The sequence below is a fragment of the Micromonospora sp. MGP-C2 genome, from assembly GCF_057766525.1.
On the sequence record NZ_JBYMEN010000002.1, the window covers coordinates 6,363,133 to 6,477,641 of the forward strand.

101 protein-coding genes, 3 pseudogenes and 2 riboswitches (2 of these 106 only partly in view) are annotated in these 114,509 nt (G+C 71.7%); of the genes and pseudogenes, 52 read left to right on the plus strand and 52 right to left on the minus strand.

All coding sequences use genetic code 11. The annotated features are described in order from the left end of the window. Together AC3CF1_RS29240 and AC3CF1_RS29245 are read right to left on the minus strand one after the other, a co-directional pair. Positions 1-608, minus strand: partial view of an ABC transporter ATP-binding protein gene (locus AC3CF1_RS29240; protein ID WP_088947159.1) — the 5' portion only. The gene continues 283 nt to the left of window position 1, outside the view; 608 of the gene's 891 nt are visible here — the first part of the coding sequence; its start codon is at positions 606-608; its stop codon lies beyond the left edge, outside the window. A 20-nt stretch (positions 609-628) separates the two neighbouring features. Next, positions 629-1,036 carry a GntR family transcriptional regulator gene (locus AC3CF1_RS29245; protein WP_088947160.1) on the minus strand — a complete coding sequence of 136 codons (408 nt, stop codon included), beginning with the start codon at positions 1,034-1,036 and terminating at the stop codon, positions 629-631. A gap of 228 nt (positions 1,037-1,264) precedes the next feature. Between AC3CF1_RS29245 and AC3CF1_RS29250 the strand changes: the two genes are divergently transcribed. After that, complete coding sequence (locus tag AC3CF1_RS29250; protein ID WP_488451724.1) at positions 1,265-2,533, plus strand: Nramp family divalent metal transporter; 1,269 nt, start codon at positions 1,265-1,267, stop codon at positions 2,531-2,533. 173 nt (positions 2,534-2,706) lie between these two features. On the opposite strand, the gene AC3CF1_RS29255 is transcribed toward AC3CF1_RS29250, so the two are convergent. After that, positions 2,707-2,979, minus strand: a complete 273-nt coding sequence (locus AC3CF1_RS29255; RefSeq protein ID WP_099851866.1) for a hypothetical protein — start codon at positions 2,977-2,979, stop codon at positions 2,707-2,709. Positions 2,980-3,259: 280 nt separating this feature from the next. Here AC3CF1_RS29255 and AC3CF1_RS29260 point away from each other — a divergent pair, with 280 nt between their 5' ends. The 5 genes from AC3CF1_RS29260 to AC3CF1_RS29280 all read left to right on the plus strand — a co-directional run bounded on the left by AC3CF1_RS29260 (position 3,260) and on the right by AC3CF1_RS29280 (position 8,658). After that, a complete protein-coding gene (locus tag AC3CF1_RS29260) occupies positions 3,260-4,369 on the plus strand; it encodes a ricin-type beta-trefoil lectin domain protein (RefSeq protein WP_088947163.1) in 1,110 nt (369 codons plus the stop codon). Between the two features lie 259 nt (positions 4,370-4,628). Beyond that, the gene (locus AC3CF1_RS29265; RefSeq protein WP_355162942.1) at positions 4,629-5,738 is read left to right on the plus strand and encodes an NHL repeat-containing protein; all 1,110 of its coding nucleotides are present in this window, start codon (positions 4,629-4,631) and stop codon (positions 5,736-5,738) included. Positions 5,739-5,768: 30 nt separating this feature from the next. After that, positions 5,769-6,818: a nitronate monooxygenase gene (locus AC3CF1_RS29270; RefSeq protein ID WP_354980431.1), complete on the plus strand. Its 1,050-nt coding sequence runs from the start codon at positions 5,769-5,771 to the stop codon at positions 6,816-6,818. A gap of 68 nt (positions 6,819-6,886) precedes the next feature. Then, positions 6,887-7,972: a cellulose binding domain-containing protein gene (locus AC3CF1_RS29275; protein ID WP_488451725.1), complete on the plus strand. Its 1,086-nt coding sequence runs from the start codon at positions 6,887-6,889 to the stop codon at positions 7,970-7,972. A 14-nt stretch (positions 7,973-7,986) separates the two neighbouring features. Continuing rightward, positions 7,987-8,658, plus strand: coding sequence for a CG0192-related protein (locus AC3CF1_RS29280; protein ID WP_488451726.1), 672 nt, complete (start codon positions 7,987-7,989; stop codon positions 8,656-8,658). A gap of 42 nt (positions 8,659-8,700) precedes the next feature. On the opposite strand, the gene AC3CF1_RS29285 is transcribed toward AC3CF1_RS29280, so the two are convergent. Continuing rightward, positions 8,701-10,737, minus strand: a complete 2,037-nt coding sequence (locus AC3CF1_RS29285; protein WP_355162357.1) for a glycosyl hydrolase family 28-related protein — start codon at positions 10,735-10,737, stop codon at positions 8,701-8,703. A 219-nt stretch (positions 10,738-10,956) separates the two neighbouring features. On the opposite strand from AC3CF1_RS29285, the gene AC3CF1_RS29290 reads away from it, so the two are divergent. The 3 genes from AC3CF1_RS29290 to AC3CF1_RS29300 all read left to right on the plus strand — a co-directional run bounded on the left by AC3CF1_RS29290 (position 10,957) and on the right by AC3CF1_RS29300 (position 13,171). Continuing rightward, a complete protein-coding gene (locus tag AC3CF1_RS29290; RefSeq protein ID WP_088947169.1) occupies positions 10,957-12,060 on the plus strand; it encodes a PIN domain-containing protein in 1,104 nt (367 codons plus the stop codon). Between the two features lie 279 nt (positions 12,061-12,339). Continuing rightward, the gene (locus AC3CF1_RS29295) at positions 12,340-12,561 is read left to right on the plus strand and encodes a hypothetical protein (RefSeq protein WP_030335934.1); all 222 of its coding nucleotides are present in this window, start codon (positions 12,340-12,342) and stop codon (positions 12,559-12,561) included. A gap of 448 nt (positions 12,562-13,009) precedes the next feature. After that, entirely contained in the window at positions 13,010-13,171 is a 162-nt protein-coding gene (locus tag AC3CF1_RS29300) for a hypothetical protein (protein WP_185755252.1), read from the plus strand. A gap of 171 nt (positions 13,172-13,342) precedes the next feature. On the opposite strand, the gene AC3CF1_RS29305 is transcribed toward AC3CF1_RS29300, so the two are convergent. The 4 genes from AC3CF1_RS29305 to AC3CF1_RS29320 form a co-directional block, all read right to left on the minus strand. Beyond that, positions 13,343-13,891 carry a DUF1062 domain-containing protein gene (locus AC3CF1_RS29305; protein ID WP_488451727.1) on the minus strand — a complete coding sequence of 183 codons (549 nt, stop codon included), beginning with the start codon at positions 13,889-13,891 and terminating at the stop codon, positions 13,343-13,345. A gap of 226 nt (positions 13,892-14,117) precedes the next feature. Further along, positions 14,118-15,179 carry a Gfo/Idh/MocA family oxidoreductase gene (locus AC3CF1_RS29310; RefSeq protein WP_488451728.1) on the minus strand — a complete coding sequence of 354 codons (1,062 nt, stop codon included), beginning with the start codon at positions 15,177-15,179 and terminating at the stop codon, positions 14,118-14,120. A 102-nt stretch (positions 15,180-15,281) separates the two neighbouring features. Then, positions 15,282-15,947, minus strand: coding sequence for a response regulator transcription factor (locus AC3CF1_RS29315; RefSeq protein WP_088947172.1), 666 nt, complete (start codon positions 15,945-15,947; stop codon positions 15,282-15,284). Then, positions 15,935-17,227 carry a sensor histidine kinase gene (locus AC3CF1_RS29320; RefSeq protein ID WP_354980437.1) on the minus strand — a complete coding sequence of 431 codons (1,293 nt, stop codon included), beginning with the start codon at positions 17,225-17,227 and terminating at the stop codon, positions 15,935-15,937. The genes AC3CF1_RS29315 and AC3CF1_RS29320 overlap by 13 nt, the downstream gene beginning before the upstream one ends. A gap of 205 nt (positions 17,228-17,432) precedes the next feature. Between AC3CF1_RS29320 and AC3CF1_RS29325 the strand changes: the two genes are divergently transcribed. The 3 genes from AC3CF1_RS29325 (at position 17,433) to AC3CF1_RS29335 (ending at position 21,488) form a co-directional block, all read left to right on the plus strand. After that, a complete protein-coding gene (locus AC3CF1_RS29325; RefSeq protein ID WP_488451729.1) occupies positions 17,433-18,194 on the plus strand; it encodes a TetR/AcrR family transcriptional regulator in 762 nt (253 codons plus the stop codon). Positions 18,195-18,376: 182 nt separating this feature from the next. Then, positions 18,377-19,318: an SDR family NAD(P)-dependent oxidoreductase gene (locus AC3CF1_RS29330; protein WP_488451730.1), complete on the plus strand. Its 942-nt coding sequence runs from the start codon at positions 18,377-18,379 to the stop codon at positions 19,316-19,318. A 13-nt stretch (positions 19,319-19,331) separates the two neighbouring features. Further along, on the plus strand, positions 19,332-21,488 hold the full coding sequence (locus AC3CF1_RS29335) for a hypothetical protein (protein WP_488451731.1): 2,157 nt from the start codon (positions 19,332-19,334) through the stop codon (positions 21,486-21,488). A gap of 21 nt (positions 21,489-21,509) precedes the next feature. On the opposite strand, the gene AC3CF1_RS29340 is transcribed toward AC3CF1_RS29335, so the two are convergent. From AC3CF1_RS29340 to AC3CF1_RS29350, 3 genes are all read right to left on the minus strand, one after another. After that, positions 21,510-21,902: a hypothetical protein gene (locus tag AC3CF1_RS29340; protein ID WP_327650356.1), complete on the minus strand. Its 393-nt coding sequence runs from the start codon at positions 21,900-21,902 to the stop codon at positions 21,510-21,512. Continuing rightward, positions 21,902-22,351 carry a hypothetical protein gene (locus AC3CF1_RS29345; RefSeq protein ID WP_141908629.1) on the minus strand — a complete coding sequence of 150 codons (450 nt, stop codon included), beginning with the start codon at positions 22,349-22,351 and terminating at the stop codon, positions 21,902-21,904. The genes AC3CF1_RS29340 and AC3CF1_RS29345 overlap by 1 nt, the downstream gene beginning before the upstream one ends. Before the next feature lie 370 nt (positions 22,352-22,721). Then, complete coding sequence (locus tag AC3CF1_RS29350; protein WP_354980442.1) at positions 22,722-23,600, minus strand: alpha/beta fold hydrolase; 879 nt, start codon at positions 23,598-23,600, stop codon at positions 22,722-22,724. A 137-nt stretch (positions 23,601-23,737) separates the two neighbouring features. On the opposite strand from AC3CF1_RS29350, the gene AC3CF1_RS29355 reads away from it, so the two are divergent. Both AC3CF1_RS29355 and AC3CF1_RS29360 read left to right on the plus strand, forming a co-directional pair. After that, positions 23,738-27,109 carry an ATP-binding protein gene (locus tag AC3CF1_RS29355; protein ID WP_488451732.1) on the plus strand — a complete coding sequence of 1,124 codons (3,372 nt, stop codon included), beginning with the start codon at positions 23,738-23,740 and terminating at the stop codon, positions 27,107-27,109. A 149-nt stretch (positions 27,110-27,258) separates the two neighbouring features. Continuing rightward, positions 27,259-28,833: a Na+/H+ antiporter gene (locus AC3CF1_RS29360; protein ID WP_488451733.1), complete on the plus strand. Its 1,575-nt coding sequence runs from the start codon at positions 27,259-27,261 to the stop codon at positions 28,831-28,833. A 27-nt stretch (positions 28,834-28,860) separates the two neighbouring features. Here the strand turns inward: AC3CF1_RS29360 and AC3CF1_RS29365 are convergent, their stop codons facing one another. The 5 genes from AC3CF1_RS29365 to AC3CF1_RS29385 all read right to left on the minus strand — a co-directional run bounded on the left by AC3CF1_RS29365 (position 28,861) and on the right by AC3CF1_RS29385 (position 33,786). Next, positions 28,861-29,604 (minus strand): amino acid ABC transporter ATP-binding protein, encoded by a 744-nt coding sequence (locus tag AC3CF1_RS29365; RefSeq protein ID WP_179783018.1) that lies wholly within the window; start codon positions 29,602-29,604, stop codon positions 28,861-28,863. Then, entirely contained in the window at positions 29,601-30,380 is a 780-nt protein-coding gene (locus AC3CF1_RS29370) for an amino acid ABC transporter permease (RefSeq protein ID WP_488451734.1), read from the minus strand. The genes AC3CF1_RS29365 and AC3CF1_RS29370 overlap by 4 nt, the downstream gene beginning before the upstream one ends. 39 nt (positions 30,381-30,419) lie before the next feature. Then, positions 30,420-31,325 (minus strand): ABC transporter substrate-binding protein, encoded by a 906-nt coding sequence (locus tag AC3CF1_RS29375; protein WP_488451735.1) that lies wholly within the window; start codon positions 31,323-31,325, stop codon positions 30,420-30,422. Between the two features lie 132 nt (positions 31,326-31,457). Further along, positions 31,458-31,595 (minus strand): hypothetical protein, encoded by a 138-nt coding sequence (locus tag AC3CF1_RS29380; RefSeq protein WP_185755253.1) that lies wholly within the window; start codon positions 31,593-31,595, stop codon positions 31,458-31,460. 32 nt (positions 31,596-31,627) lie between these two features. Next, positions 31,628-31,739, minus strand: a riboswitch (SAM riboswitch). A gap of 88 nt (positions 31,740-31,827) precedes the next feature. Continuing rightward, the gene (locus AC3CF1_RS29385) at positions 31,828-33,786 is read right to left on the minus strand and encodes an APC family permease (RefSeq protein ID WP_488451736.1); all 1,959 of its coding nucleotides are present in this window, start codon (positions 33,784-33,786) and stop codon (positions 31,828-31,830) included. A gap of 169 nt (positions 33,787-33,955) precedes the next feature. On the opposite strand from AC3CF1_RS29385, the gene corA reads away from it, so the two are divergent. Beyond that, positions 33,956-35,086 carry a magnesium/cobalt transporter CorA gene (gene corA, locus AC3CF1_RS29390; protein ID WP_488451737.1) on the plus strand — a complete coding sequence of 377 codons (1,131 nt, stop codon included), beginning with the start codon at positions 33,956-33,958 and terminating at the stop codon, positions 35,084-35,086. A gap of 15 nt (positions 35,087-35,101) precedes the next feature. On the opposite strand, the gene AC3CF1_RS29395 is transcribed toward corA, so the two are convergent. Together AC3CF1_RS29395 and AC3CF1_RS29400 are read right to left on the minus strand one after the other, a co-directional pair. Next, positions 35,102-35,293 carry a hypothetical protein gene (locus AC3CF1_RS29395; protein ID WP_141908638.1) on the minus strand — a complete coding sequence of 64 codons (192 nt, stop codon included), beginning with the start codon at positions 35,291-35,293 and terminating at the stop codon, positions 35,102-35,104. 225 nt (positions 35,294-35,518) lie between these two features. After that, complete coding sequence (locus AC3CF1_RS29400; protein WP_088947185.1) at positions 35,519-36,034, minus strand: 2'-5' RNA ligase family protein; 516 nt, start codon at positions 36,032-36,034, stop codon at positions 35,519-35,521. 78 nt (positions 36,035-36,112) lie between these two features. Here AC3CF1_RS29400 and AC3CF1_RS29405 point away from each other — a divergent pair, with 78 nt between their 5' ends. Then, complete coding sequence (locus AC3CF1_RS29405) at positions 36,113-36,622, plus strand: mycothiol transferase (RefSeq protein ID WP_488451738.1); 510 nt, start codon at positions 36,113-36,115, stop codon at positions 36,620-36,622. A gap of 16 nt (positions 36,623-36,638) precedes the next feature. Here the strand turns inward: AC3CF1_RS29405 and AC3CF1_RS29410 are convergent, their stop codons facing one another. Then, the gene (locus AC3CF1_RS29410) at positions 36,639-37,685 is read right to left on the minus strand and encodes an NAD(P)-dependent alcohol dehydrogenase (protein WP_210793639.1); all 1,047 of its coding nucleotides are present in this window, start codon (positions 37,683-37,685) and stop codon (positions 36,639-36,641) included. A 169-nt stretch (positions 37,686-37,854) separates the two neighbouring features. On the opposite strand from AC3CF1_RS29410, the gene AC3CF1_RS29415 reads away from it, so the two are divergent. Next, positions 37,855-38,274 (plus strand): SCP2 sterol-binding domain-containing protein, encoded by a 420-nt coding sequence (locus tag AC3CF1_RS29415; protein WP_354980449.1) that lies wholly within the window; start codon positions 37,855-37,857, stop codon positions 38,272-38,274. Then, complete coding sequence (locus AC3CF1_RS29420) at positions 38,271-40,331, plus strand: amylo-alpha-1,6-glucosidase (protein WP_488451739.1); 2,061 nt, start codon at positions 38,271-38,273, stop codon at positions 40,329-40,331. Before AC3CF1_RS29415 ends, AC3CF1_RS29420 begins: the two co-directional genes overlap by 4 nt. 34 nt (positions 40,332-40,365) lie before the next feature. Here AC3CF1_RS29420 and AC3CF1_RS29425 read toward each other — a convergent pair whose 3' ends face one another. After that, positions 40,366-40,869, minus strand: a complete 504-nt coding sequence (locus AC3CF1_RS29425; protein WP_088947188.1) for a DinB family protein — start codon at positions 40,867-40,869, stop codon at positions 40,366-40,368. A 153-nt stretch (positions 40,870-41,022) separates the two neighbouring features. On the opposite strand from AC3CF1_RS29425, the gene AC3CF1_RS29430 reads away from it, so the two are divergent. After that, complete coding sequence (locus AC3CF1_RS29430) at positions 41,023-41,943, plus strand: DUF72 domain-containing protein (protein ID WP_488451740.1); 921 nt, start codon at positions 41,023-41,025, stop codon at positions 41,941-41,943. 25 nt (positions 41,944-41,968) lie between these two features. Here the strand turns inward: AC3CF1_RS29430 and AC3CF1_RS29435 are convergent, their stop codons facing one another. Both AC3CF1_RS29435 and AC3CF1_RS29440 read right to left on the minus strand, forming a co-directional pair. Beyond that, positions 41,969-42,409, minus strand: a complete 441-nt coding sequence (locus AC3CF1_RS29435) for a hypothetical protein (RefSeq protein WP_308159630.1) — start codon at positions 42,407-42,409, stop codon at positions 41,969-41,971. Between the two features lie 89 nt (positions 42,410-42,498). Beyond that, entirely contained in the window at positions 42,499-43,128 is a 630-nt protein-coding gene (locus tag AC3CF1_RS29440) for a hypothetical protein (RefSeq protein ID WP_088947191.1), read from the minus strand. A 196-nt stretch (positions 43,129-43,324) separates the two neighbouring features. Here AC3CF1_RS29440 and AC3CF1_RS29445 point away from each other — a divergent pair, with 196 nt between their 5' ends. Then, on the plus strand, positions 43,325-43,495 hold the full coding sequence (locus AC3CF1_RS29445) for a hypothetical protein (RefSeq protein WP_157743920.1): 171 nt from the start codon (positions 43,325-43,327) through the stop codon (positions 43,493-43,495). 42 nt (positions 43,496-43,537) lie between these two features. On the opposite strand, the gene AC3CF1_RS29450 is transcribed toward AC3CF1_RS29445, so the two are convergent. The 3 genes from AC3CF1_RS29450 to AC3CF1_RS29460 form a co-directional block, all read right to left on the minus strand. Then, complete coding sequence (locus AC3CF1_RS29450; RefSeq protein ID WP_210793643.1) at positions 43,538-44,401, minus strand: alpha/beta hydrolase family protein; 864 nt, start codon at positions 44,399-44,401, stop codon at positions 43,538-43,540. A gap of 100 nt (positions 44,402-44,501) precedes the next feature. Then, entirely contained in the window at positions 44,502-45,758 is a 1,257-nt protein-coding gene (locus AC3CF1_RS29455; protein ID WP_088947193.1) for an SGNH/GDSL hydrolase family protein, read from the minus strand. Between the two features lie 208 nt (positions 45,759-45,966). Next, positions 45,967-46,665 carry a hypothetical protein gene (locus AC3CF1_RS29460; protein ID WP_088947194.1) on the minus strand — a complete coding sequence of 233 codons (699 nt, stop codon included), beginning with the start codon at positions 46,663-46,665 and terminating at the stop codon, positions 45,967-45,969. Between the two features lie 251 nt (positions 46,666-46,916). Between AC3CF1_RS29460 and AC3CF1_RS29465 the strand changes: the two genes are divergently transcribed. The 5 genes and pseudogenes from AC3CF1_RS29465 to AC3CF1_RS29485 all read left to right on the plus strand — a co-directional run bounded on the left by AC3CF1_RS29465 (position 46,917) and on the right by AC3CF1_RS29485 (position 53,631). Beyond that, positions 46,917-48,974 carry a DNA gyrase/topoisomerase IV subunit B gene (locus AC3CF1_RS29465; protein WP_354980456.1) on the plus strand — a complete coding sequence of 686 codons (2,058 nt, stop codon included), beginning with the start codon at positions 46,917-46,919 and terminating at the stop codon, positions 48,972-48,974. A 101-nt stretch (positions 48,975-49,075) separates the two neighbouring features. Beyond that, positions 49,076-49,330, plus strand: a pseudogene (locus AC3CF1_RS29470) (DNA gyrase subunit A); the annotation flags it as partial. Between the two features lie 171 nt (positions 49,331-49,501). After that, a pseudogene (locus tag AC3CF1_RS29475) lies at positions 49,502-50,134 on the plus strand (LAGLIDADG family homing endonuclease); the annotation flags it as partial. A gap of 147 nt (positions 50,135-50,281) precedes the next feature. Continuing rightward, positions 50,282-52,864: a DNA topoisomerase (ATP-hydrolyzing) gene (locus AC3CF1_RS29480; protein ID WP_488452144.1), complete on the plus strand. Its 2,583-nt coding sequence runs from the start codon at positions 50,282-50,284 to the stop codon at positions 52,862-52,864. 248 nt (positions 52,865-53,112) lie between these two features. Next, on the plus strand, positions 53,113-53,631 hold the full coding sequence (locus AC3CF1_RS29485) for a TrmH family RNA methyltransferase (RefSeq protein WP_354980457.1): 519 nt from the start codon (positions 53,113-53,115) through the stop codon (positions 53,629-53,631). A 26-nt stretch (positions 53,632-53,657) separates the two neighbouring features. On the opposite strand, the gene AC3CF1_RS29490 is transcribed toward AC3CF1_RS29485, so the two are convergent. The 9 genes from AC3CF1_RS29490 to AC3CF1_RS29530 all read right to left on the minus strand — a co-directional run bounded on the left by AC3CF1_RS29490 (position 53,658) and on the right by AC3CF1_RS29530 (position 61,805). Next, positions 53,658-54,293: an alpha-ketoglutarate-dependent dioxygenase AlkB gene (locus AC3CF1_RS29490; RefSeq protein ID WP_354980458.1), complete on the minus strand. Its 636-nt coding sequence runs from the start codon at positions 54,291-54,293 to the stop codon at positions 53,658-53,660. Positions 54,294-54,348: 55 nt separating this feature from the next. Further along, positions 54,349-55,407 carry a PseG/SpsG family protein gene (locus AC3CF1_RS29495; protein ID WP_488452145.1) on the minus strand — a complete coding sequence of 353 codons (1,059 nt, stop codon included), beginning with the start codon at positions 55,405-55,407 and terminating at the stop codon, positions 54,349-54,351. Then, a complete protein-coding gene (locus AC3CF1_RS29500) occupies positions 55,404-56,156 on the minus strand; it encodes a cytidylyltransferase domain-containing protein (RefSeq protein WP_488452146.1) in 753 nt (250 codons plus the stop codon). The genes AC3CF1_RS29495 and AC3CF1_RS29500 overlap by 4 nt, the downstream gene beginning before the upstream one ends. 20 nt (positions 56,157-56,176) lie before the next feature. Further along, on the minus strand, positions 56,177-58,000 hold the full coding sequence (locus AC3CF1_RS29505) for a class I SAM-dependent methyltransferase (protein ID WP_488451741.1): 1,824 nt from the start codon (positions 57,998-58,000) through the stop codon (positions 56,177-56,179). Then, complete coding sequence (locus AC3CF1_RS29510) at positions 57,990-58,838, minus strand: hypothetical protein (RefSeq protein ID WP_488451742.1); 849 nt, start codon at positions 58,836-58,838, stop codon at positions 57,990-57,992. Before AC3CF1_RS29510 ends, AC3CF1_RS29505 begins: the two co-directional genes overlap by 11 nt. A gap of 10 nt (positions 58,839-58,848) precedes the next feature. Continuing rightward, entirely contained in the window at positions 58,849-60,006 is a 1,158-nt protein-coding gene (locus AC3CF1_RS29515; RefSeq protein ID WP_488451743.1) for a DegT/DnrJ/EryC1/StrS family aminotransferase, read from the minus strand. After that, on the minus strand, positions 60,003-60,986 hold the full coding sequence (gene pseB / locus AC3CF1_RS29520) for a UDP-N-acetylglucosamine 4,6-dehydratase (inverting) (protein WP_179783040.1): 984 nt from the start codon (positions 60,984-60,986) through the stop codon (positions 60,003-60,005). The genes AC3CF1_RS29515 and pseB overlap by 4 nt, the downstream gene beginning before the upstream one ends. A 294-nt stretch (positions 60,987-61,280) precedes the next feature. Then, positions 61,281-61,499 carry a hypothetical protein gene (locus AC3CF1_RS29525; protein WP_488451744.1) on the minus strand — a complete coding sequence of 73 codons (219 nt, stop codon included), beginning with the start codon at positions 61,497-61,499 and terminating at the stop codon, positions 61,281-61,283. Between the two features lie 165 nt (positions 61,500-61,664). After that, on the minus strand, positions 61,665-61,805 hold the full coding sequence (locus AC3CF1_RS29530; RefSeq protein WP_488451745.1) for a hypothetical protein: 141 nt from the start codon (positions 61,803-61,805) through the stop codon (positions 61,665-61,667). Between the two features lie 47 nt (positions 61,806-61,852). Between AC3CF1_RS29530 and AC3CF1_RS29535 the strand changes: the two genes are divergently transcribed. Next, positions 61,853-63,085, plus strand: a complete 1,233-nt coding sequence (locus AC3CF1_RS29535; protein WP_488451746.1) for a hypothetical protein — start codon at positions 61,853-61,855, stop codon at positions 63,083-63,085. A gap of 104 nt (positions 63,086-63,189) precedes the next feature. Here the strand turns inward: AC3CF1_RS29535 and AC3CF1_RS29540 are convergent, their stop codons facing one another. After that, positions 63,190-63,726, minus strand: a complete 537-nt coding sequence (locus AC3CF1_RS29540) for a GNAT family N-acetyltransferase (RefSeq protein WP_354980463.1) — start codon at positions 63,724-63,726, stop codon at positions 63,190-63,192. A 73-nt stretch (positions 63,727-63,799) separates the two neighbouring features. Here AC3CF1_RS29540 and AC3CF1_RS29545 point away from each other — a divergent pair, with 73 nt between their 5' ends. The 4 genes from AC3CF1_RS29545 to AC3CF1_RS29560 are packed head-to-tail and all read left to right on the plus strand — an operon-like array spanning position 63,800 to position 66,488. Further along, positions 63,800-64,051, plus strand: coding sequence for an acyl carrier protein (locus AC3CF1_RS29545; RefSeq protein WP_354942165.1), 252 nt, complete (start codon positions 63,800-63,802; stop codon positions 64,049-64,051). Then, complete coding sequence (locus AC3CF1_RS29550) at positions 64,048-65,307, plus strand: AMP-binding protein (protein ID WP_354980464.1); 1,260 nt, start codon at positions 64,048-64,050, stop codon at positions 65,305-65,307. Before AC3CF1_RS29545 ends, AC3CF1_RS29550 begins: the two co-directional genes overlap by 4 nt. Continuing rightward, complete coding sequence (locus AC3CF1_RS29555) at positions 65,300-66,055, plus strand: SDR family NAD(P)-dependent oxidoreductase (RefSeq protein WP_354980465.1); 756 nt, start codon at positions 65,300-65,302, stop codon at positions 66,053-66,055. The genes AC3CF1_RS29550 and AC3CF1_RS29555 overlap by 8 nt, the downstream gene beginning before the upstream one ends. Continuing rightward, complete coding sequence (locus AC3CF1_RS29560) at positions 66,039-66,488, plus strand: hypothetical protein (protein ID WP_355161983.1); 450 nt, start codon at positions 66,039-66,041, stop codon at positions 66,486-66,488. Before AC3CF1_RS29555 ends, AC3CF1_RS29560 begins: the two co-directional genes overlap by 17 nt. 92 nt (positions 66,489-66,580) lie before the next feature. Here AC3CF1_RS29560 and pseI read toward each other — a convergent pair whose 3' ends face one another. Next, positions 66,581-67,633, minus strand: a complete 1,053-nt coding sequence (gene pseI, locus AC3CF1_RS29565; RefSeq protein ID WP_488451747.1) for a pseudaminic acid synthase — start codon at positions 67,631-67,633, stop codon at positions 66,581-66,583. A gap of 133 nt (positions 67,634-67,766) precedes the next feature. Continuing rightward, positions 67,767-68,936 carry a glycosyltransferase family 2 protein gene (locus AC3CF1_RS29570; protein WP_488451748.1) on the minus strand — a complete coding sequence of 390 codons (1,170 nt, stop codon included), beginning with the start codon at positions 68,934-68,936 and terminating at the stop codon, positions 67,767-67,769. A gap of 288 nt (positions 68,937-69,224) precedes the next feature. Here AC3CF1_RS29570 and AC3CF1_RS29575 point away from each other — a divergent pair, with 288 nt between their 5' ends. From AC3CF1_RS29575 to AC3CF1_RS29590, 4 genes are all read left to right on the plus strand, one after another. Then, on the plus strand, positions 69,225-70,436 hold the full coding sequence (locus tag AC3CF1_RS29575) for an acyltransferase family protein (RefSeq protein WP_354980469.1): 1,212 nt from the start codon (positions 69,225-69,227) through the stop codon (positions 70,434-70,436). A 93-nt stretch (positions 70,437-70,529) separates the two neighbouring features. Continuing rightward, positions 70,530-70,916: a hypothetical protein gene (locus tag AC3CF1_RS29580; protein ID WP_488451749.1), complete on the plus strand. Its 387-nt coding sequence runs from the start codon at positions 70,530-70,532 to the stop codon at positions 70,914-70,916. A 130-nt stretch (positions 70,917-71,046) separates the two neighbouring features. Further along, entirely contained in the window at positions 71,047-71,817 is a 771-nt protein-coding gene (locus AC3CF1_RS29585) for a hypothetical protein (protein ID WP_488451750.1), read from the plus strand. A 284-nt stretch (positions 71,818-72,101) separates the two neighbouring features. Continuing rightward, positions 72,102-72,243, plus strand: a riboswitch (cyclic di-AMP (ydaO/yuaA leader). A gap of 232 nt (positions 72,244-72,475) precedes the next feature. Continuing rightward, on the plus strand, positions 72,476-73,324 hold the full coding sequence (locus AC3CF1_RS29590; RefSeq protein ID WP_354980472.1) for a C39 family peptidase: 849 nt from the start codon (positions 72,476-72,478) through the stop codon (positions 73,322-73,324). Positions 73,325-73,430: 106 nt separating this feature from the next. Here AC3CF1_RS29590 and AC3CF1_RS29595 read toward each other — a convergent pair whose 3' ends face one another. Next, positions 73,431-74,474 (minus strand): hypothetical protein, encoded by a 1,044-nt coding sequence (locus AC3CF1_RS29595; protein WP_488451751.1) that lies wholly within the window; start codon positions 74,472-74,474, stop codon positions 73,431-73,433. Positions 74,475-74,614: 140 nt separating this feature from the next. Between AC3CF1_RS29595 and AC3CF1_RS29600 the strand changes: the two genes are divergently transcribed. After that, positions 74,615-75,361 (plus strand): alpha/beta fold hydrolase, encoded by a 747-nt coding sequence (locus AC3CF1_RS29600; protein WP_354980474.1) that lies wholly within the window; start codon positions 74,615-74,617, stop codon positions 75,359-75,361. 61 nt (positions 75,362-75,422) lie between these two features. Then, positions 75,423-76,730, plus strand: a complete 1,308-nt coding sequence (locus AC3CF1_RS29605; RefSeq protein ID WP_354980475.1) for a hypothetical protein — start codon at positions 75,423-75,425, stop codon at positions 76,728-76,730. A 16-nt stretch (positions 76,731-76,746) separates the two neighbouring features. Here the strand turns inward: AC3CF1_RS29605 and AC3CF1_RS29610 are convergent, their stop codons facing one another. The 4 genes from AC3CF1_RS29610 to AC3CF1_RS29625 form a co-directional block, all read right to left on the minus strand. Beyond that, positions 76,747-78,435, minus strand: coding sequence for a CDP-glycerol glycerophosphotransferase family protein (locus tag AC3CF1_RS29610; RefSeq protein ID WP_488451752.1), 1,689 nt, complete (start codon positions 78,433-78,435; stop codon positions 76,747-76,749). A 33-nt stretch (positions 78,436-78,468) separates the two neighbouring features. Continuing rightward, positions 78,469-79,986 (minus strand): D-ribitol-5-phosphate cytidylyltransferase, encoded by a 1,518-nt coding sequence (locus AC3CF1_RS29615; RefSeq protein ID WP_354980477.1) that lies wholly within the window; start codon positions 79,984-79,986, stop codon positions 78,469-78,471. A 143-nt stretch (positions 79,987-80,129) separates the two neighbouring features. Next, positions 80,130-80,906: an ABC transporter ATP-binding protein gene (locus tag AC3CF1_RS29620; RefSeq protein ID WP_179783768.1), complete on the minus strand. Its 777-nt coding sequence runs from the start codon at positions 80,904-80,906 to the stop codon at positions 80,130-80,132. Between the two features lie 34 nt (positions 80,907-80,940). Next, the gene (locus AC3CF1_RS29625; protein WP_355162886.1) at positions 80,941-81,834 is read right to left on the minus strand and encodes an ABC transporter permease; all 894 of its coding nucleotides are present in this window, start codon (positions 81,832-81,834) and stop codon (positions 80,941-80,943) included. Between the two features lie 179 nt (positions 81,835-82,013). Here AC3CF1_RS29625 and AC3CF1_RS29630 point away from each other — a divergent pair, with 179 nt between their 5' ends. From AC3CF1_RS29630 to AC3CF1_RS29640, 3 genes are all read left to right on the plus strand, one after another. After that, positions 82,014-82,652, plus strand: coding sequence for a TetR/AcrR family transcriptional regulator (locus AC3CF1_RS29630; RefSeq protein ID WP_355162888.1), 639 nt, complete (start codon positions 82,014-82,016; stop codon positions 82,650-82,652). Between the two features lie 205 nt (positions 82,653-82,857). Then, positions 82,858-84,906: a DUF6077 domain-containing protein gene (locus tag AC3CF1_RS29635; protein WP_488451753.1), complete on the plus strand. Its 2,049-nt coding sequence runs from the start codon at positions 82,858-82,860 to the stop codon at positions 84,904-84,906. A gap of 222 nt (positions 84,907-85,128) precedes the next feature. Further along, positions 85,129-86,886, plus strand: coding sequence for a CDP-glycerol glycerophosphotransferase family protein (locus AC3CF1_RS29640; protein WP_435794519.1), 1,758 nt, complete (start codon positions 85,129-85,131; stop codon positions 86,884-86,886). 59 nt (positions 86,887-86,945) lie between these two features. Here the strand turns inward: AC3CF1_RS29640 and AC3CF1_RS29645 are convergent, their stop codons facing one another. Continuing rightward, on the minus strand, positions 86,946-87,284 hold the full coding sequence (locus AC3CF1_RS29645; protein WP_354980481.1) for a DUF952 domain-containing protein: 339 nt from the start codon (positions 87,282-87,284) through the stop codon (positions 86,946-86,948). Between the two features lie 114 nt (positions 87,285-87,398). Between AC3CF1_RS29645 and AC3CF1_RS29650 the strand changes: the two genes are divergently transcribed. From AC3CF1_RS29650 to AC3CF1_RS29660, 3 genes and pseudogenes are all read left to right on the plus strand, one after another. Continuing rightward, positions 87,399-87,710 carry a hypothetical protein gene (locus tag AC3CF1_RS29650; RefSeq protein WP_088947217.1) on the plus strand — a complete coding sequence of 104 codons (312 nt, stop codon included), beginning with the start codon at positions 87,399-87,401 and terminating at the stop codon, positions 87,708-87,710. Positions 87,711-87,853: 143 nt separating this feature from the next. After that, positions 87,854-88,510: a response regulator transcription factor gene (locus tag AC3CF1_RS29655; protein ID WP_099851951.1), complete on the plus strand. Its 657-nt coding sequence runs from the start codon at positions 87,854-87,856 to the stop codon at positions 88,508-88,510. Positions 88,511-88,519: 9 nt separating this feature from the next. Then, positions 88,520-89,955: pseudogene (locus AC3CF1_RS29660) on the plus strand (sensor histidine kinase). A gap of 9 nt (positions 89,956-89,964) precedes the next feature. Here AC3CF1_RS29660 and AC3CF1_RS29665 read toward each other — a convergent pair. The 4 genes from AC3CF1_RS29665 to AC3CF1_RS29680 all read right to left on the minus strand — a co-directional run bounded on the left by AC3CF1_RS29665 (position 89,965) and on the right by AC3CF1_RS29680 (position 94,307). Continuing rightward, positions 89,965-90,927, minus strand: coding sequence for a TAXI family TRAP transporter solute-binding subunit (locus AC3CF1_RS29665; RefSeq protein WP_355160795.1), 963 nt, complete (start codon positions 90,925-90,927; stop codon positions 89,965-89,967). Between the two features lie 80 nt (positions 90,928-91,007). Then, positions 91,008-91,718: a hypothetical protein gene (locus AC3CF1_RS29670; RefSeq protein ID WP_355160796.1), complete on the minus strand. Its 711-nt coding sequence runs from the start codon at positions 91,716-91,718 to the stop codon at positions 91,008-91,010. 107 nt (positions 91,719-91,825) lie between these two features. Continuing rightward, positions 91,826-92,623, minus strand: a complete 798-nt coding sequence (gene yaaA, locus AC3CF1_RS29675) for a peroxide stress protein YaaA (RefSeq protein ID WP_488451754.1) — start codon at positions 92,621-92,623, stop codon at positions 91,826-91,828. A 64-nt stretch (positions 92,624-92,687) separates the two neighbouring features. Continuing rightward, positions 92,688-94,307 (minus strand): hypothetical protein, encoded by a 1,620-nt coding sequence (locus AC3CF1_RS29680; RefSeq protein ID WP_488451755.1) that lies wholly within the window; start codon positions 94,305-94,307, stop codon positions 92,688-92,690. A 121-nt stretch (positions 94,308-94,428) separates the two neighbouring features. Here AC3CF1_RS29680 and AC3CF1_RS29685 point away from each other — a divergent pair, with 121 nt between their 5' ends. Beyond that, positions 94,429-95,469 (plus strand): App1 family protein phosphatidate phosphatase, encoded by a 1,041-nt coding sequence (locus AC3CF1_RS29685; protein ID WP_141912519.1) that lies wholly within the window; start codon positions 94,429-94,431, stop codon positions 95,467-95,469. A 64-nt stretch (positions 95,470-95,533) separates the two neighbouring features. Beyond that, positions 95,534-97,540, plus strand: coding sequence for a family 10 glycosylhydrolase (locus tag AC3CF1_RS29690; protein ID WP_488451756.1), 2,007 nt, complete (start codon positions 95,534-95,536; stop codon positions 97,538-97,540). A 125-nt stretch (positions 97,541-97,665) separates the two neighbouring features. On the opposite strand, the gene glgB is transcribed toward AC3CF1_RS29690, so the two are convergent. Together glgB and AC3CF1_RS29700 are read right to left on the minus strand one after the other, a co-directional pair. Then, complete coding sequence (gene glgB / locus AC3CF1_RS29695) at positions 97,666-99,768, minus strand: 1,4-alpha-glucan branching protein GlgB (protein WP_354980487.1); 2,103 nt, start codon at positions 99,766-99,768, stop codon at positions 97,666-97,668. Then, the gene (locus AC3CF1_RS29700; protein WP_488451757.1) at positions 99,756-101,981 is read right to left on the minus strand and encodes an alpha-1,4-glucan--maltose-1-phosphate maltosyltransferase; all 2,226 of its coding nucleotides are present in this window, start codon (positions 101,979-101,981) and stop codon (positions 99,756-99,758) included. The genes glgB and AC3CF1_RS29700 overlap by 13 nt, the downstream gene beginning before the upstream one ends. 208 nt (positions 101,982-102,189) lie before the next feature. Here AC3CF1_RS29700 and AC3CF1_RS29705 point away from each other — a divergent pair, with 208 nt between their 5' ends. The 3 genes from AC3CF1_RS29705 (at position 102,190) to AC3CF1_RS29715 (ending at position 104,033) form a co-directional block, all read left to right on the plus strand. After that, positions 102,190-103,134, plus strand: coding sequence for an inositol-3-phosphate synthase (locus AC3CF1_RS29705; RefSeq protein WP_488451758.1), 945 nt, complete (start codon positions 102,190-102,192; stop codon positions 103,132-103,134). A gap of 105 nt (positions 103,135-103,239) precedes the next feature. After that, a complete protein-coding gene (crcB, locus tag AC3CF1_RS29710; RefSeq protein WP_141908682.1) occupies positions 103,240-103,638 on the plus strand; it encodes a fluoride efflux transporter CrcB in 399 nt (132 codons plus the stop codon). Further along, the gene (locus AC3CF1_RS29715) at positions 103,638-104,033 is read left to right on the plus strand and encodes a fluoride efflux transporter FluC (RefSeq protein ID WP_488451759.1); all 396 of its coding nucleotides are present in this window, start codon (positions 103,638-103,640) and stop codon (positions 104,031-104,033) included. The genes crcB and AC3CF1_RS29715 overlap by 1 nt, the downstream gene beginning before the upstream one ends. Positions 104,034-104,056: 23 nt before the next feature. On the opposite strand, the gene glgA is transcribed toward AC3CF1_RS29715, so the two are convergent. Continuing rightward, entirely contained in the window at positions 104,057-105,268 is a 1,212-nt protein-coding gene (gene glgA / locus AC3CF1_RS29720; RefSeq protein ID WP_488451761.1) for a glycogen synthase, read from the minus strand. 72 nt (positions 105,269-105,340) lie between these two features. On the opposite strand from glgA, the gene glgC reads away from it, so the two are divergent. Together glgC and pgm are read left to right on the plus strand one after the other, a co-directional pair. Then, positions 105,341-106,573 (plus strand): glucose-1-phosphate adenylyltransferase, encoded by a 1,233-nt coding sequence (gene glgC / locus AC3CF1_RS29725; RefSeq protein ID WP_124823459.1) that lies wholly within the window; start codon positions 105,341-105,343, stop codon positions 106,571-106,573. Between the two features lie 31 nt (positions 106,574-106,604). After that, positions 106,605-108,245, plus strand: coding sequence for a phosphoglucomutase (alpha-D-glucose-1,6-bisphosphate-dependent) (gene pgm, locus AC3CF1_RS29730; protein WP_488451762.1), 1,641 nt, complete (start codon positions 106,605-106,607; stop codon positions 108,243-108,245). Positions 108,246-108,350: 105 nt separating this feature from the next. On the opposite strand, the gene AC3CF1_RS29735 is transcribed toward pgm, so the two are convergent. Beyond that, the gene (locus AC3CF1_RS29735) at positions 108,351-109,262 is read right to left on the minus strand and encodes an NAD(+)/NADH kinase (RefSeq protein ID WP_247672151.1); all 912 of its coding nucleotides are present in this window, start codon (positions 109,260-109,262) and stop codon (positions 108,351-108,353) included. 258 nt (positions 109,263-109,520) lie between these two features. Between AC3CF1_RS29735 and AC3CF1_RS29740 the strand changes: the two genes are divergently transcribed. Then, positions 109,521-110,039 carry a DapH/DapD/GlmU-related protein gene (locus tag AC3CF1_RS29740; RefSeq protein WP_099851971.1) on the plus strand — a complete coding sequence of 173 codons (519 nt, stop codon included), beginning with the start codon at positions 109,521-109,523 and terminating at the stop codon, positions 110,037-110,039. 40 nt (positions 110,040-110,079) lie between these two features. Here AC3CF1_RS29740 and AC3CF1_RS29745 read toward each other — a convergent pair whose 3' ends face one another. Then, entirely contained in the window at positions 110,080-112,116 is a 2,037-nt protein-coding gene (locus tag AC3CF1_RS29745) for a hypothetical protein (protein WP_354980493.1), read from the minus strand. A 204-nt stretch (positions 112,117-112,320) separates the two neighbouring features. Between AC3CF1_RS29745 and AC3CF1_RS29750 the strand changes: the two genes are divergently transcribed. Then, positions 112,321-113,277, plus strand: coding sequence for an NAD-dependent epimerase/dehydratase family protein (locus AC3CF1_RS29750; protein WP_354980494.1), 957 nt, complete (start codon positions 112,321-112,323; stop codon positions 113,275-113,277). A gap of 152 nt (positions 113,278-113,429) precedes the next feature. Beyond that, on the plus strand, positions 113,430-114,509 hold the 5' portion of the coding sequence (locus AC3CF1_RS29755) for a lipopolysaccharide biosynthesis protein (protein WP_354980495.1). Its footprint extends 234 nt past the window's final position; the window shows 1,080 of its 1,314 coding nt (coding positions 1-1,080); it begins with the start codon at positions 113,430-113,432; its stop codon lies beyond the right edge, outside the window.

Below are 114,509 nucleotides of genomic sequence, written 5' to 3' on the forward strand. Positions count from 1 at the left end.
AGCACGATCAGGTAGTCGCAGACCCGTTCCAGGTCGGCCAGCAGGTGCGACGAGAGCAGGACGGTGGTGCCGGAGTCCGCCACGCTGCCCATCAACGACTGGAGGAACTCTCGCCGGGCCAGGGGGTCGAGGCTGGCCACCGGCTCGTCGAGCAGCAGCAGCCGGGGCTGCTTGGCCAGCGCGAGGGCGAGCGCCACCTGGGCCCGTTGGCCGCCGGAGAGCTTGCCGACCGGTCGGTCCGGTGGGATGCCGAGCTGCGCCAGCCGCTGGCGGGCCAACGCGGCGTCCCACCGCTTGTTCAGCTTGCCCCCGGCGATGACCAGTTCGGCGGCGGTGAAGTCCCGGTACAGCGGGGTGTCCTGGGCGACGAACCCGATGTCGGCCAGGCCCTCCGTGTCGCCGTACGGGGATCTGCCGAAGACCCGGACCGCGCCCGCATCGGGCCTGAGCAGGCCGACGGCCAGGTGCAGCAGGGTGCTCTTGCCCGCGCCGTTCGGGCCGACCAGCGCGGCGATCCGACCGGCCGGCAGGTGCAGCGAGCAGTCCCGCAGCGCCCAGGTGCTGCCGTACCGCTTGCCCAGCCGGTCGGCCTCCAAGACCATGTCCATTCTCTGTCCTCTCGTTCCGCTCATGCGTGCTCCTTGCGCGGGACGTCGTCGGCGAGGGTGGCGCGCAGGGTGGTCTCCACCAGGGCGATGACGTCCTCGGCCGTGAGGCCGGCGGCCTGCGCCCGGTCCAGCCAGGCGACCAGGTCGTCGCGTAGCTCGGCCTGGTTGGGCAGGGAGGCGCCGGCCAGGGTGCGCTGGACGAACGTGCCCACCCCGGGTCGGCCGCCGACCAGACCCTCGATCTCCAATTCCCGGTACGCCTTCAGCACCGTGTTCGGGTTGATCGCCAGGGATTGCGCGACGTCCCGAACCTTCGGCAACTGGTCGCCCGGCGTCAGCAGGCCGACCCGCAGAGCCTGTTTCACCTGCTGCACGAGCTGCATGTAGGTGTTCACCTTCGACCGGCTGTCCAGTACGAACTCGATCACTCGCGATGATCCTTCCTGTTGTCCTACGACACTAGGACTAATAGACAGCTTCATCGGCGGTCGGTGCGCTGTCAAGGCCGGCGCGGCGTGTCCGCTCCGGCACGGCGCGTCACAGGCGATGTCCCGGCGTGTCGATGGCGGTGGCACCGGCAGGCCAGAGGTTGGCACCGACGGGTCAGCCCGAGGGGAAAGGACCGGCAGCAATCCGTGTGGACGGGGAGGTGTGCGATGGTCACCAACGAGCTGACGACGTCGAGGGCGACTCCACTACAGGTGGCCCGCGCACGTGGGCGGGTACGCGGCCGGTTGATCCTGCTCGGCCCCGCGTTCGTCGCCGCCGTGGCGTACGTCGACCCGGGCAACTTCGCCACCAACTCCGCCGCCGGCGCCCGCTACGGCTACCTGCTGGTCTGGGTCGTGGTCGTGGCCAACCTGATGGCGATGCTGGTGCAGACACTCACCGCGAAGCTGGGTCTGGCCACCGGGCGCAGCCTGCCCGAGCTGTGCCGGGAGCGGCTGCCCCGGCCGGTGAACCGGGTGATGTGGGTGCAGGCCGAGTTGGTCGCCATGGCCACCGACCTGGCCGAGGTGATCGGCGGCGCGGTCGCCCTGTACCTGCTCTTCGGCATCCCACTGCTGCCCGGCGGGCTCATCATCGGCACCCTCGCGTTCGCCGTGCTCGCGCTGCGGTCGCGCGGATTCCGCGCCTTCGAGATCGCCATCGCGGTGGGACTCGGTGTGATCGTCCTGGCGTTCGCGGCGAACCTGCTCGCGGCCAACTCCGATCCGGGATCGGCAGTGGCCGGCCTGGTGCCTCGGCTCCAGGGCACCGACAGCGTGCTGCTGGCCGCCGGCATCCTCGGTGCCACCGTCATGCCGCACGTCATCTACGTGCACTCCGCGCTGACCCGCGACCGCATCCCCGCCACCGACGACACCGAGCGCCGGATCCTGTTCCGTGGCCAGCGCACCGACGTGCTGCTCGCCCTGACGGCGGCCGGCGCGGTCAACCTCGCCATGCTGCTGATCGCCGCCGCGAGCTTCCGCGGCGGTGGTCCGGTCGGCGCGGACAGCCTGGAGGGCGTGCACGCCGGGCTCGGCCAGACCATCGGCACCGCCGCGGCGTTCGGCTTCGCCATCGCACTGCTGGTGTCCGGGCTCGCCTCCACCAGCGTCGGCACCTACGCCGGGGAGGTGATCATGCAGGGCTTCCTGCGGCGGCGGGTCCCACTGCTGCTCCGCCGCCTGGTCACCCTGCTGCCCGCTCTGGCCGTGCTCGCCATCGGCCTCGACCCCACCAGGGCGCTCGTGCTGTCCCAGGTCATCCTCAGCTTCGGCATCCCGTTCGCGCTGATCCCGGTGGTCGCCTTCACCCGCCGACGCGACCTGATGGGCAACCTGGTCAATCACCCGCTCACCACCGCCGCCGCGTCCCTGGTGGCCGTCCTGGTGGTCGCGCTCAACGCCTTCCTGCTCTGGCAGGTCGTCGCCGGTTGAGCCTGGCTGGCCGGCTTCGCCGGTTGGTCGGGCGTGGCCGGTTGAGCCGAGCCTCCGGGCGGCGACGTCCGCACGAGCGTGATGCCTGTGAGTCATCTTGATGACTCACAGGCATCACACGCGTTGGCGGCCCTGCCCCCGGCGTGGACGGCCGGGCCGGCGGCGTGCGTGGTTCAGGTGCGACGGCCCTCGTCGCGGGTGGGGATTTCCTGGCGCTGTTCGAGGGCGTCGGCCGGGTTGGCGTCGGCCGGCAGCGACGTCGCCTCCTCGAGCGTGCCCGCCGGGAGCGCGCCCTGCTCGGCCAGATCCGCCTCGGACGCTTCCGGGTCGACGTCACCCGACACCCGGTCCGGCGGCCCGTAGTCGACGGCGTTCTGCCGCTGCTCTTGGGCATCCGCCTCCGGGGGCGGAAACGTGTCGCCCTGATCATCCCGGTACGTGCTCATCGGAGCCTCCTGACCGGCGGGTGTCGACATGCCGCCGGGCTGCTGCCTACCCGCCGCTGCCGCTGGCACGCCTGGGTGGAGGCGCCGCGTCAGTCAGCCGGGACTGGTCTGCGGGACCGTTCAGCGCAGCCAGCGCGACGTTCGGCTCGCGCCCGTGCCGTTCCCGGTCCCGGGCACCCCGACGATCGTCAAGCATCAATGGATGTGTCGGGGCGTTGCTGTTCTCGGCGGACCGCACCCCACCGAGGTCCCGGACCACCTGCGAGGAGAGGGAACACCCATGCGATGGAACGCACGACGGGCCGCTGCCGGCGGCTTCGGGCTCGTCCTCGGTGCCGTGCTGGCACTGGTCCAGGTCGCACCCGCCCAGGCTGAGTCGAACGGCGGCGTACGCGTGATGCCACTCGGTGACTCGATCACCGACGGGTACAACGTGCCCGGCGGGTACCGGATCAACCTGTGGCAGCGCCTGGCCGGTGGCGGTTACACGGTCGACTTCGTCGGCTCGGGGTTCAACGGGCCAGCCAGCCTCGGTGACCACGACCACGAGGGTCACTCGGGCTGGCGCATCGACCAGCTCGACGCCAACATCGTCACCTGGTTACGGGCCACCGACCCGCGCACCGTGCTGCTGCACATCGGCACGAACGACGTGAACCAGAACTACGACGTGGCCAACGCACCGGCCCGCCTCTCCGGTCTCATCGACAAGATCAGGTCGACGGCCCCGGGTGCGGACATCTTCGTCGCCACCATCACGCCGGAGTCCGACCCGAACCGGGAGGCCCGGGTGCAGGCGTACAACGCGGCGATCCCCGGCATCGTGGCCCAGAAGGGCAGCAAGGTGCACCTGGTCGACATGCACGCCGCGCTCACCACCGCGGACCTCGCGGACGGCGTCCACCCCAACGCCGGCGGGTACGACAAGATGGCCGCCCGCTGGTACGACGCGCTGCGTTCGGTGCCCGACAGCCTGGTCCCGGCGGGCGGGCCGCCGGTGGGCACCCCGGTCGGCCTGGTCAATCCCACCTCCGGGCGTTGCCTGGACGTCTCCGGCGCCAGCACCACCGCTGGTGCCCCCACCATCATCTGGGACTGCCACGGCAACACCAACCAGCGCTGGACCCGTACCGCCGCCGGGGAACTGCGCGTCTACGGCGACCGGTGCCTGGACGTGAACGGCGGAGCCAGCGCCGACGGCACCCGGGTGCAGATCTGGACGTGCAACGGCACCGCCGCGCAGCGCTTCACCTTCCGCACGGACGGGACGATCGTGCTCACCTCCGCCGGCAAGTGCGTGAGCGTGACCTCCGCCGGCACGGCCAACGGCACGACCACGCAGCTCCTGACCTGCAACGGCACCGGAGCGCAGCGCTGGTCCACCCGGTAACGGACGCCCGTCCGTCCACCCGGTAACGGACGCCCGGCCGGTCCCACCCCGTACCCCGGTGGGACCGGCCCTGGGCGGCCCGTGACCGGCGCGCGGTCGCGGCCACCGGCGGTCAGCCGACCGGGTCTCCAGAATGAGGCGGAGCGACACTACGTCCACCAGGGGTGCGGGCGCGTACCCCCGATGACCGCCGCCGGTGGCCGGGATCGGCCAGGATGGGCGGGTGGCCGGGTCACGGCCGCGACGAGGAGGGTGGGCGATGCGGGTACGCGGGCGGTTGAGGTGGGGGCGAGGTGCCCGTGTCGGGGCGGTGCTGGCGGCCCTGCTCACCGGCGTGGTGACACCTGCCGTGCTGCTCACGCCAGGGGCGGCGGGCGCGGCGGCGGCCGGTGCGCCGGTGTGCCAGATACGCGACGACCGGCTCAAGGAGATCTCCGGGATGGTCGCCACCGACGACGGGTACGTGGTGGTCAACGACGGCGCCGACGACGAGGCCCGCCGCCGGATCTTCTTCCTCGACCAGCGCTGCGCGGTGGTCCGCACGGTGTCCTACCCGTCCCAGCCCCGCGACACCGAGGACCTGGCCATCGGCCGGGACGGCACCGTCTGGGTCGCCGACATCGGCGACAACGACCGCTCCCGCACCAGCGTCGCGGTGTGGCGGCTCGCGCCTGGGAAGGACAAGCCGGTGCTGCACCGGATGGCGTACCCGGACCGCCCGCACGACGCCGAGGCGTTGCTGCTCGACTCGGACGGCCAGCCCCTGATCGTCACCAAGGGCGGCAGCGGCACGGTCTTCCTGTACGCGCCGAGCACCGCGCTGCGGCCGGGCGCGACGACACCGCTGGCCCCGGCCGGCCAGGTGTCCCTGCCGATGACCGACACCAGCAACCCGTTCTCGTTCATCGGGCGGGGCGTGGTCACCGGCGCGGCGAACGCGCCGGACGGGCGCCGGGTGGTGCTGCGCAGCTACGCCGACGCCTTCGAGTACGACGTGCCCGACAGCGACGTGGTCAAGGCGTTGACCTCCGGCACCCCGCGGATCACCCCGTTGCCGGACGAACCCCAGGGCGAGTCGATCACCTACAGTCGCGACGGCAGGTCGTTGCTCACCGTCTCCGAATCCGCCGACCAGCCGCCGGGGACCCGCCCGACGATCCTGCGTTACCCGGCCACCGACGGGCCTGTCACCGCCGCAAACCCGACGGGGTCCGCCGCCCCGGTGTTGCCCACCGCCGTCCGTCCGATCGCCGAGGACACCATCGGCCTGGGTGGCCGGACCTGGCTGCTGATGGCCGGAGGCGGGACCCTGCTGGGCCTGCTGGCACTGGCCGGTGTGCTGCGGTGGAGGTACACCGCGCGTCCGTGAGCGGGCGGGTCGGTGCGGCAGGATGGGTCCATGTCCGTGCTGTCCACGTTGCGTCACCCGATCGTCGCCGCCCCGATGGCCGGCGGCCCGTCCACGCCGGCGCTCGCGGCAGCCGTCTCCGCGGCCGGTGGGCTGGGCTTCCTGGCCGCCGGAATGATCGACACCGGCCGGCTGGTCGCCGACGTCGCCGAGGTCCGTGCGCGCACCGACCGGCCGTTCGGCGTCAACCTCTTCCTGCCCGACCCCGGCGGCGTCGACAAGGCCGCCATCCAGGCGTACGCGCAACGGCTCGCCCCGCTGGCCGCCGAGCGCGGGGTGAGCCTGGGCGCACCGGTGGGCGGCGACGACGCGTACCCGGAAAAGCTGGCCGCGCTGCTCGCGGACCCGGTCCCGGTCGTGTCCTTCGTGTTCGGGCTGCCCGATCGGGCGGTGGTGGCCGCCCTGCGCGAGCGGGGCACCGAGGTGTGGGCCACGGTCACCCGCCCGGACGCCGCGACGGCCGCCGCGGGCCTGGGGGTGGACGCGGTGGTGGTGCAGGGCACCGAGGCCGGTGGGCATCGCGGCGGCCTGCCGGACGACGACGACTACGCGTTGCTTCCGTTGCTCCGCCTGGTCGCCGCTGGTTGCGACCTGCCGCTGGTGGCGGCGGGCGGCATCGTCGACGGCCCCGCGGTGGCCGCCGTGCTGGCTGCCGGCGCCGCCGCCGCGCAGCTCGGCACGGCGTTCCTGCGCTGCCCGGAGACGGGCAGCTCGCCGATGCACCGGGCGGCGGTGGCCGGTGCCGCGCCGACCGCGTTGACCCGGTCGTTCACCGGCAAGCGGGCCCGTGGCGTGGCCAACGACTTCCTGCGTCAGCACGACGCGGCAGCGCCGATTGGCTACCCCCAGGTGTTGCACCTGACGCGTCCGCTGCTCGCCGCCGCCCGCCGCGACGGGGACGCGTCGGTCGCCAACCTGTGGGCCGGGCAGGCGCACCCGCTGGCCCGGGACCTGCCGGCGGCCGAAGTGGTCACCGAGGTGAGCGCCGGGGCGCGGGCGGCGCTCGCCGCAGTGCTCGAGCGGTCGACCCGCTGGGGATGACCAGGACGCCGGCAACCAGCTGTGGCGGGCCGGGGCGGGACGGACCGGAGACCCGTTAGAGTCTCGCCGTGATCGAGATCGGTGCGCAGGTCGAGCTGTCCCACCCACCCGACCGGGTCTGGCTCGCACTGACCGATCGGCAGCTGCTCGGCCGGTGGTTCGCCGACGCCGACACGGTGGAGGGCGTACCGGACCGGCTGCTGCTGCACACGGCCGGGTTGCCCGGCTTCGAGGCCAACGTCGAGGTCGAGGTGACCGAGCGGCGGGAGCCGGAACTCCTCGTCCTGGCCTGCGACGAGGCCGGCCGGCTCAGCGAGCTGACCTGTGCGGTCACCGCCACCAGGCAGGGCTGTCGGCTGGAGATTCGGGAGGTCACCACGCACGGCGCGTGGTCCGCCGAACAGCACGATCCACGCGAGCAGCAACTCCGGCAGGCGCTGACCGTACGGTTGCCGGCGATCCTCGACTGGCTCGCCTTCCAGCAGGTCGATCTGCGCCGCGGCGACGGCGGGATGACGGCGGAACTGCCGTTGGTCGGCGTGTCCGGTGGGCCCACCCGTGCCCGTCGCCGTCGCCGGCAGGTGGCCGCCGCGCTGGTCGGGGTGGTGGCCGTCGGAGGGGTGGCGGCGTGGGTGGCGCTTCCGGCCGGATCGGAGCAGCGCGCCGCGCCGCCCGCGGCCCCGTCGCCGTCGCCGTCCGCGACACCCGTCGAGGTCGCCGCCACGCCGCGGCCGACGACCTCGGTACGCCCCTCGCGAACGGCCGCGTCGCCGACCGCCCGTCCGAGCCGGAGCCCGTCGGCGAAGCCCTCGCCGACCCTCACGTCGGCGCCGCCGCCCCCACCGCCGCTGACGGCCAGCTACGACACCGACTCCAGCCGCCTGTTCGGCTACACCGGCGAAGTCGTGCTCGGCAACCGCGCCGCCACCGCCGTGGACGGCTGGGTGGTGGTGGTCAGCCTCGCCGACGGCAGCACCGTGGACGACGTCGACGGCGCGGACTGGCGACAGAACGGGCGGTCGGTCACCTTCACCGGGGCGGCCGTGCCCGCCGGTGGGTCGCAGACGTTCCGCTTCGACGTACGCGACAACCGGCCGAAGGCCCGGGAACCGGAGACCTGCACGGTGGACGGCAACCCCTGCGCCGGCCTCTGACCTAGGCTGCGGTCATGGCACTGCTGCACCGGGCCACGCTGCGCCCCACGAAACGCGACCTGCTGACGGCCTGGCTGCCCAGCCAACCCTGGTTCCTCGGGCCGACCGACGTCGCTGGCGAACTGGCCGGCGTCACCGGCGGCCTGACCGGCGCCGACGTGGTGAGTCGGGGCGCGTACCGCTTCGACGACCCGGCCGACGAGGTCGGCATCGAGACGATGCTGGTCGGCATCACCGACGGGCCGGTCCACCAGGTCCCGCTCACCTACCGCTCCGCGCCCCTCGACGGTGCCGACGACTGGCTGGTCGGCACCACCGAGCACTCGGTGCTCGGCACGCGCTGGGTGTACGACGGCTGCGCGGACCCGGTCTACGCCGCCGCGCTCGCCCACGCGATCCTCGCCGGTGGTGGCCAGGCTGAGCAGTACTTCGAGGTGGACGGTCGGCGTGAGGTGCGTGAGCCGACCGTGACGATCGCCGTCAGCGGCGCCGGGGACGCCGACGTGGCGCCGGTCGGCGTCGTGCGTCAGGTGGTCGACGAGGACAACACCACCATCGTCACCGACTCCGCCGACCTGGTCGTCGTCCGTCGGCCGGGCGCGGGCGACGCCACCGGGCCCACCCTGCTCGGCAGCTGGAACGGGCAGCCGACGAGCGTGCCGCTGGCGTACGCCAGGACGCGGTGAGCGTGCGGTGGGCGGCCCGACGAGTCGGACCGCCCACCGCGTTCACCACTGCGTCGGAGGCGGGGGCGGCGACACGGGTGGCCGGTCGTCGCAGGTGATGGTGTTGGGCAGCAGCCACGGGGCGAGCCAACCGCCGTCGTTGCCGCCGAGGTCGGTCAGTGTGAACTCCGAACCGGCCGGGGTGAAGTGGAACGAACCGCAGTTGTTGACGCCGACAGCGCCCACGTTGCGGGCGTCCACGTTGGCGAACGAGGCGGACCCCGCCGTACGGGCGCTGAGGACCGAGGTGCCGGTGCCGTCGACCCGGACGTCCCGGAACCGCACGTTGCTGATCGAGTAGAGGTCCTTCACCGGCCAGTCGCTGACCAGCATGATCGCGTTGTACGTGCTGTCGAGGTATGCGTCACCGGTCACCTGGACGTCCGCGTCGATGCTCCGGTCCAGGGCGAAGATCCAGATCGCGCCCAGCCCGATGTTCCAGTTCAGCTCGTACGTGCCGGCGCGGGCGGTGGTGTTGTTGGTGAACCGCAGGTGCCCGGTGAACGGCTCCGCGCCGAAGCGGGAACCCGCGTGGATGGCGCTGCCCTCGCGGACCGGGTCGGCGACGAGGTTGTGCGAGACGGTGGTGTCCGTGCCGCCGTAGATGGCGATGCCGTTGGCCAGCGTCGGTGACTGCACGGTGTTGTGGTCGAACGTGTTGCGCGCGTTCGCCGTCTTCTCCGACCACATCGCCAGGCCGTCGTCGCCGGTGTTGCGGACGAAGTTGTGGGCCACGACGGAGTCGGTCACACCAGTGTGGAAGTTGAGCGCGTCGGCGATCTGGTCGACGATGATGTTGTTGGTGACCCGGACGTTGCGCATCGGCCCGTCGAACCACACGCCCACCTTGGTGTGGTGCAGGTAGAGCCCGTCGATGGTCGAGTCGCTCATCGCGCCACCGATCGCGTTGACCTGGTCGGTGTCGATGCGTTCCCGGACGTCTCCCTCGATCGCGAAGCCGGAGAGGTGGACGTTGCGGCTGCCGCCGTCGGCGGCGTCGCGGCCGTAGAACCCGACGCCGGTGTGCACCGAGCCGTCCGGTGCGGGGGTCGGCAGGGCGACCTCACGGCCCTTGATGATGGTGTGCCAGTTGCCGGCGCCCTCGATGGTCACGTCGTCGACGGTGATGTGCCGGTTGACCTGGTAGGTGCCCGGCGGGATGTAGACCTTGAGGTGGGTGCGCCTGGCGAAGGCGATGGCCCGGTCCAGTGCGTCGGCGGAGTCCCGCCGGCCGGTGGGGTCGGCCCCGAAGGCCAGCACGTTCGCCGCGAGCAGCCGGACGTGCGGCGGCGCGACCAACTCGGAGTCGAGCAGGTCGATGACGGTCCAGGCGGCGGCGCTGCCGGGCGGCGCGGTGAGCCGGATCTTGTCGCCGGCCCGGTAGGTGCGGCCGAGCAGGAGCCGCTGCTCGTCGTAGAACTGGCCGGGCCGGAACGGCGTGCTGATGCTCGGGGCCGGCGTGGTGGCCGACGGCACGCACTGGCACTCGGTGATCCACCAGTCCGGGTGCAGCAGCCCGGCCTGTGGGTCGTTGGTGAACGGGTACTGGTTGTAGAGCCACGAGTACTGCGACGTGAGCGTCATGGTGCGCACGTGCTTGCCGTTGACCGCGACCCGCAACGGAGCGGTGATCCCGCCGCCCTGCGGCGCGTCCGGGATGCTGTACCGCACGGTGATTCCGTTGGCCGCGCTGGGCAGGACGAACTCCACGTACTCGCCGGGGGTGAGCCGGACCGCCCGGCGGCCGGAGGCCTCCGCGGGCAGCGTGTAGGCGGTCCGGTCGGGGCCGATGACCTCGCCGGTGGTGCGGGCGTTCTCCGCCTCCTGCTCGACGAAGTCGACGTCCGCGCCGCGCCCGGCGACCAACGCCGGGTCGAGGGCGGCCCGGGTGACGACCGGCTGGGCGCCGGCGGACGCGGATGGACTGGCGGTGGCCACTGTGGGCCCGGCGACCAGTACGGCGAGGCCGGCCGCGAGCGCGACAGCGGTGCCGCCGGGCCGGCCGGGGCGTCCCCGCGCCGGCATGAGGCTGCGAAACATCGGTGACCCTCCTGGGTGGGTGGTGGTGGAGGTCCGCCCGGCGTTCCCCCGACGCCCGACATTGATCGTCATGATGCAGCACCACACATCGCACTGCAAGACGTCTATCGAACAATGAAAATAACGGGCTATCAGGCCGCAAGAAATGGACGGTCGTCGAATTGAGGTGTCGCGCGTCGCCTGCCCCGCCCAGCTCACGCCGGGCGTAGGCTGGCCCTCGTGGATCAAGAAGACCGGATCGCCCTTTTCCTCGACTACGAAAACCTCGCGTTGGGCGCACGCGACAACCGTGGCGGCGCGGACTTCGACTTCCGGCCCATCGCCGATGCGCTGGCCGAACGAGGCCGCGTCGTGGTCCGCCGTGCGTACGCCGACTGGTCGTACTTCGACGAGGACCGCCGGATGCTCACCCGGTCGCACGTCGAGCTGATCGAGATCCCGCAACGGATGGGCGCGTCCCGTAAGAACGCCGCGGACATCAAGATGGCCGTCGACGCGATCGAGCTGGCCTTCGAGCGCGACTACATCTCGACGTTCGTGATCTGCAGTGGCGACAGCGACTTCACCCCGCTGGTGCACAAGCTCCGCGAGCTGAACAAGCGGGTCATCGGTGTCGGGGTCGAGGGCTCCACGTCGGCACTGCTCCCACCGGCCTGCGACGAGTTCCTCTACTACGACCGGCTGGAGGGTGTGGACATCCCGCCGACCCGCAGCCGACGGGGCCGTTCCAGCCGGCCGGCCGGCACGGACCAGCGCCCGCCCGAGCCGGAGCAGGAGCTCGAACGGGAGCGCGAGCCCGAGGTGGACCGTCGACCCGCCGGCGAAGAGCCGGGACGGGACGTCGACGCACTCGCCGTGCTGGTCGCCCAGACCGTGGCCGGGTTGCAGGGCAGCGCCAACGGTGACGTCACCGCCTCCCGGCTCAAGCGCACCCTGCTGCGCAAGGACCCGACGTTCAGTGAGTCCGACTACGGCTTCCGCACCTTTGGGGAACTGCTGCGGCACCTCGCCGAGCAGACCGTGATCGAGCTGGCCGAGGGCCCCGCGAAGGGTGACCCCGAGGTCTCGCTGCCCGAACACGGCGACCGGGAGGTGGCCTTCGGGTTGCTCCGCGGTGTGGTGGCCGAGCTGGGGAGCAGCGGCAACCCGGTGGCGCTGTCCGGGTTGAAGAACCAGCTTCGCCGGGCCCGCCCCGACTTCAGCGAGAAGAAGCTCGGCTATCGCAGCTTCCTCCAGTTTTGCAAGGCCGCGGCTACCGGGGGAGTGGTCGATCTGCGCTGGAGCCCGGAAGCCGACGACTACCTGCTCACCACCCAGGGATGAGCACCGCCCCCGGTCACTCCCTGTGATGTTCACATCACGGGCGAGGGTCACTCGCCGCACCCGGCTCCTCGGGGCAGGGCGGGTCGGCAAGCGCCCTGACCGGTGTACTCAGCGATATCTCATATCCGCCTGATCCGCCACTCAGGGCGGGGAGGATCCGCCCTCGCGGTTCCTCCCTGTCACCAGATCGGTCGAAGTACGCCTGAATTATGGCTATCGCCCTGGTATCCACCCGCCTGCGCCGTACCCTCGACGCAAAAATTGCTATACGGTCGGCGAATGAAGGTCGAGGAGCATTGGTGGAACGGAGACACGACCCCGCGCGGGCGCCGGGACGTGTATATCCGTACTGACGGGCAGGGTTGGGAGGTCCGCGCCCAGATCGGTGGGGCGTCGGGTCGTGAGCGGGTGCAGCAGTGCCCAAGCCGGGCCTCGGCGGCCATCCTCGCCGACGCCTGGCGCGGCACCCACCCTTCCTGGCGCGAGCTAAAGCAGCGCTGATCCGGCTCCGGGCCGGGCCGGCAACGCTCCTGGGCTCCAGCCCGGCGCGCTCGCCGGCCGGCCCGGTGCTCGGTGCCCAGAGGTCCGGCGTTCGGCCTGCAGTGGTCCGGGGCTCGGCAACCTCCGCTGCAGTCGGCCGCCAACGACGTCTTCACCGCTTCTGCGACATGACCTGCGCGACGTTTCCCGCAGGTGCCGGCACACAGTCACGTTGCGACCGTCCCGATCGAGGCAGCGGCCTGTTTCCTGAGGGCCGCGGTCGCCGAGGACGGTGGGTCTTCTCGGTCGGTTTGATGCGCAGTGGCGTCTGTGTACCGGTGTCCCCGCCGTCAGGCCGGGTACTCGGAGGTCCCCGATCGCGGGTGCTCGGCGGCGCCCGGTCATGGGTGCTCGGAGGCACCCGGTCGAGGGTGTCGGAGGTTCCCGGTCGCGCCCGATGGAGGTCGCCATGTCGCACGGTCCCGACGAGGAGAACCCCAGGCTCGACAAGGAGGTCCGGGAGGCCGAGCGTCGGCTCGGCGACGACGCCAAGCCGTCGGACGACGCACTGACCGACGACGACGCCCGGGTGCCGGACGACGCCCCCTCCGAGCAGGACCCGGGCACCTGAGCCGGACGAACCGTCCGTGAACCCGACACGTGCGCTCCCGACCGCCCCGGCGCCGGCCGCCCGCGCGCTGGCGATGCCGCCAGCCCCGCCCGTCGGCGGTGCGCGGGTGGACGTCCACGGGCCTGCCCGGCGGAAGATGCCGGACAGGCCCGTGGTCGTAGGGAAAAGCGGTCAGTGCTTGAGGGTGAACGTGAAGTCGCCGGAGAGCTTGCCGTTCAACCGGACCGCCGAAACGAGCTTCCCCTGGACGATCAGTCTCTCGACCTCGCCTCGGGTAAGACCGCAACCTTCAGCGATCAGTCGTACTGGTCGGACCGGGATCCGCGCCGCGAAGCGGACCGAGACGTCGATCGTCTCGCCGTCCGGGTGATCCGATCCGCCGGTGTCGAGGCGCCAGGCGCCAGTCCAGTCGAGGGCGATGCGGTTGGCGCGCTGCACGTCCGGATCCTGGATCAGCTCGGCTGTCAGCCCAGGGTCGTTGTCGTGCAACCGGTCCAGCAACTCCGGTGGGATGGTGCGAACGGTCATTCGCTCCAGGACGGTGAGCTTTGCCGTCTCCCCGCAGGCGGTGCAGAGCGCGAGGAGCCAGACGTCGATGAGTTTGTGGTTGGCGTTGACTCGAAATTTTCCGCTTGGCCGGAGGCGTTCGGACGCGCACGAGCGGCAACGGCGGTTGATGAGTGGCAGGCAGGTGGGCACGACGGCCCAGTTTCTGAGCACAGAGGTACACCGGTTTCAGTGAGAGGTCCGCAGCAAAAAGGAGCGCGGCGCACACGGCGCGACGCGCGACAGATCAGCGCTTGGGATGTCTCACAGGGTGTACAACGGCACGTCCTTGCCTAGACGACCTGGTTCCGCGCACGGTAACGGCGCCCAGCGGCGCCGATCCACTGGTTTTCGAGCGCTTCAGGACCGTCCGACCGGACAGGTGCCGGTTACGACAAGCTCAGACGGTGGGGACCGGCAGCACCGTGCCTTCGACCGCGGACCGGTGGGCCAGCTCGATCAGCTCGACCGTGGCGACCGAGTCCCGTGGGTCCACCGGCATCGGCGCGCCGTCGCGCAGCGCCGTCGCCACCTGCGCGTAGAAGCTCTGGTACGCACCGGGTTCCGTCGGCACCGGTCGCAGGTCACCGTCGACACCGAGCTTGCCGTACCGCTCCGGCGGGACCTCGCCCCAGCCCGGCTGGTCCGGCCGGCCGCCGTCGTGCAGCGCCGCTTCCTGCACGTCCAGCCCGTACGTCGTGTAGCCGGCCCGGTCGCCCAGCACGCGCAGGCGGGGGCCGAGTTGAGCGGTGACCGCGCCCATCCACAGGTGCGAGTGGACCCCGTTGGCGTGGGTCAGCGCCACGAAGGCATCGTCGTCGACAGCTGCGCCCGCGCGGCGACGGTCCACCTCCGCGTAGACGCGGTCGACCCGGCCGAAGAGCTGCACCGCCTGATCGACGAGGTGGGCGCCGAGGTCGAAGAGTGCGCCGCCGGCCTCCTCGGGACTGGCAAGCTCCCGCCAGCCCGGCTTGATCGTCGGACGGAACCGCTCGAACCGGGACTCGAAGCGCAGCACCCGCCCCAACTCGCCCTGCTCAACGAGGCGGCGGGCGGTCAGGAAGTCGCCGTCCCAACGCCGGTTCTGGAACACCGTCAGCGGCACCCCACGCTCGGTCGCCTCGTCGACCAACGTGCGACCCTCGGCAGCAGTCGCGGCCAACGGCTTGTCGACGACGACCGGAAGGCCGGCTGCGAGCGCCGCCCGTGCCATCGGCACGTGCAGCCGGTTCGGCGTGGCCACCACGACCAGGTCCAGAGCGTCCGGCGTACGCCAGAACTCGTCGGCGTCGTCGGCCAGGCGGGCGTCCGGGAAGTGCTGCCGGGCCTGCTCGCGCCGCTGCGGGTCGCGGGTCACGATGGCGTCGAGCCGCAGCCCGGGCGTCGCGGCGATCAGCGGTGCGTGGAACACCCGGCCCGCCAGCCCGTACCCCAGCAGGCCAACCCGCAGCGCCTCCGCCATGCCGTGCCCCCATCTCCCTGGTCCGCGCCCGACGTGGCGGCGGTACCGCTGAGGAAAACCTATCGCCCCAACCGGCCCGACCCGATCTCGGCCCGACGCTGGTCAGCTCGCCGGGTCGGCCCGCAGGTAGGTGAGCACCGCCAGCACCCGACGGTTGGTGTCGTCGCTCGGTGGCAGGTCGAGCTTCAACAGGATGTTGCCGACGTGCTTGCCGACCGCCGCCTCGGTGACGTGCAGCCGGAGGGCGATCGAGGCGTTCGACCGGCCCTCGGCCAGCAGCGCCAGCACCTCGCGCTCCCGGGCGGACAGCGCGGCGAGCGGATCGCGGGGGCGGTGCAGCAGTTGCCGGACCACATCCGGGTCGATGGCGGTGCCACCGGCCGTGACCCGGCGCAGCGTGTCGACGAACTCGGTGACCTCGGCCACCCGGTCCTTGAGCAGGTACCCCACCCGTTGGCCGTCTCCGCTGTCCAGCAGCGCCGCCGCGTACCCGGTCTGCACGTACTGGCTGAGCACCACGACGGGGAGGTGGGGTCGTTCGGCGCGCAACGCGACGGCCGCGCGCAGCCCGTCGTCGCGGCGGCCGGGCGGCATCCGGATGTCGGTCAGCACCAGGTCCGGTTCGTGCTCGCGGGCGGCGTCGAGCAGGTCCGGCGCGGAGCCGACCGCGGCGCAGACCGTGAAGTCGAAGCGGGTCAGCAGCGCGACCAGGCCCTCCCGCAGCAGCACCTCGTCCTCGGCGAGCACCACCCGGGTCAGCGACGGCACGGCAGCTCCACCCGGACCAGGGTAGGCCCGCCGGGCGGGCTGGACAGCAACAGCCGTCCGTCCACTGCGGCGACCCGGTCGGCGAGACCGGTGAGGCCCGTGCCCCGGGTCGGGTCGGCACCGCCCCGGCCGTTGTCGGACACCTCGACCACGAGGTCGCCACCGGCCCGGGTGAGACGGACGTCCGCGCTGGTCGCGCCGGCATGCCGGACCACGTTGCCGAGAGCCTCGGACACCACGAAGTACGCGGTGGTCTGGACGATCTCCGGTAGCTCGTCGTCGAGGTCGGCGCGGACGGTGACCGCGACGGTGGCCGCGTCGGCCAACTCGCGTACGGCGCCGGCCAGGCCGAGGTCGGTGAGGCTCTGCGGCCGGATGCCGTGCACCAACTGGCGCAGCATCACCATCAGGCCCCGGGCCTGCTCGTGCGCCACGGCGAGCGGCCGGGCGGCGGGGGAGTCCTCGGGTACGTCCAGTCGGGCCAGGCCGAGTTGAAGGGTGAGGCTGGTCAGTCGCGGCTGCGCGCCGTCGTGCAGGTCCCGTTCGATCCGGCGGCGTTCGGCCTCGTACGCGCCGACCAGCCGGGTGCGGGACCGGGCGACCTCGCGCAGCGCCGCGGCGTCGACCGGCGAGGCCAGCGCCCACCGGGCCACGGCGGCCTGGGCGGCGGCGAGCAGACCGACGGCGTACCAGAGCACCGGGATCAGCAGCACGCCCACTATCGCGTACGGGATGGCTTCGCCTGTGGTGTCGATCGGCTGCCAGATCACGACGGGCTGGTTGGAGTCGCCGGCCAGCCAGGGGCTGGTGATCATCCCGAGGTCGAGCAGCACCACCACCAGGAACACCCAGTACGCGACCGGGGCGACCCCGCCGAGCCAGAACAGGTACGCCACCTCCCGCCACCCGGCGGCGCTGCGGTAACGGGCGGCCAGGCCGGGCCACGGTGACGTGGGCAGTGGGCGGCCGTCGACAAGCCCCAGCCGCCACCGCTCGATGACGGCCACCGGGAAGCTCATGAGCGGCGCCAGCGCCAGCAGGGTGAGACTGCCGACCGCCAGGAACAGCATGAGCGGGATGCTTGGCGGTCGGCCGTGCAGCAGCAGCGCGTTGAGGGCGGCGAAGAGGGGCGCGCCGATGACGAGCAGCCCGACGGCGAGCACGCCCGCGATCGGCACTGTGCTGACCAGGTAGGCCAGCGCCCGCCACGGCCAGGCGGAGACCAGCCAGTCGCGGCGACGCAGCGCCCTGGCCAGGTGAGAAGGGCTTTCCGGGGTCATGCCAGAGACGCTAATCGGGGACGACCGCGCGCCCCAGCCGTCCAGATCCACTTCCCGGGGTATGCCCAGCACTACCCACCGAACGGCCGTGCCGCGCTGTCCGACGACCGCGAGGCGTTTGCGACCGGACCTCGGCGGCTGCGCGTGGCCATCGGCCAGCCGGGCGGCGTACGTCGTACGCCCGCGTTGTTAGGATGGCCGCACCATGGCAAGTGAGCGCAAGGCGACCGCGGACCCGGCCCGCAGCCTGGCCATCCTCTGGCGCACCCGGGAGCCGACCAGCCGCAGCGCCGGGCCCGGCCTCAGCGTCGACCGGATTGTCCGGGCCGCGATCGACATCGCCGACGCGGAGGGTCTCGACGCGTTGACCATGCGACGCGTCGGCGAGGCGCTGGGTGTCGGCACCATGTCGGTCTACACGTACGTGCCGGGCAAGGCCGAACTCGTGGACGTGATGGTCGACACCGCGTACGGCGAGATGCCGCGACCCGCTGTCGAGGGTGACTGGCGGGCCCGGCTGGAGCGGATCGCCCGCGACAACCTGGCGCTCTACCAGCGGCATCCCTGGATGCTGCGGGCCGAGACGACCCGACCGGTGCTCGGCCCGCACCTGCTGGCGAAGTACGACTACGAGCTCGGCGCGGTCGTCGACATCGGTCTCAGCGACGTCGAGATGGACGCGGTGCTCACGCTCCTCCTCGGCCACGTGAAGAGCGCGGCGCGGGCCGCCTCCGAGGTGGTCGACCTGGAGCGCCAGTCCGGCATGACCGACGGCCAGTGGTGGCAGTCGCACGCGCCCTGGCTGGAGACGTTCATGACGGCCGGCAGCTATCCGATCGCCTCCCGCGTCGGCACCGCGGCCGGTCAGCAGCACGGTGCCGCGTACGGCCCGGAGTACGCCTTCGAGTTCGGTCTGCAACGAGTCCTCGACGGGATCTCGGTGGTGGTCTCCGAGCGGGCGGCCTGATCAGCTCGCGCCGGGCACGCAGGTATTCGCCGAGCGGGCCGGCTGTGCTCACCCGCTCATCGTAGGAGCCGCCACCGGCGCCCATCCTGGTCCTGCCAGTCCCAGGAAAAGCAGGGATCCGGCTGGCACCGGCCGCCTGGGTGACAGTGTCGGGGTAAGCGTGATCGAGAGACGGGACAGCAATGACAACTCGGATCAACACTCCCTTCGGTTTCGCCTCGACCGCCGACGAGGTCCTCGCCGGTGTCGACCTGACCGGCAAGCGGGCCGTCATCACCGGAGGCGCCGCCGGCATCGGCGTCGAGACGGCCCGTTCGCTCGCCGCCGCCGGCGCCGAGGTGGTGCTCGGGGTACGCCGGGTCGCCGCCGGCGAGCAGGCCGCCGCCGACATCGCCGCCAGCATCGGTGCGGACCGGGTCAGCGCCCGCGAGCTGGACCTGGCCGACCAGGATTCGGTACGCCGGTTCGTCGCCGGCTGGGACCAGCCCCTGCACATCCTGGTCAACAACGCGGGGATCATGGCGCTGCCCGAGTTGGAGCGCACCGCCGAGGGCTGGGAGATGCAGTTCGCCACCAACTTCATGGGGCACTTCGCCCTGGCCGTGGGCCTGCACGACGCGCTCGCCGCGGCCGGTGGCGCCCGGGTGGTGTCGGTCAGCTCCAGCGGGAACCTCTTCTCCCCGGTGATCTTCGACGACCTGCACTTCGCGTTCCGGCCCTACGACCCGCTGCTCGCGTACGGGCAGTCCAAGAGCGCCGAAGCGTTGCTCGCGGTCGAGGCGACCCGCCGCTGGTCCGGTGAGGGCATCCACGCCAACGCGCTCAACCCGGGCGCGATCGCCACCGGGTTGCAGAAGCACACCGGCGGGCTGCGTACGCCCAAGGAACGGCAGAAGACCCCGCAGCAGGGTGCCGCCACCTCGGTGCTGCTCGCCGCGTCCCCGTTGCTGGACGGCGTGGGCGGTCGCTACTTCGAGGACTGCGCCGAGGCGGCGGTCGTCACCGAGCGCCCTGCCGACTACACCGGTGTGGCCGCGTACGCCGTCGACCCGGGTAACGCCGAACGGCTCTGGAATGTCGCGTCGGACCTGATCTCTCATCGCGTCGGCACCACCGGCCGCTGAGTACGACGCGCCGATGGATGACACGCCGCACCAGCAGCGGCCCGGTCGGCACGACGTCGTGGAGTTGCGGGTCCACGGCGTGTCGGGGGCGCGACCGGAGCAGGTCCTCGGTCGGGCGCACGTCCGGCAGGTCGCGGGTGACGACAGCGGTGGTTTCCACCGCGCCGCCGAATCGGAGGACGCCGAGCCCGACGGTGTGACGCTGGAGGCGTACCGGTGGGGTGACCTGCCCTCGGGCACCGTGGCCCGGACGCTCTCGCTGGTCTTCCTGTTGCCGTTCATGCTCAGCAACGTGGCGGTCTGGATGCGGCCGACCGACCGTCGCAGCGGCGCCGCGGTCACCGTGCTGTGCCGGCTCCTCGCCCTGAACCTCACGGTGCTGTACGTGGTGTCCATCGGCGGGGTGGCCCTCGATCTGCTCGCCTGGCGGTGTCTGGGCGCGGCCCGGTGCCGTGGTCCCTTCGACACCATGGCGGGCTTGGACGGACGGGAGGTCGGGCCGCGGTTGGCGGTGCTCGCTCTGCTGCCGATCGCCGCCGTCGCCTTCCTTCGGCTGCTGGGCACCCGTCGGCCCCGTCCGGCCGGCAACCCGTTGTGGGCCGTCGAGCCGATGGTGGGACGGCTGCGCGCGGTCCACGTCGCCGCCGCGCTCGCGGTGCTCAACCTGATGCTGCTCGTGGCCCGGACCGCTGGCGGTGCGACGGCCTCGACGACGGTGCTGCTGACGCTCAGCGCGGCGGTGCTGCCGGTCTGCGCCGTTCTGCTCGCCGTCCCCGGCCTCCTGGACCGGGCGGCGACCATGCGGATGGTCACCCGGACCGCCAGCACGGTGGGCGCGATGGCCGTTGCCCTGAGCGTGGCCACCCTGGTCGCCGTCGCCCTCGACGAGCGCCCCTGGCCGTCGTCGGACGGGCTGCCGGGCTACGACGAGCTCGCGAGCTGGGCCCTGCTCACGCAGATGACGCTGCTGGTGGCGCTGAGCGTGCTGGTGCTGGGGCACCACGGCCGGGGAGACCGCCGCAACGCGCTGCCGCAGGGGTTGGGCGCGGCGGTGGTCGCGGCCATCGCGGTCGGCCTCGGCAGCGCGTTCGCCGCCAACCTCGTCTACCAGGCCGGCAACCTGCTCGGCGGCTACCGCGGCGACGGTGGGCCGCCGCTGCCGTACCAGTGGACGCTGTTGGCCTTCTTCGTGCACGTCATCGCGGGCGTGGTGTTGTGCGGTGGGCTGACCCTCGTGTCGCGACGCCGCCGGTGGCGGGCGGCGGCGTCGATCACCGCCCGCGACTTCCCGGCGGTGGGGCCGGAGGGCGCCGAGCGGCTGCGACAGGTGACGAGGGCGGTGGCCCGCGCGCGGTTCGTCGAGTGGCTGGGACTCCTCGCGATCACGTACGCGGCCCTCTCGGTGATCGGTCTGGCCACGAGTCTGTTGAGGCTGACCGACCTGGCGCCGGACCAACTGGCGTGGCGTGTCCTCGGGCTGCCAGCCGGGGCCGTCGGCATGGGGCTCGCCCTGGGCAGTTATCTCGTCGCCGCGGTGCTGGTGGCCCTGATCCTCGGAGGCGTGTTCGCCTACCGCACGGCGTGGTTCCGCCGGCACGTCGGCATCCTGTGGGACCTGGGGACCTTCTGGCCCCGGGCCGCGCACCCGTTCGCACCGCCGAGCTACGCCGACCGTGCGGTGCCGGAGCTGGCCGACCGGATCACCCACCTGACGGAGCGGCACGACGGGGTGCTGCTCTGCGGGCACAGCCACGGGTCGGTGCTGCTCGCCCTCGCGGTGCTGCGGCTGCCCCCGCGGGTACGCCAGCGCGTCGTCCTGCTCACCTACGGGTCGCCGCTGGACCGCCTGTACGCCCGGCTCTTTCCGGCCTATCTCAACGAGACGGTGCTCCGCGCGGTGGGGGACCGGGTCGAGTGGCGGTGGCTCAACCTCTGGCGGGACACCGACCCCGTCGGTGGTTGGATTTTCGCCCCGCACCGGCCCGGCGATCCGCCTCCGGACCCCGCCGACCCGGCCGGCCGGGTCGACCGGCGGTTGCGGGACCCACAGGGCCTGCTGCCTCCTCCGGGGGAGCGCCGTCCGCCACCGGTGCGGGGGCACCATCCGGGCGAGTCCGATCCCGACTTCCGGGCGGCGATGAGCGAGCTCGCCCGACGCCTCCGTCATTGAGCCTTCCCAGCCGCGTGCCGGTCAACGGTCCTCTGTCGACCTGTCGGTCTCCGCCACCGTCGCTCGGACCTTTCGCAGTGTGGCATCGGGCGCACGGATCGCGGCCCGCCAGCGGTCCAGCGTCCGGTTGAGGATCCGGACCAGGAACTGCAACTGGTTGACCTGCTCGCGGAGCACGTTGAGCTCGGAGCGGGCGTTGAGCGCCTCACCCTCCAACTGGGTGATCCGGGTCTGCAACGGCTGCACCAGGGTGAGGGCGGCCTCGGTGAGGGTGTCGGCGGCATCGGCCTTGAACTTGCCCCGTTGCACCACCACGGTGGCGATCGCGGCCAGGCCGGTGCCGCCGCCGAGGATGCCGAGCACACTGAGCACCATCTGCACCCAGTGCGGTGCGGCCGGCGCCGGAGAAGTCATCACGTGACACCCGCCTGCAACTGTTCGTAGCTCACCAGCTCGCATGCCTGGGCCAGCCTTCGCAGGTCGACGGCGATCTGCGCCGCCCGCCAGAGCGACCCGATCGTCACCGCGACGACGAACGACGTCGCGACGATGGACTGCCGGCCCGACATGGCCACCACGGACACCGCGTACATGCCGGTGATCGTGCCGAGCACCAGCACGGACGCGAGTTCGATGCCCAGCCCGGTGGAGAGCCGGCCGGGCCACACGATGCCCAGCAGCCCGCCCACACCCACCGCGATGAGACCCAGCTCCCAGGCGACCTGGATGGGGACGGGCATGGCCGTCTGCACGGAGGTCGGCCGGACCTCGAGGGTCATCATCAGCACGCCACAGACGGGTGCCGCGGCCAGGACAGCGATCTCGTAGGGCTGGTGGCGGGATCGGATACGGAGGTTTCCCACGGCAACTCCTTGGTCGAGGACCGGCGTCCAGCAGCGGCCGGTGGGCCGGTGCCGTTCGGTGGGTCGCGACTGTGGAGCGGCGGTTCCGTGCGGCGTGGCCCGTTGGTGCGCTGCCTGTGGACGGTCGTTGAGCGAGAAAGCTGCGACTCGCCGTCGTTGGCTGCCGATATCTGCCTGTGTAGCACCGATGACCGGTTGTCGTCCACCAGGTGCAACGTCGTGTTACCGCAGGTCAGAGCCCATTCCGGGCCGGATTCGACCGTGTCGGGTCGCCCGGAGCGCGGCGACCCGACCACACCATCACCTCGGTGACGAAGAGTGTCGGATATCTTGCCGAGGGTGACAATGGTGCGATCGGGTCGCCGATCGGTCAGCGGGCGAGCAGCGCCCGCAGCGCCCGGACCACCTCGGCGGGTGCCTCCTCCGCCATGAAGTGCCCGCAGGTGACCGTCCGATGCTCCAGATCCGGAGCCCAGGCGCGCCACACCGCCGCCGCGTCGTAGCCCAGCGCGGCACCCCAGTCCTGCTGGAGCACGGTCACCGGCACCCGCAGTTGGTTGCCGGCCTCCCGGTCGGCGGTGTCGTGGGCGACGTCGACCCCGGCCGACGCCCGGTAGTCGGCGACGATCGAGGTGACCGCCTCCCGGGACGCGCGCAGGTACTCCGCCCGGACGTCCGCCGGCATCGCCTCCGGATCACGGGTCCAGACGTCCAGGAAATGGCCGAAGAAGGCGTCCGGGCTGCCGCCGATCAGCGCTTCCGGCAGACCGGGCGGCTGCGCCATCAGGTACAGGTGGAACGCGACGGCGGCGGAGGTGCCGTGCAGCACCTCCCACGTGTCGAGGGTGGGCACCACGTCGAGCAGCGCGAGATGGCTGATCACCTCCGGGTGGTCGAGACCGGCGCGGAACGCGACCAGGGCACCACGGTCGTGGCCGGCCAACGCGAACCGTTGGTGGCCGAGCGCGGCAGCCAGCGCCACGACGTCGGCGGCCATGGTGCGCTTGGCGTACCCGTCGCCGTCGGGGTCGAGGGGCTTGTCGCTGTCGCCGTAGCCCCGCAGGTCGGGGCAGATGACCGTGTGGTCGGCGGCCAGGTCGGCCGCGACGTGCCGCCACATGAGGTGGGTCTGTGGAAAGCCGTGCAGCAGCACGATCGCCGGCCCGGAGCCGCCCACGGCGACGTTGAGCGTCACACCGTCGGCGACTGTCACACGGCGGTAGTCGAATCCGTTGATCCTGGGGTTCACGGGAAACCTTCCTGGTGAGCGGTGCCGGCAGGGGCGGTGGCCCTCGCCGTCGTACCTGGTCGAGCCTGCGCGGTGGTGATCAGCGGGCGATCAGTGCCGAGTCAGTGCGGTCCGCCCGGCGCGCCTAGATTGATGCCATGACCAGGCAACCGGCGGCACCGGACGCGGTGACCTTCGGCGTCCTCGGGCCGGTGACCGCCGTGACCGCGCGTGGCCCGGCCCCGCTGCGCGGGCACCGGCAGCGCCTGGTGCTGGCGCGGCTGCTGATCGCCCACGGGCGGGTGGTGCCGGTGGAACGTCTCGTCGACGACCTGTGGGAGGTCGCAACCGACGGCGCGGTGGGCGCCATCCGCACCTTCGTCGCCGACCTGCGCCGGGCTCTGGAGCCCGACCGACCACCCCGGCAGCCGCCCCGGATCCTGGTCACCGAGCCACCCGGGTACGTGCTGCGGGCCGCCCCGGACGCGGTGGACGCCGGGCAGTTCGAGGCGGCCGTCGGCGAGGCGGGCCGGTTGCTGGCGGCGGGACGTCCCGCGCCGGCCCTGGCGACGCTCGACGGGGCAATGCGGCTCTGGCGCGGGCCCGCGTACGCGGACTGCGCCAACGAGCCCTGGGCGGTCGCCGAGATCAACCGGCTGGACGAGTTGCGGATGCTGGCCGTCGAGCGGCGGGCGGAGGTGCTGCTGGCCTTGGGTCGGCCCGACGAGGCCGCCGCCGACCTGCCGGCCCACCTGGCCAGCTATCCGCTGCGCGAGGATGCCTGGCGGTTGCTCGCGGTGGCCCGCTACCGCGCCGGGCGACAGGGCGACGCGCTGGCCGCGCTGCGCGAGGCGCGACACGCCCTGGTGACCGAGCTGGGCGTGGACCCCGGGCCCGAGCTGCGCCGGTTGGAAGCCGACATCCTTGCCCAGGCGCCGCACCTCACCCCGGCCCTCGACGACGAGGCCACCCCCAGCCCCGTGCGACCCGTCGAACCGGGTCCGGCGCGGCAGCGCCCGTTCGTCGGTCGGGACGCCGAGCTGGATCGCCTGCGGCAGGCCGCCGAGGCCGCGTGCCGCCGCCACGAACCCACCCTCGCGCTGCTCAGCGGCGACCCGGGGGCCGGCAAGACCGCGATGGCCGAGACCCTCACCGAGCGGCTCGCCGCCGAGGGCTGGACCACGGCATGGGGACGCAGCCCGGAGTACGAGGGCGCGCCGCCGGCCTGGCCGTGGACCCAGATCACCGACGCGCTCGCCGGACCGGCCGATGGCCTTGTTGCCGACGACGGCTCGGGTGACCCCGCCGGGACGCGCTTTCGCCGACACCGTGCGGTGGCGTCACTGGTCTCGGCGGTCGCCAACCGCGGGCCGGTGCTGCTGGTCCTCGACGACCTGCACCGCGCCGACGGCGACACCCTGGACCTGTTGACCGCCCTGCTCACCGGCCCGCAGCCGGCCACCGGGCCGGTCTTGATCCTCGGCACCTACCGGGCCACCGAGATCAGCCCCGAGCTGACCGCCGCCCTGGCCCGCGCCGCCGGGCTGGAGCCGACCCGGGAGTACCTCGCCGGCCTGCCCGTGTCGGCGACCGACGAGTTGGCCCGAGCCGTCGTCGGTGCGGCACTGGACCCGGCCACCGCCCGGCTGATCCACGATCGCAGCGGCGGCAACCCGTTCTTCGTCCGGGAACTGGCCCAGTTGTACGCGAGCGAGGGGGAGGCCGCGCTGGCCGCGGTGCCACCCGGGGTGCGCGACGTGATCCGGCACCGGTTGGCGCAGCTACCCACACCGACGCGTACGGTGCTGCGGCAGGCAGCCGTGCTCGGCCGGGACCTCGACCCGGAGGTGCTCGGTGCGCTGGCCGGTGACCCCACCGCCGTGCTGGACGCCGTCGACCGCGCCCTTCAGGCCGGCTTCCTCACCGAGCGGGAGCCCGACGGGCGGCTGCGCTTCACCCACATCCTGGTCCGCGACACGCTCTACGCCGACCTGTCCACGCCGCGCCGCGCCGCCTGGCACGCGGCCGTCGCGGAGGTGCTGCGACAACGGGAGCCCGTCGAGCCCGCCGCGCTCGCGCACCACCTGCTCCGTGCCGGCGGACCGGTCGCCGCCGGTCGCGCTGCGGCGTACGCCCGCACAGCCGCCGAGCAGGCCGAACGGGGCGGTAACCCGCACGAGGCCGCCCGCCTCTGGAGGCAGACGATCGAGGCGTACGACCGCGCTGGTGCGGGCGAGCAGCGCGAGCGGTTGACGGCGTTGCTCGGTCTGGGACGCGCGCTGGCCGTGACGGGTCGGCTGGCCGAGGCGCGGCGACGGCGTGCCGAGGCGATCACCGCCGCCGAGTCCGTCGGCGATCCGCTGCTGATCGAGGAGGTGCTGGCCGGTTTCGACGTGCCCGCCATCTGGACGCGCAACGACGACGACCTGCTCTCCGGGCACATCGTCCGCGCTGCCGAGCACGCCCTGACCGCTCTCGGCCCGACCGGTTCGGCTCGGCGCAGCCGGCTGCTGAGCACCCTCGCGCTGGAGCTGCGCGGCACCACCACCGACCTGGGCCGCCGTGCGGCGCACGAGGCCGAGACGATCGCCCGGACCGTCGGTGAGCCGGGGCTGCTGGCCTTCGCGCTCAACGCCCGCTTCATGCACTCCTTCGACCGCGTCGGCCTGGCCGCAGAACGGGCCCGGATCGGCACCGAACTGGTCGACCTGGCGGCCCGGCACCGGCTGGTGACCTTCGAGGTGCTCGGTCACCTCGTTCTGGTCCAGGCACACTGCGCGCTGGCCGACCGGCCCGCTGCCGATGCGCACGCCCGCGCCGCCGACCGCTTCGCCGAACGGTACGAACTGCCGCTGGTCGGCGTCTTCACCAGCTGGTACGCGGCACTGCGCCTGGCTCTGGACGGCGACCCGGCCGCGGCGGCGGACGCGTACCGGTTGGCTGCCGACCGGCTGAGCGCCGACGGCATGCCGGGCCTGACCCGCGGGTTGCTCCCGCTCGCCCTGCTCGGCCTGCGGCTCGCCGAGGCCGTCGGCGGTGACCGGCCGCACACCAGCCCGGACCAGCCGATCCCCGGACCCGGCGGCGCGGACTGGGCAGATGGGCCGGGCGGCGCCGGCTGGGCAGACAGGCCCGGCGGTGCCGGGTGGGCGGATCTGGACTGGGGGCCGCACGAGCCGTGGGTCCGGCCGTTGCTGCTGCTCGCCGACGGTGACCGGGACGCTGCCGAGGCGGCCCTGCGGACTCTTCCGGACGGTCCGCACGATCTGCTGCGGGAGGCGCGGCTCTGCCTCGTCGGCAGGGCGGCGCACGCCCTCGGAGACCGGGTCACGATGGAACGGGTCTACGTCGAGCTGCTCCCGGCGGCGGATGAACTGGCCGCCGGCAGTGGGGTGCTCACCGTCGGCCCGGTGGCCGGGCACCTCGCCGCCCTGGCCGACGCGCTGGGCCGCGACGAGGAAGCGGCCGCGCACCGCCGCGCCGCCCGCGCGGTCACCGCCCGGGCCCGCGCAGTCACCCCCGCGCCCTGACCGCCCGGGCCCACGCCGCCACCCCGGCGCCCTGACCGCCGCCCGCTGCCGGCGGCGACTTGCCGATTCGCGTCGGAACCCCGCGGCGGGTGCGGTCAGATGGAACCACCGGCGCGGCCACCGTCGGCCGTCGATCAAGGGGGTACGCCGTGGAGGTGCTCGTCCTGATCGTGGTGCTGGGCGCGACCGTCCTGATCGGCACCACCCTCGGCGGTCGCTACCGGGTCGCCCCGCCGGTCCTGCTCATCGCGTTCGGGGTGCTGCTCGGCCTGACGCCGCCGCTGTCCGAGGTGACCCTGGAACCCGACCTGGTGCTGCTGATCTTCCTGCCGGCGATCCTGTACCGGGAGAGCCTCACCATCAGCCTGCGTGAGATCCGGGCCAACCTGCCGGTGATCGGGCTGCTGGCCGTGGTCCTGGTGGTGCTCACCATGGTCACGGTGTCGTTGACCGCGCAGGCGTTCGGGGTGAACCCCGCCGCCGCATGGGTGCTCGGCGCGGTCCTCGCCCCGACCGACGCGGCGGCGGTCACCGGTCTCGCCAAACGGCTGCCCCGGAAGCTTCTCACCACCCTGCACGCGGAGAGCCTGATCAACGACGGCACCGCACTGGTGGTCTTCGCCGTGGCCGTGGGTCTGCTCAGCCAGAGCGCGGAGCCGGGCGTGCTGGGCATCGGCGAGGAGTTCGTCGGTGCCAGCGTCGGTGGGGTGGTCGCCGGTCTGCTGGTGGGGGCCGCCGTGGTGCTGATCCGCAAACGGCTCGACGATCCGCTGCGCGAGGGCGCGCTCAGCGTGCTGACACCGTTCGGCGCATTCCTGCTCGCCGACTCGGTGCACGCCAGCGGTGTGCTGGCGGTGGTGGTCGCCGGCCTGGTGCTGGCCTATGCCGGCCCCCGGGTGATCCGCGCCCGGTCCCGGGTGCTGGCGTACGCGTTCTGGGACCTGTCCACGTTCCTGATCAACGGCGGTCTGTTCGTCCTGCTCGGCACGCAGATTCCCCGCGCGGTCCGGGGCATCACCAGCACCTCGGCCCAGCGGGCTCTGCTGATCGTGGTGATGGTCACCCTGGTCGTCGTGGCCACCCGGCTGCTCTTCATCTACCTCACCGCCCAGTCGGCGCGGCTGCGGCGTCGCCGGATGGTGAACGAGGGCCAGGAGTCGTCGAGCTGGCGGGTGGGGACCGTCGCCGGCTGGGCCGGTTTCCGGGGCGCCGTGTCGCTCGCCGCGGCCCTGGCCGTCCCGACGATGACGGCCTCCGGTCGACCGGTGGTCGAACGAGACCTGATCATCTTCGTCACCGCGCTGGTGATCGTGCTGATCATGCTCATTCAGGGCACCACCCTGCCGCTGGTGGTGCGCTGGGCCCGGCTGACCGGCGACCCGGAACGCGTCGACGAGACCCGCAACGCCCGGCGGCGGGCCACGGAGGTGGGCCTGGCCGCTCTTCCCCGGGTCGCCGCCGAGATCGGCGCCCAGCAGGAGGCGGTGCAGAGGTTGGAAGCCGAGTACCAGCGGCATCTGGCGGACCTCAACGAGAGTGGCGGGAGCACGGCCGAGGAGCGCCGGCTGGAACGCAGGCTGCGCCTCGGGGTCCTCGCCCACAAGCGTCGGGAGGTCACCCGACTGCGGGACAACCGGGAGATCGACGATCTCGTGCTTCAGGAGCTCCAGGCCGCGCTGGACAACGAGGAGATCCGGCTGCTGGGCCGCGGACCCAACGAGTGAAGACCCGCGCCCCTACTCCCGGTCGGCTCAGAGCACCTGGGCGAGGAAGCGGCGCAGCCGAGGATGCTCGGCCCGCTCGAAGACCTGCCCGGGCGGACCGGCCTCCAGCACCACGCCCCGGTCCATGAAGGCCACGGTGTCGGCGACCTGCCGGGCGAAGCCCATCTCGTGGGTGACCACCACCATGGTCATGCCAGCGGCGGACAGGTCGGCCATCACCGCGAGGACGCCCTTGACCAGCTCCGGGTCGAGCGCGGAGGTGGCCTCGTCGAAGAGCATCACCTCGGGTCGAAGTGCCAGCGCCCGGGCGATCGCGACCCGCTGCTGCTGACCGCCGGAGAGCTGAGCTGGTCGGGAGTTGGCCTTGCCGGCCAACCCCACCAGCTCCAACTGGGCCCGTGCCACGGACTCCGCCTCGTCCTCGCCGAGCTTGCGGAGCCGGCGCAGCGCGAGGGTGACGTTGCGCAGCACGCTCATGTGCGGGAAGAGGTTGAACTGCTGGAACACCATGCCGACCCGCTGCCGCAGCGCGTCCGGGTCGTCGCCCAGCACGCTGCGTCCGTCCAGCAGCACGTCGCCACGGTCCGGCTCGATCAGCCGGTTGATGGTGCGCAGCAGTGTGGACTTGCCCGACCCGGACGGGCCGATCACGCAGGCCGTGGCTCCGCGCGGCACCGTGAGGTCGACGCCGCGCAGCACCCGGTTCGGCCCGAAGGCGAGGTGCACGTCGCGGACGTCGAGGCTGACCGAGGTGGTCGTGTCGGTGCTCATCTCCGGTCTCCTTCGGTCGGGGCGTACGCCGGGGTGGTGTCTTCGTCGTCCTCGTCTGTCGGCGCGACGGCCGGCCGACCGTTGCGCAGCCGTCGGTCGATCCAGTTGACGACGTGCGTCAGCGGGACGGTCAGCGCCAGGTAGAACAGCCCTGCCAGCAGTAGCGCCGACTCGTTGCCGGTGGTGGCCGCGTAGTCCTGCCCGATCCGGAACAGCTCCCGCTGGCTGGCCACCAGGCCGAGGAAGTAGACCAGGCTGGAGTCCTTGATCAGCGCGATGAGCTGGTTGACCCAGGCCGGCAGCACCCGCCGGATGCCCTGCGGGATGATCACCAGCCGCATCGAGTCGGACCAGGAGAAGCCGAGAGCACGTGCACCCTCCAACTGGGCGGCCTCCACCGACTGGATGCCGGAGCGGAAGATCTCCCCGATGTACGCGGCGGCGATGAGCGACAGCGCCAGGATCCCCAGCGGGTAGGGGTCCGGTCCCCAGACCTGCATGCCCAGCGGGGCCAGCCCGACGCCGATCAGCAGGATCGTGGCCGCGGCCGGCAGGCCACGGAACACGTCGGTGTAGACCCGCGCCGGCCAGCGCAGCCACCGGCTGCGGGAGATTCCGGCGACGGCCAGCAGCAGGCCCAGCACCGAGCCGAGCAGGGCGGCGGAGACCGCCAGGATCAGTGTGTTGGGCAGCCCGACGGTCAGCATCTCGGGCAGCGCCTCGCCCATCGCGTCCCAGTCGAAGAAGGTTTCCCACAGGGTGCTCAACGGATCCATCGGTTGCCTCTCCTACCGCCCTGCTCGCTCGTCACCGGTTCAGGACGCGGACGACGCGGACGCCGACGGCGCAACGGACCCGGACGCCGACGGCGCGACGGACGCGGACGGTGCCGCCACGGTGCCGCTGCCCGGCGTGAAGTCCGCCGGGATCGGCCGGCCCGGGTAGTACTGCGCCTGCAACCGGCTCCAGGTGCCGTCCGCGATGACCTCGTCGAGGCCCTTGTTCAGCGCCTCGCGCAGCTTGTCGCTGCCCTTGGCGACGGCGTACGCGGTCGGCGTCGGGCTGAGCTGCTTGGCCGCCACGGTGATCTTGCCGTTGCTGTCGGCGGCCGACTTCTCGCCGATCTCGGCCGGGGCGATCCACGCGTCGGCGGTGCCGGCCTTGAGCTGGTTGAGCGCGCCGTTGTAGTCCGGCACCCGCACCGGGTCGAGCTGCTTGCCGGTGGTGTAGTCGTCCTGGACGGTGCCCTGCACCACCACGACCCGCTTGCCGGCGAGCTGGTCGAAGCCGGTGATCGGGGAGCCGGCCGGGACGTCCAGACCGAAGTAGCCGAAGTCGTAGCCGTTGCCGAAGTCGACGGTCTTCTTCCGCGCCTCGGTGATGGTGATCGAGGAGCTGCCGACGTCGAACTTGCGGTTGTTGACCTGGGAGAGCAACGCGGAGAAGTCGGTGCCGACGAACTCCACGGTGAGGCCGAGCTTGCCGGCCACGGCGGTCAACAGGTCGTTGTCGAAGCCGGTGAACTTCCCGTCCTTGAGGAAGACGTTCGGCGGGGCGTCGGTCAGGGTGCCGGCCCGCAGCACGCCCGGCTGGGCCAGGCCGTACGGGTTGGCGGTGACGTCGGACGAGCTGTCGTCGCCGCAGGCGGTGAGCGCGGTGGCGGCCAGGATGGTGGCCGCGCCGAGGGCGGCGGCACGGGTCAGGGCAGGAAGAAGTCGCACGGGTGTCTCCGAGAGGTCGTGTCTCGGCACGCACGGGTGTGCGTCGCCGACGGTGCGCCCGATGGGCGTACCGGTGAGGGAGAGGGTTCGGGAGAAGTGCTGCGCTAGTGCGTGGTGCCGGGGCAGGCGGCTCTAGTGCGTGGTGCCGCGACAGGCGGCGCTGCACATTCGCATCATGTCCACGTGCCGTCGCCGGGTCAGTGCCGGCGAGGGCCAACCGGCGCGGAGTTCCGCGACGTCGGTCGGTGGGGCGGTGCTGAGGATGCGCATGGTTCTCCCGGGTCTGTGCTGACCTGGGTGCCAGGCCACGCTTGCACCGACGTCGTGCCGGTGCCTGGTCTTCACCCGGGGCACCCCACCGCGGAGGAGGGTTGCCGGCCAGCGAGCCGGGGCTTCGCGCTGGCGCTCATGACCTGGGCCGAGGCTAGCAGCAGGCACCGGTGGGTCGTCCAGTCGTTATGACCACGCTCACCGCGCGCGACGGGGTGCCCGGCCCCGCAGGTCAGCCGGCGTGCACGTGCGGCCGGCGGCGCGGGTCGGGCTCCTGGCGGCGCAGGATCTCCCGGGTGACCGAGGCGATCGCACCCTGCCCGAACGCCAGGTAGCGCAGGATGTTGCGGCCCGGGCTGCCCTCGCTCCACTCGAAGTAGATGTGTGGGCGTCGCCGGCTCCGGTCGCGGATCTCCAGCAGCAGGGCGGCGAGCGCGGTGGGCACCGAGGAGCTGGCCAGGATGAGCACCGGGAAGCGGTGGTCCGCCATGCTGCCGCGGACCAGCAGCTCGGTTTCGAAGTCCGAGGGGTCGGTGACGTGCACTTCGACGAAGATGACGTCGCTGTCGTCGGGGAAGTCGTTGTCCGCCATGGTCTGTGCCAGCTTGGCGCGGTACTCCGCCACGTCCCGGCGGTCGGGTTCGTGCGCGATGAGGCGGATCCGCCGCCCGGTGCGCTCGTCGATCATCCGGGTCGCGACCGGGTCCAGCTCGACCTGGCTGACCCGCAGCTCGTAGGCCCGGGACAACCGGGAGAGCACCGAGACCACGATGATCGCGCTGATGAAACAGGCCGCGATCTTGACGCCGTCGGGGCGTTCCACCACGTTCGCCACCGTGGTGTAGATGAAGATCACCGCGATGGTTCCGAACGCGATGGTGCGGCCGTGCTGCCGTCGCCGTCTTGCCGCGAGCGTCACCGCCGTCGCCGCCGACGTGATCAACACCAGGACCCCGGTGGCGTACGCGCCGCCCTGCGCGTCCACGCTGGCCTCGAAGAGGATCGTGATCAGGAACGCCACCGCGGTGAAGACCAGCACCAGCGGCCGGACCGCACGCGCCCAGGTGGGTGCCATGCCGTAGCGCGGCAGATACCGGGGTACGAGGTTGAGCAGACCAGCCATCGCCGACGCCCCCGCGAACCAGAGGATCCCGATGGTGGACAGGTCGTAGACGGTGCCGAACACCTCCCCGAGGTGCTCGTGCGCCAGGTAGGCCAGCGCCCGGCCGTTCGCCGGCCCACCCGGCTGGAAGGCCTCCGGCGGGATCAGGACGGTGGTCGTCACGCTGCTGGTGATCAGGAAGACGCTCATGATCACCGCGGCGGTGGTGAGCAGCCGGCGCGCGCCGCGGATCCGGCCCAGCGGGCGCGCCTCGGAGTCCTGCGGGTCGCCTCGTACGCTCGGCATGACGGCCACCCCGGTCTCGAAACCGGACAGCCCCAACGCCAGTTTCGGGAAGACCAGCAACGACAGCCCGACCACCATCCAGGGATCGCCGTGCCCGGTGCTCAGCATGGTCGTCCAGTCCTCGACGGCGCTCGGGTGCGTCACCACCCGCCACAGCGAGTCGACCATCACCACCGCGTTCAGCCCCAGGTAGAGCGCGACCAGGACGACGGCGATCCCGATGGCCTCGGTGAATCCCTTGAGGAACACCGCGCCCAGCAGCGACACGAGCACCAGCGTGACCAGCACCTCGTGTCCCTTGAGCCCGCTGGGCCAGAACGGGTTCTCGTCGATGTGCGCTGTCGCGTCGGCCGCCGAGAGGGTGATGGTGATGATGAAGTCGGTGGCCGCGAAACCGAGCAGCACCAGCACCAGCAACTTGCCCGGCCAGTAGCTCAGCAGGCGTACGAGCATCGCGATGGAACCCTCACCGTGTGGGCTCTCCACCGCCACCCGCCGGTAGACCGGCAGCGCGCCCAGCAGTGTCACCAGCACCAGCACCAGGGTCGCCACCGGTGAGAGCGCCCCGGCGGCCAGGGCCGCGATGCCCGGCTGGTAGCCGAGCGTCGAGAAGTAGTCGACGCCGGTCAGGCACATCACCTTCCACCACGGGTGGTGCCGGTGCTCCGGGGGTCGCCCGTGCGGCCCCGGGTGCTGCACGGGCTGCTCCGAGCCGGTGCCGAGCAGCCACCTGCGCAGCCGGCCCGCGCGTCTGTCGACCTGCACCGGCGCGTCCCCCGTCATCCCGCCCATGGTCACCGTGAGTATCCGCCCGCCGTACGGCGCCCGTCCGCCGGTGCGCGGAACCCAGCCGCCGCCGCGGCGGGTTTCGGGCCCGGGGCAGGGGGGAAGCAGCGCCCCCGGGTCGGCGGGCGTGCGCCGTGCCGGGCGTCGCCGGGGGAGGGGACAGGGCATGGTCGGTGGCCGTCGCTTCCGCCCGGGTGGTGGCTTCGGTCGCCAACTCGACGAGTACGAGACCAGGATCGGCGTGCCGCCGTCCACGGACTCGTCCGCTACGCCGGCCGGCGGGCTGGTGGACAGCGCGGTCTACATCCGAGGCCACCGGTTCGCCTCGCCGTCCGGCCTCGCCGAGACGTACCGCTGCCTGCAGGAGCAGGACGGCGCGATGGCCTGGATCGGTCTGTACCGGCCCGACATCGAGCAGATCACCTCGCTGGCCCGGGAGTTCCGGTTGCACGACCTGGCGGTCGAGGACGCGATCAACGCCCACCAGCGCCCCAAGCTGGAACGGTACGGGGAGACCCTGTTCGTGGTGCTGCGCGCCGCCCGCTACGACGACCTGCGCGAGGAGGTCGAGTTCTCCGAGCTGCACCTGTTCATCGGGCCGGGCTTCGTGGTCACCGTCCGGCACGGCGAGGCACCGGACCTGGCCGCGGTGCGGCGGCGGTTGGAGACCGAGGCGCACATGCTCGCCCGGGGCCCGGAGGCGGTGCTGTACGCGATCCTCGACCAGGTCGTCGACGGGTACGCGCCGGTGGTGGCCGGGCTGGAGAACGACATCGACGAGATCGAGACCGAGGTGTTCGGTGGCGACCCGAACGCGAGCCGGCGCATCTACGGCCTCAGCCGCGAGGTCATCCAGTTCCAGCGGGCCGCCCGCCCCCTGCTCACGGTGCTCGACGCGCTGGCCGACGGCGCCGGCAGCGGCAGCGAGGACGAGGAGCTGCGCCGCTACCTGCGCGACGTGACCGATCACCTGACGCAGGTCGTGGAGCGGGTGGACGGGTTCCGGCACCTGTTGCAGAACATCCTCACCGTCAACGCCACGCTCGTCTCGCAGCAGCAGAACGAGGAGATGCGCAGCCTCACCGCGGCCAGCTACGCGCAGAACGAGGAGCTGAAGAAGGTCTCGTCCTGGGCGGCGATCCTGTTCGCTCCCACGCTCATCGGCACCGTGTACGGGATGAACTTCGTCCACATGCCGGAGTTGAACTGGCGCTTCGGCTACCTGTTCGCGTTGTTGCTGATGCTGTTGGTCTGCGGCACCCTCTACCTGATCTTCAAGCGGCGCGGCTGGCTGTGAGCCGCGCGGCCGGGATCACTCGATGCCGCGCAGGATGTGCCGTTCGTCCTCGACGTCGTCGTCGCCGGCACTGATCCGGCCGAGCAGCACGGCGGCGGCCCAGATCGTCAGTGGCGTGGCCGCCCCGGTCATTCCGCCCCCGGTCCGGTCGTCCCGGGTCTGGCTCCGCTCCGCGCGCGGTGGCCTGCGCTGAGCCTGCATAGGCACTGCCTCTCCTCGTCGAAGCCGCCTCGGCGACACGGGGTGCGCCCGCGCCACCGGCCGGGCCACCCGCGCTCGGGCAGGTCACCACCGGTACGGCATCCATGTCGAACCATCCCACGTCGGGCCGCGTCACCACCGCTTGTTTTCAGTTTCCCGACTGTCGCCCGCCAAACCGGACATTTTGTGGGTGCCTCCCGCGCCCGTCAGGGGCAGACCCCTGGACAGTGCTCAGGGCAGTGGATGGGCGATGCCGCGCGCGTGGTCGGTGAGCGCCGCGCCGACCACGGTCGCGGCCAGCGGCAACACCTCCAGACAGCGCCGCACCGCGGCGGCCATCAGCGCGTTCGGAACCCGCATCGAGAGCGTGCAGTGCGGCACCCAGCGACCCGGCTGGTAGTGCTCGGCCAGCGGGATGCCGGCGGCGGTGAGCCGGTCGGACACCAGGCGCTGGTGGGCCAGCAGCTCCGGGGTGGGCGCCGGGCCGAGCCAGAGCACCCGACCGACGAACTGGCCGGCGTGTTGGAAGTCGAGGCGCAGCGGGGCCGCGACCACAGTCCCGCGCAGCGCCTCGGCGACCTGCTCCGGGTCGAAGCGAGGCGCCACCGCGAGAGAGACGTGCGGTCGGTGGCGCCGCTCCAGCAGCGAACGCATGCTCTGCACGCCCTCGGCCTCCAGCGCGTCCCACAGCACCCGGATGCGGCGGCTGGCGTCCGGGTCCAGATACAACTCCAACGCCGCGACCATTCGATCACCGTAGCGGCCGAGGTTTGAGCACCCGTCTCCGGCGGTACCTGGTGCGAAACCGACCAGGAGGCGTGCCCGGTGGACGTGAGTGACCTGCTGACCGAGACGTACGACCGGCTGCCCGACCTCGTCCGCGCGGCGGTCAACGGGCTCAGCCCGGAGCAACTGCGCCACGAGCCCGGGCCGGGCACCAACTCGATCGGTTGGCTGGTCTGGCACCTCACCCGGGTGCAGGACCACCACGTCGCCGACCTGCTCGACGCCGAGCAGATCTGGGTGAGCGGCGACTGGGCGGGCCGGTTCGGCCTTACCGCCGACCCCGACAACACCGGCTACGGGCACTCGCCCGCGCAGGTCGCCGCAGTGCGACCGGAGAGCGCACAGGCGCTGATCGACTACTACGAGGCGGTCGCGTCGCGTACCGGATCGTTCGTGGCCGGCCTGCGCCCGGCGGACCTGGACCGGGTGGTCGACGAGGCGTGGGACCCGCCGGTCACCCTCGGCGTCCGACTGGTCAGCATCGCCGAGGACGACCTGCAACACGTGGGCCAGGCCGCCTACGTACGCGGCCTGATCAAGGCCGGCTGACCGGGGTCCGCCGGGCTCAGGGCACTATCACCGCCCGGCCGTCCAGTGTGCCGTCGCGCATCTGCCGGTACGCGTCGAGGGCGTCGTCCAGGGCGAAGGTGGTGGTCCTCGGCCGGATCAGGCCACGGGCACCCAGATCGAGCACCTCGACCAGTTCTGGGCGACTGCCCCAGTAGGTGGTCGCGATGCTCACCTCGTACGGCACGGAGAAGAACGACACCGCCACGGTGCCCCCTCCGATGCCCACGATGGTCAGGTCACCGACGGTGCGGGCCGCCGCCACACCGAGCGCCATGGTGGCGTCCGCACCGACGAAGTCCAGCACCACGTCGGCACCCCGACCGCCGGTTGCCTCGCGGATCTCCTCGGCGGCGGTCGGACCCGACATCACGGTGCGGTCGGCGCCGCACTCCTCGGCCAGCCGCAGCGCCTCGGCGCGGGTGTCCACCGCGATGACCCGCGCGGCTGTGGTGGCCTTGAGGATCTGCACGCCCACATGCCCCAGCCCGCCGACCCCGATGACCACTGCCGTGCTGCCCGGCGGCAGCTTCGCCCAGGAGCGCCGGACGGCGTGGTACGGGGTGAGGCCCGCGTCGGTCAGCGGCGCGGCGTCCACCGGATCCAGCCCCTCGGGAAGGGGTACGACGTGCCGGGCGTCCGGGACCAGCTCGAACTCGGCCATGCCGCCGTCCAGTCCAAGGCCGCCACCCCCGCTCGGCACCGGTGCACCGGCAGGGTTCTCGCAGTACGGGTCGACGCCGACCCGGCAGCGGGCGCAGGTGCCACAGCCCCACGGGCCGAAGACGGCTACTGGTTGCCCGACGGACAGCCCGGTCACGCCGTCACCGAGGGCGTGCACCCAGCCAGCGTTCTCGTGGCCGAGGGTGAACGGTGGGTTCCAGGGCATGGCGCCCGGCTCGAAGTCGTCCATCAGGTGCAGGTCGGAATGGCAGGCGCCGGCGCCGCCGATCCGGACCACCACCTGACCCGGCCCGGGCGTCGGATCGGGGACCTCGACCAACTCCGGTTCCGACTTCCACTCCTGCAACCGCAGCGCGCGCATCCGATGCTCCCGTCCGTCCTGACTCTCGGCTGGACCGGTGGCTGCCCGCTCTGCCGCCGCGCAAACGGGCCGAGGCGGGCGCAAGCTCGGTGGCCCTCATCCGATGCGGGTGAACCGGCGTCACCCCGGCGCCGGTGATCCTGCGGAGAACCGTGGGGAGGGGAACCTGATGCGTACGACGGCGGAGCAGTATCTGCGACAGCTGGATTCCGGCCGGCGCCCCGACCTGCCGGAAACGACAGCGGGCACACTGCGCCTGGACGTACGCGCCGACGGCTGCACCGACCACTGGTATCTGACCATCTCCGACCAGCACGTCAACGTGGCCCGCTCGGCCGACGACGCCGAACTGGTGGTCCGGGCGGACCGGTCGGTCGTCGACCAGATGGTCAACGGTGAGCTGCATCCGGGCGCGGCTCTGCTGCGCAACGAGCTGAGCGTGCAGGGCAACATCCAACTGTTGATGCTGCTGCGGCGGATCTTCCCGGGGCCGACCGGTGCCCGCCATCCGCGGGAGCTCGGCCGGGCCGCGTTGGCGCGCCGGGCACCGGGGCGGGACGCGATGGCCACCCGGGAGGCCGGGCGGTGAGGCAGGAACTGCTCCACGTGGTCGCCGGCAGCGTGTTCGCCAACAGCGACGCTCAGGGCGACATGGAGGTCGACCCGCAGCAGCCGGTCGGTCTCTTCGCGTTCGACACCCGCTTCCTGTCCCACTGGGTGCTCAGGATCGACGGCGAGCGGATCAACGCGCTCTCCCGCGACGACATGACGTATTTCGAGACCCGGTTCTTCCTGGTGCCCGGCGCGGCGAGTCACTACGTCGACGCCGACGTCTCGATCATCCGACACCGATCGATCCACGACTGTTTCCACGAGAAGATCACCGTGCTGAACCACTCGGCGCAGCCCGCCGAGTTCACCGTACGGATGGAGATGGGCAGCGACTTCTCCGACATCGCCGAGCTCGGGCTCCGGCAGCGGACCGTCGAGGCCACCGCCGACTCGGCGAACAACCAACTCGTGCTGCGCTATCAGCGGGACCGGTTCGTCCGCCAGACCACAGTGCGAAGCACCCTTCCCGTCGAGGTGGACGAGGGGGGAATGACGTTCCGGATCCGGATCGACGCCGAGGGGCAGTGGGAGACGGACCTGCACGTCGCCATGACCATGGGCGGCGAGGACGGCCAGGACATGCGCGCCCACCTCAAGTCGCACCAGTGGGCCGTGCGGACCGGGATGCGCGAGGACCTGGCGGACTGGATGGACCGGGCGCCGCAGCTGGTGGCCGAGCGCCGCGGGCTGGAGGAGATGTACCGGGGCAGCCTGGCCGACCTGGCGGCGCTGCGGTACAGGCCGTTGTCGTACGACGATCGGGTGCCCGTCGCGGGTCTGCCGTGGACGATGTGGTTGTGCGGACGGCACAGCATCATCACCAGCCTCCAGACGATGGCGTTCACTCCCGAACTGGCCCCCGCGACGCTGCGCATGCTGGCGCTCATGCAGGGCGGTCAGCTCGACGACGACATCGACGAGGAGCCGGGCAAGATCCTGGCCCATCTGCGCTACGGCGAGTCCGGAGCGTTTGGCGACCGGGCGAACGCGCTGTACTACGGCTCGGCGGACACCACCCCGCTCTTCGTCGTCCTGCTCGACGAGTACGAGCGCTGGTCAAGTGACGCGGACCTGGTCCGCGAGCTGCGCCACCCGGCCCGGATGGCGTTGGACTGGATCGACGAGTACGGCGACCTGACCGGGGACGGCTACGTGCGCTACCAGCGTCGCAACGAGCGGTACGGTGCGATCAACCAGGTCTGGAAGGACTCCCCGGAGTCGATCACCGACGCGAACGGCCGGCAACCCGCCTTTCCCCGCGCCACCTGCGAGGTGCAGGGCTACGTCTACGACGCGAAGATGCGCGGCGCCCGGCTGGCCCGGGAGTTCTGGGACGACCCCGCGTACGCCGACCGTCTGGAGCGGGAAGCCGCGGCGCTGAAGGAGCGCTTCAACCGGGACTTCTGGCTGCCGCACCAGGAGTATTACGCGTTGGCCCTCGACCCGTACGGCGAGCCGGCCGATGCGCTGTCATCCAACATCGGGCATCTGCTGTGGAGCGGGATCGTCCCGGACGACCGCGCCGGGGCGATCGCCGAGCACCTGGTCGGGTCGCGGTTGTTCGGCGGTTGGGGGGTGCGCACCTTCGCCACCGGGCAGCGGTCGTACAACCCGATGGGCTCCCACCTGGGCGCCGTGTGGCCGGCGGACAACGCCCTGATCGCCGCCGGGCTGCGCCGCTACGGCTTCGACACCCAGGCAGCCACCATCGCGGCCGCCATCTTCGACATGGCGCAGACCCTCGGTGGGGCGGTGCCGGAGATGATCGCCGGCCACGAGCGTCGGCTGACGAAGTATCCCGTCCAGTTGCCGGCGGCCGGGCGGCCGCAGGCATGGTCGTCGGGTGCGCTGCTGATGCTGCTGAGCACCATGCTGGGGCTGCGACCCACCGGCGACAACCTGCTGGTGAACCCGTCGGTGCCGGCCGGCTTCGGTCGGTTGGACCTGTTGGACATCCCCGGTCGTTGGGGTCACTCCGACGCCTACGCGAGGGACCGGAGCACCGCGCACAGGGCCCGCCTGCGGGAGCGCTGAGACCCGCCGCCGTCGACGCTCAACGGCGCCCCGGTCAGCCCATGGTCCTGGCGCCGTCGATCGACTCCCGCAGGATGTCGGCGTGCCCCGCATGCTGGGACGTCTCGGCGATCAGGTGCAGCAGCACCCGACGAACCGTCCAACTCGCGCCCGGCTCGAACCACGGCGCCTGCGGCAGTGGGTGTGCCGCGTCCAGGTCGAGGGTGGCGACCAGCTCGTCGGTCTGGGCAGCCACCCCCTGGAATCGCTCGACGAGCCCGGCCAGGGTCTCGCCCGGCTCCATCCGGAACTGACCGACCCAGTCGACGGCCTCGCGCTCCATCGCCTCCGCGCCGCCCACGGCGAAGAGCATCCAGCGGTGCTCGATGCCGGCAACGTGCTTGACGAGGCCACCGAGGCTGAGCGCGCTGACCGTGGGACAGGTGGCCGCCTGCTCGTCGGTGAGCCCGTCGACGGTCTGCAGGAGGAAACCGCGATGCCTGCGCAGACTCTGCAACAGGTCGGCCCGCTCACCGGTGAGCTGCTCCGTGCTGGTCATGCCGCCACCCTTCGTCGCTGTGCGCTCGACACCCGAAATCTCATCCGGTGTCACCGTAGGACGAGGCACCGACACTTCCCGGGCGCGACACCGGGGCGACGCGCGACCCGCCAGCGGTTGCCGATCCGCGCCGGCGGCCGTCCACTGAATGACATGGGTGTAATCAAGGTGGGCACGTCGTCCTGGGCGGACCAGTCGCTGCTGCGCTCGGGGTGGTACCCGCGCTCGGCCAACACACCGGCCCGTCGACTGGGCTTCTACGCCGGCCGGTTCCCGTTGGTCGAGGTGGACACGTCCTACTACGCCGTCCCGGTGCCCGAGACCACGCAGGGCTGGGTCGACGCCACCCCGGACGACTTCACCTTCGACGTCAAGGCGTTCAGCCTCTTCACCGGCCACCCGACGCCGGTCGCCGCGCTGCCCCGGGACCTGCGCCCGGCGGGTGGCCCGAGCCGGATCCGCCGCCGGGACCTGCCGCCGGAGGCGTACGACGAGTTGTGGACCCGGTTTCGCGCGGCCCTCGACCCGATGGCGGCGGCCGGCAAGCTGGGTGTGGTGCTGTTGCAGTTCCCGCCGTGGCTGGCCCGCGGCGTCGCGGCCGAACGCCGGATCGTCGAGCTGGCGCAGCGCTGCCGGCCGTGGCGGGTCGGCGTGGAGTTGCGGAACCGGTCCTGGTTCGACGGTCCGGCCGCGGCGGAGACCCTGGACCTGCTGCGCGCGCACGAACTGTCCCTGGTCTGCGTCGACATGCCGCAGGGGCATCCGTCGTCGGTGCCACCGATCCTCACCACGACGGCGGAGCCGGCGATCGTCCGGTTCCACGGCCACAGTGCGGCCTGGCGGGACGGCGACAAGCAGGAGAAGTTCCGGTACGCGTACGCCGAGGACGAGCTTCGGCACTGGGCCGGTCTGCTGGCCGAGCTGGCCACCGAGGCCGACGACCTGCACGTGCTGTTCAACAACTGCTGCGCCGGGCAGTCCCAACGCGACGCCACCCGGCTGGCGCAACTGCTCGCCGAGACGATGATCGCCGATCAGGCTGTCCCGGCCCGGGCGGCGTCGCCCACCGGTTGACGAATCGGGAAGGCCGGCGTTCGGGTCAGGAGCGCCGGCCCCGGGCACGGAACGCGTCCTGCGTCGACTCGCCGATGTCCGCGTCGTCGGGGAAGGTCCGGCCGCTGGGCGCCGGGTCCGGTGGGGCACCCGGACCGGCCATCGTCGTGCGGGTCGGCTCCACCGAACCGAAGCCGTGCCGTCCCGCCGGATCGGACGGCCCCGCCGGGGCACCCGCGCGTCGCTCTCCGCGCCGTCCCTCGGGCACGGCGGTCTCCTCGCTGCCCTCGTCCATCGGTGAATCCTCGTCCGTGCCCCAGGGCGCGTCGGCGTCGAAGCCGTCGCTGGTGCCCCACGGCTTCACCGCCTCCGGCTCCTGCCGGTCGTTGTCGCCGCTGCGTGCCTCGTACGCCGCCATGGCCACCCCGCTCGTCGGTCCGCCGCTGCCGGCGGACGGTGTGCCGTCCCCGCCCACCGTCGTCGCCACCTGGCCTGCGCGGCGCGTCGATGAGCCTGCGTAGGGCCAGCCAGCGCCCCGCCGTCGAGGTGGCGGCGGGACGCCGGCCGGCCCGACGTTCAGCGTCCGGCCATCGCCATCGGCCGCTTGCCGTTGCTCATCCCCGCCATCTTGATCATGGTCTTCGAGGCGCTCTTCATCCCGCCGCCCCGGCCGAGCATCCCCCGGAACACCTGCCCGGGCTTCTGCTGCTCGCCCATGTACGCGGTGACCACCACCAGGGTCCCGGTCAGTGCCGGAATGGCCCACTGGAGCAGCTTCATCTGCCGCTGCGAGGAGGCCACACTGGCCGGAGTCTGGTGGTTCGGTTCGGTGGCGCCGCTCACCGACGGGCCACCCGCCTTCTCCAACCGCATGCCGAGCAACCGGCTGTAACCGGTCACCGCGAGGGCCCCGATCGTCAACGCGGTCTTGATGACGCTCGTCCGGGCGACGCCGGACTGGGCCGCCACCCGTGGGCTCTCCGTCACCAGCTCGCCCACCGCGCCGGCCAGGTGTGCGCCGATCGCCGCCGCGTTGACGGGGGTCCACCTGGACCATCCCGCCGAGGCGACCGGGAGTCGCTGGGTCGAGTCGCTGATTTTCGCCGCTGCGCCGTTGACACCGAAGGCACCCATGAGGGAGCCGCCAAACCAGGCCGCCAGGCCCAGATCGTGCATCGAGCGCAGTGCGGTATGCCGTTCGGACATGTGATCCCCTTCCGCCGTGTCGGGCGCTGCGGCTTACCCGCCGGTCGGGCGGCTAACCCCGCCCCGTGCGGGCCGATCCACCCCGTACCGGGCAGCCAGGGGACGTTGGGGGCGCCGCTGGGCCGTATCGCGCAAGCAGGAGTCGTCCGCGCGGTGGCGGGTAGATCCCGAGCGACGCCGACGAGAGGGGAACGCGATGTCGCAGCCGGACGAGAGCCGGGAGAAGACCCCCAAGACAGACGCTGTGCTCATGCACCCGGACAACGACCCGCACAAGAACACCGCAGAGGTCGCGCCGCGCAAGGATCACGCGGCGATCCAGGTGGAGCGCGACGATGAGTTGGTGCCACTGGAGCGGGACGAGTGAGTCGGCCGGCCGGGCCGTCGCACGGCGACCGGCCGGTACGACTCAGCGTGGCGGCAGGTCGCCGGCGAACTCGGCGACCCGCCGCGCCAGCGGTGCGCCCGCGCGGACCCAGGTGAAGTGGTCCAGCGGCGCGCCGGCCTGGGCCACTGTGTAGCGCTCCCGGGTCACCGGGGCCGTGGCGAGCTTCTCGCAGAGGTTGTCCACGGTCTCGTGGGGGGTGAACTGGTCGTCGTCCACACTGACGGCCAGCACCGGTGTCCGCACCGCGCGTACCGCCGCCTCGGTGTCCGTGCCGTTGAGCCGGGGGAACCGGCCGGTGCGCGCGGTGTACGCCCAGTCGCGGATCACGCCGCGCGCCTGCCGGCCGCCGAACCCCCAGCCCGGCCACACGCCGAGCAGCGCCGTGGTGGCGGCGATCCCCTGGGTGTACGGCAGCACGCCGAGGCCGCGCCGACCCGGATAGTTTCGCCAGTACGGGATGCCGACAGCGATCAGCGCCAGCCCGTCCACCTCGTCGCCGCCGTGCAGGGCGAGGTGCAGCAGGGCGGCCTGCCCACCGAGCGAGTGCCCGACCAGCAACCGGGTGCGTCCGTCCAGTCGTGGCTTGAGCGCGGCCAGCACGGCGCCGACGTCGGCGGCCAGCTCCGGGTAGCCGTACCGGTCGGCCCGGCTCGGCGTGGGGGTGCTCGCCCCGGTGCCACGCAGGTCGGCGACGACCACGGCCAGCCCGGCGGCGCGCAGCTCGGCGGCGAAGGGCCGGTAGTAACGGGCGCGGACGCCCATCGCGGGCCAGATCACGGCCACCGGCGCATCCGTCACACCGGTCGGCTCCGGATAGACCTGCACACCCAGCCGACCACCGTCGACCTCGACGAACTCCTGCGCGTACTCCGGATCCCCGTTCACCGGCCCAGCCTACGGCCTGACGTTACTGGCGGGTAGCCGCAGGTGGTCGGACACGACGGAGGCCCCGCCGATCGGCGGGGCCTCCGGGATGGCGATGCGGTCAGGAGACGGAGATCGTCCCGTTGCCGGCGCGGACGCAGGCCACCGACCGGGCGCTGGTGGAGGCCGCGCCGCTCAGGCACTGGCCGAGCACCTGGTGCCCGGTCGCGTTCGGGTGCCACGACTCCTGGCAGGTCTGGAAGTAGCTGACGCAGGTGTTGGCGATCCGCTGGATGGCGATCTTGTCCTTGCCGGCGAGGCTGGTGACGAACGTGCCGGTCGCGCCGTCCTGGAGCCGGATCGGCGTGGCGAGCGAGCCCGTCGGGCTGCTCGTCTGCTCACAGAGCCGGGCGCCGTTGAAGGCCTGCTGCACGTTCAGGTACACCAGGTCGTCGCCGGGGAACTCGGCCGCCAGAGTGTCCCGGGTGGACTTCACGATGGTGCCCAGAGCCTGCGAGAAGCGGTGCCCCGGGGCCAGGCTGGCCCGGTGGATCGGGCAACCGGCCGCGTACCGCTCGGCACCCAGGTCGCGGAACTTGTCGCGGGTGTCGTCCCGGCTGTCCTCCTCGTGGAACTGCGGGTTCAGGTCCAGCGGCAACGGGTTCGTGTAGTCCTGGAACACCACCCGGTGCTGTCCGTCCGCGTCCACCTGGTCCAGGGTGGTCAGCAGCTGGCGTACGGCGGCGGTGGTCTCCGCGGTCGCGGCGCTGATCTGCGCTGCGGTGGCCAGGTCGGCGTCGCTGCACGGCTTCTGCTCCACCGGGCCACCCAGGTACGCCCAGAACTCCCACCAGCCGGTCCACGCGTCGGCGATGAACCGGTTGGCGCACTTCTCCGCGACGCTGCCGAACGTGAACGAGCTGTTGTTGGACCCAAGGCCGATCAGCACCAGGTCGATGTCCTGGGTCTGCGCGACGGCGCGGAGCTGGTCGATCTGCGCGGCCACCGTGCGGCCCTTCTCCCGGGCGGCGGAGGCGGTGGCGATGTCGCGTGGCTGGCCGCCGGAGCAGGCCAGGTTGAACCGGTTCTGGATGCCCGGCAGGTTGGCCTTGTTGAGCGAGGCGTTCGCCGACCGGTGGCAGAAGAACGCGTTGTTGTTGGCCGCTGTCCAGCCCGGGAAGCCCTGGGCGACCCCGTTGACGTCGACCACCGGGGTGTACGCCCCGGCGCCCTCGCCGCTGATGAAGCTGTCCCCGAGTGCCACCGCGGCGGTGGGCAGCGCGGCGGACGCGGGTGCGGGCAGCGCGACGGCTGTCGACAGCGCGGCCATGGCGATCGTGAGTCCCGCGGCGAGCGCGGTACGGCGGAACCTGGGCATGGGGCCCCCATCCATCGAAAGATGAAAGATTCTCTGAGGGCGCGATCAGATCACCCCTGTGCGACGGGCGTCAATGGCCCGTAACAGAATCGTTCGATGAAAGACATGCGCGCGTAGACGTACCGTGCGCCTCGCCGAGGCGGACCAGCACTTCCGGATGACGGTGGCCGTCGACCACGCCGGCCTTCGCCGGGGTGGCCGCGCCGAGCTACCTGCCGCTCAGATCGCCGCCGCGCTTGAGCACGGCCGCGCCGACGGCGTTCAGACCGACACCCCAGAGCAGCAGTACGCACAACCACTGCGCCCACCGCAGCACTGTCATGTCCCCCGAGAGCAGGTTGCGGACACTGCCGAGCGGGGTGAGCCACGGCTGCGCCGGACGCAGGGCGTCCACGGCGCCCAACAGCCCGAAAAGGCCCAGCGGCAGGACGATCGTGGCGAGGAACGCGACCACCGTCGACCGCAGCAGCAGACCCAGCCCGGTGCCGACCAGGCCGGCGACGACCTGCACCAGCACGCTGCCCACAGCGACCGTGCCGGCGTGCCGCCACGGCTCGTCGGCGACCTCGGCCGGGGAGAGCGCCAGCGTCGCCGCGCAGATCAGCACCCCGACGACACCGATGACCACGGCCGGCAGCACCACCGCGAGCACGCTGGGCAGGACCGGGGCGGAGCCGGGCGCCCGGCGCAGGTCGCGCACCAGCAGGATGCCGAAGAGCGGCGTCACGACCGACATCAGGCTCTGGACCGTCTCCGAGAGCGCCGCGAACGTCCGGTCGGCGGGAGCCGCCGCCGCCACCAGCGCCACCGCGTACAGCACACCCGCCAGCAGGGTGCCCACGAGCAGCCATCTCCGAGCGCGGGTGCCGAGGGAGCGTCGCAGGGCGTCACGTGTCGTCTCGTCCATCCCGGTCGCCTCCCGACGAATGCCCTCGACCAGCCGCGATCATGAGAGCGTACCGACGCCGGTGCCTCTGCGTGGTCCCGTGATCACCCGCAGGCTGTTCCCTCGCTCACGTCCGGAGGCTCCCGCGCGGCGGGTCGCGCGGGCCCTCCGGGAGTTGTCCTAGCCTCGGGCTAGGCTCGCTGCGGCGCGCCACGCCGGCTGATGTCGCCGGTGACCGGCTGCACACCGCCGAGACCGGGGAGTACGACCAGTTGACCGCAGAGCCTGACACCCTGTACGGGGCCGATGACCTCACCCACCTTGAGGGGCTGGACGCTGTCCGCAAGCGGCCCGGCATGTACATCGGTTCCACCGACAGCCGTGGCGTGGGTCACCTCGTCAACGAGATCCTCGACAACTCCACCGACGAGGGTGTCGCCGGTCACGCCAGCACCGTCGAGGTGATCCTGCACGCCGACGGCTCTGTGCAGGTCGACGACGACGGCCGGGGCATCCCCACCGACGTCCACGCCAAATCCGGCATCTCCGGCGTCGAGCTGGTGCTCACCCGGCTGCACGCCGGCGGCAAGTTCGGCGGCTCCGGCTACAAGACCTCCGGCGGCCTGCACGGCGTCGGCGCCTCGGCGGTCAACGCGCTGTCCCGCCGGTTCGACGTGACCGTCCGCCGGGCCGGAAAGATCCACGCGATGTCCTTCCGGCATGGCGTCCCGGGCATCTTCGACGGCGACGGGCCGGACGCGCCCTTCACCGCCGGCCCCGGGCTCCAGGTCGTCGGCGCGGTCAAGCGCGGCCAGCGCACCGGCACGTCGATCCGCTGGTGGCACGACGCCCGCTACTTCGAGACCGGTGCCGCGCTCGACATCGAGGCGGTCCGCACCAAGCTGCGCAACACCGCCTTCCTGGTCCCCGGCGTGACCTACCTGCTGCGCGACCTGACCGGCGAGGCGCCCGCCGAGGAGCGGTTCCACTACCCCAACGGGCTCAGCGACATGGTGGAGTTCCTCGCCCCGGCCGGCGACCGGCCGGTCTCCGGCACCCTGCTGGTCAACGGCGAGGGGACCTACCGGGAGAACGCCGCCGACGCCAACGGCGTCATGCAGTCCAACGTGCAGCGGCGCGCCGAGGTCGAGGTGGCGTTCCGGTGGGGCACCGGCTACGAGCGCACCGTCGAGTGCTTCACCAACACCATCCGCAACGCCCACGGCGGCACCCACCGCAAGGGCTTCGAGCGGGCCCTCGTCCGCAGCCTCGCCGACGCGATCCGCAACACCCGCGGCCTGCTCAAGGCCAAGGAGGAGCCGCCCACCCTCGACGACGTCCTGGAGGGGATGACCGCGGTGGTGCACGTGCGGATCCCCGAGCCGCAGTTCACCTCGCAGACCAAGGACGAGCTCTCCACCACCGGCATCACCAAGGTCATCCAGACGCAGGTCGACGCGCACGTCAAGGCCTGGCTGGAGGACCGGCGCACCAAGGCCGAGGCCCGCACGGTCCTCCAGAAGATCGTCGACGCGGCCCGGGTGCGGCTCACCCAGAAGCAGCAGAAGGACGCCGCCCGGCGCAAGACCGCCCTGGAGGGCGCGTCCATGCCGCCGAAGCTGGTCGACTGCCGGGCCACCGGCATCGACCGCAGTGAGCTGTTCATCGTGGAGGGTGACAGCGCACTCGGGACGAGTCGCATGGCCCGATCCTCGGAATACCAGGCGCTGCTGCCGATCCGCGGCAAGATCCTCAACGTGCAGAAGGCCAACCTCCAGCAGGTTCTGGACAATGCCGAGTGCGCGGCGATCGTCCAGGTCCTCGGCGCGGGCTCGGGGCGCACGTTCGACCTCTCCGCACTGCGCTACGGCCGGGTGCTGATCATGGCCGACGCCGACGTGGACGGCGCGCACATCCGCACGCTGCTGATCACCCTCTTCGCCCGGTACATGCGCCCGTTGATCGAGGCCGGTCGGCTCTACGCCGCGATGCCGCCCCTGCACAAGATCACCACCAAGGGGCGCAGCCCGCAGACGGTCTACACCTACACCCAGGCCGAGATGGAGACGACGGTCCGCAAGCTGGAAAAGGCCGGCAAGCAGATCGTCACGCCCATCCCGCGCTTCAAGGGTCTCGGTGAGATGGACGCCGACGAGTTGTGGGACACCACGATGAACCCGGCCACCCGCGCCGTTCGCCGGATCACCCTCGACGACGTCGACGCCGCCGAACGCATCCTCGAACTGCTGATGGGCGAGAAGGTCGAGCCGCGCCGCAACTGGCTGATCGACTCCGCCGACCGCGTCGACCGGGATGCGATCGACGCATGAGCGAGCGACAGCGAGCGAATTTCGATACAGCGCGATGGTGTCTCATGCCGTTGCGAAGCGACTGCATGGGCGCCCTTTTCGTTCCGATGGAGAGCTGAGTCATGGCACGCCGTAAGGAAAACAAGGTCGACCTCTCCTCGTTCGACCAGGCCGGCGCGCGGGTCTTCGACAACCCGCTGGTCACCGAGGTGTCCGACTCCTACCTGGAGTACGCGTTCTCGGTCATCCACTCCCGCGCGCTGCCCGACGCGCGCGACGGCCTCAAGCCCGTGCACCGGCGCATCCTCTGGTCGATGTACGAGCAGGGCTACCGCCCGGATCGCGGGCACGTGAAGTCCGCCCGAATTGTGGGTGACTGCTTCGTCGCCGGCACACTCGTCTCGACGCCCGCTGGCCTTCGGACCATCGAGGAGATCGAGGTCGGTGACCTCGTTCTGGATGGTGCTGGCGCACCAGTGCCGGTGACCGCTGTCTATCAGAACCCAGTGTCCGACCTCGTGCGCGTGACCTGGAGCAACGGGCACACGATGCTCGTCACGCCGGGCCAACGCTTCCGCGTGGTCGCCGATGACCTTTCGGTTCAATGGGTGGAGGCTCGGGACCTCCCGGGGCGACTGGCGTTGGCGTACGGCAGCCGCCGAAATGTGGTGTCAACACCGACCGGCGACATCTACGACTATGTGCGCGGGCTGCTGGTAGCCGAGGGCTTCCCAGTGCACCGATCCCGTGCGGCGGACGGTCGGGTCCGGATCCACATGTGTGACATTGAGCCGCTCGATGTCGCCCATGGTTGGGCCATCGCCAGTGGGCTGAACGTTTCCCGAGGAAAGCGTGAGGCCGAGAATCCGCTGCATCGCGACCAGCACATTCTTACCTTCAGCCGACACGAAGGACTGCTAGAGGCCACGCGGCCGCTCAGCCGCGACAAGTGTGTGCCCGCCGACATCATTCGCCACCGGTCGGCCTGGGTGCCATTTCTCGCCGGCTTCTTCGATGGAGACGGCTACATTCGTAAGCGTTTTCGGGAGGTTGTCTTCGTCAGTACCAGCGAGGTGCTGGTGCGGCAGATTTACGCCATGCTTGCCGACCTGGGGCTACATGGGCACCATTGGACCAGCGGTCGTGGCTCACAGGAGCACCCTCTTCATGGCCTGTCGGTCAGCGGCCGGGACGCCTCGGATCTCGCCCGTCTTCTGCTGCCGTGGGTGCGGATCGGTTACAAGCACGACGACTTGCAACGGGTCGCCGAGATCGACTACCAGTACGGCGGCAAGCAGGGCAATGACCGGCTGCCGTACGCCCCGGTCATGGCCGCGTTCACGGCCGCGCACCAGGGCGGCGGGTGGTTTCGGGACCGGGATGGCCAAGCGTTCCGCGACTCCCTGTCGGCTAGCGGCGGACCGAAGGTGCGATATGGCAAGGACCGCAATGGCGTCCCGCTCGCTGAACGATCTTTCCAATTAGAGCGTGCGGTACGAGACGGCTGGATCCGCAAACTCCACCGCCTCGGTTCACCGCTCGCTTCTCGGCTGGACGCGTTGGTCGGTGGATCCTTCCTACGGGTCACCTCGGTGGAGCCGGTGTCGCCCGACGTCACCTACGACATTCAGGTCGGCAGCGACGAGCACGCCTTCGTTGCCGAGGGCTACGTCGTCCACAACTGCATGGGTAAGTACCATCCACACGGCGACACGGCGATCTACGACGCGATGGTTCGCCTCGCGCAGGACTTCTCGCTCAACGTGCCCCTCGTCGACGGGCATGGAAATTTTGGATCTCCAGACGATGGCCCGGCTGCCTCGCGTTACACCGAAGCACGAATGTCCCGTGAGGCCATGCTGCTCGTCGGTGAGCTGGGCGAGGACACCGTCGACGTCGAGCCCAACTACGACGGGTCACTGACCCAGCCGACAGTGCTGCCGGCCGCATTCCCCAACCTGCTGGTCAACGGCGCGTCCGGGATCGCGGTCGGGATGGCCACCAACATGATCCCGCACAACCTGGGCGAGGTCGTCCAGGCGGCCCGCTGGCTGATCAACCACCCGGACGCCACTCTGGACAAACTCATGGAGTTCGTCCCCGGCCCCGACCTGCCCACCGGTGGGGTGCTGCTCGGCCTGGACGAGGTGCGCCGGGCGTACGAGACCGGGCGCGGCGTGGTGCGGATGCGCGGCAAGGTGGAGATCGGCCCGATCGAGGGCAGCCGTGGTCGCCAGGCGATCACCGTGGTCGAGCTGCCCTACGGCGTCGGCGCGGAGAAGGTCATCGCGGCCATCACCAACGAGGTCACCAAGACCAAGCGTCTGACCGGCATCGCCGACGTCAAGGACCTCACCGACCGGGAGAGCGGCACCCGCCTCGTCGTCGAGTGCAAGGTGGGCGTCAACCCGCAGGCGCTGCTCGCCGACCTCTACCGGTTGACCCCGCTGGAGCAGTCGTTCGGCGTCAACAACCTGGTCCTGGACGGCGGTCAGCCGCGCACGTTGGGGTTGAAGGCGCTGCTGGAGGTCTTCCTGGCCCACCGCTACGAGGTGGTCACCCGGCGCACCTCGTACCGTCGGCGCAAGCGGCAGGAGCGGCTGCACCTGGTCGACGGTCTGCTGATCGCCCTGCTGGACATCGACGAGGTGGTCCGGCTGATCCGGGGCAGTGACGACGCGCAGGCCGCGAAGGACGGGCTGATGAGCCGGTTCGGCCTGTCCGACATCCAGGCCACCTACATTCTGGACACTCCGCTGCGCCGGTTGACGAAGTTCGACCGGATCGAGCTGGAGGCCGAGCAGGAGCGGCTGCGCGCCGAGATCGCCGAGCTGAGCAAGATCCTCGACGACGAGCGGGTGCTCAAGAAGTTGGTCTCCGACGAGCTGGCCGCCGTGGTCAAGCAGTTCGGCACCGAACGGCGTACGACGCTTGTCGACGGTGACCTGAAGGAGGTGCTGGCCGCGTCCGCGCCGGCCGGGCCGCTGGAGGTCGCCGACGACCCGTGCCAGGTGATCCTCTCCGCGACCGGGCTGGTCGCCCGGACCGCAGCCGAGTCGGAGGAGAGCTCCGAGGGGCGCCGACGCAACGGCCGGGTCAAGCACGACACCGTACGCGCCGTTGCGCACTCCACAGCCCGTGGTCGGGTGCTGCTGTTGACCAGTGCTGGCCGGGCCTTCAAGGTCGACGTCCTGCCGCTGCCGGTGTTGCCGGAGCAGGCCGGCACGGTGTCGCTGCGAGGCGGGATGTCCGCGGCCGAGCTGGTGCCGTTGGAGGCGGGGGAGACCGTCGTCGGCCTGGCCCCCCTGGGTGGGCAGGCGGAGGGCTCGCCGGGGCTGGCGCTGGGCACCCGGCAGGGCGTGGTGAAGATCTGCGCTCCGGAGTGGCCGGTGCGCTCCGACGAGTTCGAGGTGATCGGTCTGCGCGACGGTGACGAGGTGGTCGGGGCGACCTGGCTGGCCGATGGCACCGAATCGCTCACGTTCGTCACGTCGGAGGCGTCGCTGTTGCGCTTCCCCGCCGGGCTGGTCCGTCCACAGGGCCTCAAGGGCGGCGGGATGGCCGGCATCAACGTGCCGGCCGGTGCGCGGGTGGCGTTCTTCGGCGCGGTCCGCACCGACGACCCGGGGCACGGCGAGCCGATGGTGGTCACCTCCACCGGGGCGACGGTCAAGGTGACGCCGTTCAAGGCGTACCCCGCGAAGGGTCGGGCGACCGGCGGCGTGCGCGCGCACCGCTTCCTCAAGGGTGAGACGGACGTGGCGGTTGCCTGGGTGGGCCCGCGCCCGGTCGGTGCGACCGGCACCGGCGATCCGGTGGAGCTGCCGGCGGCGGATCCTCGCCGCGACGGCAGTGGCTTCGCGGTGATGCTCGGCCCAACGGTGGTAGGCCACCTCATCGAACGCGACTGACGCACCAACCCCGCCGTCCCCCGGGGCGTGGGGGTGTCCCGACCTCAAGATCCGCGCAACTTCGGGGGAGTTGCTGCCTCCGACATGCCGTAGGCGGCACTTTCCCTGAAGTTGCGCGGATCTTGGCGTCTGAACGCGGTCCGCACGCGCGGTATGGTGAGGGCTCTTGTTGTCGGTGATGGCCTGGGTGCGCCGCCAAGCACCTCTCACATGATCTTTCTTCTGTCCGGCGGAGTCGCCGGCGCGGCGTGAGCGCCGCCATCCGGGTCCGGCCAAGGCGTGAGCTGCGTGCCGCCCGCCGACCCCGCCAGCATCGCTGCTGGGGTCATCTGATCGCCGCCCCGCTCTGGCCGCTGCACGGCGCGAACCTGGGCACCCTGCTGCGCACCTGCGACGCGGTCGGCGCCTGCCTGGCCGTGCCGCCGTTCCGGTGGGTGGACGAGGCTCTGGCCCGCGGCAACACCCTGCGCCGGCCGGGCTGCGTCCACCGGGTCGGCAGCCCGCTGCGGTGGCTGGCCGCCGAACGGGCCGCCGGCACCCGAATTCTCGGGGTGGAGCTGGCCGACGAGGCCGTCCGACTCGGTGACCTGCCCGCCGCTCGGGGGCGCACCGTGGTGCTGCTCGGGCACGAGTCGACAGGCATCCCACCCGAGGCACTCGACCACCTGGACGCGGCCGTGGAGATTCCCATGGTCGGGCACGGCCACAGCCTGAACGTCGCCGTCGCCGGGTCGCTGGTCCTCTACAGACTCGCCGGCCTGCTGTAGGGCAGGCCGGGGCGGCGCCGCCAACGTCAGGCGACGTTGACGGGGCGGAACTGCACGCTGACCCGGGGGCCGACGGGGCGGGCGGTCTTCGGGATGGCATGTTCCCAGGTGCGTTGGCAGGAGCCGCCCATCACGATCAGGTCGCCGTGGCCCACCGGGAAGCGCAGGCTGTCGCCGCCGCCACGAGGGCGCAGGAGCAGGGGGCGGGGCGCGCCGAAGGAGACGATCGCGACGATGGTGTCGCTGTGCGCGGAGCGGCCGATGGTGTCGCCGTGCCAGGCCACGCTGTCCCGACCCGAGCGGTAGAGGCACATGCCGGCGGTGACGAACGGCTCGCCCAGCTCCGGGGCGTAGTGCCGGGTCAGCTCCGCTCGTGCCGTGGTGAGCACGGGATGCGGCAGTTGCCGGTCGGCGTCGTACCAGCAGAGCAGGCGGGGCACGTCGACCTCGCTGTCGAACATGGTGCGCCGCTCGGCTCGCCAGGGGACCTCGGTGAGCAGGGTGTCGAGGACGGCGTCGGAGCCGTGCACCCAGCCGGGGAGGTGGTCGACCCAGGCGCCACGGCTGAGTTGGTGTCGGCGGATCTGGCCGGGCAGTGGCCCCAGAGTTGGCCCGGCGTCGGCCAGGTCGAGCATCGACGGCTGGTAGGCGGCCTGCGTCATGCAGCCACCCTAGCAGCACTTTCGTACACCCGTGCTATCGGCGGACCGTTGGCGGTCAGCCGGTGACGGCGGCCGGGCGTACGGCGTCGAGCACCGCGTCGACGACCCGGGCCCGGCCCCGCCCGTCGACGGTCGACCAGGCCTTTCCGGCCAGCGTGGCGCGCCGTTGCGGTGAGTTGAGCAGCCCGAGCAGGGTTCGGGCCGCTGCTGCTCGGGTGGCCCGTCCGGCGACTCCGGTGGCGGTCAGCTCCGGCAACTCGCCGAGACCGGCGGCGAGGCCGTGCCGCACCACCCGGGCGTACGACTCGCGTTGGTTCTCGACCACGCAGACCAGCGCGGCGGGTGCGCCGAGGCAGCAGAGTTCCCAGGTGGAGGTGCCCGCGGCGCTGATCACCAGGTCGGCTTCGGTGATCAGGGTCGGTAGCGAGGTGGTGGACGGGACCGGTCGGATGACCTGCCCGCGCCCGGGGGTGACGTCCTCGACCTCCGCCTCGATCTCGGGTCGGCCGACGATGACAGTGAGGTCCATCGGGTGACCGGTGGCCACCAGCACCCGGGTCAGCACCGGGGCCGCGCCGACCGCGTCGGTGCCGCCGAAGAAGGCCAGCACCCGGGGTCGGCTGACCGCCGTGACGGGCGGGGGGACCGACGGTCGGGCGGTGATCACGGAGTCGCGCAGCAGGGCGTACCCGCTGCCGGCGAGCAGCCGGCCGGGCAGCCCCGTCAGATCGGCGCCGAAGTTCTGGTCGAGGTAGAGGTTGGCGACCTGGCCCCGGCTGTCCCCGTCGATCACGGCGAGGGTGAACACCCCGGCGGCGCGCAGGGCGCCCGCCCCGGCCGGGTTCAGCTCGTAGGAGTCGAGGACCATCACGTCCAGGTGGTGTCGGCGGGCTGCCTCGACCAGCTCGGCCGGCGAGTCCGGGCCCGGGTGCAGGGGAATGCCCCGGGCGGCGAGCTCCGCGGTCGCCCAGTCGAGTCGTTCGACGGTGCCGAGTACGGCCACGTGGGCGCCTCGGGCGAGGAACTCCTCGGCGAGTGCCAGGCAGCGGACGAGGTGGCCGACGCCCCGCCGTGGGCTGGCGTCGCAGCGCAAGCCGACCCGCAGCGTGCTCAGGACTCCTCCAGGTGCTTCTGTCGGACTCCGGCGTTGAGCGCGCGCAGGTGGGGTTGCCCGTCGAGCCAGTCGGCGAGTTTGGCCAGTGGCACGCTGACGTCACCGAAGTGGTCGATGACCGCGCTGACCAGCGCCCAGTCCTGCTCGGTGTCGAGGGTCAGCCGCAGCGCGGAGCGGTCCGGGGTGAGCGTCACGCCGAGCACCCGGAACAGCTCCGGATGGGTGTACGCGTACGAGGTCACGTGCACCCGGTGGTGGTCGGCGGCGAGCCGGCCCAGGGTGCGGAGCGTCTCCGCTCGGATGATCTCGACGTCCAGTCCCCGCGGCAGGGTGCGGGCGATCGACGTGCTTGCGTAGTCCAGCCCGGGCACGGCCCGGTACACCGACGCGACCAGGGTGATGATCTCCGGGTCGAGCAGCGGGCAGTCGGCGGTGAACCGCATGACCGCGTCGCCCGGGTGTGCCGCGAGCGCGCCCACGAACCGGTCCAGGACGTCGTCGACCGGCCCGCGGTGGCACGCCACGCCCAGCCGTTGGCACTCGGTCGCCACGGCGTCGTCGACCGGGTCGGTGCTGGTCGCGACCACCAGGTCGGCCAGGACGCCGCTGTCGGAGGCGGCGCGGACCACCCGGCCCAGCACGGAACGCCCGGCGAGCGGGCGGAGCACCTTGCCGGGCAGCCGGGACGAGCCCATCCGGGCCTGCACGATGCCGACGATCCGTGGCCCGGCGTCGTCGGTCGCGCCCACCCCGGGCACCGGTACGCCGGTCACTGCTGTTCCTCAGGCTTCGGGGCGAGCGCCGCGGTGGCCCGACGTTTGGCGGCGCGGGCACCCCGCTTGGCCAGCCGGGCCGGGGTGATGGCGAGTCGGCCCACCCGGTAGCTGAGTGATCCGCTGAGTAGGCCGATCGTCGTCTCGGCCCGGCGCAGCGCGCGTTCCCGCGAGGTGAGCAGTTCCTCGGTCCACGCGGTAAGTGCGGCCAGCCGGGCGAGTTCCTCGCGCTGGCGCAGCCACGCCTCACGCAACTGCTGGTAGCCGCGCGCCGCACCCACCGGAGGGTCGGTCGGCGCGATCGCGCGCAGCTCGGCGGCGAGGTCGACGGTGCCGTCGACGTCCAGACCGTGCAGCGCCGCGGCGACGGCGGCCTCCGTCTCCACCGCCTCGGTGACGGTCGGGCGGTCCAGGTCGTGGCCGGCGAGGCCGCCGAGCACCACGGTCAGACCCGCGACGTCGAGAGTGGACGACCACGGGTGGGCGTACCCACCGGTGAGCAGGCCCGCCGCGAACCGCCACAGCCCACGCGCCAGCACCACGTCGGCGGGCAACGGGCTGGTGGCCCGCCAGCTCGGGTCGAGCACCGCGTAACGCCCGCCGTCGACCACCACGTTGTCGGTGCCGGCCAGCGCCGTCGCGCCGGCGATCCGGCCGTCGCCGTCGGCCTGGTCGGCGAGCCAGCCCGCGTACCCGTGCAGCAGCGTGCGTAGGGTCGCCAGGTCGCGGCGCAGGGCCGCGTCGAGCAGCAGGGTACGCAGCAGCCGGCCGGCCGGCACCGGCCCGGACAGCGCATCCGTGTCCCGGTACGCGGCCTCGCGGCTGGCGAACGGCGCGGCGGCCGGCACGTCCCGGTCGGTGGCCGCGGTCCGCCCCCAGCGCCACCCCGACGGGCCGTGCAGCACCTCCAGCACGCCGCTGCCGGGACGCCCGGTCTGCATCAGCGCCACCGGCAGATCCCTGTCGGCGGCCGGTGTGGTGGGGTCGTCGGCGGGCCGGCGGGCGAGCACCAGCCAGCCCGGTGCGAGGTCGGCGGCGCGCCCGGCGTGCAGCGCGTCCACGGCCAGCCGGGCCGGGTCCTGGAGCACTGTGTCACTGGTGAAGCCGCCGGCGCACGCGCCGTGCAGCACGGCGTCGAAGAGGCCGGAGCCGGTGTCCCGGTCGAGGTGGTCGGTGTCGAGCAGCGCTGTCGGGCTGCCGGCGTCGGGGTACGCGGCCCAGCACGCGGCCGGGCGCAGCCCCACCTCGGTGAGCCGCTCGCGTAGCTGGTCCCGGTTGGCCGGGTGGCCGCGATCGAGGACGCCGCCGACCGTCCAGGCGGAATCGTCGCGGCCGGCGTACCAGGGGGTGGTGGCGACGAGTCGGTGCAGGCCGAGCGGGTTGTCCAGGCGCAGCAGCAGCGCGCCACCCGGTCGGACGGCGGCGACCAGTCGTGCCAGCACGCCGTCCCAGCCGAGCCGGACGCCCTCCACCGACTCCACCGGGTCCAGGCCGGCACCGGCGATCACCACGTCGTACGTCTCGTCGGCGGGAAGCCCGGTCGGGCCGCCCACGACCACATGGGCGGCTCTTGGAGCCAGCGCGACCGCGTCCGGGTGGCTGCGCAGCAGGCAGGTCACCTCGGCGTGACCGAGCTGGTCGAGCAGGGCCGGGTCGTGCGGGCCGGCCACCAGGACCCGGGCGCCGGACGGCACGAGTCGGGCGGCGAGCGCGGCGAGGGGCCCACCGTCGGCCAACCGCATCTGCGGCAGGTCGGACCAGGCGAGCATCTCGCCACCCGGCAGCGTGATCCGGCCGGAGGGTGCCGTCTCAGTCGTCACTGTGGTCCTCTTCCTCCTGGAGGTTCGCCCAACCGAGCAGCTCGCGCAGCTCGGCCGGCGTGCAGCGGTGGTCGGTGCCGAGCTCGGCGTGGGCGATCTGGACCGCGGTGGGCAGGTCGACCTCGGTGCCGTGCAGCTCCGGCCACTGCCGGCGGATGCGGGCGGTGCCACCGAAGGTCGGGTCCTCATTGGAGAGGATCATCGGGTCGCCGTAGACGGCCGGTTCGCAGCCCGCCGCTATGCCGTAGAAGATCGCGCTGGTCAGCCGGTTGGATGCTACCCGCCGATGTCGGCGCAGCTCGGTCAGTTGCTTGTCGAGGAACTCGGGGTCGGTGTCCTTCCACCAGTGCCCCCGGTAGCCGTGGCAGATCACCCGGAACCCGGCCCGCTCGTAGAGGCGGCGGACGTTGCGCATCCGGTACTCGTGCCAGTAGAGGCAGACCGTGACCGGGCCAGGCTCGGTGGCCTGGATCAGGGCGATCAACTTCCGGTGGTCGCCCTTCACGTGCTGGCCCTCCCAGCCGTGGAACGGGTACCAGATGGTGCCCTCCCGCTCCTCGGCCGGCGGGTCCTCGGGCCGCATCGCCAGCAGGTAGGCGAACGGCGCGCCGATGACGACCACGTTGCGCCGCCCCACCGACCAGGCCCGGCGGCGGGTCTGTTCCGACCAGAGCAGGCTGGGCGTGCGCTCGGCGTACGGGTGACCGGGCGCCAGGCCGTCACCGATGTTCCAGCCGTGCTGCACGTACCCGTTGATCCGCGGTGGGTGCCGGTCGCCGAGGCCGACGTAGCGGGCCAGCACGTGCGCGTGGCCGTAGAAGTGGTTGGCGTGGTGCATCAGGTTCCCATCAGGCGGCGGAACGCACCGAGCCGGCCCGCAGGGCCGCGGTCAGCGCGTCGACGACGCGATCCTGGTCGGTGTCGCTGAGCCCCGGGTAGAGCGGCAGCGACAGTTGCTGGGAGTAGAACCGCTCGGCCACCGGGCAGGACCCGCGCCGGTAACCGAGGTCGGCGAAGACCGGGTGCCAGTGCACCGGGAGGTAGTTGACCTGGACGCCGATGCCGGCAGCCCGCATCCGGTCGTACACCTCGCGGCGACGCCCGTCGAGCACGCGGATCGGGTAGAGGTGCCAGGCCGGGTCGGCCCACGACCTGCGGGTCGGCAGCAGCACGCCGTCCAGGTCGGCCAGCGCCTTGTCGTAGCGGGCGACGAGGGCGTCGCGGCGCGCCTTGAACTCGGCGAGCCGGCGCAGTTGGCTGCGGCCCAGGGCGCAGAGCACATCCGGCAGGCGGTAGTTCAGCCCGAACTCGTGCACCTCCTGGTGCCAGCCGCCCTCGTCGGGGAACCGCAGGTCGTCGCGCTCGCGCACCAGCCCGACGCCGCGGAACCGGCGGGCCCGCCTGAGCACGGCCGGGGCCAGCGCGGCGACCGCGCCGCCCTCGCCGGTGGTCAGGTTCTTCGTGGGAAAGAACGAGAAGGTGGTCAGGTCGGCGAGCGAGCCGACCGGTCGGCCGTGGTACGTCCCGCCGATCGAGTGCGCCGCGTCGGCGAGCAGCAGCGCGTCGGAGCCCGCCAGCGAGGTGCGCAACGCGTCGTAGTCCGCGGGGTGGCCGGCGTAGTCGACAGCGGAGACCACCCTGGTACGCGAGGTGACCGCGTCGGCGGCGGCGGCCGGGTCGAGACAGAAGGTCTCGTCCTCCACGTCAGCGAACACGATCTTCGCGCCGAGAGCGGCCGCGCTGCTGGCCGTCGCCACGAACGTCATCGGCGGGACGACCACCTCGTCACCCGGGCCCACCCCGGCGGCCGCGTACGCGACGTGCAGGGCCGCCGTGCCATTGGAGACGGTCGTGACGCCGACACCACCGGTCCACGCGGCGAGGTCGGCCTCGAAGGCGTCCACCTGCGGACCGGTGGTGAGCCAGTCGCCACGCAGCACGTCGGCGACGGCGGCGACATCCTCCTCGGTGACCGACTGCCGGCCGTACGGGAGCATTCCCGTCATGCGGCGATGCCGAGCATGTCGCGCAGCTGGTCGACGCTGAGCCACTCGTCGTTGGTGTCCGACTGGTAGGCGAAGCCGTCCGGCACCGGGTCGCAGTCGACCGGCGGCTGGTAGCCCCAGGTGGCGATGGTCGGCTGGACGATGAACCGGCCGTCGGCGCGCAACGTCCGCCGGCTGTCGTCGGGGGCGATCATCTCCTCGTGCAGCTTCTCGCCCGGTCGGATCCCGATCTCGTGGGTGGTGGCGTCCGGGGCCACGGCCTCGACCAGGTCGAGGATGCGCATGCTCGGGATGCGCGGCACGAACAGTTCGCCGCCCTGCATCTGGTCGAACGAGTCCATGACGAACTGCACGGCCTGGTCCAGGGTGATCCAGAAGCGGGTCATCCGCTTGTCGGTGATCGGCAGGCTCTTGCCCTCGGCGGCGAGCCGGCGGAACAGCGGAACGACCGAGCCGCGGCTGCCCACCACGTTGCCGTAGCGCACCACGGCGAACCGGGTGGGGTGCTGGGCGGCGTAGTGGTTCGCCGAGACGAACAGCTTGTCCCCGACCAGCTTCGTCGCGCCGTACAGGTTGATCGGGCTGGACGCCTTGTCGGTGGAGAGCGCGATGACCTTCTTGACGCCGGCCTCGATCGCGGCGTCCACGACGTGCTGGGAGCCGGTGATGTTGGTTGCGATGTACTCGGAGGGGTTGTACTCGGCGGTGTCCACCTGCTTCAGAGCGGCGGCGTGCACCACGTGGTCCACCCCGTGCATGGCCCGGGTGAGGCGGTGCCGGTCCCGGATGTCGCCGATGAACCAGCGCAGACGCGGGTCGTCGCCGAGTTGCTGGCGCAGCTCGTACTGCTTGAGCTCGTCGCGGGAGAACACCACCACACGGGCGGGGTCGGCCTCGGTGAGGAGGTGCCGCAGGAAGGTCCTGCCGAAGGAACCCGTTCCTCCGGTGATCAGAATGGACGATCCATTCAACTCACTCAATTTGGTGCTCCCGTGATCGTGGATGAACGGGCGGCCCTCGGCCGGCCGACCGGGGTGAGACGCTAGCCATGGCGGGTTAACTCCCCGGCGTTCGCGGGTTAATCGCGACCCCTGCTCCTGTGAATGCCGGGCACCGCGTAGGCGAACACTTCCGGCCCGCCCGCAACGGGCCTGACCTGGCCACATTGGGCCGTTACAGTGACCGCGCGAGTGGCCCGGCAGCCCCCTTCCCAGCCGGTCACCGCGTTCACCCGACCTCCGCACCGGCCCGGTGCGGGTGGCTCATCCCGAGCGTCACCGACGCGGGCCCACCTGCCCGCCGGGTTCGCGCGGGCCGGTCCGGCTGGCAACTCTGGAGGCGTTGATGGCATCCGGTAGCGACGTGATCGAACGGCCGGAGGCGGTGGCGGCGACGTCCGAGGCCGCACCCGCGCGCCGCTGGGTGGTGCCGCTGCTGCTGGTCGTCGGTTGGGTGCTCGGCGTCGCCTGGCGGATGTGGCTGTCCCGGCACATCGTGCTGCCTATCGCGCACACCGACGAGGACAGCTACCTGAACACCGCCCGCGCGCTGGCCGGCGGGCCGGGTGGCTTCAGCAGCGAGAACGACCTGCTGCGCCGGGTCGGCTACCCGATGCTGATCTCGCCGGCGTTCCTCGGGGACCGGGACTTCACCGACAGCTACCGGCTCGTCCAGCTGATCAACGCGATGGTGAACTCGACGTTGCTGCCGTTGGCGTACCTGCTCGGTCGCCGCCTGCTCCGGCTGCGCCGGTCGTACGCGCTGCTCGGCGCGGTCGCGGCGGCGACCCTGCCGGCCACCGCCTTCTACACGGGCGTCGCGATGATCGACACGGTGATCGGCGCCGTTGGTGGTTGCCTGGCTGCTCGCCGTGCACCGCTGGATCGAGCGGCCCGGCCCGCTCGCCGCCGCCACCGTCGGTCTGCTGGTCGGCGGGTTCCACCTGCTGCACTCCCGGGGCCTGGTGATCGTGGCGGTGCACGCCGGGTTGGTCCTGCTGCTGTTCGCCCGCCGCCGGATCAGCCCGCCCGCGATTCTCGCGGCGCTGCTGCCGGTGCTCGCCCTGGCGCTCGTCAACGACGCAGCCATCCGTCACCTCGGCGACAAGGTCTACCTGCTGGGCAGCACGCCCGGCGGTGGCACGGTCGAGGCGCTCGCCTCCGCCCAGGGGGTGGTCCGCGTCAGCGCGGGCGTCGCCACCCAGCTCTGGTACCTCGTGGTGATCACCTTCGGGATGGCGGGGGTGGCCTGGGCCGCCGCCGTGCGCGAGCTGTGGCGCCCACGGCACGGCGACGCCGTCCGCTGGACGATGGGTGTGGCGCTGGTGGTGACCGTCGGGGTCGCCGGCGGCGCGTCGGTGATCCTGGCCGGTGTCACCGGCAAGCCGCTGGACGCGATCTACGGCCGCTACGTGCAGATGCTGGCGCCGTTCTGGCTGCTGGTCGGGCTCGGGGTGCTGCTCACCGCCGGCCGCCGGGTGGTCCTGCGTCGGGCCGTCGTCGCGGTGGCGGTGCTGGTCGGCGGCGGCGCCCTGATCGCCGTCCGGCTCGCGTACGTGGCCAGTCGAGGCCACCGGCTGCGCTACGGCGGTTTCAGCGCACCGGACCTGGTGGCGTTGACCGGGGGCCTGCGGGAGATGCGGCCGGTGATCGGGTCGCTCGTCGGCATCGCCGGCTGTCTGCTGCTCGTGGCCACCGTGCTGGTGCCCCGACTGCGAATGCCGGTGCTCGTCGTGCTCGTCGTGGTCAACCTCGTCACCATGCAGGTGATCGACCACCGCATCGTGCGGCCCGCCGTCGCGAGCACCGCGCCGACGCCCCGGGTCGCCGACGTCGGCGTACGCCCCGGCGAGCGGGTGTGGGCCTCGACCGGCGTGCACTACGTCACCCGGTTCAACCTCAGCCACCAGGTGACCTGGACAGACGTCCGGTGGTTCAGCGAGCAGCCGCCGGCCGCGGCGCAGGTGGTGTTCGCCCGCTGGGCGCCCGGGCAGGTCGACGACTGGGACGGCACCGCGTACGGCTTCGTTCGGCTCGGCGGCAACCCGGTGCAGCACTGGGCGGCCTGGCGACGAGCCTGACCCGCCGCGCTCTCGGTGGAAAACCGCTGTCCATGAACGGCGGATGTCCACCGGGAGCACTGTCGGTTAATGGTTTGGGACGGCGGCGGAAATATGTGCGGCAATCAGCGCTGGCGACGATCGGCGCGAGCCAGGGAAATCGGGATGACAGTGATTTCCCGACCGTCGGACAGCTCCTGTCGTGGGGTGCCCTCGACGAATCGGAAACGTCGGTTCATCTGCCGTACGACGGTATTGTGCCCGAGCACCTCACCGTCGAGGCGGTCCAGGTGCAGCCCGTCGAAGGCGTACTCGACGGCCTCCCGCATCACCCCCAGCCAGGCGGGCAGGGTCTCGCCCCGCCCGTCCAGCCCGTCGGCGTCGAGATAGAAGCCCCACGCTCCCGACCGAGGGCTCTCCAACCGCAGGTCAAAGAAGGTGACCACACCGCAGGGCAGGTCCTCGCGGACGTACATCAGAACCCGCCGGGACGGGTCGTCCCGGACCGCCGACCACCACCGGGCGTGCTCCTCGGCGGTGATCTCGTGACTGGTCTTGCTGACCTGACGGTTCGTTTCCTGATTACGCCAGGACAACATCAGGTGAACGTCGTCCGCCGTCGCTTCGCGCAGCACGTGCGTCTCGCTTTCTAATCTGTTCACGTCCGGTCGGAGCACCTTACCCGGGTCTACCGGGAAAGCAGATATGCATTCGCTGGGTTGTAGACTGCGGCGCATGAACGAATTGAGTCGCGCGCAGATTCGCGACCTCATGGCTCAGGTGCTCAAGAACCAGGACAAGGAGCTGCCCGCGGACGACGCGGCACAGTTGCGGGAGATCGGTTTCCGGTCGCTCGACTTCTCCGAGCTGGCCCTGCGGGTGGAGGACGAGACGGGGGAGGAGCTCAACTTCGACGCCCCCGGCCTGCGCCGCATCGCCACCGTCTCCGACGTCCTCGACTTCCTCGTCGAGCTCCAACACCAGTGACCGTCGCGACGGCGGGTCACCCCACACCGGCGCGTCCGGAGCCGGCTGGTGTCGACAACCGGCTCGTCGTCGGTGGCGCCACGCTGACCTGGCGTTCGCTACCAACGCCCACAGTGCCCGACCCGGCGGCGGTGCTCGCCCACTCCGCCCTGCACGCGCTCACCGCCGCCCGGCAGCACGCCGTGTACGGCACCGAGCTGCTGCTGAGCACCGCGAGTCGGGTCGACACGGTGATGCGCGCCGAGCTGCTGGAGGCCGGGTTCACCGTGAGCGTCCTCGACGACGAGGGCGTGCACCCGAGCGCCCCGACCCGGCCGCGAGCCGCCGAGCCCGGCCGACTGTGGCTGCTGACCTCGGGCTCGACCGGGCGCCCCAAGCGGGTCGGGCACACCCTGGACACGCTGACCACCGTGCGGGGCGACCAGCCCGACCGCACCTGGCTGTGCCCGTACGCCCCCGGCACGTACGCCTGGTGGCAGGTGGTCACGCTGTCGCTGACCCACCCCGGTCAGCACCTGGTGGTGGTGGAGCCCGACGAGCTGGACGACTGGCCCATGGTCGCGGCTGCGCACGGCGTCGACGCCGCCTCCGGCACCCCCACGTTCTGGCGTCGCACCCTCTACCGCGATGCCGCCGCGCTGGCCCGGGTGCCGTTGCGGCAGATCACCCTCGGTGGTGAGCCGGTGGACCAGGCCATCCTGGATCAGCTCCGCGACGTCTTCCCCACGGCCCGGATCTCCTGGATCTACGCGTCCTCGGAGGTGGGGGCGTCCATTGTGGTGCACGACGGGCGGGCCGGCTTCCCGGTCGACTGGCTGGACCGGGAGAGCCCCGGCCGGCCGACGCTCTCCGTCCGCGACGACGAGCTGGTGGTCACCTCCCCGTACCACGGTGCCGGGTTGGCCGGCCCGATCCGCACCGGCGATCGGGTGCAGGTGCTGGACGGCCGGGTGCTGATCACCGGCCGACTGGATTCCGACGAGATCAACGTCGGTGGCAGCAAGGTCTCCGCCGGGGTGGTCCGCAATGTGCTGGCCGGCCATCCGGCGGTGGCCTGGGCCCGCGTGACCGGCCGCCGCGCACCGGTGCTCGGCCGGATGGTGGTCGCCGAGGTGGTCCTCGACCCGGCCGACCCCGTCGACGAGGCCACGTTGGTCCGCTGGTGCGCCAGCCGGCTTCCCGAGCACGCGGTGCCACGCCGCATCCGCGTGCTGACCGAGATTCCCGTCAAGGAGACCCTGAAGAGCGATGTCTGACCCCGCCGACACCCAGCTCGTCCCACCCAGCTCCGTGGTCCTCGTCTCCGGTGGCTCCCGGGGGCTGGGCCTGGCCATCGTCACCGACCTGCTCGACGCCGGCGTGCGGGTGGCCGCGTTCGCCCGTAGCGTCACCCCGGAGCTGGAGAAACTCGTCGCCGAGCATCCCGACGAGGTGTGTGTCGGCTCGGTGGACGTCACCGACCTGCGCGCCGCGCAGAGCTTCGTGCGCGAGGTGGAGCAGCGCCTCGGCCCGATCGACGGCATCGTCAACAACGCGGCCATCGGGCAGGACTCCCTGCACGTTCACACCGCCACCGACGACATCGCCCGGATCATCGAGACCAACCTGACCGCCCCGCTGCAACTGACCCGGCTGGTGGTCCGCCGGATGCTCGGCAAGGGGCTACGCGGGCGGATCGTCAACATCACCTCGATCTGCGCGCAGCGCGGCTTCCCGGGCCTGGTGGCGTACTCGGCCACGAAGGGCGGCATGGACGCCGCCACGCGCTCGCTCGCACGGGAGTTGGGCGGCCGGGTGCTGGTCAACGCGGTGGCGCCCGGCTTCTTCGCCTCGGAGATGTCCGCAGTGCTCGGCCCGACCCAGCTTGAGCAGATCGTCCGCCGTACCCCGACCGGTCACCTGACCGAGCCGGAGGAGGTCGTGCCGGTCGTACGGATGCTGCTGCGGGAGCACACCAACATCAACGGCCAGGTCATCGTGGTGGACGGTGCCGCCTCCATCTGACCTGGACCGGCTGGTCCGTCCCCGTCCGGTGCCGGGTCTGCTCGTCGCCGCCGAGCGGCACCTGCGGATCGGCGCTCCCGCCGACCTGACCGATGCCGTGACCCGCAGTCACCTCGACGACGGGCGGTGCGTCGGCTGGTACGGCCCGCCGACACCCGGATGGCGGGTGGCCATCGACGCGGAATGCGTGGCCGCTCCGGTGCCTCCGGCGCTGGCCCGCCGGTTCGGTGTGGAGGACTTCTGGGCGCGGTGGACCCGCGCCGAGTGCTGCTGCAAGCTGGCCGACGTCCCGGTGGCGGCGTGGTGGCGTCGCCACGGGCTGGGTACGCCGGCCGACGGCTCGGCGGTTTGGCGGACCCTCTGGACGGCCGACCTGGTGGTGACCGTCGGCTTCGGACCCGATGGCCGGAGTACCGCCGGCTGCCGCCTGTAGAGCTGCCCCACATCTGGGGCAGCTCTACAGGCGCTCAGGTGAGCCCGCCGGGCCGGGCTGCCTCCGCTCGGCGGCCCGGCCTCGGGCGACGGTCAGATCAGGTCCCAGCTCAGGGGAGTGCCGCGGGGGACGTTGGTCGTGAAGGTGCGGCCCAGCACCCGGTCGATCTCCACCGGGGCAAGCCCGCCGGCCGGTCGGATCGACCGGACATTGTGGGCGGTCACCGGATCGCCGGCCCGCACGTCCTCGACCACGAACAGCGAACGGCGGAACCGCAGCCCCTCCCGCTCGGCCGGGGTCGGGCCGATCGCGGTCCCACCCAGTGCCGCGTACGCGCGGCCGGACTCGGCGACCAGGGCGGTCAGCTCCGCCGGGTTCAGCGAGAAGTCCGAGTCCACGCCGCCGTCGGCCCGGTCCAGCGTGACGTGCTTCTCGATGAAGCAGGCACCGAGCGCCACCGAGGCGACCGCCACCCCGATGCCGGGCGTGTGGTCGGACAGCCCGACCGGCACGTCGAACGCACCGGCCAGCACGGGCAGCCGGCGCAGGTTGCTGTCGGCCGGCGGCGCCGGGTAGGACGCGGTGCAGGCCAGCAGGACGATGCCCGCCGCGCCACCGTCACGGGCGGTGCGCACGGCGGCGTCGATCTCGGCGACCGTCGCCATGCCGGTGGAGATCACCATCGGTTTGCCGGTGCTGGCCACGAGCCGGATCAGCGGCAGGTCGACCAGCTCCGAAGAAGCGATCTTGTACGCGGGCGCGTCCAGTGACTCCAGCAGCTCCACGGCGGTCGCGTCGAACGGTGACGAGAAGACGGTCAGACCGCGCTCCCGCGCCCGCTCGAAGATCGGGGCGTGCCACTCGTACGGGGTGTGCGCCCGCTCGTAGAGGCGGTACAGGCTCTCCCCGCCCCACAGCTCGTGCCCACTGGAGATCCGGAACGCCGGGGTGTCGACGTCGATGGTGATGGTGTCCGGCCGGTACGTCTGGAGCTTCAGCGCGTGCGCCCCGCTCACGGCCACCGCGTCGACGATGGCCAGCGCCCGGTTCAGATCGCCGTTGTGGTTGCCGGACATCTCGGCCACCACGAACGGTCGCTCCCCGGCACCGACCACGTGTGGTCCGATCTTGATTGTCGCCGTCATTCCGACCTCTGCTCACTGACGCCCGCACCGGGGTGCGGTGGTGCTGTCGTCGTCCACCCGGCGGGCGGGCGACCTGGAGAACCAGGGCGCCGGAAACCAACCCGGCCTCCGGCGTGCTGTGCGGTGGGTGCGGTCACGACCGGCGGCTCCCGGCCAGCGCGTCGCGCCGATCCGTTGCCACGGCGAGCCCGTCGACCGCTGTCGCGGTGCCCGTTGCTCGGCCAGGGTCGTCGTCGGCGGTGACCGAACCCGCGCCGCTGTCGACAGCCGCCGGGCCGGGTCGGCGCAGGCGACCAGCGACCCGGTGCGCCTGGCGCAGCGCCGAGTACGCCAGCCAGTCACCGCGCCCGACGAGGCGGTGCTTGAGCCCGGCCACGCCCGACGGCACGGGGTAGCCGCCGGTGGGCAGATACCGGCGGTAGTGCTCGGCGGCCCGGTGGAAGAAGTCCCGCCGCAGATGGGGGTGCAGCCGACCGTCGTTGCCCACCACCACCAGGTAGTGGCTGATCATCAGCTGGAACAGCTCGGCCTGCAACCGCTCGTCCGGGTGCTTCCGGGCGACCCAGTCCAACAGTCGCTCGTACTGGGCGAACGCGTCGAAGTGCCGGCCACTGCGGGTGGAGGTGATCGCGCCGTGCCGGCCCTGCCGGTACAGGTAGCAGACCCGGTCCAGCACGGAGATCTTCTCGGCGCCGATCAGCAGGGGATGGCTGAACGGGATGTCCTCGTACCAGCCAGGGAAGAACCGCAGCTCCAGTTGGTCCAGGAAGTCCCGGCGGACCACCTTGTTCCAGGCGGTGTGCTGCACCCGCAACAGCTGCGGCTGGTCGTCCAGGCGGTTGACGCCGGGGATCGCGCGCAACAGATGACTGCTCGCGTCGACCTCCCGCCGGCCGTCCTCGTGCACCCGCAAGTGGTCCAGCATCAACACGTCGGGCTCGTGCTGGCGCAACCGGTCCAGCACCGCCGGGATCGTGCCGGGCGGCACCCAGTCGTCACTGTCGATGAACCAGACGTACCGGCCGGTGGCGACGTCGAGCCCGGCGTTGCGGGCCAGGCCCAGACCCACGTTGCTGCTCAGGTGCACGACGCGGACGCCGTCGTGGCCGGCGGCGTAGGAGCGCAGCATGTCGCCGCAGCCGTCCGGGGAGGCGTCGTCGACGGCGATCAGCTCGACGGCGTCCGACTCGCCCGCCGGGACGTCGGCCCGGATCGACTCGAGGCACTGGTACAGGTACGCCTCGACGCCGTAAACGGGCACGACGATGCTCAGCAGCGGTGCGTGCGTCGGCTCATTGACCACGCCCGCCACCTTCGGCGACCAGGGTGGCCGGCCCCGGAACCCGGTGTGGCCGCCGGTGGTGGAGTCTCTGAACTCCCGCCCGACGAAAGGTTAACGACGGCCGGCCGGCGCCTGCCCGGCCCGGGAATGACGGGGTGGGATGCGTCCGGTTCACCCGGGAGTGACCCGGTAGGGTGCCTCGGTGCGGCCCTGCTGGGCCGTCGCGGGCGTCGCCGTCGCGCCGTCCGACGCCGCGCCGCGGAGGGATACGAACGTGCTGGTGACCCTGCCGAGCTTCAGGATCCCGGCATGACGAGCGCTCCCGCGGTGTCGGCCGACCGACCAGCCCTCACGTCGGCCCGGCTGCCCTCGCTGACCGGGCTGCGCTGGATCGCCGCGTTGCTGGTCTTCGGTTTCCACGCGGGCACCATGCGGATCATCGCCGAGCCGAACTACAAGGCGGTGATCGACGCGCTGTTCACCCTCGGCCTGTCCGGGGTCCAGTTCTTCTTCATCCTCAGCGGTTTCGTGCTGGTCTGGTCGGCCCGGGACGGCGACTCCCCGCTCGCCTTCTGGCGGCGACGGGTCGCCAAGATCTACCCCAACCACCTGGTGCTGTTCGGGGCGACGCTGCTGGTCGCCTGGTGGTTCGCCGACCCGGTCCTGCCGGCCGCCGCGCTGGAGAACCTGTTGCTGTTGCAGGCCTGGGACCCCCGGCCGGGCTGGTTCTACAGCATCAACACGGTGAGCTGGTCGCTGTCCTGCGAGTTCTTCTTCTACCTGTGCCTGCCACTGGCCCTGCCGCTGCTGCGCCGGGCCCGGCCCAGGCTGCTCTGGGTGCTGATCGTCGCGCTGCCGCTGCTGATTCTCGCGCTCTGGCCGGCCCAGCAGCTGGTCCCGGAGGTGAGCCGGTGGTGGTTCACCCAGATCTTCCCGCCGGCACGGTCACTGGAGTTCTGGTTGGGCGCGGTGGCGGCCGAGTTGATGCGCCGGGGTCTCTGGCGCGGCCCGGGACTGACCGTCGCCACCGTGATCTTCCTGGGCACCTGGGTGGCAGCCGCGCAGTGGATCCGCGCGGAGTTGTGGACCACGCTGCTCGCGGTCGCGTACCTGTTGGTGATCACCGCCGCCGCGAACGCGGACGTGTCGAACAAGCGCTCGCCGTGGCGGTCTCGGCCGCTGGTCTGGCTCGGTGAGGTCTCCTTCGCCTTCTACCTGGTCCACGTGCTGGTGATGACGAGTGTGCTGCGCTGGAGCGGTGACTGGGGGACCGGGTTCGAGGGCTGGCGTGGCCCGGCCGTGGTGCTCGGCTTCCTGGTGGCGAACCTGGTCCTCGCCGGGTTGCTGCACCGCTACGTCGAGACTCCGATGATGCGCCGGCTCGCGCCCCGCCGTCCGGCCCGACCGGCGCCCGTCCCCCGACAACGCACGGCCGAATCGGATGCCGCCCGGCCGCAGATCGGCGCCGCCGGCGAGGGTGACCAGAGCGGCGGCCGATCGCCGTACGTCGACTCGCGCTGACACTGTCCACCCTGCTCAGCGGGGTTCGGCGCGGCGTGAGCCGACACGCCCGTGGTCGGTGCGCACGGGTCGGCGCGGCGGTAGCGTGGGGACGTGCTTCCGGTCGCGATCACCTGTCCGCTGTGGTGGGTGGCGCGCTGGGCGACACGGGTGCTGACCAGCCTCGCCGTCGTCGCGGCCCTGGCGCTTGGCGCGGGCCCGACCTCGGCCGCTGTGCCACCTCCGTTCGCCCTCGGTGCACTTCCGGCGTCCTGCCCGTTCAGTTCCTCGGCGGGCACCGCCCACACGACCCAGGCGGTCCCCGAGGGGGTCGTCGAGGAGTCCTCCGCTGCCTGGTCCGACGACGCTCAGCCAGCGCCGCCCGACGGCCAGGGCGTCATCCCGACCGGTGTGCTGCCGGTGCGCGCCGCCGGGCCTGACCGGCTGCCCCTCGCCGACGGCCCGAGCAGCCGGGCACCCCGGGCCCCACCCGGGCGCTGAGCCACCGGGACGAGCGTCCCGACGCCGCGCCTGTCGACCCACCAGCACCGCTCCGCCGACCCGTGCTCCGCCGCGGCCAGGTGGCCGGTGCCGATCCCCATCGCACTGCTCTCTCCCCGAGGTGCCGACCATGAAGACCGCTGTCTTCTACCAGTTCGTGACCGAGGTGCCGCAGGCCGCCGCCATCTGGTCGACCCTGTTCCTGCTGACCCTGGGTCTGCTCGCCCTGCTGGTTGCCCGCCCGGAGCGGGACCGGCCCACGGGTGATCCGCTCCCAGCCCCGCCCACCGCTCGGGAGGTGGCCGCCGCCGAGGCCGTCGACCTGCACCGGTACGCCGAGGAGGTGGCCGTCGCCGCAGCCGGCGCGGCCAGGACCGCCCAGCGACGACGTGTTGCCTGGCTGACCGCTCAGGAGGAGATGGAGCGGGCCTGGGCCGGGTACGACGAGGCGGACACCGCTGCCCGTCGCTTCGCTGGTGCCGGGGCGCTACCCACCCCCTGCACCCCCCACACCCCCGCCGAGTACGCCGCCCGGGAGCGCTATCTGCACCGGGCGGCGATGGCGGCGTACTGGCGGGGCGACCTGACCATGGCGCAGCTCGGCGACGTGTTCGCGCACCGGCGCGGCTGGGATCCCCGGCGGCATCCGGTCGAGCAGGAGGTGCTGCTCAGCCGGGCGGTCCGGGACGCGCGACTGGCCGACTACGAGGCTGCCGCCACCCGGGAGCGGGCCGCATGGCGGGACGCGGAGCTGGCCGCCGAGTCGGTACGCGTCCTCAACGCTGAGGCGTACGCGGCGGCGGCCCGGCTGCGGCCGGCCCCGCTGCCCGCTCGCCGGGCGGCGACCGGGGCGTTCCGACCCGCAGTCGTGGCACGGTGGCGCCCGGCCCGGATCAGTTGAGCCCGATCCGTGACGTGAGCCGGGTCACGCCGATACCGAATCGGTCGTCCGGCACGATCGGCCCGATTGTTCCCGTGATTGTGGCCGCATTATCGGCGGCCTGTCCGGTTGTCGCCCGTTGGCGACTCCGTAACCGCTTGTCCCATCGAGTCACGTCAGCGGCAAGACGCGCAGAAATTGGCGCGTGAATTCGGGTTTGCGCAGGTGAACCTGGCTTGGCAGGGTGTGGGCGGCCCAGTAGTGTCGTCCCGTCCGGTGCGGTAACCGATCGCAAGAGGCGACGCCGCGCCGACCCGCTCAATCGTGATGAACGAACCGGGGACCCATCAGTAAGTCCGGGGTGAATCCGCGAGCCATGGCCCGCGGTAGGGCGATCTTCCCGCCCGAATCCGTCAGCTAACCCGGTAGGCGGTGTCGGAAGGAGTTCCATCCTCGTGCAGCACCTTTCCACCCCTCGGTTGTTCCTTCGCCTCCACGGCGTAGCGGTGCCCCCGCTCATTCGTCCAGTGACGGTGAGCTGACCCCCCGGGTCATCGCCTAACCGCCCGGCCACGCCGGGCGTTCCCCTGAGCGGTTCACCATCCGCGGACCATCGTCCGCGCGCTGGCGCCTGCCCGGATGCCGGTCCGGCCCCGGTGTGCCGCTCTCCCCCCGATCCGTGGAGGACCCCGTGAAGCACACCCTGAAGCGTCAGCTCCGCCGCCTCACCACCGAGCGTCCGTACCAGATCGTTGCCGCCTCCGCCGCGGCCCTCGCCATCGCCACCACCACCGGCGCCATGCTCACCACCGCCGACGACGCGCCGGCCGGCCAGCGCACCGCGACCACTGTCGCCGAGATGCGCAGCGACGTCGCCGCCTCCCGCGGCGAGGTGCGCGAGGCGTCCCCGTCGGCCAGTGCCGCGCCGACCACCGCAGCCCCGGCCACCACCGCCGCGTCACCCGCGGCCAAGGCCAGCAGCAACCCGGACCTGACCCGTAAGCCGGAGCGGCCGAAGCCGCCGGCGACGAAGGTGCTCGACTACGACTACGAGGCGCAGAACACGTACTACAACTGCGGCCCGGCAGCTACCCGTAACGCGCTCAGCGCCGCCGGCGTCGACCGCACCCAGAATGAGCTCGGCGCCGAGCTGGGCACCACCGAGATGGGCACCAACTCGGCCCTGGACACCACCCGGGTGCTCAACGCCGAGGTGAAGGGCTCCCCGTACCGGACCCGGATGTTCGCCGGCGCGCCCAGCCCGGCCCAGATGGACCAGCTCCAGGCCGACGTCGTCAAGGCCATCACCGACGGCCGTGGCGTGGTCGCCAACGTCGTCGGCGACGCCACCGACACCAACGGCGGCTGGCACTCCTACGGTGGCGGTCACTACATCGCCGTCGTGGGCTACAAGGACAACGGCCGCACCGTGCGGATCGCCGACTCGGCGAACCCGGCCGACGCGTCGTACTGGATCACCACGATCAACCTGGCCAACTGGATCGCCAGCCGGGGCTACTCCGCCTGACCCAGGCACGCTGGACCGCCGCGGGCGCCGTCCCCCACAAGGGGCCGGCGCCCGCGGCGTCTTCGTCCGTGCCGTCAGCAGCCTGTGCCGTCAGCAGGCCGTGCGGTCAGTAGGCGATGAAGCCGTACAGCGCGAGGTGGTTCGACTTCGTCCCGCCGACCGTGTGGTCGATCGTGGACGGTCGCACACCGCCGTTCAGGAAGAGGTAGTCGATCTTGCTGGAGCCGCTGGTGGCCTTCGAGCCGTAACCGGTCATGCCGTAACCGCTCAACGTGCCGGCCCCGATGCCCGTACGGTTCGCGTCGATCCCCACGACGCGGATCGTGGAGGCGTTCAGCAGGGTGGTCGCGTCCGCGCCGAGGTGGATGCCGGTGTTGGCGATGCCCCGGTCCCCGTCGCCGGCGCAGGCGTTCTGCCGGTTCTCCTGGGGCAGGTGCATGGTCGCGGCGAACACACTCGTGCCGGTCGCCTTGATGGTGAACCGGGCCGCGATGGCGCTGGTCCGCTTCCACTTGTAGAAGTCGGTGCTGTCCGGGTCGCTGTTCGGCGGCTTGTACAGCGTGCATCCGGCGCCGTTGGAATACGCCGTGCCCGGCTTGAGCCAGCCCGCGCTCCAGTATTTCGAGACGTCGCCGCTGGCGAGGCTCAGCGTCCGCTTGTTCCAGATGATGCCGTTGGTCTGCTTCTTCTTGAGATCCCCGAGCGACTGGGAGCTGCACTTGTGCGTGCTGCCCCACGGCTCCGGGTCGCTCCACGCCACGATCGCCCCGTAGCTGCCCGCCGGGTAGCCGAACTTCGCCGACAGCTGGTCGGCGTACGCCTCGGCCTGGCCGGTGCCGCGTACCTGTTGCACGATCAGGATGTCGGGCGCGACCACGCCACTGGTGCCGGTGCGACCGGCGTCGTCGACCAGGATCGACGTCAGGTGGTCCGGTCCGGAGATGCGGGTGCAGCTGCCGTCGGAGTTGTTCACCACCAGGTTCTCGATGTTGTTGTTGTAGACCCGCAGGACCCGGTCGGCCGCCGCGACCACCTCGGCGCTCCGCGCGGGGCCGTTCGGGGGCGTGCCGAGCGCGGGGGCACTCAGGGCCGTGCCGAGCGTGACGACCGCCAGGGCTGCGACAAGTGCGGACCGATGTCTCGTCAGCACCGTGGACTCCTCTCCGCGACGGGATCGACAGATGAGGCTCCCCGTCGAGGCGCCGAACTCTACAGAGGATCCTCCCGTCGCGGGGGTGGCGCGGATGACGACTCTCGTACCAGGGCCGTGAACCGTGGGAGACTGCCGCCGTGGTGGATGAATCGGGTGGTCACACCGGCCGTGGGCCGGTCCTGCTGCTGCTGCACGGCATGGGTGCGACTGGCGACGTGTGGCTGCCCTGGGCGCCGTACCTCGAGCAGCACTGGCCCGGGCGGTGGCTGGCACCGGACCTGGCCGGCCACGGCTGGGCGCCGCCGCTGCCGTCGTACTCGTTCGCTGGTTTCGCCCAGCGGATCGCGCAGGCCCTCGCCCCCGACGACCGGCTCGTCGTGCTCGGGCACTCGCTGGGCGGGGTGGTCGGCCTCGCGTTGGCCGCCCGCGCCGCCGGGACGCCGGTGGACGCGGTGGTCGGGCTGGGCATCAAGGCGGTCTGGTCGCCCGTGGAGCTGACCCGCGCCGCCGAACTGGCCGCCCGCCCGGTCAGTTGGTTCGCCACCCGCGCCGAGGCGGCCCGGCGCCACCTGCGTGTCTCCGGGCTGGCTGGCCTCGTGCCGCCGGACGACCCGGTGGTGGACGCCGGTCTCCGTCAGGTCGACGGCCGCTGGCGCCTCGCCATGGATCCGGCCGCGTTCGCCGTCGGTGAGCCCGACCTGGCCGCGCTGCTCGCGGCCACCGACGTGCCGGTGGTGCTGGCGCGCGGCGAGCACGACCCGATGGTCACCGACGAACAGCTCAAGGAGTACGGCGTACCGGTCGCCACACTGCCCGGGCTCGGGCACAACGCGCACGTGGAGGACCCGGCCGCGGTGCTGGCGCTGCTGGACCCGTACCGCTGAGCTTCGTCGCGGGTGTAAACCGGTAGTGGCGGCGTACCCCGACGCATACCATCCCGCGTTGATGTCCACTGTCGAGCCAGCCCTGATCACCACCGTGAGCCTGAACGTCGTCGACGCTCGACTCGACGACGCGGCGCGTCGCTGCCGACCGCTCGTCGCGTCGCTCGGCGCGGTGAGCTTCAAGGCGTCCCGAACCGAGGTCGATGGCCCCCGCAGCGGGGTGAACCTGGACCTCACGCTGACGCCGGCCGCCCCGTCGGCGTCCGGCGGGGAGGCGGTGCGCCAGGTGGCCGCCCCTCTGCTGGAGCGATTCCGGTGGGGCCGTGGTGATCTGGACGTCGAGGAGTCGGCGGCGGGCTACCCGACGGGCTTCGCCGCCGGTAGGGAGCGGACGGCCGACGGGGTGACGCCGATCTGCGTGTCCATCTGTGCGTTCGGTGACACGGCAGGGGAGTGGTGGGACCCGCCGGAGTGGCTGCCGGCCGACGAATCCGTCCTGTCCGTCCGCCGACGGGTCAGGCGACTGCCGGCGGCGGCGTCCGACGACGACGTGGTGGCCCGGGTGCACGCCCGGCTGACGGCCCCGGATCTCGACACCGCCCTGGTCAGCTGCCTTCCACTGCTCGGGCGACCGCACGTGTGGTCCGCCGACCTCCACCCGTTGGCGGTCGACGGGGGCGGCGTCTGGGGGCTGGCCCTGCTCCTGGTGCTGCCTCTGGTCGATGTGTCACCGCAGGCCCCCTTCGGGAGCGGGGTGGACGCCCTGGCCGCCGAGTTCGGATTGCGGACGGGGCACCTGCGCAGGTCGCCGCTCGGGAGCTGGATGGTGGCGGCGATGGAGGCGAACCGGCCCCTTACCGAAGCGCCGACGGTTGAGGCGCTGTACGTGCGGACCGGCATCGACCCGTTCGACCCGGGGCCGGTCGACCGGCCGGTGGAGACCCGGGAGATGGTGCTCAGAGGCCGGAATGAGGACGGTCCGGACGAGGCCGAGTTGATCAGCGCGATCGAGGAGGCGTTGCGGGACGCCGTACGGGTCGTGCTGACGGTCGACGTCGTCGGCCCGGTCGCGGACGCAGCGGCCATCGTCCGGGACGTCGTGGGGATTGACGAGGAGGACATCGAGTCGGTCAGCAGCGAGACCCTCACCGACGGGCGGCGGAGAATCGTGGCACACCTCGGGGCCACGCTGATGGGCGCCGAGGAGGTGCTGCGGTTCGCCGTCGCCTCCTCCGAACTCCAGCCGTGGGAGTGGTCGCTCCCCGAGTCGGCCGACGGCCTGGCGACAGCCGAATGGCATGCGCCGGCCGGCGCGTCCGGGATCGTCCGGGTCGAGCTGAACGCGGGGGATCGGCTCGGATTGAGCTAGGGCCCAGCGGTCCGGATCAGGCGAGGGGGGAGAGCTGCGGCGAACGCTCGGCCGCGGGGTCCTCTACCGGCTCCAGCTCTCGGCGGGCCGCGCTCAGGAACGCCTCGGCGTACGACTCGGCCGGGAAGTCGCCAAGGTAACGCCGGCGGGTGGCCCAGCGCTCCGCAGCCAGCGGGTCGGTGTCCAACAGGTCGGTCAGCACAGCGTCCACGTTGGACATGTCCCGCCGCAGCACGTACCCCGAACCGGCCAACGGGAAGCGCTCCGTGAACCGGTCGCCCGCGTCACCCATGTCGGTGACCGCGTACGGCTTGCCCGAGTAGAGGTAGTCCGAGATCACTCCGGACACGTCGGAGACCAGCGCGTCGGAGGAGTTGACGCACTCGGTCAGGCTCAGCTCCCGGGCCGCCGCGCCGACCACGTGCCGGCGGCCGGTGCGGGCACGGTCGGCGACGAGCAGCTCGGTGAGCCGGCCCAACTGGCGCGCCGACGCCGGGTTCTGCGCCGTGTACGGGTGGGCCCGCAGGATCACTGTCGCGCCGCGCGCGAGCAGCCGACGCATCAGCTCCTCGGCCACCGGCAGCGAGCAGTAGTCGGCGTCGGCGTGGTGCCCGGTCCAGGTGGGGGTGTAGAGCACTGTGGGGTTGGCCAACCCCCGCGCCGGCTCCGCGCGTACCTCGATCGACTCCACCTGCGGGCGGCCGACCACCACGAACTTGTCCGCGGGAATCTGCACGCCGGCGCGGGCGTACCGGTCGATCGCGGCCTGCCCGGCCACGAAGATCCGGTCGAAGATCCCGGACACCGGGTTGGCGCTGGGTGCCTTGTCGCTGTCGCCGTGGTGCAGCTGGATGTGGGTGAGCTGGGTGAACCGGATGCAGTGGCTGTTCTTCGCGCCGTGGTTGACGTAGAACGCCGCCCGCAGGCTCGGCACCAGCGCCTCGTCCATGGCCCGCAGGGTGGGGCAGTAGACCACCGGCGCGTCGGTGGCCGCGGCGATCGGGGCCAGGAACTCCGGCTCCCGCAGCACGACCAGGAATGGCCGGCCGATCCGTTGAAGGTACGGCAGCCACATGGTGACCTGGTATTCCGAGCCGGGCGGCGCGGAGAAGTAGAGCAGGAACTCCGGTTGGTGCCGGCGCAGCGCCCGGCCCACCGCCCCGCCCCCGGCGCTCGGCCGGAACCGCCGCCGGGCCAGGTCCAGTGCGACCACACCGGTGCCCGCGCCGACCAGCAGGCTGCCGGCCAGCGCGACCCACGCGGGAAGAGCGAGCGCGGCGGCGAGCGCCAGGGCGGTGAGCAGCGCCAGCAGGGCGCTGCCGAGTCGGTCCGCGAAGAGCGGCGTCCAGGCGCGCACCGGCAGGTTCGCCGCCCGGATCTCCAGGTTGGCGGCGGTACGCAGGGGACCCACCAGCAGCACCAGCCCCAGCAGGACCAGGGCGGTGGCGACGAGCGCGAGGTTCAGCCCGTCGTCCAGCCGCCGCGAGTAACCCACCAGGATCGCGGCGGCGATCAGCGTCGTCTCCGCGACGAGGTCAGCGCCGGGGCGGATGCGCTGCTCGGCGGCCGAGGCGACCACCGCGGCGACGGCCAGCGTCAGGCCCCAGCCGGTGGCGCCGGTGAGCGCCAGCACGACAAAGGCCAGCACGGCCAACCCGGTGCTCAGGCACCGGGCAGCCAGCTTTCGGACCAGGTCGCCGCGCATGTCGCTCCGTTCGTGGTTCCGCAGCCGTGGGCGTCAGTTCGCCGAGGCCGCACCGGCCGGCACCTCGACCTGACCAGGCCCGGACTGGGCCGGCACGGTCGGCGTGGGCCCGTCGCCGGGTGCCCGGCGTACGTCGATCACCTGGCCGGTCAGATCGGAGATCAGCACGTCCAGCGACGACTGGGCGACGGCCTCCGCAGCGAGCAGGGTGTGCTCCGGCTCCTCGCCGAAGGCCCGCGTCCGCATCGGCGTGGCGGTCCGCTCCGGGTTGATGCAGTTGACGCGTACGCCCACGTCGGCCCACTCGTCGGCGAGCGCCTGGGTCAGGTTGACCAGGGCGGCCTTGGTGGCCGAGTAGAGCGCGTAGCGGGCCCGGCCCCGGGTGTAGGAGCTGGAGGTGTAGAGCAGCAGCTGGCCCTTGGTCTGCTGGAGGTAGGGCAGTGCCTGGCGGGCGATGGTCACCGGGCCGACGAAGTTGACCTGGAGCACCCGGTCCATGGTCTCCTCGTCCATCTCGGCGAGGTTGCCCTTCTCCAGGATCCCGGCGGTGACCACCACGTGGTCGATCCGGCCGGTGGCCTCGAAAGCGGTCGTCAGCGCGGCCTCGACGTCCTCGGCCCGCTCCACGTGGGTGCCGGTGGTGGAACGGCTGAACGGGAAGACCTGGGCGCCGTAGCGCCGGGCCAGCTCGGTCAGCTCGTGGCCGATGCCGTAGCTGCCGCCGAACACCACGATGGTGCGGCCGGTCAGCTCCTCGCTGTAGCTGCGGTGGTCGGTCAGCCGGGGTGCCTGCGCCGCGGCGAGCTGGAAGAGCTTGTCCGCCAGGTGCACGTCGACCGGGTGGGTGACCTTGATGTTCTCGTCGGAGCCGTCGATCACCTTGATCGGGGTGCCGGGCAGGTAGCGCAGCACCACACCGCAGTCGTCGGTGGCGGCGAAGTTCGGGTCGCCCTCGGCGATCCGGTACGCCTCGCGGATGGTGGGGGAGCGGAACGCCTGCGGGGTCTGCCCACGGCGCAGCCGGGAGCGCACCGGGATGTCGGTGATGCAGTCGTTGTCGTCGACCTGGATGATCGTGTCCGCGGACGGGATGGCCACGTCCACGGCGTCGTAGGTCCACAGCGCGTTGACGCACTCGCGCACGATCCGCCCGCTGAGCAGTGGGCGCACCGCGTCGTGGAAGAGGATGTTGCAGTCCGCCGGGCCGACCGCGTCCAGCGCGATCCGGGTGGTGGCGTTGCGGGTGTCACCACCCTCGATCACCTTGGTGACCTTGCGCAGGCCGGCCTTGTCGACGATCTGCTGGGCGTCGTCGACGTGACCGGACGCCATCAGCACGATGATCTCGTCGATCTCCGGTGCCGTCTCGAAGACCGCCAGGGTGTGCTCGATGATCGGCTTGCCGGCGATCTTCAGCAGTTGCTTCGGGATGCCGAGGCCCAGGCGGGTCCCGGTGCCTCCGGCCAGAACCACGGCCACCGTCCGCGAGGGCCGCCACGGCGTCGGGGTCTCCGCTTCGGCGTCCGGGCCAGTGGTCTGGTCCTGCGTCATTGCCGGATCCTCACTCTCAGGGATGCTTTAACGGAAGGTTCCGCCCGAGCGGCGACGGAATGAACCTTAACGCGCGGACCGCGCCGCCCCAACGCGGGCGACGCGGTCCGTGGCGCCGTGTCGATGCTGGTGTTCGCGGACCTCTACTTGCTGTTCGCGTACGCCTCGTAGGCCCGGATGACCTCGTCGGTGGGCCCGTCCATCCGCAGGACGCCCGATTCCAGCCAGATCGTCCGCTCGCAGGTGTCCCGCACCGAGGAGAGCTGGTGGCTGACCAGGAACACAGTGCCCGCGCCCTCCCGCAACTCGCGCACCCGCTGCTCGCTGCGCTTGCGGAAGCCCTTGTCACCGGTGGCGAGCGCCTCGTCGATCAGCAGCACGTCGTGCTTCTTGGCGGCGGCGATGGAGAACCGCAGCCGGGCCGCCATGCCGGAGGAGTATGTCCGCATCGGCAGGCTGGCGAAGTCGCCCCGCTCGTTGATCCCGGAGAATTCGATGATCCCGGCGGCCTGCTTGGCCACGTCGTCGGGGTCCATGCCCATGGCCAGGCACCCGAGGGTGACGTTGCGCTCGCCCGAGAGGTCGTTGAGCAGGGCGGCGTTCACGCCCAGCAGCGACGGTTGCCCCTGGGTGTAGATCGCGCCCCGGTTGACCGGCAGCAGGCCGGCGATGGCCCGCAGGATGGTGGACTTGCCGGAGCCGTTGCTGCCGATCAGCCCGATCGCCTCGCCCCGGTACGCGGTGAAGGAGATTCCCTTGACCGCGTGCACCTCCCGGATGTTCGGGGCGTTGGTGCGCTTGACCAGCCGGCGCAGCGCGGCCACCGGCGTGGTGCCACCGCCGGCGCCCTGGTGCACCCGGTAGATGATGTGCGCGTCGTCCACGACCACTGTCGGGATGCGCTCCTGCGTCGACGTCATCGTCGCGCTCGCCTCGATGGGGGCGTCGAACTGCTCAGCCACGGCCGTACTCCTGTTCCCCGCGCCAGAAGTAGAGGAAGCCGCCCAGGCCGGCGAGCAGCGCCCACCCGCCGCCGACCAGCCAGAGCTGGGTCAGCGACTCGTTGAGCAGTGGTGCTTCCTCCATCAGCGTGTACCGCGCGAGCTCGATGTAGACCAGGATCGGGTTGTACTGCACCAGCGTCGTGGCCCAGCTCGGCAGCCGCTCGAAGAGGCTGACGCTGTAGAGGACGCCGGAGCCGTACATCCAGGTGCGCAGGATGAACGGCATGACCTGCTTCAGGTCGGTCGACTTGGAACCCAACCGGGCCACCGTCAGCACGACGCCGGCGTTGAACACCGCCTGCAGGAGCAGGGTCGGCACCAGCAGCAGCCACTCCCACGTGAGCGGCTCGCCGGTGACCAGCACGATGCCGATCAACACCACCATCGACGCCAGCAGTTGCTGGAACTGCGTCAGCGTCGTGGACAGCGGCAGGCTGGCCCGGGGGAAGTGCAGTGCCCGGATCAGCCCCAGGTTGCTGCTGATCGCCTGGGTGCCGGTCAGGACCGCGCTCTGGGTGAAGTTGAAGATGAACAGCCCGGTGGTGAGGTAGGCGATGTAGTTCGGCATGTCGTTCTGTGCCAGCACCACCCCGAAGATCAGGTAGTAGACCGCCGCATTGGTCAGCGGGGTGAGCACCTGCCAGAGCTGACCCAGCTTGGCGTTGCTGTACGAGGCGACCAGCTTGGCGTTGGCGTACGCGGCGATGAAGTGCCGGTAGGCCCATAGTTGGCGGCTGTACTCGACGACGCTGGGGCGCTCACCGGCGACCCGTAGCCCGTGCCGAGCGGCCAGCTGCGCCTGGGTCAGGCCCGTGTCGGGGTCGACCAGCGCGGTGGTGGCCATGGAAATGGCGCTCCGATCTTTCGTGCAGACGGGGTGGCTCGCGACGATGGGATCCTAGTGGGAAATGTGCGCGGGGCGCCGCCTCGTCGCTGCGTGGACAGTAGTCCGAAACACGTCGGGACGCAACCGTATCGTCGTTGCGTTACTCTGGTCGGCGTGACCTGCGATAAGAGCTCTCGATGACCACCGAGAAGAGGCGGGCCCCTGCTGGAGCGGCGGTGCTGCGTGACGAGATCACCACGGCGATCCGTCGCGCGCTGATGCAGGAGCTCGCCGCCGTCGGCTACGGCCGGCTCTCCATCGAGGCGGTGGCCCGGCGGGCCGGCGTCAGCAAGACGGCGATCTATCGACGCTGGAACTCGAAGCTCGACCTGGTGCTGGAGATCGTCGCCGCGGCGGCACAGGGCAAGTTGCCGGCACTGGACACCGGCACCCTGCGCGGTGATCTCGCCCTGCTGTTCCAGGCGGTGTCGCACGCGCTGCGTCACCCGCTGGCGTCGCAGATCATCCCGGACCTGCTGGCCGAGGCCGCCCGCAACCCCAGCATCGACGAGACGCTTCGTCAGGTGGTGTACGCCCGCCAACAGGAGATCGGCGGTCGGCTGGTCACCAGCGCCGTGCGGCGCGGCGAACTGCCTGCCGACACGGACCCGGATGCGGCGATCGACCTCATCGTCGGCCCGCTCTACTGGCGGCTCGCCATCGCCCGGCTCCCGCTCACCGACAGATACCTCGACAACCTGGTCGAATCCGTGGCCGCCGGGCTCGGCGCCGACAGTGCCCTGCCCCGCCCTCGGGCGGCCCCGATCTCGGGCTGACCAGGCACCCGACACTCGGTCGCCCGCAGCAGCGGTACGTCTGTCCGATTCCGCTAGGCTGCCCCCTTGATACCCGGCTGTCGTCGATCAGACATCCGCTTTTCGCCTCCCCAAATCCACCGCCGGACGACAAGGACGCCCCGTGACGCAAGTCGAAGACGCTGCTGTGGCTCCAGCGCCAGCTGACCAGAAGAACACTCCGGGCGTGGGTGCCCGACCTGGTGGCAGCAGTCGGCCCGGACCGGGCCGTGGTCTGATCGGGCGGCTCAACGCCGCGGTGGCCGGTGCGCCCGTCGTGTTCACCGACGCGGCGGTGGTCAGCTTCGCCATCTGGACGCTGCTCTACCACCTGAACCTCGGCCTCAACCTGCGTCCGTCCGTCATCTTCCTGGTCTGGGTCGTCCTGCAACCGGTCGCGGCGTACGCGGCCTGGAGGCTCCGCCGACGCGACGTGGTGACGCGGCACTCCGGCGACGGTGAGGCGGTGACCGAGCGGGTCGACCGCGCCTCGCTGCTGCGTCGCTACGCCCTGCCGGTGGTCGCCGCGATCGGAGCGGCGGTCTTCGCCTCCTTCGGCACCGGGACGCTGAGCTGGTGGTTGGCGGCCGGGCTCGGTCTGGTCGCTGTCGTCTCCGCCTGGCTGGCGCTGCCCCGCGCCGGCCGGTCGTCCGACGGCGACGCCGCGCCGGTCGTCCGGGCGACCACGCCGGTGCAGGGGTACGTGGTCCTCGCCGTCTCCCTGGCCGCCGCTTACTTCGCCACGCTGATCAACCGGGTGTCGCTCGACGACGTCTTCTACGTCGGCAAGTCGGTGTGGGTGGCCGAGCGGGACAACATCCCGTTCCGTGACTTCCTGTTCACCGAGGGGGTGCTGCCGGGTGGTTCGGCGAACCCGCCGCTGCCGTCCTTCGAGGTGTTCATCGGGGCGCTGGCCCGTGCCCTGCACATCCACACGGCGTCCGTGATGTGGTATCTCCTCCTGCCGGTGCTCGCCATCTTCGTGGTCCTCGCGCTGTGGCGTCTCGTGCAGCGCTGGGCTCCCCGGCGCCCGCTGGTCGTGTTCGGCGTGGCGGTGGCCTACATCCTGCTCGTCGCGCACTACGCCGACGCCCTGAACACCTACCACCTGCCGCGGCTCACCCAGGGCAAGAGCGTCTTCGTGCACGGCCTGATCCCGCTCGCCTGGGTGTACCTGACGGACTACCTGGAGCGTCGCTCGCGGCGCGCCCTGGTCCTGCTCGTGCTGCTCTCCGTCGCCGGCGTCGGTTACACCACCACCGCGGTCATCCTCCTGCCCCTGCTCGCCGCGGCGGCCGGCGTGACGCTGCTCGTCACCCGGCGCTGGCGGGAGGCCGTGGTGTGCTTCCTGGCGGCCTCCGCCTATCCGCTGCTGTCCGGCGTGCTCGTCAAACTGCTCCGCGGCGGCTTGGAAGGCGCCGTGACGACGTACACGCAGCTGCTGCCCCTGCGGACCATCTACGAGCTCACCCTGTGGCTCGGCATCCTCGGTCTCATCGGTGGGCTGGCCGTCTGGTGGTCGCCCTTCCTGCTCCGCCGAGGCGTGCCACAGCAGCTCGCCGTCGGTGCCGGGCTGGCGGTGACGGTCCTGATGGTCCCCGGGTTGTTGAAGCTCGGTGGTGACCTGAGCGGTCTGACGGCAGTGCTCTGGCGGGTGCCGTGGATCCTGCCCGTGCCGGCGCTCGTCGGCTTTCTCGCGGTCATCCGCCTGCCCGGGCTGACCCGGGTCAACCGGGTCCTCGCCGTCGCCCTGCCCGTGGTCCTGGTGTTCGTCTTCTACACCCAGGGCAGGCCGATGTGGTACGGCGGCACGTTGGTCGAGTCGAAGCCGACCTGGCGGATGCCGGAGAACCGCAAGGCCGCCTCCTTCTGGATCAAGAAGCTGGACCGTCCCGCCGGCCTGGTGCTCGCCCCGTCGTCGATGATGCGGGCGCTCCCGCAGGTCACCACGGAGGTCCGGGTGGTGCTGCCACGCGACCTGTATCTCACCGACTACGGCATGGAGACGCAGTTCGCCCAGGACCGGCTGCTGCTCGCGAAGTTCGCCGACGGGGAAGCCGTCTCCATCCCGGCGGTCGCCGAGGCCATGGGCAGGGTGGACGTGGGCATGGTCTGCGTGTGGAAGGGCAACACGACCGTCGCCGAGGTCGCCCCCACCCTGGGCCTGGAGCCCTTCGCGTCGAGGAAGGCACCCGGCGCCATGGTCTGCTACCGCGTCGGCGCCCCGGCTCGATGACCGGCGGTCCTGAGGCTTGTCGTGTTGGGGAGTTTTGACCGGAATGCTGCTCGCGTACCCGCTCGATACCATCGCACCCATTCGCGTTAAGGTCGCAGTCACGTCCGTCGGCCTCGCGCTGGCGTGACGTGACGAGCGCCCACCAGGCGCTTCGGTCTCGGCTCCTGGTGGGTGTGAAGACCGAGCCCAGCCCGATACGGAAATCGTAGGGAGCGAACTCGCTTGTTCGGCACGTTCTCAGCTCGCATCGGAGCGGCCGCCAGCGCCGCGCTGCTGCTGCTGGCCTACCTGGTCATGCTCGTCGCTGGCGCACTCGGCTGGATCGCCCTGTTCGCGGTCGTCGGATCGGCCGCCGTCATCGGCGAGTTCGCCCTCGCCCGCTGGTCGCCCACATCGCAGCTGCTGCTGGACAAGGCGGGCCTGCACTGGTCGTACCGGCAGCTGACCCGCGACCTCGCGGCCGTGCTGCTCGTCGCCGCCGAGGTGCGGCTCACCGGCGGCGAGTTGACCCTGCTGCTCGTCCTGCCGGCCGTGGTGTGGGTGGTGTCCGTCTTCGCCGGGGCGCTCTCCATCATGATCGAGCGTCGAAACCCGCTCTCCGCGATGGTGCGCAACATCGAGCTGGGTGACCTGCGTTCCGCACCCCAGCCGCCGGCCTGGGTGATGGCGGTCACCGGCGAGCGGATGCCGCTGCTCAACCTGCTGCTGGTGCCGGCCGCCGTGGCCGCCGCGGTGCAGCACGATCCGACGCCGTTCCTCGCCGCCGGCGCGGTGGCGGTCGTGGCGACCGCGGTGGTGGGTGCCGTCCTGGCGCTGACCTGGCTGCGGGGCCGGACCGCCGGGCAGGCGCCGCTGCTGCCCGCCGTCCAGCGGTGGCTGGACGCCTACCGGCCCGAGGTCGCGCTCTACTTCGCCGGCCCGGCCAAGGACGTCTACCAGGCCAACATGTGGCTCGCCCCGACCGAGGCCCTCCAGCAGCGCGCGGTGGTGCTGATGCGCAGCCGGGACGCGTTCCTGGAGCTGGCCGACACCCGGCTGCCGGTGATCTGCGTACCGACCGGCGTCGACTTCATGAACCTCGACATCAGCGGCATCCGCGCGGCGCTCTACTCCGCGAACGTCGGCGCGAACATCCACATGCTCCGGGAGCCGAGCACGAAGCACGTCTTCGTGGGGCACGGCGACAGCGACAAGCAGGCCAGCGTCAACCCCTACAGCAAGGTGTACGACGAGGTCTGGGTCGCCGGGCTGGCCGGCCGGGAGCGTTACGCCCGGGCCGGAGTGGGTGTGCTCGACTCGGACATCGTCGAGATCGGCCGGCCGCAGCTCGCCGGGGTGCACACCTTCGGCGCCGAGTCGGTGGACCGGCCGTTCACCGTGCTCTATGCCCCAACCTGGGAGGGTTGGCTCGACGACGACCCGTTCCACACCTCGCTGGTGCTGATGGGTGAGCGTATCGTCAAGGGACTGCTGGCCACGAATCCCCGGCTGCGTCTGATCTACAAGCCGCACCCGCTCACCGGGTCGCGGTCGAAGGCGGCGCGGGCCGTGCACGAGCGGGTCGTCGCGGCCATCCGCGCCGCCGGCGGCAACCCGGACGCGTCATCGCTGGACGGCACCGCGCACCTGGTGGTCACCGGTCGTACGCCGGGGTTGTTCGACTGCTTCAACCAGACCGACCTGCTGATCAGCGACGTGTCCAGCGTGGTCTCCGACTTCGTGCAGAGCCAGCGGCCGTACGTGGTGGCCAACCCGGCCGGCCTGTCCGAGGACGACTTCCGCCGTGAGTACCCGACGGCTCGCGCCGCGTACCTGCTCTCCAAGGACTGCGGCGAGCTGGAGAAGATCGTGTCGGTGACCCGGGCCGGCGACGACCCGATGACCGAGGCCCGCCGGGAGCTGAAGACCTACCTGCTCGGCCCCGCCGAGGCGAACCCGATGGACCGGTTCCAGGAGGAGATCGACCGCCTCTGCCGCTGAACCGTACGCACGGCGTTGCGCGCCCGGCCCCGACACCTGTCGGGCCGGGCGCTTCCGTGTCAGCCCAGTAGGGCGGCCACCGCGTCGGCGGCCGGGGTGTCAACGGGCAACGCCTGCGCCGCCACCACCGCCGCGACCGGCAACGGACCGTACACGTGTGGGAAGAGCTGCCCGCCGCGCGACGGCTCCCAGCGCAGCGTGTCGCCCAACCGCTCTTCGGCCACGCTGAGCAGGGTCAACCCGGTCGCACCGGCGAAGTGCCGCCGTGCCGTCTCCACCACCTGGTCCGCGCCGGAGAGGTGGATGAACCCGTCCTGCCGGTCCACGGCGGAGCCGGAGAAGGCGCCGGCGGCGAGGGCGTCGTCCCATTCCGTGTTCGACAGCAGTTTGTAGATCACCTCGGCAGCCTACGGGGGTCCGGTCGGCGTGCTGGCCCGGTTTTCGCCGGTACCGCCGCGCCCGTCGCCCCCCGCCGGGCATGCTCAGGTCAAGGGCCGCGGAGGGGATGGGCGATGCAGAGCTACGACGACGACTGGACCGACAGTCAGCGCGCGCTGTACGACGAGTGCTACCGGGCGGGCGGCGAGTGGGCCGAGGATCCGGACACGCCGTCCGACGACGTCCAGCACGTGATCAACCTGGCCGAGGCGGACGACGACGCCTTCCAGGATGCCGAGATCGACTATCCGCCCCTGGTCGACGCGGTGACCCAGGCCAGCGGCGTCAACGTCACCAGCGTGCCGGCCAGCCACGAGGACCCGGGCTTTCGCGGCTTCACCGACGGCGTCCGGGACGCCACCGCCGACGACGTCTTCGGCCTCTAGGGTCTGCGTCAAAGCCCTCCGCCTCGGCTCGACCGAGGACTCTGACACACACCCTGGCTGGCACATCGCGGTATCCGGCCTCCCGTTCCGCGCACGCTTCTGCCACCATTCGCAGAACGGCGCTGCGACGGACGGGGGCACGGGTGCGGATCCTGCTGGTGGAGGACGACCGCCGGGTCGCCGCTGCGCTCTCCTCCGCCCTGACGCGCCGCGGATACGAGGTCGAGCACGCGGGCACCGTCGCCGCCGCCCTCTCCGCCGCCCCGTGCGACCTGGTGCTGCTCGACCTGACCCTGCCCGACGGGGACGGCACCGACCTGTGCCGGGAGCTGCGCCGGCGCAGCAGTCAGCTCGGCATCATCGCGGTGACCGCGCGGGGCGAGGAACGCGATCGGGTGCTGGGTCTGCGCCTCGGCGCGGACGACTACGTCGTCAAGCCGTTCTCGATGGTGGAGTTGCAGGCACGGATCGAGGCGGTGCTGCGCCGGGCCGCGAACGCCGCGCCGCAGCGGCACCTCATCGAGGCCGGGTCGGTGCGCATCGACGTGCCCGCCCGGACGGTGACCGTGGACGGTCGCGACGTCACGTTGACCCGCAAGGAGTTCGACGTGCTGCTCTCGCTGGCCCGCCAGCCCGGGGTGGCGGTGCCGCGCGATCGCATCCTGCTCGACGCCTGGGGCACCACCTGGGCTGACCGGCACACGGTCGAGGTGCACGTGGGGTCGTTGCGCGGCAAGCTCGGTGACGCCCGCCTGGTGGAGACCGTGCGCGGTGTCGGCTACCGACTGCGCGACGCGTGAGGGGCTGACGTGCGCCGCCGTCTGGTGATCAGCTATCTGCTGCTGATGGTGCTGGTCCTCATCGCGTTGGAGACACCGCTGGCAGCGACGATGGCCAGCCGCGAGACGGAGCGGGTCCGCGCCGACCGGCTTGCCGACGCCACCCGGTTCGCCTCGCTGGCCGGGCCGGCCTTACGCGACGGCGGGCCGGGCCCGATCGAGTCGGAACTGACCAGTTACGACAACCTGTACGCGATCGGCGCCGCGATCGTCGACCGGGACCGCAGCACGCCGGTCTCGTCGCCGAGGTACCGGCCCGGCCCGGTGACCGCGACGGTCCTGGACATCGCCCTGTCCGGGCAGCAGACCAGCGAGCCCGAGTCGGTCTGGCCCTGGACGACCGACCCGGTGGCGGTGGCGGTGCCGATCAACGACGGCGGTGAGGTGCTCGGCGCGGTGGTGATCGTGACCCCGTCCGGCCCGATCCGCCGAGCTGTCACCTCGTGGTGGCTGCTGCTCGCCCTGGCTGGTCTGCTCGTCGTGCTGGCCTGCGTTCTCACCGCGTTCGGGTTGGCCGGTTGGGTGCTGCGCCCGGTCACCGAGCTGGACGCGGTCACCCACGAGATCGCCGAGGGCGACCGGGCGCCCGGGTGCAGCACCGCCTGGGCCCGCCGGAGCTACGCCGTCTCGCGGCCAGCTTCAACCACATGGCCGACGTGGTCTCCGACGTGATGGACCGGCAGCGTGCCTTCGTCGCACACGCCAGCCACCAGCTGCGCAACCCGCTCACCGCGCTGCGGCTGCGGGTTGAGGAGTTGGGCCCCAGCCTCACCGACCCGGACGGCCGGTCCGAGCACCAGTTGGCCCTGGAGGAGACCGACCGGCTGGCGTTGGTGCTCGACGCGCTGCTCACCCTCGCCCGGGCCGAACGGGAGGAGAACGAGCGGGTCACCGTGGACGCCGCCGCGGTGGCCGCGTCCCGCGTTACCGCGTGGGCGCCGCTGGCCCGGCACCGTTCGGTCGCGTTGCGGTTGGCCACCACCGACGCCCCGGCGTACGCCCGGACGGTGCCGACCGCCGTCGACCAGGCGCTGGACGCGCTGATCGACAACGCGGTGAAGTTCAGCGGGGCTGGCGGGGCGGTGACGGTGACGGTGGCCAACCGCGACGACGGGGTGGCCCTGGAGGTGCGCGACTCCGGCCCGGGCATGACCGAGAGTCAGCTCGGCCAGGCGACCGAGCGGTTCTGGCGGGCCCCGGACGTGCAGAACGTGGACGGTGCGGGGCTGGGCCTGACCATCGCCGCGGTGTTGGTGGACGCGTCCGACGGGCGGCTCACAATGCGCCCGGGGGAGTCGCGCGGGTTGGTCGCCGCCCTCTGGTTCCCGGCGCCGGAATCCGACCCGTCGGTGGAGCCTGCGGACGAGGAGGTGCCCGCCGACCTGCGGCCCGCCCCGGCGCGGTGACGCCTGCCGTCAGGGTTTGGCCGCGCGGTACCAGGCGGCGGCCCCGGGGTGCAGCGGCAGCGGCGCGGTGACGATCGCCGAGCGGGGGCTCATCCGGCCCGCCGCAGGGTGCGCGGCGGCCAGTTCGGCCCGGCGCTCCATCAACAGCCTGGTCACCTCCCGAACCAACCGCTCCGGAAGGTTGGCCTGCACGATCAGGTAGTTCGGGTTGGCCACCGTGGTCACCGCGTCCACCCCGTACACCGAGCGGGGGATGTCGCGGGAGACGTAGACCTGCCCGTAGCGGGAGCGCAGCGGCTCGGTCCATTCGCTGAGGTCGACGATCCGGGTGGCGCTGCGCCAGGCCAGCTCCTCGATGCCCCGCACCGGCAACCCGCCGGAGAAGAAGAACGCGTCGATCCGCCCGGACCGCAGTGCCGCCACCGATTCGTCCAGCCCGAGCCGTTCCCGGCGGACCTCGTCACCGCCCAGGCGGGCGACCTCCAGCAGCCGGGTCGCGGTGATCTCGGTGCCCGAGCCGGACGCGCCGACGGAGACTCGGCGGCCCTGCAGGTCGGCGACCGTGCGGACCGGGCCGCCGCCGGTGGTGACCAGGTGCAGTTGGTCGTCGTACACCCGGGCGATGGCCTCGACCGCGGGGCTTTCCGCCGTGCTGGTGGGCAGCACGTCGGCCTGGGTGAAACCCAGCTCGGCCGCGCCGGACCCGACCAGTTGGACGTTCTCCGCCGAGGCGGCGGTGATCACCACGCTGGCCCGCACGTTGGGCAGTTCCCGGTTGAGGATGGCCGCCAGGGACTGCCCGAACGCGTAGTAGACGGCGGTGGGGCTGCCGGTGGCGATCCGGATCGTCGTCGGCGCGGTCGGCGCGTCCCGGCAGCCGGCGGCGGCCAGGGTCGCGGTCAGCAGCACCGTCAACAGGGCAGCGGGCCCCGCGCGGTGGCGGCCGGGCCGGCGGGACGAGGTACGACTCACGCGGTGCACTGTGCGCCGTCGCCCGGGCGCGCGCAAGCCCACTGCCGTGCCGCGCCGGGTGGGTGTGGCCGGAACCTCGATCAGCAGGCCGGGCTGCGTGTCGGCGTCACGACCCCGCCTGGCGCCGCCGCCGGCCCGCGCGCCGGTTCCAACGCCGCGCTGCTCAGGATCCGCGCCCGGTCCGGGCCGTCGGCGACGCTGACCAGGAAGCAACCGGTGCCGGGGCGCAGCCGGGCCGGCACGTCGAGCACGGCAGCGCTGCGGATCAGCACCGCGGCCAGCTCCCGGTCGGTGAGTCGCACGCCGAGGATGTGCCGACGGACGTGCCGCCCGGCGGCCAGCAGCGCCGAGCGCCAGGCCGCCGCCGCGAGCCGGCTCACCAACCGCCGGCGCGCCGGCGAGGCACCGGGCAGCGGCCCGCCGAGCAGCTCACGCCGCCCCTGCCACCAGCCTGCGTCCAACACCCGGGTGTACGCCTCCCGGTGCTCCTGCGGCACCCAGAGCCGGTGCAGCTCGTAGCGGCGGCGCAGACCGCCCACGACGACCTCGTGGGTCACCGGGATGTCCAGCCGGGCGAGCAGTTGCCGGGTGCGCTGTGCGGCGTCCTCCCGGTTGAACTCCACCCCGGGCGCGTGCGCCAGGCGTGCCGCGCTCGGCCGGGCGGCGGTTGGTGGCGGCGTGCAGCGCAGCAGGCAGGCAGCCTCGAACGCGTCGCCCAGGGTCAGCCAGTCCAACGGAGAGGACGGCGCCGGGGACCGGGGTCGGTCGAGCAGGGCGGGTTCGAGGGTCAACGAAGGCTCCCTTGCCGGAGTCTGGGTTCCCCTACCGTGGTCCCTGCGTCGCCGTTACGGAACTCCTCCGGCCCAGCCTTGAGCAAATCTTGCGGCTGCCGGAACTGCTAGAGGTCGGTGACCACCAGGTCGACCTGCCGTACCCGGCCGGGCGCGGTGGTCTGCTCCACGACGGTGTGCTTCAGCTCGCCCAGCGTGCCGACCAGCTCGTCGGCGGTGCGCGGTCGGGCGCCGGCGACGAGCAGGTCGCGGACCAGCCGCCCCTTTGTCGCCTTGTTGAAGTGGCTCACCACCGACCGGACCGGTACGCCGTCCACCTCCCGCTCGTGCAGCACCCGCACGGTGACGGTCCGCTCGGCCAGTGGCCCGCGCGGCGTCCAGGTGGCCGCGTACGCGCCGGAGCGCAGGTCCAGCACTGGGCCCTTACCGGCGGCGGCGTCCAACACCGGCGTCAGCTCCCGACGCCAGTACGCGGACAACGCCCCGACGCCCGGCAGGCGAGCGCCGATGGGGCAGCGGTACGGCGGGATCCGGTCGGCCAGCCGGACCGCGCCCCACAGCCCGGAACTGATCATGATCGACCGGCGGGCAGCTCGCTGCGCCGCAACCGGCAGCGAGGCCAGGTCCAACGCCTCATAGAGCACCCCGGTGTAGAGCCGCTCGGCGGGCGCGGTGGCCGACTCCCGCAGCCGGGCGTTGCGCCGCAGCTCGCCCCGCTGGCCCTCGCTGAGCCCGAGCGCCGCCCGCGCGGCCTCCTCGTCCGGCTCGGCGCAGAGCGCCACCAGGGCGTCCAGCACCCGCTCACGGGCCGGGTTCAGCTCGGGCAGCGAGACCCGGTCCGGGGCCCAGCGCCGCCCGGTGCCGGCGTCGGCCTTCCCCTCCGAGGGCGGCAGCAGGATGAGCATGGTTCTCCTCGACGGGCGCAACGGCGGCGCCCACGCGCCGGCCCGGCCAGCGTACGACCCGTCGCTACCGCCAGGGTCGTACCGGGGTGTCAGGGTGGTACACGCGATAGCCGCCGACCTCGCGCACGAGTGCGGTGTCGGCACGGTCGGCGAGCAGCCGGCGCAGCCGCCGATCCATCGGCGAGTCGACCTCCACCACGTACCCCGGTCGTTCGGCCCGCCCGACCTGCCGCCAGTACGGCCGGTAGCGGTTCTGCCCGGGGGACAGGTCGCCGTCGAGCACCCCGCAGACCACCGTCTCATCCGTGTTGAAGATCAACCGGTTGCAGGTCCAGTAGTCCCCGTACACCTCGTGGGGTCCGTCAGCGCGCAGCGCGGCGGCCAACTCCCGGGCCCCGCGTTCCTCGGTCCGCGAGGCGCCGGTGCCGGTGGCCGCGAAGAGGACGGTGATCACCACCGTGGTCGCGGTCAGCGCGGCCAGCACCGCGGTGGACAGCGCGCCGGTGAGCCGGCCGAGCGCCCCGACCGTGCCCCGCCAGCAGGCCACCGCCGCCACCCAGAGCGGCCAGAGCACCGCCGGCAGCGACAGTTGCAGCACCGACAGGTACCGGGCGTTGTCCAGCGGGCTGGTCGCGGCGAGCGGGCTGCGCACGTACGACAGCAGGGTCAACGCGGCACCGGCGACCAGCGCGAGCTGCACGACCGGCCCGACCCGCTCCCCGCGCGGCTCCGCAGCCGCGCGACGGTAGGCGAGCACCGCGAGCACCGCGCCGACCACCAGCAGCAACGGATACAACACGCCGAACCACTGTTGCCACCGGCCGCAGCCGCCCACCGGGCAGAGCCCGTGCGCCAGCGGCACCCCCTCCAGCAGACCGCCTCGGATCCGGTCCGACCACGGCGGCGTCGGCCCGGCCTTGGTGCTGACCTCTCGGAACACCGACAGCGAGTCCTCACCGGGCCCGGCCCGCAGGTTGTCGAGAATCATCGGCGCCACCCCGACGACGGCCCCCACCACCAGCAGCAGGCCGGACCAGCCGAGCAGTTCCCGCCGCACCGCCCACACCAGGGCGAGCCCGGCCACCGCCAGGTACGGCAGGATCAACCAGTCGGACCAGACGGCCAACCCGACGAGCAGGCCGAACACCGCGACCGCGAGCCGTCGGCGGCGAACCGTGCCGGCGGCCAACCCCACTGTGATCAGCAGCATCAGCAGCACCGCCGGCTTCACCTCGGGCCGGCCACCGACCACCGTGATCTGGTCGCGGACCACCCGCTCTCCGCCGAGTGCGAGCAGGCCCACGACGAAGGTGGCGAACCAGGGTGTGCAGAGCCGACGGGTCAGCCGGTGGATCAGGTAGAGGAACAGCGCGTACAGCGCGAGCATCGGCAGCCGCAGCGCCGGCCAGCTCGGCCCGGCCACCGCCAGCAGGGGAGCGGCCAGGTACGACTCCAGCATCCCCATGTAGTGCTGGCCGTAGAGGAAGACCGGGCGTTCCCGGCCCTGCCCGATGTGCAGCGCGGCGAGACCGAAGGTTGCCTCGTCGCTGTTCGACACCGGCACCGTGAACAGGGTCAGGACCAGCCGGTAGACGACACCGGCCAGCCCGAACAGCAGCGCGACGAGCGCCGGCCGGTCGAGTCGCGGGCGCCATCGCCCACGGTGCTGCTCCAGATCTGACACGACCACGCCCCCGTCGCCGTCCGGACGGAGTGTTTCACGTTCGGCGGGGTCGCCGGGGTGGATCGGCGCAGCCGGCACGGCTCACGTGGCCGTGGCTGACGACGTGTGGCAGGGTTGGCGGGTGCCACCCACTCCCGCCGGCCAGTTGGCCGTTCCGAACCTGCACCGAGCTGCGCGGATCGAGGACGCCGTCCACGAGCTCGTCCAGCGTCGGCTGCGGCGCACGGGGTGGCGGGTCAACATCGTCGCGTACACCGGCTATGGCGCGCCGGGCTGGGTGCGGGTGATGTGCCGGGTCCTGCTGGGCCGTCCGGACACCCGCCAGCGGGGTCGGCTGGACAAGGTCCGCGGCTGGCGCAGCTTCACCACTCTGCCCAACAAGCACGTCACAGTGACCATCGAGGCCGGCGGGGTGCGGCACGAGACGCAGGCCGACCGCAGCGGCTTCGTCGACACCCTGGTCGAGGCCGACCTGCCACCCGGCTGGGGCACCGTCCGGCTCAGCGTGCCGGACGCCGAGCCGGTCGATGCGCCGGTGCGCATCCTCGACCCGGAGGTCAAGTTCGGCATCATCTCCGACATCGACGACACGGTGATGGTGACGGCGCTGCCCCGACCGCTGCTCGCCGCGTGGAACACGTTCGTGCTCGACGAGCACGCCCGCAACGCCGTGCCCGGCATGGCCGTGCTCTACGAGCGGCTCGTCACCGGACACCCCGGCGCCCCGGTCTTCTACCTCTCCACCGGCGCGTGGAACGTGGCACCGACGCTGACCCGGTTCCTGTCCCGGCACCTCTACCCGGCCGGGCCGCTGCTGTTGACCGACTGGGGGCCGACCGCCGACCGGTGGTTCCGCAGCGGGCGGGAGCACAAGCGGGTCACCCTGGCCCGGATGGCCAAGGAGTTTCCCGACGTGAAGTGGCTGCTGGTCGGTGACGACGGGCAGCATGACCAGGAGATCTACCGCGAGTTCGCCGCCGCCCACCCGGAGAACGTCGCCGGGGTGGCGATCCGTCGGCTCTCGCCGACGCAGTCGGTGCTGGCCGGTAGCCTGCCCGCCCCGGCCGGCTCGTCGTCGGCGGGACCGGTGGGGCAGAAGTGGCTCTCCGCACCCGACGGCGCGGGGCTGTGGAAGCTGTTGCGCGACGCCGGGCTGGTCTGACCGTCCGACGTCGCCGTCGTGAAGGTTACTTGCACAACAGTCGGGCAACGTTGAAAATCCTTTCATGCCCAGAGACTGCTATCGATATTTTCCAGGCCTGGCACTGGTGGCGGCGCTGATGCTCGGCGCAGCACCAGCCCCCGCCACACCTCCGGACACCGTGCCGGTGGCCGCCCAGGCAGCCTGCGTGACCGATCCGGCCACCCCGAAGCGGCAGTTCCGGGGCATGTGGATCGCCAGCGTGGCCAACATCGACTGGCCCAGCCGCACCGGGCTCACCCCCGCCGCTCAGCAGGCGGAGTACCGGGGTTGGCTCGACCTGGCCAGGCAGCGTCGGATGAACGCCGTCGTCGTGCAGATCCGCCCCGCCGCCGACGCGTTCTGGCCGTCGACGTACGAGCCGTGGTCGCAGTGGCTCACCGGAACCCAGGGCGGCAACCCCGGCTACGACCCGCTGGCCTTCATGGTGGCCGAGGCGCACGCCCGCAACCTGGAGTTCCACGCCTGGTTCAACCCGTACCGGGTCGCGACCCACACCGACCTCACCAAACTGGCCGCCAACCACCCGGTCCGCAGGAACCCGGGCTGGGCCGTCGCCTACAACGGCCAGCTCTACTACAACCCCGGCATCCCCGCCGTCCGGGCCTTCGTGCAGACCGCCATGATGGACGCCGTCAGCCGCTACGACATCGACGCGGTGCACTGGGACGACTACTTCTACCCGTACCCGGGCAGCGGTGGGGGCTTCCCCGACCAGGCCACCTACGCCCAGTACGGTGCCGGCTTCAGCACCATCGCCGACTGGCGGCGCAACAACGTCAACCTGTTGGTGCAGGAGATGAGTGCCAGGATCCGGGCGGCGAAGCCGTGGGTGAAGCTCGGCGTGAGCCCGTTCGGCATCTGGCGCAACGCCGGCACCGACCCGCTCGGCTCGCGCACCACCGGCCTCCAGTCGTACGACGCCATCTACGCCGACACCCGACGCTGGGTGAAGCAGGGCTGGATCGACTACATCGCCCCGCAGATCTACTGGCAGATCGGCCACCCCGCGGCCGACTACGCGGAACTGGTCCGCTGGTGGTCGGAGACCGTCACCGGCACCAGCGTGCAGTTGCTCGTCGGGCAGGCCACCTACCGCGCCGGGGCGTCCGGGCAGGACGCCGCCTGGCAGGACCCGGCCGAACTGACCGACCACCTCACGCTCAACCGCACCTACCCACGGATCCTCGGCGACATCCACTTCAGCGCCAAGGACGTACGCGCCGACCGCATCGGTGCCGTCTCCCGGGTGGCGACCGACCACTACCGCAGGCCCGCCCTGGCACCCGCCGGCGTGGGTGGCTCAGCGCCCGCCGCGCCGAACCTCACCTCGGCGGTACGCGGCACCGGCGGTGTGACAGTGAACTGGCAGCGTGGCGGCACCGGAAGCACCGCCGAGTACGCCGTGTACCGACTGCCCGGTGACGGCGCGGTCGACCCCTGCGACCTGGCCGACGCCCGCAACCTGCTCGGCACGGTGCGCGCGTCTGGCAGCACCGGGACGTTCACCGATGCCACCGCCGGGGCGGGCTCGACCTACCGGTATCTGGTGACCGCCCTGGACCGGCTGCACCACGAGAGCCCGGCCAGCAACGCGCGGGTCGTCACCGGTAGCGGCGGCACGTTCAGCGTGATCGTCGACAACACCACCACTGGTGGCTTCACCGCCGCCGCCACCTGGGGCACGTCGTCGTACCTCACCACGCGGTACGGCACGAACTACCGATTCGCCGAGCCGCAGGCGGTCAGCGACCCGGCCTGGTTCAGCGCGACGCTGCCGGCTGCCGGCTCGTACCGGGTCGAGGTCTGGTACCCGGCGGACGCCGGCTACAACAGCGCCGCGCCGCACCTGGTGGCCACCGCGAACGGAACCGTGACGGCCTCCGTCGACCAGCGCAGCGGCGGCGGCCAGTGGCGGGTGCTGGGCACCTACGACTTCGCCGCGGGGACGCGCCAGGTCGTCGGGGTCAGCCGCTGGACCAGCACCCAGGGGTACGTCGTCGCCGACGCTGTCCGGATCACCCGGCTCTGAGCCGCGCCGTTCCCCCGGGCGTGCTCGACGTTTCGGGGGAACGGCGTATTGCCCACCCCGGGCCATCGCCGACCTCGACGAGCACCTGATGCACTGGCGGAGCAGCCAGTCGAGGTAACCCTGGCTCAGCCCTGGCGGAGCCAGACGGCACCGAGCGGCGGCACCTGGAGGGCCGCCGACGCGACCATCCCGTGCCACGGCACGTCCTCGGCACGTACCTCGCCCAGGTTGCCCACCCCGGACCCGCCGTAGTGGTGGGCGTCGGTGTTGAGCACCTCCTGCCACGTCCCGCCGGCGGGCAGGCCGATCCGGTAGTCGTGCAGCGGCTGGGCGGAGAAGTTCGCCACGCAGACCAGCGTCGAGCCGTCCGGGGCGATCCGGACGAACGACACGGTGTTGTTGGCGACGTCGTCGCCGGCGATCCACCGGAACCCGGCCGGCTCGGTGTCCTGTGCCCAGAGCGCCGGAGTGTCCCGGTAGACCCGGTTGAGGTCAGCGACGAGGCGCTGCACACCGGCGCGGGCCGGGTCGTGCAGCAGGTACCAGTCGAGGCCGCGTTCCTCGCTCCACTCCCTGTCGTCGGCCAGCTCGGAGCCCATGAAGAGCAACTGCTTGCCCGGGTGCGCCCACATGTACGCCAACAGCGCCCGCACGTTCGCCAGCCGCTGCCAGGTGTCGCCGGGCATCTTGCCGGCCAGCGAGCCCTTGCCGTGCACCACCTCGTCGTGGCTGATCGGCAGCACGTAGTTCTCGCTCCAGGCGTACGCCAGGGAGAAGGTGAGCTGGTGGTGGTGGTGCTGGCGGTAGATCGGGTCCTTCGAGGTGTAGAGCAGGGTGTCGTGCATCCAGCCCATGTTCCACTTGAACCCGAAGCCCAGCCCGCCCTCGGCCGTGGAGCTGGTGACACCCGGCCAGGCGGTGGACTCCTCGGCGATCATGACGACCCCGGCGTGGTGCTTGTAGACGGTGGCGTTCACCTCCTGCATGAGCGCGAGGGCCTCCAGGTTCTCCCGGCCGCCGTACTTGTTGGGGGCCCACTCGCCGGGGTTGCGGGAGTAGTCCAGGTAGAGCATTGAGGCGACGGCGTCCACCCGCAGCCCGTCGACGTGGAACTGGTCGCACCAGTAGAGCGCGTTGGCGACCAGGAAGTTGCGTACCTCGTTGCGGCCGAAGTCGAAGACGTACGTGCCCCAGTCGGGGTGTTCGCCACGGCGCGGATCGGGGTGCTCGTAGAGCGGGGTGCCGTCGAAGCGGCCGAGGGCCCACTCGTCCTTGGGGAAGTGCGCGGGCACCCAGTCCAGGATCACGCCGATGCCCGCGGCGTGCAGCCGGTCGACCAGGTGCCGGAACTCGTCCGGGTCACCGAAGCGGGAGGTCGGCGCGTAGTAGCCGGTGACCTGGTAACCCCAGGAGCCGCCGAACGGGTGCTCCATCACCGGCAGGAACTCCACGTGCGTGAAGCCCAGCTCGGTGACGTACGCGGTGAGCTGGTCGGCCAGCTCGCGGTAGCTCAGCCCGGGTCGCCACGAACCGAGGTGCACCTCGTAGACGCTCATCGGCTCCTGGTGCGGCTGCCGCTCGGCCCGTCGGGCCAGCCAGTCCGCGTCGTTCCACCGGTACGTCGAGTGGTGCACCACCGAGGCGGTGGCCGGGGGCACCTCCGCGTACGCGGCCAGGGGGTCGGCCTTGTCCCGCCACTGCCCGTCGGCGCCCAGCACCCGGTACTTGTAGCGGGCTCCGACCCGGGCGTTGGGGACGAACAGTTCCCACACGCCGCTGGAGCCGAGCGAGCGCATCGGCCAGCCGTCGTCGGGCCCCCAGCCGGTGAAGTCGCCGACCACCCGGACCCCACCGGCGTTGGGCGCCCACACGCTGAACGCCACGCCCTCGTCGAAGACCCGTGCGCCCAGGGCGTCCCACAGTCGCTCGTGCCGGCCCTCGCCGATCAGGTGCAGGTCCAGCTCGCCGAGCGTCGGCGGATAGCGGTACGGGTCGTCGTGCGCGGTGCCGTCGACCTCCACCCGGTAGTCGAGCACTGTGCCCTCGACCTGGGTCTCGAAGACGCCCACGTCGTGCACCCGCTTCATCGGGTGTCGCTCGTCGCCGACGAGCAGCACCACGTCGCCGGCGCCCCGGCGCATCGTGCGGATCGTCGTCGAGGAGTCGGCGGGGTGCGCGCCGAGCAGCGCGTGCGGGTCGTGCGTCGCGCCGGAGATCAGCTGGTCCATCGGGCGTCCTTCGGGGCGGCGTCGGTCGGTGCGGAGGCGGGCGGGCGGGTCGCCGATCGGCGCGGCGGGGTCGGTACCGGGCCCGACCGGCGGGGCGGAGTCGGAACGGGAGGTGTCGGCGCGGGAGGTGTCGGCGCAGGAGGAGTCGGAACGGGAGTTGTCGGCGCGGGAGCTGTCGGTACGGTGCCGCCGGACAGGTCGTCCGGCACCTCGGCGACGGTGAGGTCCGCCGGCTCGGCGCCCGCCGGTTGCGGCTCGGTCGGCGGGGCCGGCCGACGCACGGTCAGCACGTGAGCCGGTTGCAGGTACGGGTCGAGCCGTACCGCGTTGCGTTGACCCCAGTCGTAGCTGGTGCCGGTCAACTCGTCGTGCACTGTGAACCGCTCGTGCCAGTCGAAGCCCAGCGCCGGCATGTCGAGGGTGGTGTTGCCCCACTGCACCTCGCGCGAGTCGAACGAGCAGATCACGACGACGGTGTTGCCGGTCTCCGGGTCGTGCTTCGACCAGCAGAGCAACGCCGGGTTGTCGATCTCGTGGAAGCGCAGGTTGCGGAGCTGGTGCAGGGCCGGGTTGTCACGGCGTACCCGGTTGAGGGTGGTGAGGAACGGTGCCAGCGAACGGCCCTGCGCCTCGGCGCCGGCCCAGTCCCGGGGGCGCAGTTCGTACTTCTCGTTGTCCAGGTATTCCTCGGCGCCCGGCCGGGCCACGTGCTCGAACAGCTCGAAACCGGCGTACATGCCCCAGGACGGGGAGAGCAGCGCGGCCAGCACCGCCCGGATCTTGAACATCGGCGGGCCGCCGTGCTGCAACGACTCGTGCAGGATGTCTGGTGTGTTCGGCCAGAAGTTCGGCCGCATGTGGTCGGCCGACTCGACCAGCTCCTCGCAGTACTCCCGCATCTCGGCGGCCGTCGTGCGCCAGGTGAAATAGGTGTACGACTGCGTGAAGCCGATCTTGCCGAGGCCGTGCATGATGGCCGGCCGGGTGAACGCCTCGGCCAGGAACAGCACGTCGGGGTCGACAGTCTTCACCTCGGCGATCAACCAGTGCCAGAAGTCGAACGGCTTGGTGTGCGGGTTGTCCACCCGGAAGATCCGGATGCCCTCGCCGACCCAGTGCAGCACGACCCGCAGCACCTCGGCCCGGATGCCCTCCGGGTCGTTGTCGAAGTTGACCGGGTAGATGTCCTGGTATTTCTTCGGCGGGTTCTCCGCGTACGCGATGCTGCCGTCGGCCCGGGTGGTGAACCACTCCGGGTGCTCGATGACCCACGGGTGGTCCGGCGCGCACTGCAACGCCAGGTCCATCGCGACCTCCAGGCCCTGCGCCGCCGCTGCCTCGATGAAGGCGCGGAAGTCCGCGGGCGTACCCAGGTCGGGGTGGATGGTGTCGTGGCCGCCCTCGGCGGCGCCGATCGCCCACGGTGAGCCCACGTCGGTCGGCCCGGCGGTGAGCGCGTTGTTGCGGCCCTTGCGGTTGACCCGGCCGATCGGGTGGATCGGCGGCAGGTAGAGCACGTCGAAGCCCATCGCGGCCACGCCCGGCAGCCGGCCGGTGGCGGTGGCGAAGGTGCCGGAGCGGCCACCCACCGCCCCCTCGGAGCGGGGGAAGAACTCATACCAGGCCGAGTAGAGCGCCCGCTTGCGGTCAACCCAGATCGAGTGTGTGTCTCCGGTGGTGACCAGCTCCCGCACCGGGTGCTCCCAGAGCAGGTCGGCCAGCGCCAGCGCCGGGTCGACCCGCTGCGGCAGCGGCAGGTCGGTCTCGACCAGCGCGGTGAGGGCATCGGCGACCCGGGGCCGGTCGGCGGTCGGGACGAGGTCCCGGGCGGCGGCGAGCACACGAGCGCCCTCGGCCAGGTCGTTGGCCAGGTCCTCCGGCCCCTGCCCGGCGGCGATCTTCTTGGTCACCGCGTTCTGCCAGGTCAGGTACGGGTCCTGAAACGCCTCGACGGCGAAGGTCCAGGAGCCGACGGCGTCCGGCCGAATCGTGGCGTGCCACCGGTCCTGGCCGGGCTCGCCGGGGCGCATCCGGGTGAACGGCCGGGCTTCGCCGTCCGGACCCGTCCAGACCACGTTGCAGCCGAGCGCGTCGTGCCCCTCCCGGTAGGCGCGGGCCGACACCGGGACCGGCTCGTCGACCACCGCCTTGGCCGGGTATCGCCCGCACGAGACGACGGGGGAGACGTCTTCGATCGGGAACCGTCCAGTCACCCCGCCAACCTACTGCGCGAGATCCGTTCGCGCGCGGCCAAGCACGCCTGTCCCTCCCTGCCCCGGGGTCGCGCGTCACGATCCGCGCACTCGGGTCAAAATTCGCGCACTTTCAGGGAAACTGCTGCCTCAACGCTTGCTGACACAGCAGTTTCCCGGAAGTTGTCCGGATCTTTCCGGCGCGGGTGACGTGACGTAGCCTCCGGCCATGATCAAGCGGGTGAAAGTCGCGGTAGTGGGTGTCGGCAACAACACCTCGGCGCTGGTGCAGGGAATCGCGCTCCACCGCCACAACGGCACTCTGGTGGGCGTCCGCAGGCCGACCGTCGACGGGCTCGCAGTCGGCGACATCGAGTTCGTCGCGGCCTTCGCCACCTCCCCGGAGAAGATCGGCAGGGACCTGACCGACGCGATCTTCCTGCCGCCCAACAATTTCCCCCGGCTCGACTGCGACCTGCCCGAGGCAGGTGTCCCCGTCACCGAGGGGCTTGTCGACGAGACCGGCGTGGACCGGGTGGCGGCGGCGCTGGCCGGGGCGGAGGTGCTGCTCTACTCGGCGCCGAGCGGCCGACCGGAGATCGCCCGGGCGTACGCCGAGGCGGCGTGCAGCGCGGGCGTCGCCTTCATCAACACCACCGCCGACCCGATCGCCCGCGATCCGCAGGTGATGAGCAGGTTCGAGGCGGCCGGTCTGCCGCTGCTCGGAGACGACCTCGCCAGCCAGTTCGGCACCTCGGTGGTGCACAACGCGCTGCTGCGGCTGCTCCAGGAGCGGGGCCTCACGCTGGTCAGCTCCTACCAGGTCAATCTGGGCGGCACCGAGGACTTCCGCAACCTCGTCGAGAACCCCAACACGAAGAAGCAGTCCAAGCTCAACGCCCTGCCGGACGCCGACAAGGTCGAAATGGCACCGCTCGGATACCTGCCGCACCTGCGGTCACAGAAGGTGGCGCACCTCAACATCGAGGCGCAGGGCTGGGGCGAGACGGTGGTGAGCCTCGACGTGAAACTGAAGGTGGACGACCCCAGTGGCGCCGCCGGGGTCAACATCGACCTCATCCGCATCGCAGCCAGCGCGCTCCGCAACGGGCACGGTGGTCATCCCGCTCAGGCGACGTCCCTGCTCAAGTCTCCGCCCGGAACGGCGATCTGACCGGCGTCGAACGGCGTCGGGACGACCAGGCGGGAGTGTCGATCGTACGGGTGAGGGCTGCCCAGCCCGGGCGTCGGTGGAGGACGACGGTGAGTGAATGGGCGAATGACAATCCTCGCGATCGTCGTCGGCGGTGGCATCGGCGCCACCCTGCGCTACCTGCTGGGGCTCGGCCTCGCGCCATCCACGCCACCTGACTTCCCCTGGGTCACCTTCGTGATCAACATGGTGGGCGCCTTCGCTCTCGGCGCCGTGATGACGCTGCTCGCGGCACACCGGCTGCCCGGCCCGTGGGGCAAGCCGTTTCTGTCGACCGGACTCATCGGCGGGTTCACGACCTGGTCGCACTTCATCGTCGAGGCTGACCAACTGATCGGGGCGCGGCGCAGTGGGATCGGCATCGTCTACCTCGTGGTGTCCATCGTCGGTGGGGTGATCGCGGCGGCGCTCGGCGCCCGTCTGGCGGAACTGCGGGTGGGGCACCCGGCGGGAAGGGGCGCTTGATGTGGGTGGGCATCGGAGTGTTCCTGGCCGGCGGGCTGGGTGCGCTGTCCCGGGCCGGGGTGGACGCGCTGGTGAAGCCGTGGTGGAGCGCGCGGGCCACCGGGCCCAGCAGGGCCTTCCCGGCGAGCACCTTCCTGATCAATGTCTCCGGTGCCTTCGTGCTCGGCATCGTCACCGGCTACGCGGTGAAACACACCGCCGCCGGCGCACAGGACTTCGCCACCATCGTCGGCGTCGGCTTCCTCGGCGCGTACACCACCTTCTCCACCGAGGAATGGCACTCCCTGGGACTGCTGCGCAAGAACGCCGCCGTCGAGGCCTTCAACGTGCTCGGCAGTCTCTGCGCCAGCCTCGTGGTGGCCGCGCTCGGGCTGTGGCTGGGCAGCCTGCTCTAGGGCCGGTCCAGCGGCGTTCTCCGTCAGGTCCCCTGCACCAGCAGCGAGCGGTAGATGTCGAGCGTCTGCCGGGCGATGGCGTCCCAGGAGAAGTGCTCCACGGCGCGCCGCCGACCGGCCTGACCGAACCGGGCGGTACGCGCCGGGTCGGCGAGCAGCGTGTTGATCGCCGACGCCAGGTCGGCGACGAACTTCTCCGGCTCCAACGGTGTCCCCGACCCGTCGGTGACCTGCTCGATCGGCACCAGCAGGCCCGTCTCGCCGTCGGACACGACCTCGGGAATGCCGCCCGTCGCGGTCGCCACCACCGCCGTCTCGCAGGCCATCGCCTCCAGATTGACGATGCCCATCGGCTCGTAGATCGACGGGCAGGCGAAGACGGTGGCGTGCGTGAGCACCTGGATCACCTCCGGCTTGGGCAGCATCTCCGCCACCCAGACCACGCCGGAGCGGTTGGCCCGCAACTCGGCGACCAACTCCTCCACCTCGGCGGCGATCTCGGCCGTGTCCGGCGCGCCGGCGAGGAGCACGAGCTGGGTGTCCGCCGGCAGCTCCCGGGCGGCCCGCAGCAGGTAGGGCAGCCCCTTCTGCCGGGTGATCCTGCCCACGTAGACCACGCTGGGTCGGGACGGGTCGACACCGAGCCGGTCCAGCACGTCGGTGCCGGAGTCCGGGGCGTACTGGATGGTGTCGATGCCGTTGTAGACCACCCGGACCCGGGACGGGTCGATCTGCGGGTAGGCGGTCAGCACGTCGTTGCGCATCCCCCCACTGACCGCGATCACGGCGTCGGCGGCCTCCATGGCGGTGCGCTCGATCCAGGACGAGAGCGCGTAACCGCCGCCGAGCTGCTCGGCCTTCCACGGCCGCAGCGGCTCCAGGCTGTGCGCGGTCACCACGTGCGGCACCCCGTGCAGCAGCTTCGCCGTGTGGCCGGCCATGTTCGCGTACCAGGTGTGGCTGTGCACCACGTCGGTGCCGGCCGCGCCGGCGGCCATCTCCAGATCCACGCCCATCGTGCGCAGCGCGGCGTTCGCGCCGGTCAGGCCGGGCGGTTCGGCGTACGCGGTGACGCCCGGCTCGCTGCGCGGCAGACCGAAGCAGTGCACGCGGACGTCGGTGAGGCGGCGCAACTCCCGGGCCAGGTACTCGACGTGCACCCCGGCGCCGCCATAGACCTCCGGCGGGTACTCGCGGGTGAGCAGATCGACGCGCAGCGGGGTGGGTTCCGTCATGACCCCGCACCCTAGTGCAGAAGACTCCCCGTACGAGTGGTGAAGTGGGGCGAGGGTGGATAGCGTCGGGGCATGGCTGCCAAGGTGCTCGCGATCGTCCTGGCGGGTGGTGAGGGCAAGCGCCTGATGCCACTCACCACGGATCGGGCCAAGCCGGCCGTCCCGTTCGGCGGGATGTACCGCATGGTCGACTTCGTCCTCTCCAACCTGGCCAACGCCGGCTATCTCAAGATCGTCGTGCTGACCCAGTACAAGTCCCACTCCCTCGACCGACACATCACCAAGACCTGGCGGATGTCCACGCTGCTCGGCAACTACGTCACACCGGTGCCCGCGCAGCAGCGTCGCGGCCCGTGGTGGTTCGCCGGCTCGGCCGACGCCATCTACCAGAGCTTCAACCTCATCAACGACGAGCAGCCTGACTACGTGATCGTCTTCGGCGCCGACCACATCTACCGGATGGACCCCCGGCAGATGGTCGAGGACCACATCGCCTCCGGCGCCGCGGTGACCGTCGCCGGCATCCGCCAGCCGCTGTCGATGGCCGACCAGTTCGGCGTCATCGAGGTCGGCGAGGACGGCAAGCGGATCCGGGCGTTCCGCGAGAAGCCCACCGACGCGGTCGGTCTGCCCGACGCACCGGACGAGATCTACGCCTCGATGGGCAACTACGTCTTCACCACCCGGGCGCTCTGCGAGGCGGTCGAGCGCGACGCCGAAGACAAGACCAGCAAGCACGACATGGGCGGCAGCATCATCCCGATGCTCGTCGAGCGGGGCGAGGCCAACGTCTACGACTTCCGCGACAACGAGGTGCCGGGCAGCACCGACCGCGACCGCGGCTACTGGCGCGACGTGGGGACGCTCGACTCCTTCTACGACGCCCACATGGATCTGATCAACGTGCACCCCGTGTTCAACATGTACAACTTCGACTGGCCAATCTATACCGAGCAGCCGCCGTGGCCGCCGGCGAAATTCGTCCACCAGTGGGGTGAGCGGGTCGGCCGGGCGGTCGGCTCGATGGTCTCCCCGGGCGTGGTGATCTCCGGCTCACTGGTGGAAAACTCGATCGTCTCGCCGAAGGTGCGGGTGCACTCGTGGGCGCACGTCGAGGGCTCGGTGCTGATGGAGGGTGTGGAGATCGGCCGGCACGCGGTGGTCCGGCGGGCGATCCTGGACAAGAACGTGTTCGTCCCGGAGGGCGCCGAGATCGGCGTCGACCTGGAGAAGGACCGGCAGCGCTACACCGTCTCCGACAACGGCATCGTGGTGATCGGCAAGGGCCAGAAGGTCGAGCCGTGACCGACCCGTACTCCCCGAGGAGGATCCCGCAGTGACCCACCCCCGTGCCGGCCAGCCCGCCGAGCCCGCCGACCTGGTCGACGTGCCGCGCCTGGTGACCGCCTACTACGCCGAGCATCCGGATCCCACGGACCCGGCGCAACAGGTCTCCTTCGGCACCTCCGGGCACCGCGGCTCCAGCCTGCGCAACGCGTTCAACTCCGACCACATCCTCGCGGTCACCCAGGCGCTCTGCGACTACCGGCGGGAGCAGGGCCTGGACGGGCCGCTCTTCCTCGCCCGCGACACCCACGCGCTCTCCGCGCCGGCCGCGGTGGACGCCCTGGAGGTGCTCGCCGCCAACGGGGTCACCGTGCTGGTGGACAGCCGCGACGGCTACACCCCCACGCCGGCGCTGTCGCACGCGATCCTCACCCACAACCGGGGTCGCACCAGCGGGCTCGCCGACGGCATCGTCATCACCCCGTCGCACAACCCGCCCGACGACGGCGGCTTCAAGTACAACCCCACCAACGGCGGGCCGGCCGACACCGACGTCACCCGGTGGATCCAGGACCGGGCCAACGCCATCCTCGCCGCCGGGCTCAAGGAGGTCCGCCGGATCACCTACGCGCGTGCCCGGGCCGCCGACACCACCGGGGAGTACGACTTCCTCGCCCACTACGTCGACGACCTGCCCTCGGCGATCGACATCGACGCCATCCGCGATGCCGGGATCCGGATCGGCGCGGACCCACTGGGCGGGGCCAGCGTGGCGTACTGGGGTGAGATCGCCGAGCGGCACCGCCTGGACCTGACGGTGGTCAACCCGACGGTCGACCCGACCTGGCGGTTCATGACCCTGGACGGCGACGGCAAGATCCGGATGGACTGCTCCTCGCCCAACGCGATGGCGTCGCTGATCGCCGCCCGCGCCGACTACCAGATCTCCACCGGCAACGACGCGGACGCCGACCGGCACGGCATCGTCACCCCGGACGCCGGCCTGATGAATCCCAACCACTACCTGGCGGTGGCGATCGGTCACCTGTTCCGTACCCGTACCGAATGGGGCCCGGACGCCGCGGTGGGCAAGACGCTGGTCTCCTCGTCGATGATCGACCGGGTCGCCGCGGACCTGGGTCGGCCGCTGCTGGAGGTGCCGGTCGGCTTCAAGTGGTTCGTGCCCGGCCTGCTCGACGGCGCGGTCGGCTTCGGCGGTGAGGAGAGCGCCGGGGCGTCGTTCCTGCGCCGAGACGGTTCCACCTGGACCACCGACAAGGACGGCCTACTGCTCTGCCTGCTCGCCTCCGAGATCCTGGCCACCACCGGGCGCAGCCCCAGCGAGCACTGGGCGGAGCTGGCCGAGAGGTTCGGCGCGCCCTTGTACGCCCGGATCGACGCCCCGGCCACCCGGGAGCAGAAGGCCGTGCTCGGCAAGCTCTCGCCGGACCAGGTCACCGCCACCGAGCTTGCCGGTGAGCCGATCACCGCGACGCTGACCACCGCCCCCGGCAACAGCGCCCCGATCGGCGGCCTCAAGGTCAGCACGAAGTCCGGCTGGTTCGCCGCGCGCCCGTCCGGCACCGAGGACGTCTACAAGATCTACGCCGAGTCCTTCCAGGGCCCCGACCACCTCAAGAAGATCCAGGAAGAAGCCAAAGCCCTGGTAGACCAAGCCCTAACCGCCTAACCCCGGACCAGAACGTCCGAACGCCCAGGTTGATCATGAAGTTATGCCCTGCACCTCGGCGGGTCGCAGCAATAACTTCATGATCGACGGGGTGGGTGGGGTGGGTTAGCAGGGTGGGGGGATTTCTTGTTGGCTGCGTCGGCGTAGTTCCTCGGGGAGCAGCTCGCGGAGCTGTTCGGGGAGGAACGGCAGGTCGAGCAAGGTCATCTTCAACTGGTTGCGCTCCTGGTAGCGCAGCGGGTCGAAACGGACCACCAGGCCGGCGTTGCGGCGGTACGTGATGTCCACGGCCCCATCCGTCGCCGCGTCGCGGAACACCAGCCCGTCCATCTCCACCACGACCGGCGACGAGTCGGGTCGGATCTCCAGCCGGATCTTCTCGTCCGCCGAGAGCACCACCGACCGGGAGATGCCGGCCATCGGCGCCGACGGTGTGATCACCACCGAGTCGGCGGCGGGGGAGATCAGTGGACCACCGGCGGCGTAGCTGTAGGCCGTCGAGCCGACCGGGGTGCTGACCACCACGGCGTCACTGCGGTAGTAGCCGTACTGCTGGCCGTCGATGGCGAGGGTGACGCTGACGAAGCCGGACCCGGGCTGGCGCACCAGCGCGATGTCGTTGAACGCCACGACGTCGTCACCGCACACGTCGCAGGCCAGGCAGGCGTGCGACTCGATGGTGAAGTCCTTCGACAGCAGTCGGCTCAGCGCGTCGGGCAGTTCCGGCGGCTCGATCTCGACGAGAAACCCCAGATGCCCCAGGTGTACGCCGAGCACCGGCTTCGGGTCGCGGATGGCGGAGCGCAGCGCACCCAGCATGGTGCCGTCGCCGCCGACGCTGATCAACGCGTCGGCCCGGGCGGCGACCTCGTCCGCTGGCACCGGTTCGACGCAGGACGGCACCCGGTGCCGGTCCTCCTCGCGCACGATCAGCGTCTTGCGGTGGCGCGTCGCCCACCGTTCGATGATCCCGACCACCTCGGTGACATCCCGGGTGGGGTGCAGCACAAGTCCCAGCCCCGACACCCGTACAGCTCATCACATCGGTGGCGGGCGCACCCGGCGTACACCGGAAGGTGTGCTGGCACGCCGAGGGCGTACCCGCAGGTGTACGGCGGCGACCGTGGTCGGTCCGGAGCGGAGCAGCGCTCGGGTGTTCCGTCACCTCGGCTCGACGGGATCGTTACGGAGGTGTTTGGTCCGGTCACGTTGTGCCATGTTCTCCGGCGATTGCTCAGTAAGTGAGGTCGACAGGTGCCCAGTCGCGTTCGCACGATGATCCGCAGGGTCCAGGACCACCTCGCCGGCTCCCGTGATCCGGAGGCGTTCGCCCGGTCACTTGGTGTGAAGCTGAACGGCCGGGTCAAGTTCTACGCGGTGAACCGTGCGATGTTCGGGTCCGAGCCCTGGTTGATCACCATGGGGGACAACGTCTACATCACCGCCGGGGTCCAGTTCGTGACCCACGACGGGGGCACTCTGATCCTGCGCAAGGACCATCCCGAGCTGGACTGGACCGCCCCGATCACCATCGGCAACGACGTCTACATCGGCATGCGGTCGATGATCCTGGCTGGGGTCAACATCGGTAACAGGTGCGTGATCGGGGCGGGTTCGATCGTCACCCGCGACATCCCGGACAACACAGTGGCGGCCGGAGTGCCGGCTCGCCCGCTGCGCACCACCGACGAGTACCTGAAGCAGTTGCAGGCCAAGTCGCTGGGCATCGGCCATCTCGCCGTCCAGGCGAAGCACGAGGCGATCAAGAAGATCTACGGGGTCACGACGGTCTGACGCTGCCGACGTCCCACCAGCCCGGGCTTTGCGACGCGCCCTAGGCCCGCCGGTAGGCGACCCGGGGCGGGGGCAGTTGGTGAACGCCGTCGATCGTGATCGTCCCCAGTGCGCCGGTCACCCCGGTCGACTCGTAGCCGAACCGATCGCCGGTCATGGCCGCCGAGCTCGTACCGAGGTTCAGCGTTGCGGCGCTGGCGGCGGCAATGGTCCGCAACGTGGGCGGGGTGGTGGGGCCTGCCTGCCACACGTGTCCGTACCAGTGCCAGCCGACTGGTAGGACCACCGGGGCGGCTAGAACAGATTCCTTCACCCCTGTGGACGTGACGTCGAGTGTGCCGAAGTCGGCGATCGGGCGAACCAGCACCGGTCGACCGGTCGTCGGGTCGTGGCTGTACACGCCGTGCCGCAGGACACCGGTGCCCGCTCCCGTCACCTCGATGCACACCCGGTCGACCGGGGTGGCGTCGGCCAGGTACAGCGGATGCAGCAGGAGGCGCTGGTAGGTGCCGGTGTAGGTGGTGCTGAGGGTCGCGCCGGCCACGGGCAGGAAGTAGCTACCCACCCTGTCCGTCGCCCCCGGCAGGGCCTCCATGCGTGGCCGGTCCGGCTCCGCGCGCCACATGCCGTACCCGGGGGACGTCGACACCTCGTACGGGATCCCGTCGGCGGTGATCCGGTCCGGGACCCGGAGGTTCGTCGGCCCGGCCGGAACGAGCTTCCGGTTCAGCAACTCGGTCGCCAGCATTCGAGCGCCCTTGACCGCGCCGACCCGTTCGATCATGACGAAGTCGTGGGTGCCGTCCGACACCGTGATCTCGGTGGCGGTCATGGGCGGGGCCAGGTACCGGCGGTAGGCGGTGCCAGCCGCCGACTCCCCGGGTTCGAGAGTGCGCCCCCACGCCAGCTGCGGGTAGTTCTTCTTGAAGCTGGAGCTGATGAACCAGCCCTTCGCAGTGGTGTACCTGACGCGGATCTGGGGGTGCCCGTCACCGATTGGGAGCAGGCCGACGGTGATGCCCCACTGTGGGATGCCATTTGCGTCGACCGCCCACTGGGTCATGCTGCTCGCCGGCATCAGCGGGTTCTTCAGGGTCGCCGGGGTGATATCGGTGAGCGCGGGAAGCGTGTTGATGTCTGCCCAACCCGACCAGTCCAGGGTGCCAGCGACTCCCACGTTCGGCATGAACTGCCTGCGGGTGCCGCCCGTCGGCGCGGTCAGCGGGAAGCACTGTGTGACACCCATGTTCAGAGTGAACTTCTGCAGAGCGGTCACCCGCTGGGCGACGATCAGCGTGCCCTGCGACCAGCGGTAGATATTGGCGACGTGGCACAGCGGGGGTGCCTGCGACATGATCGTGGAGACCGGTGTGCCGATGTTCGCCTGCGCAGTGTCGATCATTCCTTGGTACGACGAGATGGTGTACGACTCCTCGATCGTCAACGCCTGCCCCGTCGACGTGCCGTCGGGGACCGGCCGGCCGTCCAGCTCGACGGTCACCGTGCGGGAGTGGGTGGCGGGGAGGATCTGCACGGCCGGAATGAGGATGTCCTGGATCGGCACCGTGGCCGCGTGGGACGCACCCGACAGGTGGGTGAGCGGCGCTGACGGTGGGGTCATCACGCCCCGGGCGATGCCGTCGATGACCGTGTACGGGTTACCGAACAACAGGTTGCCGCCGTCGATGATCGCCAACAGGGTGTAGACGCGCGTCCCGTCGGTCCACCGTGAGCCCACGTCGGCCGTCGTCTTGCCGTGGTTGGCCAGGGCGATCCGGTTGCCGACGCTGTAGCCGTGGTTGCCGCCGACGTACGACCAGCCGGTGTTGACCGGACAGTTGTCGTCCGACGTGTCGTGGATCTTCGTGCCGATGGTCGAGGGCACGACCGGCCAGACCTGGGCGTCGGTCGCGGTCGTCGGTACGAGCATGACCTGCGGGAGGCCAGCGTGCCACAGGCCGACCATGGTGGCGGGAGGGTACGCCAGATTCACCGGCATCATCACGTCGCGTGTGTTGTCGAACCGGGACCGGATGGAGAGTGTGTTGCCGCCCCGGTACACAGTCAGATCGATCATGGTTAACACCTCTGGCACTCATCCTCGCCCCGCCTCGTGACCGCTGCCATCGACGAAAGGGTGAGCTCCGCTCCCGTTCGTGTTGGTGCTTGCGTCAGTCGCGCCGTCTAGTCGGATTTGCCCCTCTACGTTGCGGGCTTCCCGTTACTGCACGCTGCCTCGCTCGATGTACAGGTGGTCGGTCCATACCCCGAGAGGTTGTTCATGCGCATTCTGATCACTGGCGGGGCCGGTTTCATCGGTTCGAACCTGGCCCGCGCCGCGTTGGTCGATCCTGCGGTGAAGGAAGTGGCCATCCTCGACGACCTGTCGGTCGGACTGCGGGGCAACCTCGACGGGCTGGACATCGACTTCGTCGAGGGGTCGATCCTGGACCCCGGTGCGCTGGACGCCGCGATGGCCGGGCGGGAGGCCGTCGTCCACCTGGCGGCGTTGCCCAGCGTGCCCCGTTCGCTGAGCGACCCGCTCGCCTCCCACCACGCGAACGCGACGGGCACGCTCATGGTCCTCGAGGCGGCGCGACGGCACGCCGTCGGCCACGTCCTGGTCGCCTCCTCCTCGTCGGTCTACGGGATGAACCCCGCGCTGCCGAAGGAGGAGCTCACCTGGACCAGGCCGATGAGTCCCTACGCCGCCAGCAAGCTCGCCACCGAGGCGTACGCCCTCGCCCACCAGGCATCGTTCGGTCTGCCGACACTGGCGTTCCGGTTCTTCAACGTGTTCGGCCCCGGGCAGCGGCATGACCATGCCTACGCCGCGGTCATCCCCCGGTTCGTCCACGGGGCCCTGCGGGGGGAGCCTGTGGTGCTGCACGGCGACGGCACCCAGTCTCGCGACTTCACCTTCGTCGGCACCGTTTGCGAGGTCATTCTCGACGCACTCCGTCGGCGCGTGCACCACCCGCACCCGGTCAACCTTGCCTTCGGCGCGCGGGCGAGTCTGCTGCAGGTGCTGGACGAACTCACCGAGTTGCTGGACCGCCCGATCGCCCGCGAGTACGCGCCGCCCCGCGTCGGGGACGTCCCCCACTCGTTGGCGGACAACACCACGCTTCGGGCGCTGTTCCCGGACGTCGTGCCGATCGACCGGACCGACGGGCTCCGGGCGACGATCGAGTGGATGGCCGGGCTGTTGCACGTCGAACACGCCGCACAGCGGTGACCCAGAAGTCAACGAGCAGGGCAGAGCGGGCCCAACTCACCGCCGACCCGCCCCGCCCACCTCCTGACCCCGGCGCACCGGCCACGACGGAGGTCCAATCCCGCCGCGGCCTGTCGCGCCTCCTGCCCTCGGGACGCGACCACAGACTCAGCGTGGACATCGCCACCTCCCTGGTCGCCAAGGGGGTCGGTCTCGCCGCGCCCCTGGTCATCACCCCGGCGTGCTTCCGATATCTCGGTGACCAGCGCTACGGCCTGTGGATGGCGATCACCGCGCTCACCGGGATGGCCTGGTTCGCCGACCTGGGGCTCGGCAACGGCCTGCTCACCCGGCTCAGTCTTCTCGCCGACGACCCTCGCCAGCGGGCGCGGGAGATCTCCAGCGCGTACGCCACGCTCGGTGTGGTCGCGTTGGCCCTGCTGGCCGGACTCGTCCTTATCGAACCCGTGGTGCCCTGGGCCCGGGTGTTCGGCGTCACCGACCCCGCCATCGCCGCGGAGGCGTCGGCCCTGGCCCTGCTCTGCTTCGGCGCCTTCGCGATCAACGTTCCGCTCTCCCTGATTCAGCGGGTCCAGTACGCCCGCGCGCAGGTCACCCAGAGCAACGCGTGGCAGGCGGCCGGTGCCCTGGCCTCGATGGTGGCCGTGCTCGTCGCGATCGCCGCCGGGAGTAGCCCGCTGACGGTGATCGCCTGCGCCGTGCTGGCTGTCCCGTTGACCAACCTGATCAACACACTCGCCTACTTCTGGCGGCAGGAGTCCACCGCCCGACCGCGACCCGGGCTGGTGCACCGGGCCACGGCGAAGGGCCTGCTCCGGCTGGGCCTCCAGTTCTTCGCGCTCTCGGCGATGTCGTCGATCGCGCTGAACGTGGACAGCCCGCTGATCGCACACGTGCTCGGGCTCAGCGTCGCCGCGTACTACGCGGTCGTCGGGAAGCTCTTCGGCGTCCTGTCACTGTTCGTAGCGCTGGTCGGGATGACGGTCTGGCCGGCCAACGGGGCCGCCCTCGCCCGCGGCGACACCGCCTGGGTACGCCGCACCACCCGACGGATGGTGCTGCTCAACGGCCTGATCGTGGGGACGGCCGGGCTCGCGCTGGTCGTTCTCGGTCATCGGCTGCTCGACGTGTGGGTCGGTGGGGTCGACACGGCGGTGGTGCCGGTCGCCGTCCTGGCCGGGCTTGCGCTCTGGTCGTTCCTGGTGGCGGTCGCCTCCCCGCTGCTTCTCGTA

Coding starts and splice junctions, on each gene's coding strand:
- AC3CF1_RS29250 (WP_488451724.1), top strand. CDS start 1,265: ATGGTCACCAACGAGCTGACGACGTCGAGGGCGACTCCACTACAGGTG.
- AC3CF1_RS29255 (WP_099851866.1), bottom strand. CDS start 2,979: ATGAGCACGTACCGGGATGATCAGGGCGACACGTTTCCGCCCCCGGAG.
- AC3CF1_RS29260 (WP_088947163.1), top strand. CDS start 3,260: ATGCGATGGAACGCACGACGGGCCGCTGCCGGCGGCTTCGGGCTCGTC.
- AC3CF1_RS29265 (WP_355162942.1), top strand. CDS start 4,629: ATGCGGGTACGCGGGCGGTTGAGGTGGGGGCGAGGTGCCCGTGTCGGG.
- AC3CF1_RS29270 (WP_354980431.1), top strand. CDS start 5,769: ATGTCCGTGCTGTCCACGTTGCGTCACCCGATCGTCGCCGCCCCGATG.
- AC3CF1_RS29280 (WP_488451726.1), top strand. CDS start 7,987: ATGGCACTGCTGCACCGGGCCACGCTGCGCCCCACGAAACGCGACCTG.
- AC3CF1_RS29285 (WP_355162357.1), bottom strand. CDS start 10,737: ATGTTTCGCAGCCTCATGCCGGCGCGGGGACGCCCCGGCCGGCCCGGC.
- AC3CF1_RS29295 (WP_030335934.1), top strand. CDS start 12,340: ATGAAGGTCGAGGAGCATTGGTGGAACGGAGACACGACCCCGCGCGGG.
- AC3CF1_RS29300 (WP_185755252.1), top strand. CDS start 13,010: ATGTCGCACGGTCCCGACGAGGAGAACCCCAGGCTCGACAAGGAGGTC.
- AC3CF1_RS29310 (WP_488451728.1), bottom strand. CDS start 15,179: ATGGCGGAGGCGCTGCGGGTTGGCCTGCTGGGGTACGGGCTGGCGGGC.
- AC3CF1_RS29320 (WP_354980437.1), bottom strand. CDS start 17,227: ATGACCCCGGAAAGCCCTTCTCACCTGGCCAGGGCGCTGCGTCGCCGC.
- AC3CF1_RS29325 (WP_488451729.1), top strand. CDS start 17,433: ATGGCAAGTGAGCGCAAGGCGACCGCGGACCCGGCCCGCAGCCTGGCC.
- AC3CF1_RS29330 (WP_488451730.1), top strand. CDS start 18,377: ATGACAACTCGGATCAACACTCCCTTCGGTTTCGCCTCGACCGCCGAC.
- AC3CF1_RS29335 (WP_488451731.1), top strand. CDS start 19,332: ATGGATGACACGCCGCACCAGCAGCGGCCCGGTCGGCACGACGTCGTG.
- AC3CF1_RS29340 (WP_327650356.1), bottom strand. CDS start 21,902: ATGACTTCTCCGGCGCCGGCCGCACCGCACTGGGTGCAGATGGTGCTC.
- AC3CF1_RS29355 (WP_488451732.1), top strand. CDS start 23,738: ATGACCAGGCAACCGGCGGCACCGGACGCGGTGACCTTCGGCGTCCTC.
- AC3CF1_RS29365 (WP_179783018.1), bottom strand. CDS start 29,604: ATGAGCACCGACACGACCACCTCGGTCAGCCTCGACGTCCGCGACGTG.
- AC3CF1_RS29370 (WP_488451734.1), bottom strand. CDS start 30,380: ATGGATCCGTTGAGCACCCTGTGGGAAACCTTCTTCGACTGGGACGCG.
- AC3CF1_RS29380 (WP_185755253.1), bottom strand. CDS start 31,595: ATGCGCATCCTCAGCACCGCCCCACCGACCGACGTCGCGGAACTCCGC.
- AC3CF1_RS29385 (WP_488451736.1), bottom strand. CDS start 33,786: ATGACGGGGGACGCGCCGGTGCAGGTCGACAGACGCGCGGGCCGGCTG.
- corA (WP_488451737.1), top strand. CDS start 33,956: ATGGTCGGTGGCCGTCGCTTCCGCCCGGGTGGTGGCTTCGGTCGCCAA.
- AC3CF1_RS29400 (WP_088947185.1), bottom strand. CDS start 36,034: ATGGTCGCGGCGTTGGAGTTGTATCTGGACCCGGACGCCAGCCGCCGC.
- AC3CF1_RS29410 (WP_210793639.1), bottom strand. CDS start 37,685: ATGCGCGCGCTGCGGTTGCAGGAGTGGAAGTCGGAACCGGAGTTGGTC.
- AC3CF1_RS29415 (WP_354980449.1), top strand. CDS start 37,855: ATGCGTACGACGGCGGAGCAGTATCTGCGACAGCTGGATTCCGGCCGG.
- AC3CF1_RS29425 (WP_088947188.1), bottom strand. CDS start 40,869: ATGACCAGCACGGAGCAGCTCACCGGTGAGCGGGCCGACCTGTTGCAG.
- AC3CF1_RS29430 (WP_488451740.1), top strand. CDS start 41,023: ATGGGTGTAATCAAGGTGGGCACGTCGTCCTGGGCGGACCAGTCGCTG.
- AC3CF1_RS29440 (WP_088947191.1), bottom strand. CDS start 43,128: ATGTCCGAACGGCATACCGCACTGCGCTCGATGCACGATCTGGGCCTG.
- AC3CF1_RS29445 (WP_157743920.1), top strand. CDS start 43,325: ATGTCGCAGCCGGACGAGAGCCGGGAGAAGACCCCCAAGACAGACGCT.
- AC3CF1_RS29455 (WP_088947193.1), bottom strand. CDS start 45,758: ATGCCCAGGTTCCGCCGTACCGCGCTCGCCGCGGGACTCACGATCGCC.
- AC3CF1_RS29460 (WP_088947194.1), bottom strand. CDS start 46,665: ATGGACGAGACGACACGTGACGCCCTGCGACGCTCCCTCGGCACCCGC.
- AC3CF1_RS29480 (WP_488452144.1), top strand. CDS start 50,282: ATGGCCGCGTTCACGGCCGCGCACCAGGGCGGCGGGTGGTTTCGGGAC.
- AC3CF1_RS29490 (WP_354980458.1), bottom strand. CDS start 54,293: ATGACGCAGGCCGCCTACCAGCCGTCGATGCTCGACCTGGCCGACGCC.
- AC3CF1_RS29510 (WP_488451742.1), bottom strand. CDS start 58,838: ATGCACCACGCCAACCACTTCTACGGCCACGCGCACGTGCTGGCCCGC.
- AC3CF1_RS29515 (WP_488451743.1), bottom strand. CDS start 60,006: ATGACGGGAATGCTCCCGTACGGCCGGCAGTCGGTCACCGAGGAGGAT.
- AC3CF1_RS29525 (WP_488451744.1), bottom strand. CDS start 61,499: ATGTGCCGGGACAGCCACATCCGCCAGGCGACGCCGAGCACCCAACCG.
- AC3CF1_RS29545 (WP_354942165.1), top strand. CDS start 63,800: ATGAACGAATTGAGTCGCGCGCAGATTCGCGACCTCATGGCTCAGGTG.
- AC3CF1_RS29555 (WP_354980465.1), top strand. CDS start 65,300: ATGTCTGACCCCGCCGACACCCAGCTCGTCCCACCCAGCTCCGTGGTC.
- pseI (WP_488451747.1), bottom strand. CDS start 67,633: ATGACGGCGACAATCAAGATCGGACCACACGTGGTCGGTGCCGGGGAG.
- AC3CF1_RS29575 (WP_354980469.1), top strand. CDS start 69,225: ATGACGAGCGCTCCCGCGGTGTCGGCCGACCGACCAGCCCTCACGTCG.
- AC3CF1_RS29585 (WP_488451750.1), top strand. CDS start 71,047: ATGAAGACCGCTGTCTTCTACCAGTTCGTGACCGAGGTGCCGCAGGCC.
- AC3CF1_RS29605 (WP_354980475.1), top strand. CDS start 75,423: ATGTCCACTGTCGAGCCAGCCCTGATCACCACCGTGAGCCTGAACGTC.
- AC3CF1_RS29610 (WP_488451752.1), bottom strand. CDS start 78,435: ATGCGCGGCGACCTGGTCCGAAAGCTGGCTGCCCGGTGCCTGAGCACC.
- AC3CF1_RS29615 (WP_354980477.1), bottom strand. CDS start 79,986: ATGACGCAGGACCAGACCACTGGCCCGGACGCCGAAGCGGAGACCCCG.
- AC3CF1_RS29620 (WP_179783768.1), bottom strand. CDS start 80,906: ATGACGTCGACGCAGGAGCGCATCCCGACAGTGGTCGTGGACGACGCG.
- AC3CF1_RS29625 (WP_355162886.1), bottom strand. CDS start 81,834: ATGGCCACCACCGCGCTGGTCGACCCCGACACGGGCCTGACCCAGGCG.
- AC3CF1_RS29630 (WP_355162888.1), top strand. CDS start 82,014: ATGACCACCGAGAAGAGGCGGGCCCCTGCTGGAGCGGCGGTGCTGCGT.
- AC3CF1_RS29650 (WP_088947217.1), top strand. CDS start 87,399: ATGCAGAGCTACGACGACGACTGGACCGACAGTCAGCGCGCGCTGTAC.
- yaaA (WP_488451754.1), bottom strand. CDS start 92,623: ATGCTCATCCTGCTGCCGCCCTCGGAGGGGAAGGCCGACGCCGGCACC.
- AC3CF1_RS29690 (WP_488451756.1), top strand. CDS start 95,534: ATGCCCAGAGACTGCTATCGATATTTTCCAGGCCTGGCACTGGTGGCG.
- glgB (WP_354980487.1), bottom strand. CDS start 99,768: ATGGACCAGCTGATCTCCGGCGCGACGCACGACCCGCACGCGCTGCTC.
- AC3CF1_RS29705 (WP_488451758.1), top strand. CDS start 102,190: ATGATCAAGCGGGTGAAAGTCGCGGTAGTGGGTGTCGGCAACAACACC.
- crcB (WP_141908682.1), top strand. CDS start 103,240: ATGACAATCCTCGCGATCGTCGTCGGCGGTGGCATCGGCGCCACCCTG.
- AC3CF1_RS29715 (WP_488451759.1), top strand. CDS start 103,638: ATGTGGGTGGGCATCGGAGTGTTCCTGGCCGGCGGGCTGGGTGCGCTG.
- glgA (WP_488451761.1), bottom strand. CDS start 105,268: ATGACGGAACCCACCCCGCTGCGCGTCGATCTGCTCACCCGCGAGTAC.
- glgC (WP_124823459.1), top strand. CDS start 105,341: ATGGCTGCCAAGGTGCTCGCGATCGTCCTGGCGGGTGGTGAGGGCAAG.
- AC3CF1_RS29740 (WP_099851971.1), top strand. CDS start 109,521: ATGATCCGCAGGGTCCAGGACCACCTCGCCGGCTCCCGTGATCCGGAG.
- AC3CF1_RS29745 (WP_354980493.1), bottom strand. CDS start 112,116: ATGATCGATCTGACTGTGTACCGGGGCGGCAACACACTCTCCATCCGG.
- AC3CF1_RS29750 (WP_354980494.1), top strand. CDS start 112,321: ATGCGCATTCTGATCACTGGCGGGGCCGGTTTCATCGGTTCGAACCTG.